Origin of the sequence: Gilliamella sp. B2838 (assembly GCF_026536185.1) — a bacterium.
Classification (GTDB): Bacteria; Pseudomonadota; Gammaproteobacteria; order Enterobacterales; family Orbaceae; genus Gilliamella.
Map to the genome: position 1 here is coordinate 1 of NZ_JAFNOO010000003.1, position 115,343 is coordinate 115,343.

At 35.0% G+C, this 115,343-nt stretch carries 114 protein-coding genes, 1 pseudogene and 2 riboswitches (1 of these 117 running past the window's edge); of the genes and pseudogenes, 78 read left to right on the forward strand and 37 right to left on the reverse strand.

What is annotated here, in order from left to right; all coding sequences use genetic code 11:
- The 3 genes from J3U63_RS03650 to J3U63_RS03660 all read left to right on the forward strand — a co-directional run.
- Positions 1–1,176, forward strand: a 1,176-nt coding sequence (locus J3U63_RS03650; protein WP_267370460.1) for a VENN motif pre-toxin domain-containing protein, incomplete at its 5' end; no start/stop codon positions are given.
- Between the two features lie 2 nt (positions 1,177–1,178).
- On the forward strand, positions 1,179–1,784 hold the full coding sequence (locus J3U63_RS03655) for a hypothetical protein (protein WP_267370462.1): 606 nt from the start codon (positions 1,179–1,181) through the stop codon (positions 1,782–1,784).
- Between the two features lie 481 nt (positions 1,785–2,265).
- Positions 2,266–2,781, forward strand: a complete 516-nt coding sequence (locus J3U63_RS03660) for a DUF2247 family protein (protein ID WP_267370464.1) — start codon at positions 2,266–2,268, stop codon at positions 2,779–2,781.
- A 42-nt stretch (positions 2,782–2,823) separates the two neighbouring features.
- On the opposite strand, the gene J3U63_RS13310 is transcribed toward J3U63_RS03660, so the two are convergent.
- The 3 genes from J3U63_RS13310 to J3U63_RS03670 form a co-directional block, all read right to left on the reverse strand.
- Positions 2,824–3,039: a SymE family type I addiction module toxin gene (locus J3U63_RS13310; protein ID WP_416381290.1), complete on the reverse strand. Its 216-nt coding sequence runs from the start codon at positions 3,037–3,039 to the stop codon at positions 2,824–2,826.
- A 182-nt stretch (positions 3,040–3,221) separates the two neighbouring features.
- A complete protein-coding gene (manA, locus tag J3U63_RS03665) occupies positions 3,222–4,409 on the reverse strand; it encodes a mannose-6-phosphate isomerase, class I (protein WP_267344838.1) in 1,188 nt (395 codons plus the stop codon).
- Positions 4,410–4,547: 138 nt separating this feature from the next.
- Positions 4,548–5,732 carry a carbohydrate porin gene (locus J3U63_RS03670; RefSeq protein ID WP_267370465.1) on the reverse strand — a complete coding sequence of 395 codons (1,185 nt, stop codon included), beginning with the start codon at positions 5,730–5,732 and terminating at the stop codon, positions 4,548–4,550.
- Between the two features lie 336 nt (positions 5,733–6,068).
- On the opposite strand from J3U63_RS03670, the gene prfA reads away from it, so the two are divergent.
- The 5 genes from prfA (at position 6,069) to J3U63_RS03695 (ending at position 13,418) form a co-directional block, all read left to right on the forward strand.
- On the forward strand, positions 6,069–7,154 hold the full coding sequence (prfA, locus tag J3U63_RS03675; RefSeq protein WP_267332515.1) for a peptide chain release factor 1: 1,086 nt from the start codon (positions 6,069–6,071) through the stop codon (positions 7,152–7,154).
- Complete coding sequence (prmC, locus tag J3U63_RS03680) at positions 7,151–7,987, forward strand: peptide chain release factor N(5)-glutamine methyltransferase (RefSeq protein ID WP_065798068.1); 837 nt, start codon at positions 7,151–7,153, stop codon at positions 7,985–7,987. The genes prfA and prmC overlap by 4 nt, the downstream gene beginning before the upstream one ends.
- Positions 7,988–8,000: 13 nt before the next feature.
- Positions 8,001–8,858 (forward strand): 3-deoxy-8-phosphooctulonate synthase, encoded by an 858-nt coding sequence (gene kdsA, locus J3U63_RS03685; RefSeq protein ID WP_267332516.1) that lies wholly within the window; start codon positions 8,001–8,003, stop codon positions 8,856–8,858.
- Between the two features lie 459 nt (positions 8,859–9,317).
- Positions 9,318–10,733 carry an OprD family outer membrane porin gene (locus J3U63_RS03690; RefSeq protein ID WP_267370467.1) on the forward strand — a complete coding sequence of 472 codons (1,416 nt, stop codon included), beginning with the start codon at positions 9,318–9,320 and terminating at the stop codon, positions 10,731–10,733.
- A gap of 9 nt (positions 10,734–10,742) precedes the next feature.
- Complete coding sequence (locus J3U63_RS03695) at positions 10,743–13,418, forward strand: beta-N-acetylhexosaminidase (RefSeq protein ID WP_267370468.1); 2,676 nt, start codon at positions 10,743–10,745, stop codon at positions 13,416–13,418.
- 69 nt (positions 13,419–13,487) lie between these two features.
- Here the strand turns inward: J3U63_RS03695 and rraB are convergent, their stop codons facing one another.
- Positions 13,488–13,883: a ribonuclease E inhibitor RraB gene (rraB, locus tag J3U63_RS03700; RefSeq protein ID WP_267332519.1), complete on the reverse strand. Its 396-nt coding sequence runs from the start codon at positions 13,881–13,883 to the stop codon at positions 13,488–13,490.
- A 70-nt stretch (positions 13,884–13,953) separates the two neighbouring features.
- On the opposite strand from rraB, the gene rnm reads away from it, so the two are divergent.
- The 5 genes from rnm (at position 13,954) to J3U63_RS03725 (ending at position 18,841) form a co-directional block, all read left to right on the forward strand.
- The gene (rnm, locus tag J3U63_RS03705; RefSeq protein WP_267344832.1) at positions 13,954–14,787 is read left to right on the forward strand and encodes an RNase RNM; all 834 of its coding nucleotides are present in this window, start codon (positions 13,954–13,956) and stop codon (positions 14,785–14,787) included.
- A gap of 108 nt (positions 14,788–14,895) precedes the next feature.
- Positions 14,896–15,516, forward strand: a complete 621-nt coding sequence (locus J3U63_RS03710) for an L-threonylcarbamoyladenylate synthase (protein ID WP_267332521.1) — start codon at positions 14,896–14,898, stop codon at positions 15,514–15,516.
- 171 nt (positions 15,517–15,687) lie between these two features.
- Positions 15,688–16,605, forward strand: coding sequence for a 23S rRNA pseudouridine(2605) synthase RluB (rluB, locus tag J3U63_RS03715; protein ID WP_416381291.1), 918 nt, complete (start codon positions 15,688–15,690; stop codon positions 16,603–16,605).
- A 451-nt stretch (positions 16,606–17,056) separates the two neighbouring features.
- A complete protein-coding gene (locus J3U63_RS03720) occupies positions 17,057–17,224 on the forward strand; it encodes a hypothetical protein (protein WP_267348250.1) in 168 nt (55 codons plus the stop codon).
- A 291-nt stretch (positions 17,225–17,515) separates the two neighbouring features.
- Positions 17,516–18,841, forward strand: a complete 1,326-nt coding sequence (locus J3U63_RS03725; RefSeq protein WP_267348249.1) for a hypothetical protein — start codon at positions 17,516–17,518, stop codon at positions 18,839–18,841.
- Positions 18,842–18,953: 112 nt separating this feature from the next.
- On the opposite strand, the gene J3U63_RS03730 is transcribed toward J3U63_RS03725, so the two are convergent.
- Both J3U63_RS03730 and argS read right to left on the reverse strand, forming a co-directional pair.
- Complete coding sequence (locus J3U63_RS03730; protein ID WP_267332525.1) at positions 18,954–19,970, reverse strand: amidohydrolase family protein; 1,017 nt, start codon at positions 19,968–19,970, stop codon at positions 18,954–18,956.
- Between the two features lie 550 nt (positions 19,971–20,520).
- A complete protein-coding gene (argS, locus tag J3U63_RS03735) occupies positions 20,521–22,254 on the reverse strand; it encodes an arginine--tRNA ligase (RefSeq protein ID WP_267344826.1) in 1,734 nt (577 codons plus the stop codon).
- A gap of 485 nt (positions 22,255–22,739) precedes the next feature.
- Between argS and J3U63_RS03740 the strand changes: the two genes are divergently transcribed.
- From J3U63_RS03740 to dinB, 6 genes are all read left to right on the forward strand, one after another.
- Positions 22,740–23,087, forward strand: coding sequence for a hypothetical protein (locus tag J3U63_RS03740; protein WP_267370471.1), 348 nt, complete (start codon positions 22,740–22,742; stop codon positions 23,085–23,087).
- Between the two features lie 43 nt (positions 23,088–23,130).
- Positions 23,131–23,239: riboswitch (TPP riboswitch) on the forward strand.
- Positions 23,240–23,278: 39 nt separating this feature from the next.
- Positions 23,279–24,277: a thiamine ABC transporter substrate binding subunit gene (gene thiB, locus J3U63_RS03745; RefSeq protein ID WP_267332528.1), complete on the forward strand. Its 999-nt coding sequence runs from the start codon at positions 23,279–23,281 to the stop codon at positions 24,275–24,277.
- A gap of 17 nt (positions 24,278–24,294) precedes the next feature.
- A complete protein-coding gene (gene thiP, locus J3U63_RS03750) occupies positions 24,295–25,860 on the forward strand; it encodes a thiamine/thiamine pyrophosphate ABC transporter permease (protein ID WP_267370473.1) in 1,566 nt (521 codons plus the stop codon).
- Positions 25,847–26,551: a thiamine ABC transporter ATP-binding protein ThiQ gene (gene thiQ / locus J3U63_RS03755; RefSeq protein WP_267332530.1), complete on the forward strand. Its 705-nt coding sequence runs from the start codon at positions 25,847–25,849 to the stop codon at positions 26,549–26,551. Before thiP ends, thiQ begins: the two co-directional genes overlap by 14 nt.
- Positions 26,552–26,721: 170 nt before the next feature.
- Complete coding sequence (gene cptA, locus J3U63_RS03760) at positions 26,722–28,428, forward strand: phosphoethanolamine transferase CptA (RefSeq protein ID WP_267370475.1); 1,707 nt, start codon at positions 26,722–26,724, stop codon at positions 28,426–28,428.
- 81 nt (positions 28,429–28,509) lie between these two features.
- Positions 28,510–29,565: a DNA polymerase IV gene (dinB, locus tag J3U63_RS03765; RefSeq protein ID WP_267332532.1), complete on the forward strand. Its 1,056-nt coding sequence runs from the start codon at positions 28,510–28,512 to the stop codon at positions 29,563–29,565.
- 128 nt (positions 29,566–29,693) lie between these two features.
- Here dinB and J3U63_RS03770 read toward each other — a convergent pair whose 3' ends face one another.
- Together J3U63_RS03770 and J3U63_RS03775 are read right to left on the reverse strand one after the other, a co-directional pair.
- On the reverse strand, positions 29,694–31,130 hold the full coding sequence (locus J3U63_RS03770; protein ID WP_267332533.1) for a 6-phospho-beta-glucosidase: 1,437 nt from the start codon (positions 31,128–31,130) through the stop codon (positions 29,694–29,696).
- Between the two features lie 13 nt (positions 31,131–31,143).
- Complete coding sequence (locus J3U63_RS03775; RefSeq protein ID WP_267370477.1) at positions 31,144–33,018, reverse strand: glucose PTS transporter subunit IIA; 1,875 nt, start codon at positions 33,016–33,018, stop codon at positions 31,144–31,146.
- 176 nt (positions 33,019–33,194) lie between these two features.
- Between J3U63_RS03775 and J3U63_RS03780 the strand changes: the two genes are divergently transcribed.
- On the forward strand, positions 33,195–33,899 hold the full coding sequence (locus J3U63_RS03780; protein WP_267332535.1) for a GntR family transcriptional regulator: 705 nt from the start codon (positions 33,195–33,197) through the stop codon (positions 33,897–33,899).
- A gap of 468 nt (positions 33,900–34,367) precedes the next feature.
- Here J3U63_RS03780 and J3U63_RS03785 read toward each other — a convergent pair whose 3' ends face one another.
- From J3U63_RS03785 to rph, 3 genes are all read right to left on the reverse strand, one after another.
- Entirely contained in the window at positions 34,368–36,161 is a 1,794-nt protein-coding gene (locus J3U63_RS03785) for a DUF262 domain-containing protein (protein ID WP_267370479.1), read from the reverse strand.
- A 193-nt stretch (positions 36,162–36,354) separates the two neighbouring features.
- Positions 36,355–37,002 (reverse strand): orotate phosphoribosyltransferase, encoded by a 648-nt coding sequence (gene pyrE, locus J3U63_RS03790; protein ID WP_267370481.1) that lies wholly within the window; start codon positions 37,000–37,002, stop codon positions 36,355–36,357.
- A 13-nt stretch (positions 37,003–37,015) separates the two neighbouring features.
- Entirely contained in the window at positions 37,016–37,732 is a 717-nt protein-coding gene (gene rph / locus J3U63_RS03795) for a ribonuclease PH (RefSeq protein WP_267332537.1), read from the reverse strand.
- A 159-nt stretch (positions 37,733–37,891) separates the two neighbouring features.
- On the opposite strand from rph, the gene J3U63_RS03800 reads away from it, so the two are divergent.
- From J3U63_RS03800 to J3U63_RS03825, 6 genes are all read left to right on the forward strand, one after another.
- On the forward strand, positions 37,892–38,758 hold the full coding sequence (locus J3U63_RS03800) for a YicC/YloC family endoribonuclease (protein WP_267370482.1): 867 nt from the start codon (positions 37,892–37,894) through the stop codon (positions 38,756–38,758).
- 24 nt (positions 38,759–38,782) lie between these two features.
- Positions 38,783–39,676, forward strand: a complete 894-nt coding sequence (locus J3U63_RS03805) for a DMT family transporter (protein ID WP_267370484.1) — start codon at positions 38,783–38,785, stop codon at positions 39,674–39,676.
- Between the two features lie 261 nt (positions 39,677–39,937).
- On the forward strand, positions 39,938–40,633 hold the full coding sequence (locus J3U63_RS03810) for a tetratricopeptide repeat protein (protein ID WP_267370486.1): 696 nt from the start codon (positions 39,938–39,940) through the stop codon (positions 40,631–40,633).
- Between the two features lie 221 nt (positions 40,634–40,854).
- On the forward strand, positions 40,855–41,643 hold the full coding sequence (locus J3U63_RS03815; protein ID WP_267370487.1) for a tetratricopeptide repeat protein: 789 nt from the start codon (positions 40,855–40,857) through the stop codon (positions 41,641–41,643).
- A gap of 231 nt (positions 41,644–41,874) precedes the next feature.
- A complete protein-coding gene (locus tag J3U63_RS03820; RefSeq protein ID WP_267370488.1) occupies positions 41,875–44,736 on the forward strand; it encodes an SEL1-like repeat protein in 2,862 nt (953 codons plus the stop codon).
- Between the two features lie 158 nt (positions 44,737–44,894).
- The gene (locus tag J3U63_RS03825) at positions 44,895–45,788 is read left to right on the forward strand and encodes a tetratricopeptide repeat protein (protein WP_267348229.1); all 894 of its coding nucleotides are present in this window, start codon (positions 44,895–44,897) and stop codon (positions 45,786–45,788) included.
- A gap of 70 nt (positions 45,789–45,858) precedes the next feature.
- On the opposite strand, the gene J3U63_RS03830 is transcribed toward J3U63_RS03825, so the two are convergent.
- The 3 genes from J3U63_RS03830 to ydiK form a co-directional block, all read right to left on the reverse strand.
- Positions 45,859–47,235: an MATE family efflux transporter gene (locus J3U63_RS03830; RefSeq protein WP_267348227.1), complete on the reverse strand. Its 1,377-nt coding sequence runs from the start codon at positions 47,233–47,235 to the stop codon at positions 45,859–45,861.
- A gap of 154 nt (positions 47,236–47,389) precedes the next feature.
- Positions 47,390–48,745: a CDP-diacylglycerol--serine O-phosphatidyltransferase gene (gene pssA / locus J3U63_RS03835; protein WP_267332545.1), complete on the reverse strand. Its 1,356-nt coding sequence runs from the start codon at positions 48,743–48,745 to the stop codon at positions 47,390–47,392.
- Positions 48,746–48,884: 139 nt separating this feature from the next.
- Entirely contained in the window at positions 48,885–49,937 is a 1,053-nt protein-coding gene (gene ydiK, locus J3U63_RS03840) for an AI-2E family transporter YdiK (protein ID WP_267332546.1), read from the reverse strand.
- Positions 49,938–50,040: 103 nt separating this feature from the next.
- Between ydiK and eco the strand changes: the two genes are divergently transcribed.
- The 6 genes and pseudogenes from eco to ribB all read left to right on the forward strand — a co-directional run bounded on the left by eco (position 50,041) and on the right by ribB (position 57,157).
- Positions 50,041–50,535 carry a serine protease inhibitor ecotin gene (gene eco, locus J3U63_RS03845; RefSeq protein WP_267332547.1) on the forward strand — a complete coding sequence of 165 codons (495 nt, stop codon included), beginning with the start codon at positions 50,041–50,043 and terminating at the stop codon, positions 50,533–50,535.
- A 313-nt stretch (positions 50,536–50,848) separates the two neighbouring features.
- Complete coding sequence (locus tag J3U63_RS03850; RefSeq protein ID WP_065635108.1) at positions 50,849–51,958, forward strand: extracellular solute-binding protein; 1,110 nt, start codon at positions 50,849–50,851, stop codon at positions 51,956–51,958.
- A 105-nt stretch (positions 51,959–52,063) separates the two neighbouring features.
- Positions 52,064–53,200: a putrescine ABC transporter ATP-binding subunit PotG gene (gene potG, locus J3U63_RS03855; RefSeq protein ID WP_218056922.1), complete on the forward strand. Its 1,137-nt coding sequence runs from the start codon at positions 52,064–52,066 to the stop codon at positions 53,198–53,200.
- A gap of 318 nt (positions 53,201–53,518) precedes the next feature.
- Positions 53,519–54,391: pseudogene (gene potH / locus J3U63_RS03860) on the forward strand (putrescine ABC transporter permease PotH); the annotation flags it as partial.
- 165 nt (positions 54,392–54,556) lie between these two features.
- Positions 54,557–55,393 carry an ABC transporter permease subunit gene (locus J3U63_RS03865; RefSeq protein ID WP_416381292.1) on the forward strand — a complete coding sequence of 279 codons (837 nt, stop codon included), beginning with the start codon at positions 54,557–54,559 and terminating at the stop codon, positions 55,391–55,393.
- 766 nt (positions 55,394–56,159) lie between these two features.
- Positions 56,160–56,318: riboswitch (FMN riboswitch) on the forward strand.
- A gap of 200 nt (positions 56,319–56,518) precedes the next feature.
- Positions 56,519–57,157 (forward strand): 3,4-dihydroxy-2-butanone-4-phosphate synthase, encoded by a 639-nt coding sequence (gene ribB, locus J3U63_RS03870; protein ID WP_267366918.1) that lies wholly within the window; start codon positions 56,519–56,521, stop codon positions 57,155–57,157.
- Positions 57,158–57,340: 183 nt separating this feature from the next.
- Here ribB and J3U63_RS03875 read toward each other — a convergent pair whose 3' ends face one another.
- Complete coding sequence (locus J3U63_RS03875) at positions 57,341–57,988, reverse strand: TetR/AcrR family transcriptional regulator (protein WP_267332551.1); 648 nt, start codon at positions 57,986–57,988, stop codon at positions 57,341–57,343.
- A gap of 364 nt (positions 57,989–58,352) precedes the next feature.
- Between J3U63_RS03875 and J3U63_RS03880 the strand changes: the two genes are divergently transcribed.
- Together J3U63_RS03880 and J3U63_RS03885 are read left to right on the forward strand one after the other, a co-directional pair.
- Positions 58,353–58,676, forward strand: coding sequence for a DMT family transporter (locus tag J3U63_RS03880; protein WP_267332552.1), 324 nt, complete (start codon positions 58,353–58,355; stop codon positions 58,674–58,676).
- A 31-nt stretch (positions 58,677–58,707) separates the two neighbouring features.
- Positions 58,708–59,022, forward strand: coding sequence for a DMT family transporter (locus J3U63_RS03885; RefSeq protein ID WP_267344805.1), 315 nt, complete (start codon positions 58,708–58,710; stop codon positions 59,020–59,022).
- A 250-nt stretch (positions 59,023–59,272) separates the two neighbouring features.
- Here J3U63_RS03885 and J3U63_RS03890 read toward each other — a convergent pair whose 3' ends face one another.
- Positions 59,273–59,875: a peroxiredoxin C gene (locus J3U63_RS03890; RefSeq protein WP_267332554.1), complete on the reverse strand. Its 603-nt coding sequence runs from the start codon at positions 59,873–59,875 to the stop codon at positions 59,273–59,275.
- A 109-nt stretch (positions 59,876–59,984) separates the two neighbouring features.
- The gene (gene srmB, locus J3U63_RS03895; protein ID WP_267370491.1) at positions 59,985–61,307 is read right to left on the reverse strand and encodes an ATP-dependent RNA helicase SrmB; all 1,323 of its coding nucleotides are present in this window, start codon (positions 61,305–61,307) and stop codon (positions 59,985–59,987) included.
- Positions 61,308–61,929: 622 nt separating this feature from the next.
- On the opposite strand from srmB, the gene J3U63_RS03900 reads away from it, so the two are divergent.
- The 6 genes from J3U63_RS03900 to J3U63_RS03925 all read left to right on the forward strand — a co-directional run bounded on the left by J3U63_RS03900 (position 61,930) and on the right by J3U63_RS03925 (position 67,731).
- Positions 61,930–63,309, forward strand: a complete 1,380-nt coding sequence (locus J3U63_RS03900; protein ID WP_267348215.1) for a hypothetical protein — start codon at positions 61,930–61,932, stop codon at positions 63,307–63,309.
- Positions 63,310–63,326: 17 nt separating this feature from the next.
- A complete protein-coding gene (locus tag J3U63_RS03905) occupies positions 63,327–63,668 on the forward strand; it encodes a hypothetical protein (protein ID WP_267344379.1) in 342 nt (113 codons plus the stop codon).
- Positions 63,669–63,770: 102 nt separating this feature from the next.
- Entirely contained in the window at positions 63,771–63,899 is a 129-nt protein-coding gene (locus tag J3U63_RS03910; protein ID WP_267344378.1) for a hypothetical protein, read from the forward strand.
- A 295-nt stretch (positions 63,900–64,194) separates the two neighbouring features.
- A complete protein-coding gene (trmA, locus tag J3U63_RS03915) occupies positions 64,195–65,292 on the forward strand; it encodes a tRNA (uridine(54)-C5)-methyltransferase TrmA (RefSeq protein WP_416379655.1) in 1,098 nt (365 codons plus the stop codon).
- A gap of 362 nt (positions 65,293–65,654) precedes the next feature.
- Positions 65,655–66,341 carry a heavy metal response regulator transcription factor gene (locus J3U63_RS03920; RefSeq protein WP_065635101.1) on the forward strand — a complete coding sequence of 229 codons (687 nt, stop codon included), beginning with the start codon at positions 65,655–65,657 and terminating at the stop codon, positions 66,339–66,341.
- Positions 66,328–67,731: a heavy metal sensor histidine kinase gene (locus J3U63_RS03925; protein ID WP_065635100.1), complete on the forward strand. Its 1,404-nt coding sequence runs from the start codon at positions 66,328–66,330 to the stop codon at positions 67,729–67,731. The genes J3U63_RS03920 and J3U63_RS03925 overlap by 14 nt, the downstream gene beginning before the upstream one ends.
- Here J3U63_RS03925 and J3U63_RS03930 read toward each other — a convergent pair.
- The 6 genes from J3U63_RS03930 to J3U63_RS03955 all read right to left on the reverse strand — a co-directional run bounded on the left by J3U63_RS03930 (position 67,724) and on the right by J3U63_RS03955 (position 73,293).
- Entirely contained in the window at positions 67,724–67,924 is a 201-nt protein-coding gene (locus tag J3U63_RS03930; RefSeq protein ID WP_065635099.1) for a YaeP family protein, read from the reverse strand. The genes J3U63_RS03925 and J3U63_RS03930 overlap by 8 nt on opposite strands.
- A gap of 43 nt (positions 67,925–67,967) precedes the next feature.
- The gene (rfaC, locus tag J3U63_RS03935; protein ID WP_267332559.1) at positions 67,968–68,930 is read right to left on the reverse strand and encodes a lipopolysaccharide heptosyltransferase RfaC; all 963 of its coding nucleotides are present in this window, start codon (positions 68,928–68,930) and stop codon (positions 67,968–67,970) included.
- 6 nt (positions 68,931–68,936) lie between these two features.
- Positions 68,937–69,980, reverse strand: a complete 1,044-nt coding sequence (gene rfaF, locus J3U63_RS03940; protein ID WP_267332560.1) for an ADP-heptose--LPS heptosyltransferase RfaF — start codon at positions 69,978–69,980, stop codon at positions 68,937–68,939.
- Between the two features lie 10 nt (positions 69,981–69,990).
- Positions 69,991–70,917 carry an ADP-glyceromanno-heptose 6-epimerase gene (rfaD, locus tag J3U63_RS03945; protein WP_267370493.1) on the reverse strand — a complete coding sequence of 309 codons (927 nt, stop codon included), beginning with the start codon at positions 70,915–70,917 and terminating at the stop codon, positions 69,991–69,993.
- An 861-nt stretch (positions 70,918–71,778) separates the two neighbouring features.
- Complete coding sequence (gene cmoM / locus J3U63_RS03950; protein ID WP_267370495.1) at positions 71,779–72,558, reverse strand: tRNA uridine 5-oxyacetic acid(34) methyltransferase CmoM; 780 nt, start codon at positions 72,556–72,558, stop codon at positions 71,779–71,781.
- A gap of 3 nt (positions 72,559–72,561) precedes the next feature.
- Positions 72,562–73,293 carry a 1-acylglycerol-3-phosphate O-acyltransferase gene (locus tag J3U63_RS03955; RefSeq protein WP_323849477.1) on the reverse strand — a complete coding sequence of 244 codons (732 nt, stop codon included), beginning with the start codon at positions 73,291–73,293 and terminating at the stop codon, positions 72,562–72,564.
- A gap of 90 nt (positions 73,294–73,383) precedes the next feature.
- On the opposite strand from J3U63_RS03955, the gene mnmD reads away from it, so the two are divergent.
- Together mnmD and J3U63_RS03965 are read left to right on the forward strand one after the other, a co-directional pair.
- Positions 73,384–74,088: a tRNA (5-methylaminomethyl-2-thiouridine)(34)-methyltransferase MnmD gene (gene mnmD / locus J3U63_RS03960; protein ID WP_267370497.1), complete on the forward strand. Its 705-nt coding sequence runs from the start codon at positions 73,384–73,386 to the stop codon at positions 74,086–74,088.
- A gap of 202 nt (positions 74,089–74,290) precedes the next feature.
- On the forward strand, positions 74,291–75,229 hold the full coding sequence (locus tag J3U63_RS03965) for a hypothetical protein (RefSeq protein ID WP_267370499.1): 939 nt from the start codon (positions 74,291–74,293) through the stop codon (positions 75,227–75,229).
- A 156-nt stretch (positions 75,230–75,385) separates the two neighbouring features.
- Here J3U63_RS03965 and J3U63_RS03970 read toward each other — a convergent pair whose 3' ends face one another.
- The 5 genes from J3U63_RS03970 to dapB all read right to left on the reverse strand — a co-directional run bounded on the left by J3U63_RS03970 (position 75,386) and on the right by dapB (position 83,946).
- Positions 75,386–79,189 (reverse strand): translocation/assembly module TamB domain-containing protein, encoded by a 3,804-nt coding sequence (locus J3U63_RS03970; protein WP_267348204.1) that lies wholly within the window; start codon positions 79,187–79,189, stop codon positions 75,386–75,388.
- 1 nt (position 79,190) lies between these two features.
- Complete coding sequence (locus J3U63_RS03975; RefSeq protein WP_267344383.1) at positions 79,191–80,873, reverse strand: autotransporter assembly complex protein TamA; 1,683 nt, start codon at positions 80,871–80,873, stop codon at positions 79,191–79,193.
- Between the two features lie 674 nt (positions 80,874–81,547).
- Complete coding sequence (gene hpt / locus J3U63_RS03980; RefSeq protein ID WP_267332566.1) at positions 81,548–82,087, reverse strand: hypoxanthine phosphoribosyltransferase; 540 nt, start codon at positions 82,085–82,087, stop codon at positions 81,548–81,550.
- Positions 82,088–82,613: 526 nt separating this feature from the next.
- Positions 82,614–83,114 carry a tRNA adenosine(34) deaminase TadA gene (gene tadA / locus J3U63_RS03985; protein WP_267344367.1) on the reverse strand — a complete coding sequence of 167 codons (501 nt, stop codon included), beginning with the start codon at positions 83,112–83,114 and terminating at the stop codon, positions 82,614–82,616.
- Positions 83,115–83,124: 10 nt separating this feature from the next.
- Entirely contained in the window at positions 83,125–83,946 is an 822-nt protein-coding gene (dapB, locus tag J3U63_RS03990; protein WP_267332568.1) for a 4-hydroxy-tetrahydrodipicolinate reductase, read from the reverse strand.
- Between the two features lie 129 nt (positions 83,947–84,075).
- Between dapB and J3U63_RS03995 the strand changes: the two genes are divergently transcribed.
- Positions 84,076–85,272 (forward strand): MFS transporter, encoded by a 1,197-nt coding sequence (locus J3U63_RS03995; RefSeq protein ID WP_267370500.1) that lies wholly within the window; start codon positions 84,076–84,078, stop codon positions 85,270–85,272.
- Between the two features lie 50 nt (positions 85,273–85,322).
- Here J3U63_RS03995 and J3U63_RS04000 read toward each other — a convergent pair whose 3' ends face one another.
- Positions 85,323–85,934: an FKBP-type peptidyl-prolyl cis-trans isomerase gene (locus tag J3U63_RS04000; RefSeq protein WP_267332570.1), complete on the reverse strand. Its 612-nt coding sequence runs from the start codon at positions 85,932–85,934 to the stop codon at positions 85,323–85,325.
- Positions 85,935–86,144: 210 nt separating this feature from the next.
- Here J3U63_RS04000 and bamE point away from each other — a divergent pair, with 210 nt between their 5' ends.
- Complete coding sequence (gene bamE, locus J3U63_RS04005) at positions 86,145–86,588, forward strand: outer membrane protein assembly factor BamE (RefSeq protein WP_267332571.1); 444 nt, start codon at positions 86,145–86,147, stop codon at positions 86,586–86,588.
- 82 nt (positions 86,589–86,670) lie between these two features.
- Here the strand turns inward: bamE and J3U63_RS04010 are convergent, their stop codons facing one another.
- The 6 genes from J3U63_RS04010 to rdgC form a co-directional block, all read right to left on the reverse strand.
- Positions 86,671–87,042, reverse strand: coding sequence for a DUF5362 family protein (locus tag J3U63_RS04010; protein ID WP_267370501.1), 372 nt, complete (start codon positions 87,040–87,042; stop codon positions 86,671–86,673).
- 238 nt (positions 87,043–87,280) lie between these two features.
- Positions 87,281–87,535, reverse strand: coding sequence for a pyocin activator PrtN family protein (locus tag J3U63_RS04015; RefSeq protein ID WP_267370502.1), 255 nt, complete (start codon positions 87,533–87,535; stop codon positions 87,281–87,283).
- A 62-nt stretch (positions 87,536–87,597) separates the two neighbouring features.
- A complete protein-coding gene (locus J3U63_RS04020) occupies positions 87,598–88,203 on the reverse strand; it encodes a 3'-5' exonuclease (RefSeq protein WP_267370504.1) in 606 nt (201 codons plus the stop codon).
- An 83-nt stretch (positions 88,204–88,286) separates the two neighbouring features.
- A complete protein-coding gene (locus J3U63_RS04025) occupies positions 88,287–89,003 on the reverse strand; it encodes a hypothetical protein (protein ID WP_267370505.1) in 717 nt (238 codons plus the stop codon).
- Positions 88,985–89,530 carry a hypothetical protein gene (locus J3U63_RS04030; RefSeq protein ID WP_267370507.1) on the reverse strand — a complete coding sequence of 182 codons (546 nt, stop codon included), beginning with the start codon at positions 89,528–89,530 and terminating at the stop codon, positions 88,985–88,987. Before J3U63_RS04030 ends, J3U63_RS04025 begins: the two co-directional genes overlap by 19 nt.
- A 385-nt stretch (positions 89,531–89,915) precedes the next feature.
- The gene (gene rdgC / locus J3U63_RS04035; RefSeq protein WP_267370509.1) at positions 89,916–90,806 is read right to left on the reverse strand and encodes a recombination-associated protein RdgC; all 891 of its coding nucleotides are present in this window, start codon (positions 90,804–90,806) and stop codon (positions 89,916–89,918) included.
- 218 nt (positions 90,807–91,024) lie between these two features.
- On the opposite strand from rdgC, the gene J3U63_RS04040 reads away from it, so the two are divergent.
- Positions 91,025–91,555, forward strand: coding sequence for a super-infection exclusion protein B (locus tag J3U63_RS04040; RefSeq protein WP_267370511.1), 531 nt, complete (start codon positions 91,025–91,027; stop codon positions 91,553–91,555).
- 170 nt (positions 91,556–91,725) lie between these two features.
- Here the strand turns inward: J3U63_RS04040 and J3U63_RS04045 are convergent, their stop codons facing one another.
- Positions 91,726–92,430: a LexA family transcriptional regulator gene (locus J3U63_RS04045; RefSeq protein ID WP_267370513.1), complete on the reverse strand. Its 705-nt coding sequence runs from the start codon at positions 92,428–92,430 to the stop codon at positions 91,726–91,728.
- A gap of 101 nt (positions 92,431–92,531) precedes the next feature.
- Between J3U63_RS04045 and J3U63_RS13315 the strand changes: the two genes are divergently transcribed.
- From J3U63_RS13315 to J3U63_RS04085, 9 genes are read left to right on the forward strand one after another with little or no spacing between them, the layout of a single operon-like run.
- Positions 92,532–92,765 (forward strand): YdaS family helix-turn-helix protein, encoded by a 234-nt coding sequence (locus tag J3U63_RS13315; protein WP_416381293.1) that lies wholly within the window; start codon positions 92,532–92,534, stop codon positions 92,763–92,765.
- A gap of 39 nt (positions 92,766–92,804) precedes the next feature.
- Positions 92,805–93,293, forward strand: coding sequence for a YmfL family putative regulatory protein (locus J3U63_RS04050; protein WP_267370515.1), 489 nt, complete (start codon positions 92,805–92,807; stop codon positions 93,291–93,293).
- 56 nt (positions 93,294–93,349) lie between these two features.
- Entirely contained in the window at positions 93,350–93,508 is a 159-nt protein-coding gene (locus J3U63_RS04055; protein WP_267370517.1) for a hypothetical protein, read from the forward strand.
- A 26-nt stretch (positions 93,509–93,534) separates the two neighbouring features.
- On the forward strand, positions 93,535–94,464 hold the full coding sequence (locus tag J3U63_RS04060) for a hypothetical protein (RefSeq protein WP_267370519.1): 930 nt from the start codon (positions 93,535–93,537) through the stop codon (positions 94,462–94,464).
- Positions 94,461–95,162, forward strand: coding sequence for a replication protein P (locus J3U63_RS04065; protein ID WP_267370520.1), 702 nt, complete (start codon positions 94,461–94,463; stop codon positions 95,160–95,162). The genes J3U63_RS04060 and J3U63_RS04065 overlap by 4 nt, the downstream gene beginning before the upstream one ends.
- On the forward strand, positions 95,155–95,901 hold the full coding sequence (locus J3U63_RS04070) for a phage N-6-adenine-methyltransferase (RefSeq protein WP_267370521.1): 747 nt from the start codon (positions 95,155–95,157) through the stop codon (positions 95,899–95,901). Before J3U63_RS04065 ends, J3U63_RS04070 begins: the two co-directional genes overlap by 8 nt.
- Entirely contained in the window at positions 95,898–97,250 is a 1,353-nt protein-coding gene (locus J3U63_RS04075) for a DNA cytosine methyltransferase (protein WP_267370522.1), read from the forward strand. The genes J3U63_RS04070 and J3U63_RS04075 overlap by 4 nt, the downstream gene beginning before the upstream one ends.
- Positions 97,251–97,252: 2 nt before the next feature.
- Entirely contained in the window at positions 97,253–97,426 is a 174-nt protein-coding gene (locus J3U63_RS04080) for a hypothetical protein (protein ID WP_267370524.1), read from the forward strand.
- 7 nt (positions 97,427–97,433) lie between these two features.
- A complete protein-coding gene (locus J3U63_RS04085) occupies positions 97,434–97,793 on the forward strand; it encodes a RusA family crossover junction endodeoxyribonuclease (protein ID WP_267370526.1) in 360 nt (119 codons plus the stop codon).
- Between the two features lie 19 nt (positions 97,794–97,812).
- On the opposite strand, the gene J3U63_RS04090 is transcribed toward J3U63_RS04085, so the two are convergent.
- Positions 97,813–98,013, reverse strand: a complete 201-nt coding sequence (locus J3U63_RS04090) for a hypothetical protein (protein WP_267370528.1) — start codon at positions 98,011–98,013, stop codon at positions 97,813–97,815.
- Between the two features lie 231 nt (positions 98,014–98,244).
- Here J3U63_RS04090 and J3U63_RS04095 point away from each other — a divergent pair, with 231 nt between their 5' ends.
- The 24 genes from J3U63_RS04095 to J3U63_RS04210 form a co-directional block, all read left to right on the forward strand.
- Positions 98,245–98,874: a hypothetical protein gene (locus J3U63_RS04095; protein ID WP_267370530.1), complete on the forward strand. Its 630-nt coding sequence runs from the start codon at positions 98,245–98,247 to the stop codon at positions 98,872–98,874.
- A 66-nt stretch (positions 98,875–98,940) separates the two neighbouring features.
- Entirely contained in the window at positions 98,941–99,801 is an 861-nt protein-coding gene (locus tag J3U63_RS04100) for a tyrosine-type recombinase/integrase (RefSeq protein ID WP_267370532.1), read from the forward strand.
- Positions 99,802–100,050: a hypothetical protein gene (locus J3U63_RS04105; RefSeq protein ID WP_267370534.1), complete on the forward strand. Its 249-nt coding sequence runs from the start codon at positions 99,802–99,804 to the stop codon at positions 100,048–100,050.
- Positions 100,043–100,255: a hypothetical protein gene (locus J3U63_RS04110; protein ID WP_267370536.1), complete on the forward strand. Its 213-nt coding sequence runs from the start codon at positions 100,043–100,045 to the stop codon at positions 100,253–100,255. Before J3U63_RS04105 ends, J3U63_RS04110 begins: the two co-directional genes overlap by 8 nt.
- A gap of 175 nt (positions 100,256–100,430) precedes the next feature.
- Positions 100,431–101,228, forward strand: a complete 798-nt coding sequence (locus tag J3U63_RS04115) for a KilA-N domain-containing protein (protein ID WP_267370538.1) — start codon at positions 100,431–100,433, stop codon at positions 101,226–101,228.
- On the forward strand, positions 101,228–102,247 hold the full coding sequence (locus J3U63_RS04120) for a DUF968 domain-containing protein (protein ID WP_267370540.1): 1,020 nt from the start codon (positions 101,228–101,230) through the stop codon (positions 102,245–102,247). Before J3U63_RS04115 ends, J3U63_RS04120 begins: the two co-directional genes overlap by 1 nt.
- 118 nt (positions 102,248–102,365) lie before the next feature.
- Positions 102,366–102,938 (forward strand): antitermination protein, encoded by a 573-nt coding sequence (locus J3U63_RS04125; protein WP_267370542.1) that lies wholly within the window; start codon positions 102,366–102,368, stop codon positions 102,936–102,938.
- 308 nt (positions 102,939–103,246) lie between these two features.
- Positions 103,247–104,323, forward strand: a complete 1,077-nt coding sequence (locus tag J3U63_RS04130; protein WP_267370544.1) for a DNA-methyltransferase — start codon at positions 103,247–103,249, stop codon at positions 104,321–104,323.
- 214 nt (positions 104,324–104,537) lie between these two features.
- The gene (locus tag J3U63_RS13320) at positions 104,538–104,756 is read left to right on the forward strand and encodes an HP1 family phage holin (RefSeq protein ID WP_267370802.1); all 219 of its coding nucleotides are present in this window, start codon (positions 104,538–104,540) and stop codon (positions 104,754–104,756) included.
- Complete coding sequence (locus J3U63_RS04140) at positions 104,728–105,249, forward strand: lysozyme (RefSeq protein ID WP_267370546.1); 522 nt, start codon at positions 104,728–104,730, stop codon at positions 105,247–105,249. Before J3U63_RS13320 ends, J3U63_RS04140 begins: the two co-directional genes overlap by 29 nt.
- On the forward strand, positions 105,231–105,539 hold the full coding sequence (locus J3U63_RS04145) for a hypothetical protein (RefSeq protein WP_267370548.1): 309 nt from the start codon (positions 105,231–105,233) through the stop codon (positions 105,537–105,539). Before J3U63_RS04140 ends, J3U63_RS04145 begins: the two co-directional genes overlap by 19 nt.
- Positions 105,529–105,714, forward strand: coding sequence for a hypothetical protein (locus tag J3U63_RS04150; RefSeq protein WP_267370550.1), 186 nt, complete (start codon positions 105,529–105,531; stop codon positions 105,712–105,714). Before J3U63_RS04145 ends, J3U63_RS04150 begins: the two co-directional genes overlap by 11 nt.
- Entirely contained in the window at positions 105,715–106,269 is a 555-nt protein-coding gene (locus J3U63_RS04155) for a DUF7338 family protein (protein ID WP_267370551.1), read from the forward strand.
- A 216-nt stretch (positions 106,270–106,485) separates the two neighbouring features.
- Positions 106,486–107,067 (forward strand): hypothetical protein, encoded by a 582-nt coding sequence (locus tag J3U63_RS04160; RefSeq protein ID WP_267370552.1) that lies wholly within the window; start codon positions 106,486–106,488, stop codon positions 107,065–107,067.
- A 2-nt stretch (positions 107,068–107,069) separates the two neighbouring features.
- Positions 107,070–108,998: a phage terminase large subunit family protein gene (locus J3U63_RS04165; RefSeq protein WP_267370553.1), complete on the forward strand. Its 1,929-nt coding sequence runs from the start codon at positions 107,070–107,072 to the stop codon at positions 108,996–108,998.
- A gap of 5 nt (positions 108,999–109,003) precedes the next feature.
- Entirely contained in the window at positions 109,004–109,246 is a 243-nt protein-coding gene (locus J3U63_RS04170; RefSeq protein ID WP_267370555.1) for a DUF6148 family protein, read from the forward strand.
- The gene (locus J3U63_RS04175) at positions 109,246–110,838 is read left to right on the forward strand and encodes a phage portal protein (protein ID WP_267370558.1); all 1,593 of its coding nucleotides are present in this window, start codon (positions 109,246–109,248) and stop codon (positions 110,836–110,838) included. The genes J3U63_RS04170 and J3U63_RS04175 overlap by 1 nt, the downstream gene beginning before the upstream one ends.
- Positions 110,835–112,331, forward strand: coding sequence for a S49 family peptidase (locus J3U63_RS04180; RefSeq protein ID WP_267370560.1), 1,497 nt, complete (start codon positions 110,835–110,837; stop codon positions 112,329–112,331). Before J3U63_RS04175 ends, J3U63_RS04180 begins: the two co-directional genes overlap by 4 nt.
- Positions 112,331–112,693, forward strand: coding sequence for a head decoration protein (locus J3U63_RS04185; protein ID WP_267370562.1), 363 nt, complete (start codon positions 112,331–112,333; stop codon positions 112,691–112,693). The genes J3U63_RS04180 and J3U63_RS04185 overlap by 1 nt, the downstream gene beginning before the upstream one ends.
- A 20-nt stretch (positions 112,694–112,713) precedes the next feature.
- Positions 112,714–113,757 (forward strand): major capsid protein, encoded by a 1,044-nt coding sequence (locus J3U63_RS04190; RefSeq protein ID WP_267370564.1) that lies wholly within the window; start codon positions 112,714–112,716, stop codon positions 113,755–113,757.
- A gap of 42 nt (positions 113,758–113,799) precedes the next feature.
- Positions 113,800–114,303: a hypothetical protein gene (locus tag J3U63_RS04195; protein WP_267370566.1), complete on the forward strand. Its 504-nt coding sequence runs from the start codon at positions 113,800–113,802 to the stop codon at positions 114,301–114,303.
- Positions 114,296–114,604, forward strand: coding sequence for a hypothetical protein (locus J3U63_RS04200; protein WP_267370568.1), 309 nt, complete (start codon positions 114,296–114,298; stop codon positions 114,602–114,604). Before J3U63_RS04195 ends, J3U63_RS04200 begins: the two co-directional genes overlap by 8 nt.
- Positions 114,601–115,200: a phage tail protein gene (locus J3U63_RS04205; protein WP_267370570.1), complete on the forward strand. Its 600-nt coding sequence runs from the start codon at positions 114,601–114,603 to the stop codon at positions 115,198–115,200. Before J3U63_RS04200 ends, J3U63_RS04205 begins: the two co-directional genes overlap by 4 nt.
- Positions 115,200–115,343, forward strand: partial view of a hypothetical protein gene (locus J3U63_RS04210; RefSeq protein ID WP_267370573.1) — the beginning only. The gene runs 417 nt beyond the window's last position; only the first 144 of its 561 coding nucleotides appear in the window; the start codon lies at positions 115,200–115,202; the stop codon falls past the right edge of the window. Before J3U63_RS04205 ends, J3U63_RS04210 begins: the two co-directional genes overlap by 1 nt.

Sequence of the window (115,343 nt, forward strand, 5' to 3'; positions counted from 1 at the left end):
GGCGGAGTTGGTGCAGCGGTCAGTGAGCGAGGCGCAGAAGTCATTGCCAGTATTCTTTATCCGAATAAAAGTATAGATGAATTAAATCAGGATGAAAAACAACAAGTCAGAGCACTCGCCCAACTGGCCACCGGACTGGCTATTGCCGCATTAGGTGGTAATGCTCAGGATATCAATACCGCTATTGCCGGTGGTAAAAATGCGGTTGAGAATAACTATTTGAGTGCATCGGAAGATAAAGAAAGAAAAGATGCACAAGCTAAATTAGACTTGATAAATAAAGGTAGTCTAGTTGTTTCAGACGAAAAGAAACAGGAATTAGAAGGCCAAGTTGCTATTTTAAATGCACTAGATGCACAACGAGATGAAATTCTAAAAATTGCTTGTCAAAATTTAAGCTCATCAGAATGTAATGCGGTAAGAATAGAATTACAGTCAGCATATGCTAGCTATTTTAAAACGTTATCTCCCGAAGATTATTTAGCTTATAATGATGCCTATGCTAATTACACTAAATATTATGATGGATATAAGAAAATACTAAGTCAACTTACTGAGTTAGAAGGAAGAGACTTAGCTGCCTATAATGAATATAAGGCTCAGAATTTATCAGATAGTTTAGGGATAAGTATTGAATCCGCACGAAATTTAGTCAAGTTTGATAATGCAATGCATTCCACAGCTATGCTTGCCGCGATGATAGTTGGCCCCAATAGTATTGCTGGAAAGGGGAGTGCTGTCGCACAGGCGGATAAAGTCGCAGCTCAAGCACAAAAAAATTTACTTGATGAAATTAATAGCTTTACATCGAAATCTCAAGCTAATAAAAATGCAACAATGGTCGGTGCATATGACCCTGTGACGGGTAAAATCGCTATAGGCAATAGTAACGCTAATATAACTGCTGAAGCATTACATCCTAAAACAGTAAAGTATATTGAACAGCAATTAGGTGTTAAAATCGGAGAGTTTACAAGTTTTTGTAAAAATAAAGCAGGGGCATGTGCTGAAGTTTCAGCAGCAGCTCAGTTAATTCGTCAAGGAGTTGCTCCTGAGAGAATTAAGTTTACTGACGCAGTTAGACCAAGAACGGTCTATGAGCAAGGTAAAATTACACAAGATTCAATTATAAAGCCTTGTGAAAATTGTCAGATAACATGGCCGAAGGATAAATAGATATGAGTATTTTAAATATACATTGGAAACCCGAATTTGGAACCATATACACTTGGTTTGCTATGGATAAATTCGGTCGAATTGCTGTGATGGTAAACAATTGTTTTGGTAATTTACCTAAAGCTCTTCTGTCAATCAATAATTTAGAATTATTATTAGACCAATTAACTGATTATATGTGGGAAGAATCAGAAATATTTAAGTCCTACCCTAATAATAAATGTGGTAGGACTGTATTAGATCTTTATTCAGGTTTAAGATTTGATTATTTACCAACTAGAAAAGATGTTGAACAACTTATACAAGAACGTTCTCACTATGAACAAAAACCAATTGAATGTAACTTACCATCAAGGAAAGGCTTTTTTGTTTATCATGGAATTGAAGGTAGTTTTGAAGGTGAAGATTATCCTGTTGGCTTTAATGGTAATACTAAAATGGGGGACTATTTCCGGTATTTGATGCCAACCGTCTATGCCTCAATTGAAGATTTTCCTGAAGAATTACGTCATGGAATAGCCGTTTCTGACATGGTTGATTTTACCACTGATAGATTGCTTGATAATGATAAAATCAACGAATATTTCCCTAGAATGTATCAGAAATAAATGATAGATCCCGCATTTGTAGGGTTTTATTTTTTTAAATTTAATTTAACGCTGGAAAGGGAACGAGTGCGAATAAAGGTGGTGGAAATCAAACCATTTCTAATGAGATCTTAGATAATCCAAGAGTTGGTTATGGTGAAAAAGGCTCAGGTAGTGGCAATAAGATTGATCAAGTAACTAATAAACCGGTATTAGATATTGATGGTTAACAAATAACAGTTTATCCAGGTAAACCAAAGCCAGGAGCTGTTCAAGAATTCCCTCCTACAGCTAAATCGCATGGATTTAATGATATTATTGACAATTATGCAGGTCAAGCGACAAAAACAACCTTAAACAACGGAGCAACCCTTCATCAACTGGAAGGAAGCCTAAATGGTGTTCCTGGTAGATTTGAATGGATAGTAGATCCTAAGTTAGGTGGCGTAAGTCATCGTATGTTTGTACCAAATGGAAAAATAAATGGGATACCATCTAAACCATGATAAATAAAATATTTAATGAATTTGAAAAACTAAGAATAGTTGACTGGGGAGTGGTTTATTTAGGCTGTAAAGGCCTCCCCATAGGTACATTATCACCGAATAGTGTTAGCGATTATGCATGTGAACAGTTAGCTATTCTTGAGCCAGATGATGCTTCTTTTATATTAGTTTCTGAATTGTCTTTTTGTACAGAAATAAACGATGAGGTTATTGATATACTTAGTAAGCTTTGTGAGTTTAGTAATGTTAATTTAACCCTTTCAAAGAGAAAATGGGTCGTGTTCTCAATAAAAAAATTACTAAATAACTTACCAAAAGATAGTTTGTATGGACCGCTGGAATTAAATAATTTCTGGAATGAATGGGGAGAACCCAATAGTGGTCCGAATATAATTCAAGGAGTTAACAACGTAATGACTCTAAATGAGTTCTATTCTGATAAAAACTATCTCAAAATTATATCAGATCATAATTTGTGGATAAAAAAAGAATTAAATGAATTAGGTATTTAATTTAATCCCCCGTTCCTATATCGGGGCTCTTCTTATCTCTTTTTAGATCTGCATCGCAAGTTCAATAATTAACTTACCCTGCTCGATTTTAATGATCACAGGTTGTCCAGTATAAAAACCAAATTGCTCCAGCCATCTATCCTTAATCGTCAGTTGTAATCTGGGGTTGGATTTTGTGCCTTGTGGCATGTAACCGACGGTATAAAACCACCTAGCCTCCACTGCGGATAAATCCAAAAACCGGTTAGATACCGGCACAATCAGTTTTAGTGATATTGAAAACAAAGCCGACTTTAAGGTGACACCGGTATCGATAAGTGGCGGTACGGTAGTACTCGATGCCTCAGTGGCATATTAAAACAGTGATAAAGACATGCGTACCACTAAATCAGCGGTGGAAAAAGATAGTTAATCATCCACAATCAGGCTAGATTTTTATTTTAATTAGAAGCCTTAGCTAAAATCCCTTCTCCTGTATAACAATACGCTTTAGCTTGATAAGCAATAAAAGCTGATTCACCTTTGCTAAGGACTACTGATTCAAATTCTGTGGTCAAGCAAATCTTTCCTTCAAGGCATAATACTATTTGTGCGCTAGTTACCTTTTGTTCTTGTTGTTGATCATTACTGTATATAATTTCGAAATTAAAATCGTCAACTGGAACCGGAAAAGAGGTTCTATTAGCTTTGATTATTGGTTTTATTAGTAAATTATTTAAACTTAAGCTATCAAAACTTGTATTGTTTACTAACTGCTGTATATCAATGTGTTTGTGCGTTAAGCCTGCTCTAAGTACATTATCTGAGTTTGCCATTACTTCAAGTCCTGTTCCTTTGATATAAGCATGAGGCGTTTGCGCATCTAAAAACATAGCTTGCCCGGGTTGTAGTTCAATAACATTTAAAATTAATGGCATAAATATACCGATATCATTTGGATATTCTTGAGCAAGCATCTTGATTGTTGAAAAAGGCTCAATTTCTATATCGTTTATGCTATTTAGTAATTGATTAATTAATTGTAATTTTTCTTTTTCCGAAAGATTCAATAATGCTGTAAAGAACAGTTTCAATTGCTGAGGTGAACGATTATTTTTCAATTTTACGATTTCATTTTCAAGTATCGAAACGTTAATTTTTGCAAACAGCATAAGTATTTCATCGATAGGTCGAAATGATCGCATCGCTTTAAAGGGGGTTAAGGCGTAAATTAATTCTGGTTTATGATTAGGATCTTTATAATTTCGCTTTGGATCATTAAGGGCAATGCCTAATTGATTTTCTTTTTCAAAACCACATTTAGCCGCGGTTTTTGTTGGATGAACCTGTATTGATAAGGCTTTATTCGCGGAAAGTATTTTAAAAAGATAAGGTAAACCAGCAAATTTTTTGTATGTATCTTCACCTAAAATAGCTTGCGGGTTATCATTGATCAATTTATCAAGTTTGACTTTGTGATTGTCAATTTCAATGGCTGTTGAACAGCCGATTGGATGCGCTCCCATCCAAATTTCCGCCATTGGTTTTTGACTGGGATTACTGATCCCCAAAATTTTTGTTATCTGATCCATACTACCCCAATCAAAGTGTTTAATTGGGTTTTCGAGTTTCCATATTGTTTGTTTCATCGTTTTTACCATTAACAATAAAAAATTGGTGTTGAAATCACTAAGTAATTGTAGGTAACTATACCCTTGATAAAAAAACTTGCAAACTAATAAATATAAGCCAGCAAATTAAATAACTAAACTGGCTTTTATTACTAATTAATAGAAATATTTAAACCTTACACGTGCACCATAGCGATCATCGGTATTATCACCATGAGATTTACTTCTATCCAATAGTGAATAATAGGTACCTAAATAAATATTAAAATTGTCCATATATAATACGTTATTAATTAAGTAAGAAGCATTAACTGTATGGATTTTATATTTTCCTTTATTATTGATATGACCGTCTTTGATACGATTTTCTAGGTTAAATTTTTTAATATCATTATTGGCAAAAATGTACCCAAATCCAATTTGTTCCCAAACTAGATTGGTACCTATAGTCATATCTTTTTCATCTTTGGCATTCATATATGCAAAGCTAGTATTGATTTTAAGTCCTTTATTCGATGCGTTCCAGTCACCTTCGCTATTCCATGAGAATGTTGCGCCATAGCCTGTTCGTTTAGATTGATCTCGAAATTTTTCATCATTGTCATAGTAACCATAAGCATTTTTAACAACATTGGTTTCGGCTGCAATTGCTGTTGATATACTATCATTTTTCCAAGATAAAACAGGGCGAACATACGCAACATTTTTCTTTTTGTCGATGTTATAGCCATGATAAGTCGACTTATTAAACATCTTCTCACCATTGTTAATTAATCCATTTAATTCGAAATTAAAATTAGTTAAAAAGGGTTTATTTAATTGAATACTCCCGCCATTTTTGCTCCTACCTCGACCTTCTTTCATCATATAAATATATCCAAAACCGTCTTCATAAAGATCATTGGCGGTATTGCCTGAATATTCGATAAACGTATCTTGACCCAGTGGAAACATGTCATAAGCTTCGTAACGACCAATTTTAATATTCCACTCCTTTTTTTGCCCAAAGTAAAAAGCTGCATCATCAAGGTTCATATCACCACTTAAATCAGCAAGAGGTTGTACTGTAAAACCAGCATAATTAGAATGGTTGATTTCTCGATAACCATCTAAACCAATCAAAATTCGCCCATTGATATCCCAGCGATCTTTGTCGGCAGGTTGATTTTTTTTATCAGCGGTTTGTTTTAATGAACTTAGTTGTTGTTTGCTGCTTGCTGCATCGGTATTGAATTCAACATCACCATATAATTTTAATTGCCCTTGTTGTGTATCCCATTGAATTGCAGCATTGGCAATAGAACTTAATCCCAATAAACTTAATACAAAAAATTTTTTCATGATTGCGACTCCTTAAATAGTTTAAAATTAGTTTATGTATACGATAACATTTAATTATTATATGATTTATATGTTGTTATTTTTTATATTTTCAAAATAAATGATAACGTTTACATTTATATGTTATGAGGTGATTCAATTTTTTAAAACTTGAAAAAGCGATTTATGTGACATGCGCAACATTTTTAGTAGATTGATTTTTTATGGATTAATTTTTGCCGATTTTTATCAAGGTTATTTAACTAAGCAGACAACAAGCTGAAACTGTATTTTGCATACAATAAAGTATATAATGCCCAGCAAATTTAATTATTTATCGTTAAAATTATACTTTTTATGAAATCTTCTATTATCAGCAAGTTAGAAACCCTGCAAGAGCGCTATGAAGAAGTTCAAGCATTATTATCTGATGCTTCGGTTATTGCCGATCAAAATCGTTTTCGTACGCTTTCTAAAGAATACTCTCAATTATCTGGCGTGGTTAAATGTTTTACGAGTTGGAAGCAAACACAAGAAAACATTGAAACCGCTAAAATGATGTTGTCAGATCCTGAAATGAGTGAAATGGCTCAAGAAGAACTCGATGAAGCATTAGGTCAAGTTGAAGAACAAGAAAGACAATTACAAGTTCTATTATTACCTAAAGACCCTAATGATGATTACAACTGCTTTGTTGAAGTTAGAGCAGGGACTGGAGGTGATGAAGCGGCCATTTTTGCTGGGGATTTGGCAAGAATGTATACTCGCTATGCTGAATCAAAAAATTGGCGAGTTGAAATCATGAGCTCAAATGATGGTGAACATGGCGGTTATAAAGAAGTGATTATGCTGGTTAGTGGTGATGGTGTATACGGTAACTTGAAATTTGAATCAGGTGGCCATCGTGTTCAACGTGTACCAGAAACCGAATCGCAAGGTCGAATTCATACTTCAGCGTGTACAGTTGCAGTATTACCTGAAATTCCCGAAGCGGAAATGCCAGAAATTAACCCAGCAGACTTAAAAATTGATACTTATCGTTCCTCAGGGGCGGGTGGTCAGCACGTTAATACCACTGATTCAGCTATTCGTATTACCCATATTCCAACCGGTATTGTCGTTGAGTGTCAAGATGAGCGTTCACAACATAAAAATAAAGCTAAGGCGATGTCTGTATTAGCTGCACGTATTCAAGATGCAGAAACGCGAAAACGACAACAAGAAGAAGCTTCAACCAGACGTAATTTATTAGGTTCTGGTGATCGTTCAGATAGAATTAGAACGTACAATTACCCACAGGGTCGAGTTACTGATCACCGTATTAACCTGACTATTTATCGCCTAGATGAAGTGATGGAAGGTAAATTAGAAATGTTAATTGATCCAATCGTTCAAGAGTATCAAGCAGATCAACTTGCGGCATTATCGGAACAGGATGAATGACTTATTTAGAATGGCTAAAATCAGCATCACAAACGCTCACTGAAAGTGAGAGCCCTAAACGTGATGCTGAAATTTTATTGAGCTTTGTTACGCATAAAACACGCACATTTTTGATGGCTTTTAGTGAAACATTACTTAATGATGATGAGCTAATTGCCTTAGATGGATATCTTAAAAGACGTCAAGCTGGTGAACCGATTGCCTATATCACGGGTGAAAAGGAATTTTGGTCTTTAAAGTTTCATGTTTCAAATGCCACATTGATTCCAAGACCCGACACTGAAAAATTAGTTGAATTAGGTTTGGAATATTTATCTAAAATACCTTGCGAAGTCCTAGACTTGGGGACAGGGACAGGTGCTATTGCTATTGCAATGGCAACAGAGCGCCCAGATTGTTTATTTACCGCAGTAGAAAAAAATAAAGATGCATTAATTTTAGCTCAAGAAAATGCTAATCAAATTGGGGTTAATAACGTTTATTTTTTACAAGGTGATTGGTATAAGCCGATTAAGAATCGTAAATTTTCAATGATTACCAGTAATCCGCCATACATCGAACCAACCGATATACATCTATCGCATGGTGATGTGCGATATGAACCAAGAACAGCACTGGTTTCGGAAGACGAGGGGCTGGCAGATATTAAATTAATTGTACAGGGTGCAACTAAACACCTTCATCAATATGGTTGGTTGCTAATTGAACACGGCTGGAAACAAGGTTTGGCCGTTCAAACAATTTTCAAACAACATGGATTTCAATTAGTCGAAACCGTCGCTGACTATAGTGGTAACGATAGGGTTACGCTTGGTCGATGGTTTAAACCTTAACTAGGAATATTTTATGAAGCAACAAAAAAGAGTTAAAGTTGGCGATATTACTGTCGCTAATGATTTACCATTTGTGTTATTTGGTGGTATGAATGTTCTTGAATCACGTGATTTAGCCATGAAAATTTGTGAACATTATGTTACCGTGACAAATAAATTGAATATCCCTTATATTTTCAAAGCCTCTTTTGATAAGGCAAATCGTTCTTCAGTACACTCTTATCGTGGACCAGGTTTGGAAGAAGGCTTGAAAATTTTTGAAGAACTAAAAAAGCAATTTGGTATAAAAGTGATTACCGATGTGCATACTGAAGCGCAATGCCAGCCAGTTGCAGATGTAGTTGATGTAATTCAATTGCCTGCATTTTTAGCAAGGCAAACAGATCTGGTTGTTGCAATGGCTAAAACTGGTGCGGTGATTAATGTTAAAAAACCACAATTTGTAAGCCCAGGTCAAATGGGGAATATTGTCGAAAAGTTTGAAGAAGCCGGTAACGATCAAATTATTCTTTGTGATCGTGGTAGCTGTTTTGGTTATGATAATTTAGTCGTTGATATGCTGGGTTTTAATATTATGAAAAAAGCCAGTCATGGTTCACCTGTTATTTTTGATGTCACCCATGCTTTACAATGTCGAGATCCAATGGGCGCAGCGTCTGGCGGTCGACGGGGGCAAGTGACTGAGCTTGCTCGTTCAGGTATGGCTGTAGGTATTGCTGGGTTATTTTTAGAATCTCATCCAGATCCTAGTCATGCAAAATGTGATGGTCCATCAGCGTTACCATTAGCAAAATTAGAACCATTCTTAAAACAGATGAAAGCAATTGATGAGTTAGTAAAAAGTTTTGACGAAATCGATACGGAAAACTAATACTAATAAAGTCTGTTATTAACGGCAAATTGAAAAAAAGAGAAATGTGAATCGTTTCTCTTTTTTTTGTTCGATACTTTCTAAATATTGCTCATATTGATAATAATTCAGTATATTCAATTTATTACTTTACCTATCACACTACTGTTTATTTTTTAAAGATCGCTTAAATAATTATTTTTTTATCTGAAAAAAGTCGGCTTTTATTTAATAAAAATAGCAGTAATTTCTATTTTTTGGTGATTTTGATCACGATTTAAGATCATTTAATTTGCGAACTAAAATATGTTTATGCATTATAAAAATACTTATTTATCTGTTATCTGATGTAAATTGCTTGCCAAAATAGGCGTTAATTGTCATTTACATGAAAATAAGTTAGTGATTTAACTTTGCAAAAAATTTTTAAAGTGAGGCTGTGACTTGTTGTATAAATAAAATAATTTTAGGGAAACAAACATGAATCTAAATACGCTTGCTGTTGTACCATCCCGTTTTCATTTTCTAACAAAATATATTTTATTCTTCTCTTTTTTTTATAGTATTAATCCTGTATATGCCGTTTATGAAAATAATTTTGTTGATGATTCATCGCTCACGGGAAATGTATTTTTCTGGAATCGTGATCGAGAAAGAAAAAATATTGAAGAACATAAATATGAAAAAAACCTCAGGCACTCATCATTTAACACAAATTTAGATTTCAAATCGGGTTATATGGCTGATCGCTTTGCAATTGAGTTAGGTGGTTATGGTGCTTGGGAAGTCAGTAACGGTGGCAATGGACACCCTAATGAAATCGGTTTTAGTGGTGCCAATACTCGATGGGATGAGGATTGGAAGAAAGATGTCAGTGGGCTGAGTTTTTATAAAGCGCTAGTAAATTTTAAACTCGACGACAAATTTTGGCTTAGAGCAGGGTATATTCAACCTTCAGGTCAAACATTACTGGCGCCACACTGGAGTTTATTACCCGGTACTTATCGAGGTGTGGAATTTGGTAGTTTGCTTGATTTCGATGATGCCGGCTCTTTATCCATGTCTTATATGTGGGCAGATAAATACAAAGCACCATGGTATAAACGACTTTATGAATTTAAACAATGGGGCAAAGGAAAAAAAATTGATTACCTCCATTCTGCTGGTTTGAAATATGACTTTAAAAATGATTTAGTGTTAGAAACCGCCTTTGGTCAAGCGCAAAATTATATGAACCAATTTTTTGGTAAAGCCTCATATAAAACCGATATTTTCAATAATTCACTTACCATGAGTTATCAATTTTATGGGGCTAAAGATCAGTCTCATAAAGGAAAAAATGTTTATGATGGTTTGGCGTGGTTGCAAGCAGCTACTTTAGGTTATCAAATGGGACCGGTTGGTCTACGACTTGAAGGTGTGGTTGTTAAAGCTGAAGGCGAACAGGGCTACTTTCTACAGCGCATGACGCCGGATTATGCTTCTTCAAATGGTCGATTAGATGTGTGGTGGAATTCACGTTCTGACTTTAATGCCAATGGTGAGAAGGCGATATTTACTGAAGTCACTTATGATTTAGGCGATCTATCAAATTACTTAACCGGTTGGAAAGCAGGTACGTCTTATGCTTATGGTTGGGATGCAAAACCGAGCACAAACAAACAGTTTAACCAAAAGAAACGTTTAATTGAGTCAGCTTATAATTTTGATTTAGGTTATACCGTACAAAATGGTTGGATAAAAGATACGTCTTTACAACTTCATTATACCAAATACAACAATCACACCAATATCCCAAGCTGGGAGGGCGGATATGGCAATATCTTCCAAGATGAACACGATATCAAATTTATTGTTACTGTCCCTTTCACCATTTTCAATGCTAAACAAAAATAGGTAATTGTCATGATAAAATTTAAATCAGCTATTATTGCTACATCGATAGCATCATTATTCAGTATGGGCACTGCACAATCAGTGAATGCTTCACAAAAAATTGTGGATACCATGAGTTCACAATTACGCCTAAATTATCATATAGTTGATAATAATGCTGTAAATCATGGTATAGATTGTGCTGCATTGGGAGCAGATTGGGCATCTTGTAACAAAGTGACGTTAACACTTAAAAACACGGGGCCTGCGATAACTGACAAAGATTGGGCAATCTATTTTCATAATATTCGGATGATTTTAGCCGTCAATAATGATCAATTTAAAATCACCCATGTGACAGGTGATTTGCACAAGCTTGAACCGACTAACAAATTCAAAGGTATTCCCGAGAAAGCTATTGTGAACATCCCCATCATTGGTGAATATTGGCAAATTAGTGAAAGTGATGTGATGCCTAGATGGTATGTTACCTCGTCAAATGCTGAACCTAAAGTGATTGTTAATACGGATACTGATTCTGATAATCTATCGGCATTTGTTGAACCTTTAGGCGAACAATGGAAAATATCCCCCAATGATCATAATATTTTAATGACGCCTGAACATCGTTATCATCATAACAATGATATACAACTTATTAATGCCGAGTTGTTAAGAGGACAGATTTTGCCGACACCATCGAAACTTACTGTTGGTAAGGAAATGGTCACCCTCAATGAAAATGGTGTTAATTTAGTCCTTAATGGCTTAGCAAAAGAGAGCGAATCGGTATTAAATGAACATTTTAAAGTATTGAATATCCCTGTTAGCGGTAAAGGCTTTAACATTAAAGCCTCAATTGATAAAAGTGCATTTGAGAAAGGGGTAAAAGGGAGTTATAAGTTAGATATCACTCCTGAAGGGGCAACCATTTTAGCTTTTGATCAAAGTGGCATTTTTTATGGTGTAGAATCGATATTATCTGTATTACATGCCAATAATCCTCAAATTATTCCTGTACTTTCAGCTGAGGATGCCCCGCGATTCGAATATCGTGGAATGATGTTAGATACCGGTCGAAATTTCAAAAGTAAAGAAGCGGTATTACAGTTACTTGATACGATGTCAAAATATAAAATGAATAAATTTCATTTCCATTTGAGTGATGATGAGGGGTGGCGAATTGAAATTCCAGGTTTACCTGAACTGACCAATTTTGGTAGTAAACGTTGTCATGATTTGAGTGAGAAAAAATGCTTATTACCACAACTCGGATCGGGTCCAAATAGCAATAATAGCGGCAGTGGATACTTTACTCGAGATGATTATATTGAGATCGTAAAATACGCCAATGCTCGTTTTATTGAAGTCATCCCAGAAATCGATATGCCTGCTCATGCTAGAGCCGCTATTAGGTCGATGGAAGTGAGATATCAACGCCTAATGGAACAAGGACAAGAACAACAAGCTAATGAATATCGATTGGTTGATCCAAGCGATACATCCAATACAACAACGGTACAATTTTATAATCGACAAAGTTATCTCAATCCATGTTTGGAGTCTTCGAAAAAATTTGTTAATAAAGTTATTAGTGAAATCGCTAAAATGCATGTTGAAGCTAACCAGCCCATTACAACTTGGCATTTTGGTGGTGATGAAGCAAAAAACATTCATTTCGGTAATGGCTACCAAGATATCCATGCCGCTCAAAAAGAGGCTGGTAAAGGTTTAATCGATCAAAGTGTTGAAGATCATCCATGGGCAAAATCACAAGCCTGCCAAACCTTTGTCAATACTGGTATAGTTGAGAATTTTGAACATTTACCAAGTTATTTTGCCGTCGAAGTAAGTAAAATCATTAAAGACAATGGGATTAATCGCATGCAAGTTTGGCAAGATGGTGTAAAATTTGCTACTGATGCCAACGCTTTTGCCACCGATGAAGTGATTGTCAATTTCTGGGATAACTTGTATTGGGGCGGGTATGATTCAGTGAATGAATTTGCCAATAAGGGCTATAAAGTTATTGTGTCTAATCCTGATTATGTCTATTTAGATATGCCTTACGAAGTTAATCCAAAAGAAAGCGGGTATTATTGGGCTGCTCGGTTTAATGACGAACGCAAAATCTTCAGTTTTGCGCCAGATAACTTGCCACAAAATGCTGAAACTTCTTTTGATCGTAACGGTGATGCCTTTGCAGCTAAGGGTACAATGGATTGGCCAGGTGCATATGGTTTATCAGCACAAATCTGGACTGAAAATATTCGCACAGATGAGAAAATGGCTTATATGGCCTATCCTCGATTACTCAGTGTTGCCGAACGCGCATGGCATAAAGCCGATTGGGAAACAAATTATCAAAAAGATCGCCAATTCAAAATAGGTGAAACTCATTATGTTGATCAGCAAAAACTTTTTAATGATTGGAACCAATTTGCCAATTTATTAGGGCAACGAGAATTAGCTAAATTGGATGCGGCTTTAGTTGATTATCGTCTACCTGTCCCTGGAGCAAAAATTGAAAATGGTAAATTGATAGCAAATATTGTTTTCCCTGGTTTAAGTATTGAATATTCAATTGATAAAGGGCAGCAGTGGCAGCGTTATCAAGGTCCAGTTTCGCTGAATCATCACGACAAAATTTTGGTGCGTAGTGTTTCGCCAAATCAGAAAAGAAAGAGTCGTATCGAAGAATTATAATACGTTAAGCAATAAATATTCTTATCCGTTAAATATGCGGATAAGAATGCCGTTTATTATTTTTTATGATTAGTGGAGGGTCTCAGCAGATTCGTCTTCAATAAAATCATCATCACTACCATCTTCATAATAAGTACCCCATCCGTCGTAATTGACGTTAAATTGATTGGCCAGCGTGATTATTTCAGCAATTTGTGCGTTGATAAGTTCGGCATTAAGAGGGCTTTCTGCAATAATATCAAAGCCAATAACTAAATTACCCGCATCATCTACATCTTCATCGGGATCGGTTGCTTCATAGCCTAATTTGTAAGCTTCTACTGCAACCTTTTCTAAATTATCAAAATTTTGTGATGAAATATGATGTTCAATCAAATAAAGTGCATGAGGATCGCTACCATCATCTAAAAGTTCCTCAATAATAGCTAATGTATCTTGCTGAGCAAGCATAATTTGATCTTTCATAATATACCTTTTAGTGGTCATACAAATTGTGTGGTATATTACACGTTTAAAAATAATTATCGAGAAAAAAATGATCGTTGATTTACATTCGCACACTACTGCATCGGATGGAATTTTAAAGCCAACAGATTTAGTCAAAAGGGCCGTTGAAAATCAACTTCAAATGTTAGCAATTACCGATCATGATACAGTAAAAGGATTGCCAGAAGCCATATACACTATTGAAAAAGACAAATTACCTATAAAATTAATTCGTGGCGTTGAAATATCAACAGCCTGGAAAAATAATGAAATACACATTGTTGGCTTAAATATTGATATTGAAGATCCCCAATTAACTGCTTTGTTATTACGGCAAGAGCAAGGTCGCATAGATAGAGCAAAGGCTATTAGTAATAAATTAGCAAAAGTAAGTATTGAAAATGCTTATGAACAAGCTCAAGAATATGCTAAAGGTGATATTGTCTCACGTGCTCATTTTGCTCGTTTTTTAGTGGCTAAAGGGTATGTAAAAGATGTGAATCGAGCCTTCAAAAAATATTTAGGCAAAAGTGGTTATGCTTACGTACCTTCGCAATGTTGCACGATTGATCACGCGGTAAATGCGATACATAATGCGGGAGGGCAAGCAGTACTTGCACATCCCAGTCGTTATGATTTAACGTTAACTAAGTTAAAACTTTTGCTTAGTGATTTTAAACAATTTGGCGGTGATGCAATGGAAGTTTCGCAAAGTCGACAAACACCAACTGATCTACAATTATTAGCTAAACTCGCAAATGAATTTGGATTACTGGCATCACAAGGATCGGATTTTCATGATTTGGTTAATTATCTTGATTTAGGTAAAACAGCACCACTACCAAGCAGTGTTACACCAATCTGGCATAATTGGGTGTTATAAATGAAGATTGATATTAAGATACGTCAGATTGATATTGTTGAAAATTATTGATTGTGATCATTTAAACTAAAATGATATGTTAAATATAAAATTGGATTGAACAACATTATGAGCCAAACTTTTTATATTCATCCTGATAATCCACAAACTCGATTATTAGAGCAAGTGGTAAAAATATTGAATGATGGTGGCGTAATAGCTTTTCCGACTGATTCTGGCTATTCACTTGGTTGTTTGTTAGATAATAAATATGGCGTAGATCGTATTTGTCAAATCCGTCAGTTGGATAAACATCACAATTTTACGTTAATGTGCCGTGATCTTTCAGAACTTTCATCCTACGCTTTTGTGGATAATACCACTTTTCGGCTCTTAAAAAATAATACACCAGGTCGGTATGTTTTTATTTTGTCCGCGAGTAAAGAAGTTCCACGACGATTAATGAATGAAAAACGTAAAACGATTGGATTACGTATTCCTGATAACAAAATAGATCTGACTTTATTGGAATTATTAGGTCAACCTTTGATGACAACTACATTAATTTTACCCAATGATACTCAGGCCCAATCCGATCCCGATGAGATAGAAGATAAAATTGGCCATCAACTTGATGCAATTGTACATGGCGGCTATATTAGCGAACAACCAACAACCGTTATAGACTTGACCCATGACTACCCTGATATTATTCGTCAAGGTAGTGGTGATACTACACCATTTGAATAGCCGTTTTTTTATACGTTATTTTAATATTGATAATGTTTTGAATAGATAAATGATACCTGAGAAGGTAACAGTGAGGACAATATGAAACATAGCACAACAGCAGTTTCAAAATATGAAAATACAGCAGATACAAGAAAAATAAAAAGCAATAAATCAACAGACAAACCGGTAATGCTGCAAAAATCATTTTCGACAAAGCGGGCACCGTCTGTACACGATAACAGCGAAAAATTACAGAAAGTCTTAGCCAACTTAGGTAATGGTTCTCGCCGTGAAATTGAAGCAATGATCGCCGCAGGTCAAATTAGTGTTGATGGTAAAATTGCAACATTAGGTGATCGCGTTGATATTAATACTAATCCTAAAATTCGTATTAACGGTCATCTAGTACAACTTCGGAGTAAAGAAAAAGAAATCTGTCGTGTACTTGCCTACTATAAACCAGAAGGTGAGATTTGTTCCCGTAACGATCCTCAAGGTCGAGCAACCGTGTTTGAACGTTTGCCTCGTTTGAAAAATGCTAGATGGGTGAATATCGGTCGGCTTGATATTAATACTTCGGGATTGCTACTATTTACTACAGATGGTGAACTTGCCAATCGATTAATGCATCCCAGACATGAAATTGAGCGAGAATATGCGGTTCGGGTTTTTGGTAATGTGACCGATCAACAAATTAGTCAACTACGCAAAGGTATACAACTTGAAGATGGTCCTGCATCATTTAAATCGATCAAAGCGCAAGGTGGTGATGGTCTTAATCAATGGTTCAATGTGGTTATTACCGAAGGCCGTAATCGAGAAGTTCGTAGAATGTGGGAAGCCATAGATGTACAAGTAAGTCGATTGTTGCGTATTCGTTATGGTAACATCACGCTACCTAAAGGTTTATCACGTGGTACATGGATGGAGTTAAGCCTTGATTCAGTCAATTATTTACGGGAAATTGTTGGTTTACCTGCCGAAATTAAAAGTTTTACTGTAAATTCTACTTCGGGTAAGTCTAATGTTCGGCCTAAGCGAGTCAAACTGAATAACTTATCTCGATCATCGCGCCAAGCGACAGCAAAAAAGCCGACTCGTAAATAGAATCTGTCCTCCTAATGAATTCGATATTATTGGGAGGATACTTTCAACAACGCTATCTCATCTTTTCAAAATTAAATTTAATTTAGATTTTTGCTCATGACTATAGCAAAAAAAGTTAATAAATCGCCAAAAATTTTTTATAAACTTTGTTACGCTGATTAATACTGAGTTAATTAGTGATAAAAAAACAAACGATTGTCATCTGCAATGGACTGATAATTTAACTAAAATTTTTGAAAGGAAATATGATGCGGTTAACTATAGCAATTTTTTAATTTTTCTTTTAACAGCCTGTTATACTCGTACTGGTGACGATGCATATAAAGAAGGAAAATATTTAGAAAGTATTAGTTCATTAGCCACCGGTATTGAAGAGAAAGGTGAACGTAAATTTGATAAAGATAGTGCTAAAAAAAACTACATTCTTCAGTTAGTAATATTACAGCACATTATGAAACAAGTATTAGCTAATACCGCAACCACAGATTATCAGACTTGCATTGATATCTATCAAAGCTTGCTCAGAATCATGTTAAACGATTGTTTCTTTAGTCAAACAGTAACTTCCTTTGATGATAAATACACTATTGAGCAGTTAGAACAAACCATTGCTAAATAATATTATGAATATGGTAAATCAATTACCGGTACCGACAGCCAAAGTTATGTAATGAAACTAAAGAAACATTAGAAATGAGATCGGATTTAGCTAATAAAATAATAGATCAGGCGCTATCGCAACGAGTAACAATTAAATCCCTACAAATATGAATTGAGGCAGGGATTTTAAATTCAAAATAAATGGATATTTTTTTTAGTTTTAACTATATAATTTTTTATGTAACTAATTAGAATAATGTAAATTATTTTCAATGATTAAAGATAGGTTTAACAAATGGAAGTAAAAATTATGAGGAATTTAATTGTTGTTTTGTTAATGTTTTGGTTAGCGAGTTGTAGCCATACACGCACTTATGAAGAAGCATATAATGAAGGATACTATCTTCAAAGTATTAATATATTAGCACTCAATATTGAACAAAAAGGTATAGCTAAATTCAAGCAAGAAGATGCTGAGCATTTGCGCAATTTGGTTAATCGCGTGATGGTTAAATATGAAGCAGACTTAGCTGATAGCGCGGCTAACGATTACGAAGACAAAATTTCCACTTATAATAAATTAATGGAAATGCATGATCGCTTAAGTAATCAATTTTATAGTCCAGAGTTGAGCTTTTTTTTAGATAAGTATACCAGTTCAAAATTGAAACAAGATATTGCCAAAGTTTATTATGACCAAGCAAACTCAATTGTAGCTAAGGATAGTGAAAGTTATAAAAAGAAAGCCGAGCTATATAAACAAGGTTTAGATATTTATGACTATAAAGATATTAATGCTTCATATAAAAAAGCAAATAATCGTTATTTGCAATTAGTTGCTCAAGAGTACTATAAAATAGGGCAGCAAGCTGCTCGTAAAAAAGATTATCATCAAGCAGCGGCTGCCTTTAACAAAGCCGCTGAAGTTTATAGTCCAATCGGACACTATAAAGATAGTGAAAAACTAGCGAATTATTACATTAAAATCTTCAAAACTCAAATTGCGATTTCCTCTTATGCTGAAGGTGAACAAATCGCTAAAAAAGCAAGTTCGCGAGCTGATTATCGTAATGCGGCATATCAGTACCAAAAAGCTTCTAATACCTATCCCAATGGCTCTTATCGAGATGCAAGTAAAAAGGCTGAAGTTTATGCCGAAAAAGGTCGTATAACAGTCTATTTTAACGTTAATGGTGGTATGCAAAGTCGAATAATGGATGCAATCCGCGATCAAGGAATTGTGACCACTACTGATGATAGCAATGCTAGTCAAGTTAATGTCAGACTCCGATTTGATGAAAACTACTCTGATCAGGGTGGATCGGTTAAAAATGAAACTAAAAAGAATGGCGAAAAGGATTATAACCTAAAAATAGAAACATTGATGAATAAAATAACCGTGACTGCTTACCTAAACGTGACAGGGCTAATAAGCTATGATAAAACGTTTCGAGTTGAAAAAAACTCAATGCAGGTTAACTATTCCTATACGGGAGATAAACCAAGTTACGAATTTGATCATCAAGATGGCAATTATTTACAACAATACCAATTAACGCAAGAGGCAAAAAATGAGCTTGAAACGCAAATTATGAATGAAATATCTCATATTGCACAAGATATAAAAAGATTATAATTTTATACTTTAATAAGTTGTTAAATACCAAACTGAAAAAATAAAATCCCACAATAGATTAAAAACTGTGGGATTTTTTATTGGTCAAATTTTATTGTGTTTCATTCAATTATTATTCAAGTCCTAATACCATTCGTCCGTTTTTGGTAGCGACATTTACCACATTGTCTAAATCGGTATACCGGCATCCTGTAACGAGTAGTTTAAGCTCTTCCCACATGTTGCCTGTTGAAAATGGTAACATATAATCACTGACATTATCGGTACCAATCGCAACAGGAATACCTGCAGCGGCAAGTTCATCAACAGGAGTAAGAGAATTACGAGTAGGACCTTGTTCTTCACGGCGAGGGCTATCGATCCATGCGAATGGGCAAGCGATGACCATCATTTTCGCTTCTTTCATTTTTTTATAGAGTTTTTGACGATATTCCAAACTATGCGCAGTAATTGAAATACTATGAATTGCTACTACGCGTCCGTGCATGCCATGTTCCAAAGTTTTATCGGTGAGTTGTTCGGTTTCAATCTCGTCTGAGGAGTTAAATTGATCAACATGAACATGGACCATTTTGCCTAATGATTTTCCTGTTTGCATCAATACATCAAGATGTTTTAGCCCCATTCCTTCACCATGATCACGTTCATCACGACGTGGTAATCCACCAATGATATCAACTAAATCTGCACCTTTATCAAACCAATAACGTGCTTCTTTATCAATAACACCTTTAAGGGTTTGATTGACTAATTTTATGATAATGTCATTTTTATAAGTTTCACGGGCTCTTAGTGCACCTTTGATTGCTCGCTCTTCTGCAATTGGATCGATATCGACAAATGATCCCATGGCACTGACCCCTTGTTCGATCATTCGCTCAACCGCCATGCTGAAATGGCGGTAATAATCGTCTTCACTCATCGATGCTTTGACTTTATCTAACGTATCCCATTTTTCAATTAAAGTCTGCTTTTGATAAACATCAAAACTGTCAACAGTGATCGTAAAAGCACGATCGGCATGCATATGTGAATTAACCCAACCGCCATTTTGTTTAATTTTATTCATTAAATATGCTTTTAAACTTTGATCTCGACTGGTTAATAACATCTTTTTATTATCGGTCATAATGTGCCTCTACGATTCAATTGAGCTAAATTAGATAAAATAATAGATAAAAAAAATCCCCCTAAGATGGAGGATTAACAATAAATCAACAATGTTGTTTAGGACTGTTGATTTATATTTTGTCATGGTCAACTACTCTTGGTTGCTTAAATAATTTGAAAGAATTCTAACTAAACTATTTTTAATATCAAGTGCCGTTCTTATAAAAATATGTAAATAAATGAAATGGTTAAAGTATTATTTTTTAGATTTTTATCCCAAATTCAAGCTTTTATATAAAATTTAATTTTAGTATTACAGGATTTTTAATCAATAACTACCTATTTTATATCAATAATCTATTGTCCAAAAATCGAGACCAACAAAAGCATTATGCGATTTATTGTCAATCTCAAAAAGTGTAGTATTGCTTTGTTTAACACTAAAGAGTATATGGATGAATTGGATTTTTAGCGTTCTTTAATATATCAGCGTGTAAAAATTTTAAAAGAATTTATGTGTTTTAATGAAAAAACCACCGATGATGAATTTTATCGGTGGTATGCTAATGTTACATTTTTTCGACAGTTTTGATTCCTAACATATCAAGACCGATTTTAAGGGTTTTAGCGGTTAACGAAGCCAATTTTAAGCGGCTTTGTTTCAAGTTTTCGTTTTCCGCCGTTAAAATAGGGCAATTTTCATAGAAACTAGAAAATAGGGTAGCGATATCGTATAAATAGGCGCAAAGTACATGTGGTGTGCCTTCTGCGGCAACGTTTGATACAGTTTCATCAAATTGTATTAATCGAATCGCTAATGCTCGCTCTTTATCCGTACCTAAATTAATAGTGCCGCTTAAGCTGTCTTCGCTGATATTTGATTTTCTAAATACAGAAAGCACGCGCGTATAAGCATATTGTAAATAAGGGGCCGTATTTCCCTCAAATGACAACATATTATCCCAATCAAACACATAATCGGTGGTACGATTTTTGGAAAGATCAGCATATTTGACCGCACCTATTGCTACAGCGTCAACCACTTGGGCAAGCTCAGTATCGGTTAAGTCTGGATTTTTATTTCGAATTAAAGTAGTCGCTCGTTCTGTCGCTTCATCAAGTAGATCATTTAATTTAACAGTGTCACCAGAACGCGTCTTAAACGGCTTGCCATCTTTACCTAACATCATACCAAACATGTGATGCTCAAGTTTTAAGGATTCTGGTACATATTTCGCTTTATGCACGATATCCCAAACTTGTTCTAAATGTTGATGTTGACGTGAATCGGTATAATATAAAATACGTTCAGCATGAAGTGTTTCATAACGATATTTAACACAGGCAATGTCGGTTGTTGCATAAAGATAGCCACCATCACGTTTTTGGATGATAACGCCCATGGGTTCGCCTTCTTTATTTTTATATTCATCTAAAAATACAACGATTGCACCGTCACTTTCAACCGCTAATTTTTTCTGTTTTAGATCGGCAACAATGCCTGGTAGCATGCTGTTATAGATGCTTTCGCCCATTGTATCTTCAATCGATAATGTGACATTAAGGCGTTTATATGTGGCAATATTTTGCGTCATGGTGATATCAACCAATTTTCGCCACATTTCACGGCAATATTTGTCACCACCTTGAAGTTTTACTACATAATTACGGGCTTTTTCGGCAAAGGCTTCGTCTTCATCGTAATGTTTTTTAGCTGCGCGATAGAACGATTCTAAATCTGAAAGCTCCATGTCGTTGGCATGTTCATTTTCCATTTTTTCAAGATAGGCAATTAACATCCCAAATTGGGTTCCCCAATCTCCAACATGGTTGGCACGGATAACATTATGACCAAGAAAGCTTAATACTCGTACACTGGCATCACCAATAATGGTTGAGCGTAGATGACCGACGTGCATCTCTTTAGCAACATTGGGTGCCGAGTAATCAACCACAATAGTTTGAGGTTTGGCGGGTAAAGTAATATTGAGTTTATCACTACTTAGCGCGACTTCGTTTTGTTCAGCAATCCAACTATTTTTTAAGAAGATATTAATAAAACCCGGCCCAGCGATTTCCACTTTATCGGCAATATCATCAATATCAAGATGTTGTAAAACTTTTTCAGCTAATGCGCGTGGTGGCATTCCCAATTTTTTAGCGGTAGACATGATACCATTTGCTTGATAATCACCAAATTGAACTTTAGCGGATTGCTTGATTAAAGCGTCACAGTTTTTATCAGCACCGGCCATAATCATTGCTTGGGAAACACGTTGTGTTAATAGTTGTTGAATATTCACACTGAACCTAATCAATTAAAATAAAATGCCCAATATAATACTGATAAATTGATAAATTGTCACTGTGGGATTAGTTAAGGACAAGTAAATAGCTAATTTTTTTATAAACAAAAATTTTTTAATTTAAGGGTGATAGATTAACTTAACTATAAAATAGAAAAAAATAAAAAGAAAACATGTGCCAAAATTTATTTAACTAACTGATTGTCAATGCTTTTTGTCTTTTCAACTTTGGCATTTGCCCAAGACCATAACAATCTGCAAGAGCTCAAACTACCGATAACCTCCTCACAATTGATAAAATACTATAAATCAAATAATCATGGTGAAAATGTCCTTTTGGATAAGTATGCAAAACTCACTTGACCTTTAAATGAGCAAGAGATTGATTTCCCGATCCAAAATACGTCCTATGAATTTATTCCCTTTCATGAAGGAATTCGTTATTACGAAGTAGGTGGTTTTATGCGAATAATTGTCTTTAAGTGATTATTTATAATTGGTATGGGATATCTGATACCCCATTACTCAATATTCAACTAACTAGTTATGATGAACAAGGTAAATTGCTTGATGCGGTGCTTTTAGATAGTCAATATTCTTATGAGGATGTGAATTGTTTTATTGAATTTTCGGTCAATAAGGATTTAACGATAAACCTAAAACATTATGTGACTAACTATTATGATGATGAACATGAATATGGTGATGAAGCTGGACTAATAAAAGATCCTAAACCGGAATTTTGTAAAGGAGAGCAGTATAAGATCAACACTGGTAAGTTTAAGTTAATTTATTCTAAAATGGCAAAGAAGTTTGAATGGCAACAGTGAGTAACAACTATTTACAATTAAGCCTTCACCGACTACACTAATGCTGTTCTCAACGGGGTGCCCTAATGGGCTGAGAGTGTTAGTTGTGTTAACATAACCCGTCGAACCTGAACTGGATCATGCCAGCGGAGGGATTTGAGTTATTATATCTGCTCAAACCTTTTGTCTTTTTCTTGCTATTTGGAGGCAAAATGTTTCGTCAATTGTTGTTATCAACTGTTCTATTTATATCATTATTTTGGTCGCATTTTTCTGGCGCACAGCAACCGACTTTAACAATATATAGCTATAATTCGTTTATGTCGGAGTGGGGGCCTGGAGAAGCTATCAAACAGGGTTTTGAAGCTCAATGTCATTGTCAGCTAGAAGTAATTACGTTAGGTGATGGTGTTTCAATTTTAAATCGTATTCAGCTTGAAGGTGATAAAACCAATGCTGATGTTGTTTTAGGGTTGGATAATAATCTACTTGAGCAAGCAAAATTAACGAATATTTTTATTCCACATCAGATCGACAAACCCGATAATCTCTATACTGACTGGTGGGATAATGAGTTTATGCCATATGACTTCGGTTATTTTGCCTTTATTTATAATAAACAGAAGATAAAAAATCCACCGCGATCTATGCAACAGTTAGTTGACAATAAAGATCATTGGAAAATCATTTATCAAGATCCTAGAACTAGCACGCCTGGATTAGGTTTGCTGCTGTGGGTTAAAAAAGTTTATGGTGATGATGCTGCGCAAGCATGGCAAAAAATAGCTAAAAATACCGTAACAGTAACAAAAGGTTGGAGCGAATCTTACGGCATGTTTTTGAAAAATGAAGCAGATTTAGTATTAAGTTACAGCACTTCCCCTGTTGCACATATAATTTCTGATAACGATCATCGTTTTGCTGCCGCCATTTTTGATGAGGGGCATTATCGTCAAGTTGAAGTGGCTGCCATTGTAAAATATACACAACAACCAGAGTTAGCTCGCCAATTTTTACATTATTTATTAACACCCGAGATTCAACGTCAATTTGCTGAAAAAAATGTCATGTATCCAATCATAAAAACTGATTTGCCAGCAGCTTATCAACAGATTGATACAGTGAAAAAAGCCCTTGAATTTGATGCAAAGCAAGTTGAATTAAATCAAAAATCTTGGGTGCGTGAATGGCAAGTTGCTGTCAGTAAATAATGTCATCGGAACGAATATTGAAATTTCAATCCTTAATTCCAGGTATCAGTGCTGTTGGTTTGATTTTGCTCATATTAGGCACGGCACTTATTGCGCTTTGGGGATTTGCAATTCGAACCGATAATATAAGCATCTATTTTGATCATTATTTACTGCATATTATTTGGGTAACAGTTTTGCAAGCTGGTTTATCAACTTGTTTAGCCATCATATTGGCAGTATTGATGGCGAAAGCATTAGCTATGGTAGGCTTTCCATGTCAAGGATTACTCATCAAAATAATGCCGGTTACCTTTATTTTACCGACTTTAGTTGTGGTTACTGGTTTGCTTTCAGTGTATGGTCAGCATGGTATCGTTTCGTTAATTTTTCAATTTTTGAACCTACCAATTGAATTATCAATTTATGGTTTGAAAGGTATATTATTAGCCCATGTGTTTTTAAATTTTCCTTATGCTTGTTGTTTGTTTTATCAATCCTTAAAAAGTGTTCCTATCGAACAAAAACAGTTAGCTGCTCAGTTAAATTTTTCTGCTTTTACTTTTTTTAAGTTAGTTGAATGGCCATTATTGCGTCGACAAATCTTACCAATGGCAGCACTGATTTTTATGTTATGTTTTTCAAGTTTTGCAATCGTGTTAGCTCTTGGTGGCGGGCCAAAATATACCACTATTGAGGTAGCAATATATCAGTCGATCCGTGATTTTGATCTTATACAAGCCGTGTTACTTTCTTTTTTGCAACTAATTTGTTGTATTGGTTTTCTTATCATCATGCAAAGAATAAATCGAATCAAAAAAATGCATATTCGATTTGTTCATCAAACTTATCAAGTTCCGATTCCTTACTATTTATCATTGATCAGTTATGTCATCATTTTGATTGGGAGTTTATTTATTTTATTACCGTTGGTTACAATATTGATTGAAGGTATTTATTTTTTCAAATTTGCGTTATTAACAGCGGCACTTTTAAAAGCACTGCTTACCTCAATTATCATTGCAGTAGGTTCCGCTTTTATTGCAATGTTTCTTGCATTATTGTTACTTTGGACCAATAGCCGATTATTGATTAATCAACAAATTAAATGGAGCAATCGTTTAATGTTAATTGGTTCATTAATTTTGGCCATTCCAAGTATGGTTTTAGCTTCAGGGCTTTTCTTATTATTATTTCAATATGCCGACAATATAATTATTATTTCAATATTAGTGATGTTGTGTAACGCACTGATGGCGTTACCTTTTTTATTAAAAAATCTTTCAATCCCCATGTATGAAGTGAGTTTACGTTATTGGCAACTTTGCCAATCGCTTAATATTCAAGGTTTAACACATTTTTACTTGATTGAATTTAAGGCATTAAAAAAGTTGATGGTAATGAGTTTTGCTTTTGCTGTTATTTTGTCATTTGGTGATTTTGGTGTTATTGCTTTGTTTGGTGGGCAAGCTTTAACCACCTTACCTTACTATTTATATGAGCAAATATCACACTATCATTATCAAGAAGGTACTGTGACGGCTGCAATTTTATTGATGTTATCTTTTAGCTTAATGGTTGTGATGGATTATGATCGAACTTAATCAAGTAAATTATCATTACGATAATTTTAATATGCATTTTGAAATTAATATTGCAGCAAAAGAGCACGTCGTGATTGTTGGACCAAGTGGTGCAGGTAAAAGTACTTTATTGAGTTTAATCGCTGGGTTTATTTTTCCAAATTCAGGCACAATTAAACTTAATCATCAAAATATGACAAAAATTGCGCCGGGCAAACGCCCTGTGTCGATGTTATTTCAACACAATAATTTATTTAGTCACTTAACAGTTCAACAAAACATCGCTTTAGGAATTAAACCATCATTAAAACTTACACAAGCTGAGCAAAATACAATCGCTAATATTCTTGAACAAGTCGGATTGGCTGGATTTTCAGAGCGTTATCCAGAACAATTATCAGGGGGGCAACGTCAACGAGTAGCGCTGGCTCGTTGTTTGATACAACATCGTCCAATTTTATTGTTGGATGAGCCTTTTTCAGCCCTTGATCAAGCTTTACGTCAAGAAATGTTATCGTTAGTTAATCAAATTTGTCATCAGTATGATTTAACGCTAATGATGGTATCGCATTATCTAGATGAATCATTGAACTATTTCTCGCGTTGTTTAGTGGTAGAAGATGGACAGATTATTTTTAATGAACGGCCTGCGCAATTAATGCAACCACAGTATAGTGCTGTTGCAAAATTGTTAGGTATAAAAATTGACTAATATGATAATAATGTTAATTTAGTGATAACTTGATCAATTATATATTAAGTTTTTTTATTTTAGTAACTAGGGTTGTTATTAATTATTAACTTTAATAAATACCTTAAGGTTTTATTAATCTCGAAAAGATAACTTATAAAACTTAATTATTCCTTGTTGAAAAAAAAGTTATGCAAAAATTTAACCAGTCTGCAAAATTTAGTTGGTCAAATCTTATTTTTATCATTCTATTTTTTTGCTATTTTTCTTGTGCTTTACAACTTTATATAGCCTTATCTGGACACTCCAACTTTATTGGTTTGCGCGATGCAATAATTTATAGTTTGATTTGGCTAATTCCTGTTTTATTTTTTCCTAATTATACCCGTAAAATCACCGCTGTTTATGGAATAATTGTTGGTGGCCTGTCTTTGATTTCAATTGGATATTTTGTCATTTACCGACAAGAATTTTCACAGAGTGTATTTTTTGTCATGGCGGAATCAAACTTCAATGAATCACATGAATTTATTCAACAATATTTAAGTTGGAAATTGGTGGTTATCCTTGTTGTTTATATTTTAATTGCAATTTATTTGTGGAAAAAAGTCAAACCTGTTTATGTTAAAAATGGTACCAAGTGGATAGTATCTATGCTAATTGCTATTTACGCGATAATGCCGTTAGTAATTAGCTTAACTGTCAAAAAAAACACCTTTGAAGAGGCGTATAAACATTTATTAACACGTATGGAAACCACAGTACCTTGGCAATTAATCAATAGTTACATAGCTTATCGTTCGCAATTATCTAGCATGGAAGATATCTTAAATCACTTGCAAACCTTACCAAAGTTAGAAAATTTAACCGATGCTAATGGTGATACGCCAAGAACGTTAGTGCTAATTATTGGTGAATCCACCACTCGTAATCGCATGGGGATTTATGGTTATGGACGCGATACGACGCCTCAAATTGAACAATTTAAAAAGGATAATCCAGATTTACTCGTATTTAATGATGTTGTATCTTCAAGGCCATATACCATTGAAATTCTCCAACAAGCGTTAACCTTTGCTGATGAGCGGCATCCTGATTTATATTTGAAAACTCCCTCACTAATTTACTTGATGAAACAAGCAGGTTATAAAACGTTTTGGATCACTAATCAACAGACAATGACAGAACGTAATACCATGTTAACTATGTTTTCAAAACAGGCTGATGAGCAGTTTTATATGAATAATGATCGCAATCAAAGTTCAAGGCAGTATGATGAGTCAGTTTTTCCGCCTTTTAAATCTGTGTTAGCCGATCCAGCAGAAAAGAAATTTATTGTTATTCATCTACTTGGTACGCATATGAAGTATGAGTTTCGCTATCCAAAAGATGGCGAACATGACCGTTTTCGCGATAAAACTGGCATTGCTCATTCTTTAGATGACGATAAGTTAGATGTTTATAATAGTTATGATAATGCGGTCAGTTATAATGATTATGTCACAACAACCTTGTTTAAAATGTTTAAACAAAGCCACGAAAATGGTTTTATCTTGTATTTTTCTGATCATGGTGAAGATGTTTACCAAACTCCACCTCATGATGTATTAGGTCGTAATGAAAAAGCACCAACGAAAACCATGTATACCGTGCCATTTATGCTTTGGCAATCACCGCAGTGGCGGGCAACACATCCTAATAATTATCAAAACTATATTGATCGTAAATACAGTACTCAAGATTTGATTCATACTTGGTCTGATTTAGCTGGGCTGAGTTATAACTTATATGAACCGCAAAAAAGTATTGTTAATCCTAACTTTCATCAATCAACTCGGTGGATAGGCGATCCTTATGATAAAAATGGATTGATCGATTTTGATAAATTATTACACTAATTTATTGTCCGTTTGCACGAGTACTTAAGGTATGATATTGTATATTTATACAGTTATATCTTAAGTACAATTAAACCCATTATGCGAAAAATTATTCATATTGATATGGATTGTTTTTATGCTGCAGTTGAAATGCGAGATAATCCTCGTTATCGTCATTTACCTATTGCAGTAGGCGGCGATCCGCGCAAACGAGGTGTTGTTGCAACAGCTAATTATTTAGCACGTCAATTTGGTGTACATAGTGCGATGTCAACAGCACAAGCGATAAAACTATGTCCTAATCTTAAAGTAATTCCTGGTAGACATGCAGTTTATAAAGAGGTATCAAATCAGATTCACCAAATATTTGCGCGTTATACTTCTGCAATTGAAACACTTTCGCTTGATGAAGCTTATTTAGATGTAACAGAGTGTAAACTTTGTCATGGTTCAGCAACGCTTATTGCCCAAGATATACGCCAAGCTATTTTTAATGAACTAGAATTAACAGCTTCAGCCGGTGTTGCACCTTTAAAATTTCTTGCAAAAATTGCATCAGATATGAATAAACCTAATGGTCAGTATGTCATTAGACCCGAACAAGTGAACAATTTTATTGCACAGTTACCACTTAATAAAATTCCCGGTGTAGGTAAAGTGACCGAAAAAAAACTGACTGAATTGGGCTTATTTACTTGTAACGATGTTGTTAATTACGATCTTACCAAGCTGCTTAATCAGTTTGGTAAATTTGGTCGAGTGTTATTTGAACGATGCCAAGGTATTGATGAACGCGAGGTCTGTAATGATCGACAACGTAAATCCGTAGGGGTTGAACGCACGTTAATCGATGATATTTACCAATGGGAAGCATGTTTAGACCAACTTGATCCCCTGTATGATGAATTAGAGAAAAGGTTAAGTAAAGTTAGAACAGATCTATCGATTGCAAGACAAGGCGTCAAATTCAAATTCGATGATTTTCAATTAACCACTCAAGAACACGTCTGGCCAAAATTAGATAAACAAGATTTAATTGCTCAAGCTTATAAAGTATGGCAAGAAAGGCGTAATAATCGAGGTGTCAGGTTAATTGGTTTTCATGTTACATTAATTGACCCACAATTGGATAAACAGTTAATTTTTAATTTTTGATGATTCTGAAAATGTTTGTCACTCAATCAATCATTGTGTTAGCTGACGGTTAACAATATAACGTGTCTATGAGGATTTTACCTGTAATAATAAAATCCTCATTGTGTCTAATCAAGCAATAAACGGCACTATTTTAAATCAGCGCCGTTGGTGGCTATGACGTGTTTATACCATTGAAATGAATCTTTTTTATAGCGTTTCATTGTGCCGTTACCTTCATTATCACGATCGACATAAATGACACCATAACGTTTTTTCATTTCACCCGTAGTGAAAGAAACCACATCAATAATTCCCCATGCGGTATAGCCCATCACGTCAACGCCATCATAGTCAATAGCTTTTAACATTGCTTTAATATGTGCGCCCAGATATTCAACGCGAGGTTTATCATGAATTTGATTATCATGTTCTAATTCATCAATTGCACCAAAACCATTTTCCACAATAAATAAAGGTAACTGATAGCGATCATATAAACGGTTAAGTGTATAGCGCAAACCTTCAGGATCTATTGGCCAGCCCCAGTCACTGCTTTTTATATAAGGGTTTTCAACTGCATTAGGTAGTGCACCATTGACGATATTATCACGGTTATCATTTTTAACATCAGCTTTTACGACAGTTGACATGTAGTAGCTAAAGCCGATGTAATCAACAGTACCTTGTTTTAAAAAAGCTAAATCTTCTTCAGTAATATCAAGTTTGTAGCCTTCGCGTTCAAACTCTTTTAATGCGTATGCTGGATAATAGCCACGAACATGTACATCAGGGAAAAAGAAGCGCTGATGCATTGCGATTTCTGAGGCCATCATATCTTCAGGATTACAAGAAAACGGATAAATAGGTACATGAGATACCATGCAACCAATTTGAAAATCTGGGTTAATTTTTTTGCCAGCAATCACAGCTTTAGCACTCGCTAACAGCTCATAGTGCGCAACTTGATAAAGCACTTCTTGAGGATTTTCGCCCGGTTTAACTTGAACACCTGAATTAGTCCAGAAAAAGATTGGATTACTGGTATCCATTTGGTTATTAATCTCGTTAAACGTCATCCAGTATTTGACTTTGTGTTTATAACGTTCAAAACAGGTAATAGCAAAACGCTCAAAAAACTCTACGGTTTTACGATTACGGAATCCACCATAGTGACGGGCAATATGCAGTGGCATCTCGAAATGCGATAGGGTGATAACGGGTTCAATGCCATGGGCAATTAATTCATCGAATACCGCATCGTAGAATTTTAGTCCTTCTTCATTAGGCTCAAGTTCATCCCCTTTAGGATAAATTCTCGTCCATGCAATGGAAGTACGCAGACATTTTAGACCTAACTCTGCAAATAGCTTAATATCTTCTTTATAGTGATGATAAAAATCAATAGCAGTATGATTCGGATAAAATTTATCCGCTTCTATACCTTCAGTTATTTGTCTTGGAACACCATGGGCACCCGCTGTCATTACATCGACAACACTTGGGCCTTTGCCTCCTTCATTCCAACCGCCTTCAAATTGATGGGCAGCTAACGCTCCACCCCATAAAAATGTTTTTTGCTTCATAACTTTTTCCCTATTATTGCTTAATTTTAAATATGATATTTTTAGGTGTAACTTCTGTATTTTCCGTTAAAATAATTTGTTGATATTGATCGGTATTGACAATAATAATTGGTGTAATTAGTGGATATCCTGCTTGCTTGATCGCTTTTGGATCGAAACTAATTAACAAATCACCTTTTTTCACTTTTTGATTGAGTTCTACATGATAACTAAATTCATTATTTGTCAAATTAACGGTATCAATTCCAACATGGATCAGTAATTCAACGCCATTATTTAATGTTAAACCAATAGCATGTTTAGAACTTGCAAACACAGCGGTAACCTGTGCATCATCAGGCGCATATACATGATTATCAGTTGGCTCAATGGCAATACCTTCCCCCATAAGTTTTTGAGCAAAAGCAGGATCAGGGACTTCACTCAGTGGTAATGCTTTACCTGACATTGGACTTGTTATTTCTAGATCGCCCAATACTAATTTGGGGGTATCATTTTCAATCTCATTTGACTGTGCTTGTTTCGCTTCACCCGTTCCTAAAATTTGGATTATCAACACAGGACCGAATAATGCAATTGCTGATCCAATTAAAACACCAATAAATGATCCAGGATGTTCAGGATTAATCGCATTGACAATAGTTAATGGTCCAGGTAATGCGGCATAAGTATAGTAATAGGGTGAAAACAAACCTGCAACAATCCCGCCAAGTGCTCCACATAAGCAACCATAAATAAAAGGTTTTTTAAAGCGTAAATTAACGCCATAAATGGCTGGTTCGGTAATACCAAATAGTCCTGTCACGAAAGCGGATAATGATACCCCTTTCATTTCTTGCGAGCGAGTTTTCAAATAAAAACCTAATGCAGCACCAACTTGACCAATAACGGCGATAGTTTGGAAAGCTTGGAATGAGTCTTGACCATACTGGTTAATATTTTCAATGATAACAGGCGTAATACCCCAATGTACGCCAAATATGACAAAGACTTGCCATACAGCGCCAATTATTCCACCTGCAACAGATGGTGCAAGGTTAACTATCCAGTTATAGCCATGAGCAATATAGTGAGCGGCACCTGCTGTTACTGGTCCAATAGCTAGTAAGGTTAGTGGCACCATAATCACTAAACAGATAAGAGGCATTAACAGTGGTTTAATAATGCTGTGTAAACGTGGTTCTAAAAATCGTTCAAGGTAAGATAGCAACCATACTAAAAATAGGGGTGGTAATACGGTTGAAGTGTAAGTGGTTTCAGATAAAGCGATACCAAATAGATCAATTTCTTGTCCCGATTTTATTAAAGCCGCAAGTTCTGCCCATGTTGGCGATAATAAAGCTGCACAACAAGCGACCGCAATATAAATATTACAACGAAAGTGTTGTGAGGCAGTAATTGCAATAAAAATAGGTAAAAAAGCAAAAGGTGCCCATGAAATAAAATTGAATATTTGACAGGTACCGGTTGTTGCAAACTGAGGAAAAGCTAATTTAATTAAAATTAAGATCCCTTGTAGAATCCCTGATGCAGCTAGAACATAAACAAATGGGGCAAAAACAGCTGACATGGTTGCAATAATGCGATTTAACATTCCGCTTTGGGCATTTTTTTCAATTTTGTTATCCGTGTTAATGAGTTTTATAAATGCGTTGTAAACTTTTTCAACATTGGTACCAATAACAATCTGAATTTGTCCACCTTTTTCAACTACCGTGATGACTCCTGGCATTTTAGCAATGGTTTCTTTAGCGTGTTCAGGTGTTTTTTGGGTAACAATTCGTAGACGCGTAGTACAGCGAGCTACGGTAACAATATTATTTTCACCTCCTAGCTCATTTAGAATATCAATAGCGAGTTGATTATAGTCTCTGATTTTTGACGACATCGATTTTACTCCTCAAAAAGGTTAGTAAGCTTATCTTATCGATAAAATTGAAATTGTTAATGACCAATTATATTGTTTGTGATCTAGATCTAACTTTTCATTCGCTTAGTTTAAAAATCTTATTAACCTGTATAAAATATATAACATTTACTTATAAGAAGAATAAAGAGTTCGCCATGCTGAAATATCAAGATGTTGCTGAAAAAATTAAGCAAACTATCTATCAACAAAAAATGCCTAAAGATACCCAGTTACCTAATATTGAAGGATTAATAAATCAATATCAGGTTAGCCGGACTACGATTATAAAAGCCCTTAATCGTTTAGAGCGTCATGGTGTTATTTACCAGATTCAAGGTAGCGGTATTTTTGTTCGTCAACCTAAAAAGAGTGGTTATCTTAACTTTCTAGAAAGCCATGGCTTTAGTGTTGATTTAAATGATCTACCCGGATCGTCCGAAGTGTTTAATGTTGATATCATTAAGCCCAACCAGAAAGTTAAAGAAAATCTGCAATGCAGTGATGACGAAGACGTATACTTTATTAAACGTTTACGTTATGTCGATGGTGAAGTCTATGGCTTTGAACAATCTTATTATCGCAAAAAATTAGTCTCTTATTTGAATAAACAAATAGCAGAGCATTCTATATTTAGTTATGTACAAGAGACGTGTAATATCAATATCGGATTTTCGGATAAATATTTTAACGCGATAAAATTAGAGCAAGATGTTGCAACCTATTTAGGGTTAAAAGCGGGTGATCCCGCGCTATGTGTTGAGGAGATCTTTTATACTTCGGCCGGTGAGCCTTTCGATTTTTCCCAGATCATTTATCATTATGATAATGCCAAATTTTATGTGCAAAGTCATTCGAAGTAATATTAACAGTAACAATTATTTTTTATTTATAACTTTTATAAGGAGAAATGATTATTAATCATTTGCTCTTTATCTTTTTAATAATTAAATTTTACTATCTATACTTTTAGTTATTTTAACTCGATACTTAAATCATTCAAAAACTGTTTTTTTATTCAATATTATAATTAATTTATTGATTAGATGTATTTTTTTATTTGATTATGGATAAAGTACATTTTCAAAATCTTGTTGCATAAATTGGAAAAATGCATCAATAATAAAAGCCTTATATAGAATTGTGACCAAGTTTGTTTTATAAACACTACATGCAATTCTTTTTAGGCTCGATTTTCTAAATTAGCACCAATTAATCGTTTAGTATATTTAAGAACATTTAGTATAGGTGTTGAATTATGAAAAAGAAAAGTAATTTTCCTTTTTCATAACTAATTTCTCAGGCTGTATCTTTTAAGCCATCATAATAGATCATGAATTATGATTGTCCATTTGTGGGCTCGTCATTTGTTCCTCAGAGAATGAATTTAAAACTAACAACTGATCTAATTTGTTAAGCATCCATAGATATCGATTATGCAATGCTTCTTCATTCCATTGTTGATTAAATGTTTTTTGATAAAAATCATTTAATATTTTCTGAGAAAGTTGAAACGCAGTAGTATTTGAAGTTTTATCACCACTGTATACAATCATTTTTACATTAAAAGGATTGTTACTAGAATCAATATTTTTTTTATCACTCAATAACGTCAAATTAGCGATACTATGTAACCACTTATTTTTTATTTCATCGGTAATGTGATCCCATTCTTTAAAATTTTTATATTTTTTAGGTAAAATATGTTCCAAATGCAAATCTCTATTGAGACTGATGAATACAGGGTTTGATTGGTCTGTTAAATCATATTCTATTAGAATCAAAATGGGTTTAATCCAAGCTTCTTTATCAACTATGTTTGATGTTAATTGAGCTTTTGCATATTCAATAATTTTATCTGCCTGTAACTTATTAGAAAAAATTGCTTTTAAATAATTTATATGTTTTTTCTCTTTTATTGCTTTAATAATATTAAATGAAGTTTGTTTTACTTGTGACAATGTTTTGCCTGTAATCCAATATAAGTAGTAGAAACGCCTAAGCTCAATAGTCAAGGCGTCAAAATCAACATACTTGGTTGTTATTGCAGTCATTAGTATTGCTTTCCAATAATTGCTCCAGCGTAAATACCAGAATGAATAAATAATTTTATTTTTTGAACAATATATTTGTTCGTAATAATTTTTAGCAAAAGATTTTAGAGAAGCAATAACTTGATTTGGGTCTTGATCTTCAAATAAATTCTGCAATTCTTCAGTAAATGATTTTTTTTGATTTGATCCTAGTAAATAATGCGCGTAAATAATGAATAAATCATTTAAACTCATATCATCACATTGTTTGATAACTTGTTCCATCTCACGCCAATCAAACATGAATGTGTCTTCTTTTAATTTTGAAGTTGTTATATCATCTTGATATTTTTTATATAGTTTTTCTAATAAAAAACTTTTAATTAAATCAGCAGAAGTTAAATCTAATCCTCGATTATTCAATACCTGAAATAATTTAATTGCGAAATCCCGACTGGTACAATCAATACGAATAATTTTAACTTTATAAAATAAATAATTGATTAATTTTCCAAGTTGATCTGCATCTAACAAACTCAATTTATCAATAAAAATTAAAGCAGTATTAATAAATTTAAACTTAGGTTCTTGCTCATTTTTAATCTGATATTTATAAGGGGCAGTTAATAGTTTTGTAGCTCCTTCATCTAAAATATATTGTTGGAAATCAGATTGATGAGTTCGATGTGTATAAAGTCTTAAACGTTCCGCTCGACCGTTAAAAATAATTGCTGAACGTATGATATCTATATTCACTGCTAGTGGATTTTCACAATCGTTTTCATTAATATTTGGAAAGTGATCGCGTATAACACAAAAGAGTATCATAAGCGTTGTTAATCTTTGTTGTCCATCAACCACATCGATATATGGCGATTGAGGTTCATCATAAGAACTAGCTGTTATCACTGAACCAAGAAAATAATTTATCACACCATTTTCATGAGATTCCAAAATATCATCCCATAATTGTTCAACTTGTTCACTTTCCCATTTATAAGGACGTTGGTATTTAGGTATTTTGTATAAACTTGTCGTATCTCCAAATAATTCACTGATTGATAAACTCCGTGGTTTGAACGATTCTTCCATGTTTTACCTCCTCACTTATTCTTGAAAAAATTTATATAGTTATTGATAATTATGAGGTTATTCTATCAGTATACTTGGTATTAGTTAAATCATTTAGTTAGAAAGTAATTATCATTGATGAACTCAGCAATATGCTTAAATAAAAAGCGCCATAAAGGCGCTTGTGAAATGAGTTTAATTAAGTGGGTAAAGTTTATTTAATACCATATTCCGCGCGATAAGCCTCGACCTGTTTAACTTGGTCTTGGCGGGCAGGATCTTTATATAAATATTGAATCAAGTCATCTAGTGTGATGATTGAAATGACATCACATTGATAAGTTTGTTTAATCTCCTGAATAGCTGAAAGGTCACCGCGGCCTTTTTCTTGACGATCCAAGCAGATAAGCACACCCGCTAATTTAGATTTGTTGTCTTCAAGTATTCGCATTGATTCACGAATGGCTGTACCGGCTGTAATTACATCGTCAACTAACATAACTCGCTGTTGATAAATAGAACTTCCTACTAAATTACCGCCTTCACCATGATCTTTCGCCTCTTTGCGATTAAAACAGTAAGGCACATCAACATTATGGTGTTCTGAAAGTGCAACAACCGTTGATGAGACGATAGGAATACCTTTATAGGCTGGACCAAAAATGACATCATATTGTAAATTAGCATCGGTTAATGCTGCTGCATAAAAACGACCTAATAAAGCGAGATCTTTGCCAGTGTTAAACAGTCCTGCATTAAAAAAATAGGGGCTTTTACGACCCGATTTTAAGGTGAATTCACCAAATTTTAATGCTTGCCTTTCTAAAGCAAATTCTATAAATTCACTTTTATATGATTTCATCGATTATCTCCAATTAATCTTTTAAGGCCTGCTTTTGTGCTTCAATAATAGCGGCAATGCCGTTTTTAGCTAGATCTAATAATTTCAATAATTCATCGTGGCTGAACGGTTCGCCTTCGGCCGTGCCTTGTACTTCAATTATTCGACCATCGTCGGTCATGACCACGTTCATATCGGTTTCTGCGTTAGAATCCTCAATGTATTCCAAATCACATAATGCTTCGCCTTCAACAATACCAACAGATACCGCAGCGACTAAAGATTTGATTGGGTTTTGTTTAATTTGTCCTTTAACCAACATTTGGTTGATGGCATCATTAAGCGCGACACAAGCACCAGTTATAGACGCCGTTCTGGTGCCACCGTCAGCTTGAATGACATCGCAATCTAAAGTAATGGTATATTCACCGAGTAATTTAAGATCAATCATTGCTCGTAATGAACGCGCTATAAGGCGTTGAATTTCCATTGTACGGCCTGTTTGTTTACCTTTAGCTGCTTCGCGTTGATTTCGTGAATTGGTCGCGCGCGGTAACATACCATATTCGGCGGTAACCCAACCTTGATTTTGACCTTTTAAAAAGCGTGGAACACCTTCATCAACAGTGGCATTACAAAGTACCTTGGTTTCACCAAATTCAACCAATACAGAACCTTCTGCATGCTTAGTATAATGACGGGTTATTTTGATTGGGCGGACTTGTTCCGCAGATCGACCAGACGGGCGCATGCAATTCTCCAGCAGTTTAATTTTAAAAATTATCGTATTGAGCTAATCATTTAGGAGGACATCAACTGGATTACGTTGATGTTTAGCCTAAGCTAAGAGCATATTATACAGAATTTGTGATACAATGCCCAGCAAGTTTTTCAATTTTAGGGTGCAATTATGATTTCAAGTATGACGGCTTATGCAAGAAAAGAACTAAATCAACAATGGGGTAATGCTTCGTGGGAATTACGTTCAGTCAACCAACGATATTTAGAAACGTATATCCGTTTGCCAGAACAGTTTCGATCGTTAGAGCCTATTATTCGTGAACGCTTACGTAATCGTTTAACTCGAGGAAAAATTGAATGCAATTTGCGCTTTGAATTAGACCCTGCTGCACAAGGTCAAGAATTATTACTTAACAAAGAATTAGCTAAACAAATTTTAACTGCTGCAGATTGGATTAAAACGCAGCACCAAGCTGCTGAAGTCAATCCTATCGATGTGTTGCGTTGGCCTGGTGTGTTATCAGCAAAAGAGCAAAACCTTGACACGATTTCACAAGAGATTTTGGCCCTATTGGATATTACTATTGATGAATTTATCACGGTTCGTGAACGAGAAGGTCAAGCTCTTCGTGATTTAATTATTCAACGATTAGAAGGTATTACAGAACAAGTTAATAAAATTAAAAAGTGTATGCCTCAAATATTGGAATGGCAAAAAGAGAAACTGAAAAGTAAACTTGAAGAAGCGAATATAGAACTTGATAACTCTCGTCTTGAGCAGGAAATACTTATGCTTGCCCAACGTATTGATGTGGCAGAAGAGCTTGATCGTTTAACAACGCATGTGAAAGAAACCTATTCGATTTTAAAGAAAAACGAAGCAGTGGGTCGTAGATTGGACTTTATGATGCAAGAATTTAACCGTGAATCGAATACAATTGCCTCTAAATCAATCAATGCTGAGGTGACAGCAAGTGCTATTGAACTAAAAGTTCTCATTGAACAAATTAGAGAACAAGTACAAAACATTGAGTAAAAAACTAACTCACTTTAAGCCACAATGAATCGTTCATACGGTGTTATTGCCGTCATATTGGCATCAATCTTATGGGGTACAACAGGTACGGCAGCAACGTTAGCCCCATCACTCTCTCCTTTATTTATTGGTTCCTTTGCCATGGGGGTAGGGGGATTATTACAGTCTATTTTTGCTCTATCTAATATATTTAAAGAACGTAGGTTAATAGCAAATCACTTAGTTTTTTTACTGATTGGAAGTATTGCTGTTTCCCTTTATCCGCTAGCATTTTACTCTTCTATGCGACTATCTGGTGTGACTGTTGGTACAGTAGTATCTATTGGAACGGCACCGATTCTTTCAGCAATAATTGAGTATCGTAGCAAGGATTTTCATATTACTAAACAATGGGTTATTGGCGCGGCTTTTGGCATTTTAGGCATTATGCTTCTTTGTTTTTCTGAAAATAGTGCGACATCAACGCAATATAGTCATTTGGCTATTGGTATTTTGCTTGGTTTAATTGCTGGATTCACTTATGCATTATACTCTTGGTCGGCTCGTCAAATGATGTTAAAAGGTATATCCAGCAAAGCAGCGATGGGAACGACATTTGGATGCGGAGGTTTATTGTTAATTCCAGTTATGATTTTAGTAGGATCTCAGTTATTTGATTCATTAATCAATATAACCATAAGCCTTTATATGGCATTGATTCCCATGTTTATCGGGTATTTATGTTATGGTTATGGGCTGTCAACAATATCATCTAGCACAGCAACAACTATTACACTATTAGAACCGGTTATTGCAGCTATTTTGGCCATGTTAATTGTCGGTGAGTATCTATCTTTTTTAGGTTGGTTGGGGGTGATATTTATTTTTATTTGCCTTGTTTTAGTTACGCTATCGACCTTAAGTAAAGCATCAGTTTAGACTCAAGATAATTAAATACATTGTTAGTAAATAGTAGTTGTCCTCCACCGATATATTTATAAAATTCATATTATCATTAAATTTTTCATAGCAAAGAGTTACCCTGAAATCAATGACCTATTTTTATTAAATAATTTTGATATTAGTCAAAATTATTAATGCTATCATTTGTTATTAGACAATAATTTTGACAATATTACCAAGTACAAGAATAGAAAATAATATAAATTATTTAACCTATAAAGATGATAAGGAAAAAACATGAAAAAAATATTCACCACAAGCTTACTGTTTTTGTTTTTAGCGGGTATAGCCAATGCAGAAACCTCTTTAGAAGATATAGAAAAACTGCCTCGAGAAGAAATTATTAAACTTGCTAATGAAAAAAATGATGCTAAAGCACAATACTCTTTAGCACAAGATTATCAAGACGGTATAAATGTTGAGAAAGATCAAGCTAAAGCGAGAGAATTATACGAAAAATCAGCGGCACAAGGTTATGCACCGGCACAGTCTAATTTAGGTGTTTTTTATGAAAATGGTATTGCTGGTGAACAAAGTTATGAAAAAGCTAAACAGTTATATGAAAAATCAGCAGCGCAAAATGATCAGCATGGTCAATACAATTTAGCAACCTTGTATCAAAATGGTCGTGGTGTATCGCAAAATTTTGCAAAAGCCCAAGAGCTTTTTGAAAAATCTGCAGAACAAGGTTTTGTTAATGCACAATATCAATATGGTCAAATGTATTTGTTAGGCGAAGGTGTCAAAAAAGATTACGATAAAGCAAGAGTTTGGATGGAAAAAGCTGCACAGCAAGGAAAACCAGAAGCACAATTTAACTTAGGTGTGATGTATCAAAACGGTATGGGTGTTTTACCAAAAGATGACGACAAAGCATCAGAATGGTTTGAAAAAGCTTGTGAAAATGGTGTTAATCATCCAATTTGTAAATAATTAACAAAATTTAGCTCACTACACGGAGGCAATCGCCTCCTAAATAATTACGACAACCCCAGTATTGTTTTAATATTTTGCCACTATCGTCCATTTTAAGCATAAACGTAATTTAATAAACTTAATTAAAATTAATTGGTAATCATTATTTATATTGCTAGAATAAAATGTAAATACGATAATCTAAATAATATAACTATCTCGTAGTTAAGGAATAAGAAGTGAAAAAATTATACACAATTATTTTATTTTTTTTATTTTTAACTAATGCAGTAAGTGCACAAGATATCAAAAATTTAAGCATTAACGATTTGTCTAACTTAGCATCAGAACAAAACGATCCTGAAGCACAATTTTATTTAGGTGTAATGTATGAACAGGGTAAAGGTGTTGAACAGGACTATGAAAAAGCTAAGCAATGGTATGAAAAAGCGGCATCGCAAGGTATTGTTGAGGCTCAATTCAATTTAGGACAAATTTACTACACAGGTATGGGAAGTTCTCCAGATTATGTTCAATCTAAAAACTGGTTTGAGAAAGCCGCATCACAAGGTGATGTTGATGCGCAATTTAATTTAGGCATGATGTACGAGAATGGTAGAGGTGTTGAACAAGATTTTACTCAAGCAAAAACATGGTACGAAAAAGCAGCTGCACAAGGTTTTGTCGATGCTCAATTCAATTTAGGCATTATGTATGACACTGGAGAGGGAATAGAGCAAAATTATGCCAAAGCAAAAGAGTGGTTTGAAAAGGCAGCACTTCAAGGTGATGCTGAAGCACAAACTAATTTAGCGTGGATATATTATGAAGGCAAAGGCGTTGAAAAAGATTTAAAATTGGCGAAAGAGTGGTTTGAAAGAGCCGCAGCTCAAGATCAACCTGAAGCTCAGTATAATTTAGGTATCATGTATGAAGATGGAAATGCGGTAAAAAGAGATCCAGAACAAGCACAAAAATGGTACAAAAAAGCATGTGAAAATGGACTGGATAGTGAAATTTGTAAATAAGCTATCAATCCAAAGAACATTTGGTCTAAAGTAAATCTATTTTAATTGAAAAATCGATTACACGGTTTTGTCATCAAATCCATGTTTAATAAAATCTTTCCTGATGCAGAAATACATCTTTAGATTCCTAATTTTCTCTATATCGTTTATGCTTATCATAATAAAACAATTTAAACTGTTCGGTATAAACTTGTTTTCTGAGGTAATAATAATCAAGGAACAAAATAAGAAATGAAGAAATATCTACTAATATTATTACTCATGTCAATAAATTTGGTTCATGCCAATGAGCAAGAAAATTTAAAATTAGATGAGTTGTTACAGTTGGCTTATGAACAACAAGTTCCGAGTGCACAATATGAGTTAGCGGTTCGATATCAAGAAGGCAATGGTGTTGAAAAAAACTATCTAAAGGCTAAAGAATTATTTGAAAAGTTAACTTCGCAAACCAACAATGATGTTAAATTTAGAGTTGGTTTTTTGTATTTTATCGGTGATGAAGGATTAGAAAAAAATTACGCTAAAGCTAAAGAATGGTTTGAAAAAGCAGCCGCTGAAGGTGATAGTAATGCTCAATTTTATTTGGGCGTTTTATATCAACATGGATATGGTGTAATAAAAGATTATAGATTAGCAAGAAAGTGGTTTGCCAGTGCTGCTAATCAGGGTCACAGTGATGCTCAAGCTAATTTAGGGCAGTTTGCACTTTATGGTATAGGGCAAATGCAATATATTGATGGTGCAAAATATTGGCTTAACATTGCCGCTCTGCAAAATCATCCCAAAGCCCAATACTACTTAGGCATAATAAACTATGCAAAAGCACAAGAAGATGCAAACTATTATATTGACGCTAAAAATTGGTTCGAAAAATCTGCTAAGCAGGGTTATGCTTATGCACAATATAAATTAGGTCAGCTATATCTACGTGGTGAAGGGGTAAAGCAAGACGAAAACATTGCTAATCAGTGGTTTGAGGCTGCACGTCAACAAGGTTTATCTCAAGCAGAATTTAACAAAATAGATAACAATGAAGATGTTGACGACCTTAGTCAGGATTATAGTAAAGTTCAACAATGGTATGAAAAAAGATCATTACAAGGCGATATCAATGCAATGGTATCTTTAGCTTTTAGTTATACCAATCAAGAACCATATGGTGTTGATGTCAATTTTTCCAAAGCCAAACAATGGTTCGAAAAAGCCGCAGAACAAGGCGATCTTGATGGTGAATACGAAACAGGTATCTACTATTATTATGGTATTGGTTCAGAACAAGATTATGTACAAGCTAAGCAATGGTTAGAAAAATCAGCTAAACGAAATGATAAATTGTCGCAATACTTTTTAGCTATGCTGTATAAAAATGGCAATGGTGTAAAACAAGATTTTGTCAAAGCTAAAGAGTTGTTTGAGAAAAGTGCAGCACTTCCTGACTCAAGACCGCAAGAGCAATTAGGATTACTTTATTTAAATGGCGATGGGGTAAAACAAGATTATGTAAAAGCCAAAGAGTTTTTTGAAAAAGCGGCAACAAAAATTAGTGATCATGCTGAATTTAATTTAGGTCTAATGTATCAAAATGGTAAAGGTGTTAAACAAGACTATGTCAAAGCTAATGAGTGGTTCGAAAAAGCCGCTTCACGAGGCAACTCTAATTATCAGTTTTATCTAGGTGAAATATATAAAAAGGGACAAGGTACTGAAATTAATTTCACTAAAGCTCAACAATGGTATGAAAAAGCCGCTTTACAAGGTAATGTGAATGCACAATATGCTTTGGGCAAATTTTATCAATATGGTTATGGTGTTACGCAAGATATTATTAAAGCTAAGCAGTGGTATGAACAAGCGGCGCAGCAAGGGGATGATGATGCGCAGGTGCAATTAGCAAGTTTGTACTTAACAGCGAATGGTACCGATCAAGATTATGTAAAAGCTAAACAGTGGTTTGAAAGAGCTGCTTTAAAAAATAACATGGATGCACAACTAGCATTGGCTAATTTGTATGAAACAGGGCAAGGCGTTGCCCCCAATCCTGCTAAAGCTAAAGAGTGGCGAAAAAAAGCAACAAATAAATCCGAAATTGTAGATGATGTAACAAAAGAAACAACGCTATTATCGCATGAAGCTAAAATGTTAGCCTTGAATGAACAGTTAGCGCTACAAGGCGATGTAACCGCTCAGTTACAGTTAGCATTTTTATATGCAAAGAATAATAATGGAGTACAACAGAATAATAAGAAAGCTAAAGAATGGTTTGAAAAGGCGGCACTACAAGGTAATGCTGATGCTCAATATAATATCGGAAAATTTTATCTTGAAGGTATTGGTGTTGAGCAAAATTCGACCATTGCTAAAGCGTGGTTCGAAAAAGCAGCATTACAAAATGATAGTCGTGCTCAACTGGCGTTAGGACTGATTTATGCCAAAGGTAAGGGGATCGGACAAGATTACACTGCTGCAAAACAATGGTTTGAAAAGGCTGCCGCACAAAATGATGCTAACGCAGCATTCAACTTGGGCTTAATATATGACAAGGGCTATGGTGTTGAACAAGATTATACTAAAGCCAAACAATGGTACCAAAATGCTGCATTGATGGGGAGTGATGAAGCCCAATTTTATCTTGGTGAAATGTATCGAATGGGGCATGGCGTACCTCTAAAAAACTATACTGAAGCTAATTATTGGTACTGGAAATCCGCTGACCAAGGTAATGTTAAAGCATCATATATGGTGGCTTATTTCGATTTTTATGGTCTAGATAGTACCGAGTTTAATGGATATTCATTAGATTATTTTCTAAATGCCGCTTATCAAAATCAACCTCGCGCTAACAGCGCCTTGGGACAAATTTACTATTATGGCGTTGATGATAAGAGTGGCTATAATAATTATGTTATCAAGCCAGATTTTACTAAAGCAAAACAATTTTTTGAACAGAGTGCAGCACAAGGTTTTGCGCATTCCCAGTATTATTTAGGGGTAATGTATTTACATGGCTTAGGCGTCAAAAAAAATCCTAAATTAGCTAAGCAATGGTTACAAAACGCTTGCGAAAATGGCTTTCAGCATCAAATTTGTCAATAATCAAATAGATGATGTGTATATTCAATAAAAAATAGTATTTAGATAAAATAACCTGTTAGCGCTTTTACCTGAGTAAGGGTTTAATCTAAGATAGTTGAAGCCGCCATTGTTATGACCTAACAACGGGGATTTCAAGTAATGGAGTTTAGAAATAAAAGATGAATAAAAATGTAACTGCTTTACTCTTATTTTTATTGTCTGTGAGTTCAACCAACGCTAATGAATTAAAAAAATTAAGTAATGATGAACTTTTGCAAATGACAGCTGAAAGTTTACCAGAAAAACCGCAATATGATTTTGGCATTCAATATCAATATGTTGATGGTAATGAGCTACAAGATAGTATTAAATTAAAACAATGGCTTGACGCTGCTGCTTTACAAGGTGATGCTGGTGCAGAATTTGATTTAGCCACATTGTACCAAAATAGCATTGGTATTGAACACAATAGTCACTTAGCTAAGCAATGGTATGAAAAATCAGCACAACAAGGAAATGCTGATGCTCAATATGCTTTAGGCTGTTATTACTTTTATGGGTATGCTGATGAACAAGATTATGCTAAAGCAAAAGTGTGGTATGAAAAAGCGGCTCTACAAGGTGATGTACGTGCACAATTGCAATTAGGTTTAATGTTTTCAAATGGGTATGGTGTTGAAAAAGATTATCAGCAAGCGAAAAGTTGGTTTGATAAGTCAGTTGTACAAAACGATAATCGCGCTAAAGTAATGTTAGGTCTAATGTATTTAAATGGTAACGGCGTTGAGAAAAATTATAATGATGCAAAATCATGGATTATAGACAGCGCCAAATTAAACATTGAAAATGACCTTGCTCTTATGTATATAAATAATGATGGCAGCCAACCAGATTATGTTCAAGCGATAAAACTATTTGAAGTTGCTGCAAAAACTGATGTTCATGCAAAATATTACTTAGGATTAATGTTTATTCAAGGTGTTTTTGTTGAGCCAAACTATGTCAAGTCAACACAATACTTTATTCAAGCATGTGATGACCCTGATGTTGGTGATATTCCAATTTGTTTTTGATCTTTAACCTTAAAACTGGTCATAATTTATATCGATTAAAAAAGTAATGAATTTATATTTTTTATACTAACTATTGGTGACATCGACTCTTTATCGATTTGAAATACCAAAATAGTACCGTAAATGCAACGCCAGTTGATAAAAGATCTGCTGTTGGTGATGAGGCCCAAACTCCATCCAATCCAAAGCATAACGGTAATAGGTATAGTGTTGGCAATAAGATCAAAATTTGTCGGGAAAGACTTAATAAAATGGATATTTTTGCCATACCAATACACTGAAAAAAGCTTGTGGTAACCATTTGAAAACCGACAAAAGCAAACGATAAAGTCGTGTATCGTAAAGCTATCGCCGATATGTGCACTAAATCCTCATCAGAACTAAATGCGCGCACTAACACATCTGGAACAAAAAATCCTAAAATAAAGCCAATGCTAGTAATGACTGTTGCAACTTTGACCCCATAGAAGAAAGTGGCTTTAACTCGTAGATAGTCTTTCGAACCATAGTTATAGCCAATAATCGGTTGCATTCCTTGATTGATACCAATAACAATCATAATAATCAATGTAATTAATCGATTAGCATTGGAATAACCTGCAATTGCATCATCACTTGAAACGTTTGACAAAGGAGCATAATGGGTAAGTTGCCAATTAATAAACACAACCACAATAGAGGCGGCGACTTGCATCGCAAAAGGTGACATACCAATTGATAAAATTGATTTAATATATATCCAATTAAGTCTAAAGTTACATCGATACAGTTTGATATTACTATTTTTACTGATAAAGTGCTGCATCACAAATAAAAAGCTAATGAACATCGATAAAGTAGTTGCAAAAGCTGCACCACGCATCCCCCAACCAAAGCCAATGATAAAAATAGGTGCTAAAATGATATTGGCAATGACACTAATAAACATGGTGACCATTGCTTTAAATGGGTAACCGCTTGCCCGCATCATATTGTTATAATTAAATGTTAACGTAATAAATATGCTACCGGGCAAATATACTTGTAAAAACTCTTTAGCATATTGATGATTGGTTGGGCTGGAGCCGACAAAATGTAACACGGGATCAACAAAGTAGAGTAATGATGCTAAAGTTATACCGCTTAAAACAGCCGTTAACATAAATGATGTGCCAGCAATTTTTTCGGCTTTATCCGTTTCTCCACGACCTAAAAAAATCGATATGCGACTGGCTGACCCAATACCTACAAGCATACCGATACCCGCGGTCAGGTTCATTACAGGTAAAATAATACCAGCCCCACTCAGTGCCTCACGACCAATCCAGTGACCAATAAATACCCCATCAATAATGTTATACAGTGTATTGACAATAGTACCAATTACCGCCGGTAAAGCATACTGCCAAAATAACCAACTAATTTTTTTATTTTTGAAATTATTGTAAACATCTTGAGAGTGAGTCATCGATTCTATTTTCCCACAGTTAAATGTTGTAAAAAATATTAAAAAAGCGCGATATTTGCGTTTGAAATAATTTAAATTGCATGACTAAAGGGGCATTAAAAGCGTAATGACTGATCTCAATACCAACTAATTTAAATTTATTTAGTCTAACACGTTATAACAAACGTTTAATAATTCTATCAACACGAATGCGACTTAAGCGTTTAATCAATTTATGTACCTGTTTTGGATAAAATTGACTAGCTTGAATTTGTTGGAAATGAGTAACCAACGTCGTTTTTTGACGAATGGTATCGAGTTCCTGCTTAATTTGTTTTTGTAACTCTTGTTTAGGGTCATGAACTAAAATGCCATTTTCCAGATCTAAACGCCAAGCACGCGGATTAAGATTATTGCCTGTAATAAGCATCCATTGATTGTCTACCCAAACACCTTTAAGGTGATAAGTTTGATCTTCATCTTTCCACAAACGAATAATTAATTGTTGTTTATCAATATAAGGTTGTAAGCGTTCAATAAAGTTTCTTAAATTGATTTCGTATAAATAAGGTAATCCACCCGAAATATTAAAAGGTTTATCTGGCGGAATATAAAAATCATTTGCTTCTTTATCGCCAATAATAATTTCCACTTGTCTCCCTTTTCTAAGTAATCGAATAATATCGCGAACCAAGATATTGGGTAAATTGAAATAAGGGGTACAAAATATAACGTTATGTTGTGTTGTATTAATCAGATGATGAATAATTTTATTTAAACTATTATTGCGCCCAAGTCCTGCAATAGGCGAGACGGTTAATTCATTGTTACTTGCATAACTTTCATATTGATAATTTGCTTCACTAAGGTGTTGGCGTAATGTTTTTATTTCAGCTTTAATTTGTTTACGGGTTTTATGGTGTTCTACATCTAAACGCTGTAATCCCTCAAAAGGTAAAAAATTATCATTGACATATTTTATCATGCAATCAGCTAGCGTTTTATTTGTGATAAAATGGTATCTATCATACCGATATTTATTGAACTTATGTAAATAGACATTATTGATACTTGCCCCGCTATATATGACTGTATCATCAATAATTAACCCTTTAAGATGTAACACACCAAGTACTTCTCGACGGTTAATGGGTACACCATAAACTGGAATGTCAATATCGGGATGCTGCTGCTTCATCTGATTATAATAACGAGCATTGGTTTGGTTTTTATCTTCTCCAAACCGTCCGCGTTGTGCTCGATGCCAGTCGACAAAAATTTTAATGTCTAAATTTGGTTTTTGTTTTTTTGCCTGATAAAGTGCATTTAAGATTTCTTGTCCAGCTTCATCTTGCTCTAAATATAACGCTATTATGTAAATTCGGTGTTGTGCTTTATAAATACTGTCGAGCAAAGCAATTCTGTATGAATTTGGATCAAATAAAATGCGGTATTGACTAGCATCTTGAGGAATTTTTGCTAAATCATCAAGATGCTTTTGATGGTTATATCTAATAAAAGGTATTCTCATTATTTATATATTATTGTAACTGGACTATGTAGTAGCATAGCATAAAATACACCAGAAAATAATACTCCTTTTTACATTACATTAAGGGCATAAATCAAGTTTGTAACAAGCTTCGATTAATGACTATTCAACTTTATTGTTAAGCTTGCTCATCGACCCATGATTCAATAAGCTTATAAGTCAATGCTAACACAACTGGACCGATAAACAATCCCATAATACCAAAGGCGAGTATTCCTCCAATAACACCAAATAATATGAGCAAAAATGGTAAATCGGCGCCTTTTTTTATTAAATATGCACGCATTACACTATCAAGAGTGGTTAAAATAATCGCAACAAAAATTAATACAATCGCCGAAATGGTATTTCCATCCCAAAATTGCCAGATAATGCAGCCTATCATGACAATGACCGGACCAATTTGCGCCACACAGCAGATAAATAAAATGAGCGTCAAAATGCCAGGAAAAGGCATGTTAGTAAGCACAAAACTGATGCCACCAATTAGTGCTAACGTAATGGCGGTAACGACAACACCTAAAGCTACGGCTCTTATTGCTTGACCAGCTAAAGTAACGGTTGTTTTACCATAGTGTTTTGATAAACGATTAGCAAAAACATAGACGTATTTTGTAATACTTTCACCTTTAAGAAATAATAATAAACTAAAGATGATCATTACACCGGCATGGAAGATGAATATACTGATATTGGTCGCTTGTTCTAAAAGCCATCCAACCAAAATACCGATATATGGCTGGATATCAGAAATCAGCTCCGATCCATCTGTTTGAATAATTTCTAACCATTTTTGGTGTAATTCATTTCCAAACATAGGTAGGCTACTTAACCAATCTAAGGTCGGTAATTCACGATGAGGTAGTGTTCTGGCCCATTCAATTAAATAATGGCCATTTTGTGCAACACTACTAATAATTAATATAAATGGTATAATACAAACGAAAGCCAAAATTAGTGCCATGACTAATAGTGATAACCAGCGTTTATTAAATAATTTTTGTTGGATTTTGATCATTAATGGCCAAGTGGCAATTACCACCATGACCGCCCAAAAAAAACCAAACAAAAAAGGTTCAACTACACGATAAGTAATAATGATTAGTAATCCTATTATTAATAGGTTTAGAATCAATTTAAGTAAATCGTACGTATTGTTTTCAGCTGGCATTTTTGTACCATATTATTTAGTCTAGAAAATGTTATTATACGCAATAAGATTCAAAAAGCATATGTTGTATGTTAACCATTATACTTTTTTCGGAGGTGTAAAAATGAAGAAAATAATGTTATTAATGATGATGAGTGTTGCATTAGCGGCGTGTTCGACATCACCAAAATCAGCTAAAGTTGTACAAAATGTAAATGATACAGCACCTTTCCCAGAAGCCATGCCTGGCTATACTCGCTATGCTATTCATCTTCCTGCATTAAAAGATGAAAATAGTGCCCGTGTCGAAGTATTAGTTGGTAAAGATATGAATGTTGATTGTAATGCGCATAGTCTTAGCGCGACTATTAAACAACAAGAATTGAAAGGCTGGGGATATTCATATTATGTGGTAGATAAAGCCAAAGATGGCATATCAACACTCATGGCTTGCCCAGAAAGTGCTAATAAAAATCAATTTGTAACTATCGGTAACAATATTGGAACGCTAAATTATAATAGCCGTTTACCAATCGTTTTTTATGTACCAAATGATTTAACTGTTAAATATCGTGTTTGGCAAGCAGATGCCAAAATTTTGCAAGCGACTGCCGAATAAAACAGCTAAATTAATTGTCAATTTATGATAAATAGTGGGTTGAGCGGTCAAAATATCGTCACTCAACCCCGAAACTTAGGATATTTGATATTTTAAGTAGACATCTCAAAAAAAAAAGGTATTTTATCCCTCGTAATGCAAGGTTAGCTCTACTCGTTCATTAAATTTATTAATGACTTGTGATTGCCTGATTACCTCGGTTTCGCCATACTTTTTAACGAAGTTATTGGTAAAATTTGGGGGTCCATTGAAGTTATCCAATGGGCTTGTGTCTAACATGTAATATCCCTAAACTAGAGGAGAAGTGGTGAGCATGTTTACTCAACGTAAAACAATTCTTTCAATCGTAGCTGGTGTTTCACTAGCGTTATCTCAATCAGCAATAGCTAAAGATCGAGTCGTCCATTTTTATAATTGGGCAGGACAAATCGGTTCACAAACTATCAGTGATTTTGAAAAATCAACAGGTATAAAACTGGTTTATGATGTTTATGATTCAAACGAAGCATTAGAAGGAAAACTCATGGCAGGGCATTCAGGTTTTGATGTCGTATCGCCTTCTGATAGCTTTTTAGCTAGACAAATTAAATCTGGAATTTATTTACCGCTAGATAAAAGTAAATTACCAAATTGGAAAAATCTAGATCCTAATTTAATGAAATTGATGGCTAACCACGATCCTGATAATACCTATGCCATTCCTTATGTTTGGATGACAACGGGTATTGGTTATAACATCGATAAGGTGAAAGAACGTTTAGGCGATAATGCACCTGTAGATAGCTGGGACTTAGTGTTTAAACCCGAAAATATGGAAAAACTCAAAGATTGTGGAGTCGCATTTTTAGATGCTCCGACCGAAATTTTTGCTAGTGCTCTTCAATATTTAGGTAAAGATCCAAATAGTACAGATGCTAAAGATTACACTGGTGCTGCTTACGAGTTGTTAGAAAAAGTGAGACCGAATATTCGTTACTTCCATTCCTCACAATATATTACAGATCTTGCTAACGGCGATATTTGCGTTATTTTAGGTTGGTCAGGCGATATTTTACAATCCCGAGATAGAGCAAACGAAGCGAAAAACGGCGTACATATTGGTTATCAAATTCCAAAAGAAGGGGCATTAGTCTTCTTTGATACTTTTGCTATTCCAAAAGATTCAGAAAATGTAGAAGAAGCACATGAGTTCTTAAACTTTGTCATGAAACCAGAAATTGCAGCGCAAGTAACCAACGATGTTAACTTTGCAAGTGCGAATAAAGCGGCTAATGATGAGTTTGTTAAACCAGAAGTGAAAAATGATCCAGCGGTTTATCCAAAACCAGAAGTAATGGAAAAATTATTCACTTTAAAAGTAAAAGAACCAAAACTTGAACGTGTTATTACCCGCACGTGGACAAAACTAAAAACTGGTAAATAACCGATATTTTTGGTACTACACTATTTACTAGTCTAATATAGACGGAGAGGTTAATTTGATCTTTCCGTCTCGTTTTTTATGGCTTGTTGTTATGAGGAAAAAAGAGTGAACAATAAAACAACAAATCAGGTACAGCCTAAAAAAAAGATGATAACTCCATTACTGGAGATCAAAAATTTAACGAAAGTTTTTAATGATGATTATTATGCGGTTGATGATGTCAACCTCACCATTTATACCGGTGAGATATTTGCCTTGTTAGGGGCATCGGGCAGTGGAAAATCAACATTATTGCGTATGCTTGCTGGTTTTGAACAACCTACATCCGGACAGATTATTTTAGATGGTAAGGACTTATCGCAAGTGCCTCCTTACAATCGCCCAATTAATATGATGTTTCAATCGTATGCTTTATTTCCTCACATGACGGTTGAGCAAAATATTGCTTTTGGCTTAAAACAAGACAAATTAAATGCGCACGAAATCAAACAACGCGTTGAAGAGATGTTAGCGCTTGTTCATATGGAGCAATTTGGTAAACGTAAGCCCCATCAGCTATCAGGTGGTCAAAGGCAACGTGTAGCGTTGGCTCGCAGTCTAGCGAAAAGACCAAAATTATTATTACTTGATGAACCAATGGGTGCATTGGATAAACAACTTCGTGATCGTATGCAACTTGAAGTAGTTAGCATTTTAGAACAAGTAGGTGCAACTTGTGTCATGGTTACGCACGATCAAGAAGAAGCAATGACGATGGCAGGACGAATTGCCATTATGAATAAAGGTCAATTTGTACAAATCGGTGAACCAGAAGAGATTTACGAACATCCAAACAGCCGTTACAGTGCTGAATTTATTGGATCAGTGAATATTTTCGATGGTATTTTGCAAGAAACATTAGAAGATGGTTTGATTCTTAACTGCCCAATGATCAAACACCCATTAAAAGTCGATTATGATTCACCAGCGGTTGAAGGTGTTCCTATTCAAGTTGCACTACGCCCAGAAAAAATTAAATTATGTGACGAAATTCCAGAACAAGGTTACAACGTAGCAAGTGGTGAGGTTGTTGAAATTGCCTATCTTGGTGATTTATCAATTTATCATGTCAAATTACCAAGTGGGCAAATTATTATTGCGCAGTTACAAAACGAACATCGTTATCGTAAAGGTATGCCAACATGGGGCGACATTGTCAATCTGAGTTGGGATATTGATAGTTGTGTTGTGCTTACCGAATAAACAAAAGAGGATATCATGATGCGATCCATTTTATTGGGTTTATTGTTGAATGCATTTGTATTACTCAATGTTTATTGGCGTTTTGTCTCAACAGATTCATTTGACAATCTATTTTTAGATGCGCTTTTCACTGCAATGACATTCAGCTTTTTATTGTCATGTTTAGGATTCTACTTAGCCTATTATAAGCCATCTAAATTTGCTTATCGTTTGATTATTGCCGGCAGTATTTTATTTATTCCTGCTGGTTTGGTCGCAATCTATTTTGCTTATAAAAAGATGCGCCAACAACGTAATGACTCAGATTTAATGACGTTATATGGTCGACTAGCAGTGATTAGTATCCCTTATTTATGGATGTTATTACTGTTTTTATTACCATTTTTAATTGTATTTCGAATTAGTTTTTCTGAAATGGCTTCAGCGGTACCGCCTTATACTGATTTATTCAGTTATGATGATGGTTTACTCAATATTGCTTTAAATTTTGGTAATTACTTAAATTTACTGAGCGATACCATTTACATTGATTCTTATTTGCAATCATTGAAAGTAGCGGCTATTTCAACGATTCTATGTATTTTAATTGGCTATCCATTAGCTTGGGCTATTTCACAATGTAAAGCCTCAACTCGAAATATCTTATTATTATTAATTATCTTACCATCATGGACTTCGTTTTTAATTCGAGTATATGCTTGGATAGGTATTTTAAATCCTAATGGGCTACTCAATAATTTCTTAATGTGGTTAGGCGTTATTGATCAACCACTTATCATCATGAAGACCTATTTTGCGGTTTATATTGGTATTGTTTATTCTTATTTACCTTTTGTGGTACTGCCAATTTATACCTCATTAAGTAAAGTGGACTCTACGTTGATCGAAGCAGCATTAGATTTGGGATGTAAACCAATTAAAACCTTTTTTAAAATTATTGTGCCATTAACTAAAAATGGCGTAATTGCTGGCGGTATGTTGGTCTTTATTCCGGCTGTTGGGGAGTATGTGATTCCTGAACTATTAGGTCCATCTGAAGGCATTATGATAGGTACACAACTTTGGACTGAATTCTTTAATAACCATGACTGGCCGGCAGCATCTGCAGTGGCTTCGGTAATGTTATTGATATTAATTATACCTATTTACTACTTTAATAAATTCCAAAATCGACAATTGGGAGGTAAATAGATGAACAATTTACCTGTTATTATGCGATCCGCTGTGATTATTTTTATTGCTTCATTCTTAGGCGCTTTATTGTTAACTGTTTTGATCTCGTCTTCAGGATTAGAATTAATTGGCAATAGTCATTTATACATTGGTTGTTTGATTTTCAGTGTGATTGTTACCTTGATTATCACTTTAGCGTTAATATGTCGCAGTTTAAAGGCGCTGATTTTATTGGTGGTATTTTCTTTTTTATATATCCCAATGATTATTTTAATTATTTATTCGTTTAATAGCTCTCGTCTGGTAACCGTTTGGGCTGATTTTTCGACTAAATGGTACGTTGAACTAGTGCATAACGAAACCCTGCTTAAAGCGGTAGGATTAAGTTTATCCATTGCCGCAGGGGCTGCAACGCTTGCTATTGTTCTTGGTACGTTAGCATCGTATGCAATTATCCGCTTTAGACGATTTAAAGGATCTAATCTTTTTTCATTTATGACTACTGCACCATTAGTCATGCCTGACGTTATTACTGGTTTAGCATTATTACTCTTATTTGTTGGAATGGGACAAGTATTAGGTTGGCCAAAAGATCGTGGCGCTATCACCATTTGGATGGCGCATGCAACTTTCTGTACAGCTTATGTCACAGTCGTTATAAGTGCAAGGTTGCGCGAGCTTGATAAGTCAATTGAAGAGGCAGCGTTAGATTTAGGTGCCAATCCTTTAAAAGTATTTTTCATTATTACGTTACCAATGATTGCACCGGCTTTAGTTTCAGGTTGGTTATTGGCGTTTACGCTATCACTTGATGATGTGGTTATTGCCAACTTTGTTACTGGTCCAGGCGCAATGACATTGCCAAAATTAATCTTTTCGAAAGTGAGATTAGGGGTCGATCCTCAGGTCAACGCATTGGCAACAATTATCTTATTCATAGTAGGAATAATTGGATTTATCTCATGGTTATGGATGCGTAAAGCTGAACGACGCAAAATACGTGAAATGCGCGGACATTAGATAATATTAATGTTTAATGGGATTTTAGGCTTTGCCTACCGTTGTTTTTGAGTGTTACAATGCAAGCGCTAAATTCAGGTTATAACCTGTTTTAGCGCTTATACTACAAGTTTAGTCTCGATTTTGTCACGTTAATAAAAGTACATTATGAATCATTGAAAATGATAATTCTTCATCTGCCACAATCTAAACATAATACTTTTAGCCGCATTTGTTTATCTTATTCTCATCCTTCATGTGTCATTGTTAAAAAGATTTAGTCGAAGCTATTTGGCGCTTGAATTGCTGTTGGCCGATTATTAAATCATGATCTGTAATTGTGTTGTATCAGTGCTGATTGGTTCAATGGATTGCGCAACATAAATTATTATGCTGATTTTGACGTGTAATAGGATGTTACTTTGCGTGACAGTGATAGCCTTTGCTATCTTTGTGTGGTTTGTTAACATGAATAGTTAGAATTAAGTGACTTTAAGCTAGCTTTGTTATTGAGTTTATAAACGCTTTTAGCGTTTAGGTCTAGGTTGTTAATGTATAACAATAGGTATCGATATTAATCAATCCTATTAACTGTTATTAAAGTTGTTACCCTAAATAACATTAAGCGATAAGCTAAATAACAGTGGTTAGCGCTTAGTGCAATTAGCTATAAACGTGTTTTTCTAATTGATATAGTACTTTCGATACAATTGCTTGAGGCTAACTTAATAAATTTCCGTGTTTTTTTACTTATTTTGTATTATAGTATATGCCGTCAATTTAGTGACAAAGTTCTCAGGGCGGGGCGTAATTCCCCACCGGTGGTATAGCCCACGAGCGCTTAATATTTATCCTATTATTATATAATATTGATAAACATTAAGGACAAGCAGATTTGGTGTAATTCCAAAGCCGACAGTTATAGTCTGGATGAAAGAGAGTAGCTTATCTTTTCTTAATTTGCTATTAGCAAAATCATTATGGTCAAGCACTTGCCCTGATTCTGGTATTTAATTTATTTATACTTATAGTTTTACTTAATGATATCTGCTTAATTGTTACAACTTTTTTATGTATCGATATCAGATTTGTTCTGTATTGCTTTGGGATAAATATAATTATTTTATAAAAGGATAGGTATTTACCATGAATCAGTTTAATTTAAATGAATTTGGAACAGCTATTGAACGGGTAGAGCGTGCAATCAGTTCCATCAAAGCCGGTCAAGGTGTTTTAGTTTTAGATGATGAAGATCGTGAAAACGAAGGCGATATTGTTTGGTCAGCCGAAACCATCACTACGCCACAAATGGCACTGACTATTCGTCATGGCAGTGGCATTGTCTGTTTATGTATGCCAAAAGCTTATTGTGATAAATTACAATTACCTATGATGGTGGCGAATAATACTAGCAAAAATCATACCGCATTTACGATATCAATTGAAGCGGCTCAAGGCGTAACAACAGGCGTTTCAGCCGCAGATCGCGTAACCACTATTAAAGCGGCCGTTGCTGATCATGCTAAACCGTGTGATTTAAATCATCCAGGACATGTTTTTCCATTAGTGGCTCAAGAAGGTGGAGTTTTAACACGTCGTGGCCATACTGAAGCGTCGGTTGATTTAGTGACTTTGGCCGGTTTTAAACCTGCTGCGGTCATTTGTGAAATCACCAATGATGATGGCTCAATGGCAAGAGCTCCGCAAATAGTTGAATTTGCCAAACAGCATAATTTACCCGTTGTAACAATTGAGGATATTGTAGAATATCGTAAAGCTAGATAATGAGATTTTATTATGCCGACTTTGTCGGCGTAATAATATTGATCATCCAATGTTAAACCTTTAAAGCACTGTATAAGTTAATTTCGACTCGGTTATTTAACGGCTTAATACTTAAATTTTATCTGAGATAAGTTTATTGATAACTAAATTTCTTAGTGTAATTTATGACTTATTAACCATTTTTTATAACGCTTTTTTGATGCCAGACAAAAATAATTCCACAGTAAAAGCAAATACTTGACCGGGTTCAACAGCTTGAAATGCAGGGGCTAATTTTTTTGTCAATGTAAAACCTTGCTGAGGCAAATTTTCAATGTCATTAAGATCTGCATCATCAGCAGGGCGAAGTAATCCCCCCGCTTCAGAAGCCGCAAGCCCAATAATACAAGCGTAATAACCTAAACAAAAACGGGTTACTTGATTATCATTAAAGCCAGCATCCGTTAACGCCTGACAAACATATTCAGCTCGAATATAATCGGCAAGTCCTGTACTCCAAAACTGCTGCATTAATTTAAAACTATTTGGATAGGCAAGAGCTATTTGCCGATATTGATAAGCTAAATGTCGAAGGCGTTCATCCCAAGGCATGCTGTTATCAATAGTTGATATTCTACGGGTTAATTCTTCAGCCATTGCCCGTTCCAGTCCTTTTTTTGATTTAAAATGATACTGTAGTGACATTGGATCACAAGCAATTTTGGCGGCAAGTTTACGTACACTAAAAGCGGAATTGCCAACTTCCTCCATAAAATCTATCGCTGCCATTACCATTGCTTGGGCTTCAAGTCCTTTTGGCCCTGTATTTTTCATTTTATCGGAATTTTTCATAGCTAATCTCAAGATGTTACAGCATTAATATTATATCGTTATTGTAATAATTCATGCAAAACTAACCTAATCATGAAAGCTTGAACTATTGAATAATAAACGATTTTAACCTTGCAATTTCTATTTCTTCGTTGTAGAATTATTTTATTATAAACAATTTATAATAGAATTTTGTAAAAAAGTTTAAGTAATTATATACATTTCAGTATAAAACAGGCTTTGTCTTTTTTAACAAATTAACTAATTTCTTTTGGTGGCAACTTTCTTGGTTTGCGAACCATCTTTTGTTTTCTACGATACAAATTCGGTGAAAAAGCAAAACTAAATAATGATAAAAAGAGTTGATGATAGCAATGAGGTAGCTATGTCTAATATAAATAAAGAGTGGGCATTTGTCGTGCTTACCTGTTTTTTTGAGTTGTGTTGGATCTTTGGATTCAGTGTCGCAACCGAATTATGGCATTGGCTTATCATTATCACTTTACTTATTGTCGATTTTACGTTTTTAACAAATGCCTGCAAAACCATACCTACAGGTACTGTGTATGCAATTTTTTCAGGGGTTGGTGCAGTCGGTGCAACCATTTTTGATGTGTTATTATTTGATAAACATATCACATTGCTTCACGTGTTTTTTGTGGCTTTAATTATTATTGGTGTTATTCAACTTAAACGTACTGATAGTTAACAATAAGGATATTAGTAGGAGATAAGTATTCATGGGTTGGCTGTTAATTTTGACTGCATCGATTTTTGAAGTTGTAGGTGCAGTGGGGCTTAAGCTTTATGCAGAGAAAAAAAATATACTAAGATTAATTGCCTATTGGGGCGGTTTTTTTATCTCTTTTGTATTATTTTATTTTTCACTTCATTATCTTGAGTTAAGTATTGTTTACCCTGTTTGGGTAGGGCTTGGAACATCTGGTGCAGTATTAGCCAATATATTTTTATTTAATGAACCTAAAAATATGCAACGTTTATTTGGTTTACTTATCATCATTATTGGAGTAGTTGGATTACATATGACGATGTGATGCAATATTATCAATCTTAATCAATGCCTGTTATTGATTTCATTACTAGAACATAAACCCCACTGTTGCGATCCTACTTATCGATAAGTTGAATTATCCAATTATTTATCATATAAAAAAACTAAAACGTTCAGCATAAACTATGCTTTGATAATTCTAAATTACAATAAAATAATAGATAAAAAAACCGGAGATAAACTCCGGTTAACGCAAAGCTTTTGAATAAAACGTTAGAACGATAATGTAATAATTAAATTTCTTTAGCGTGTTGTTTTAGGTAACTTGCAACGCCGTTTGGATTAGCTTGCATACCTTGTTTACCTTTTGTCCATTGTGCAGGACAAACTTCGCCATGTTCTTCGTGGAATTGGAAAGCATCAACAATACGAATCATTTCATCAATATTGCGACCAATTGGTAAATCATTGATAGTTTCGTGACGAACAATACCCGATTTATCGATAAAGAATGACGCACGTAGAGCAACACCAGCTTCAGGATGTTCAACGCCATATGCTTGCATAATTGCATGTTTAATGTCCGCGACAATTGGGAATTTGACTTCACCAATACCACCTTTATCTTGTGGAGTATTACGCCAAGCGTTGTGAACATACTCAGAGTCCATTGAAACACCAATTACTTCAACTCCACGTTTTTTAAATTCATCTAAACGGTGATCAAAAGCAATAATTTCTGAAGGGCAAACAAAAGTGAAGTCCATTGGCCAAAAGAATACAACTGCATATTTACCTTTGATATGATCAGCTAAATTAAAATTGTTTACAATTTCGCCAGTACCTAAAACAGCTGCTGAAGTAAAATCAGGGGCTTTGCGAGTGACTAATGTCATAATTTTCTCCTTAACAAATAAAATATAAATCAAGCAACGGAAGTTATTATAGCAATTAACGCTATTTGTCCAATTCGTTATAAGCAATTGATTTCATAAGTTCAAACTATTAACTTTGTTGTTTTTGTTCGAAATTACTTATTGATTTTTTCGGCTTCCCTTTATTTTTAGTATCACGATGGCGCAATTTTACTTTTTTATTTTTTGCATCTTGTTTTTTAGTTTCACTTTTTAATTTTGCTTTTTGTGATGGCTTTTTCTTGGTTACGCGTTTAGGGGCTTTGGTTTTCGGTCTCAATTCATCAATAGTTCTTAACTTAATCGGTTCTTGAATGTAACGTTCAATTTTTTGCAATAACTCATTATCATGAGCTTCGATTAGCATTATCGCCGTGCCTTTTTTGCCAGCACGAGCCGTACGACCAATGCGGTGTAAATAGACATCCGCTGTTTTAGGGGCGTCAAAATTAATCACATGGCTAATATCATCAATGTCAATACCGCGTGCAGCGACATCAGTCGCCACTAATACATTAACGGTATTATTGCTCATTCTTTTTATTGCTTCGTTGCGTTTGGCTTGTACCATTTCACCTTCTAAGTAACAACTATTGATGCCAGCTTGATGTAACCAAGTCACCAATTCATGCACACGTTCACGTTTACGTACAAAGATAATGGTTTTTTTCAACTCATCTTGTTTTAATAAATGGATTAATAAAGCCACTTTATGCGTTAAATCATCGGCTCGATAATAAAATTGTAAGATCTTTTTGCGCTCTTTGCGTGAAGGATCGGCATTAATTTCGATTGGATCATTTAAGATACGGCTGGCAAAGTTATGCAATCCTTCACCTTCAAGCGTTGCCGAGAATAAAAGTGTTTGTTTACGCCAACGCGTCTCTGCCGAAATGGTTTCAACATCTTGTGAAAAGCCCATATCTAACATACGATCAGCTTCATCTAAAATTAACATTTCAACAGCGCGGCAATCAAAATTTTCTTCTTTGATATATTGTAATAATCGACCGGTTGTCGCTATCACAATATCTTGATTTTTGCTAAACACTTCAGCATGATTCATATAAGCCACACCGCCGGTTATTGTCGCAGTGCTCAGATGCGTTGATTGTGTTAGGCGCTTCGATTGTTCTGCAATTTGCATGGCAAGTTCACGAGTTGGTGTTAAAATTAAAATACGTGGTGGACCAGGTTTACGTCTAGGAAAATCGAGCAGATGTTGCACCGCTGGGATTAAAAAAGCCAATGTTTTGCCGGTACCTGTGGGTGCAGATCCTAAAATATCTTTACCCTCGAGTGCGGCAGGAATAGTTTGCGCCTGAATGGCTGTTGGTGTATGAATATTTTGTGCTTGCAGGTTTTCGATTAAGATCTCATCTAATCCTAAATCTAAAAAAGTTTGTGCGGTCATAATGATCTTTTTTATCTAAAATTTTGTTACACATTATAGCGGCAATCCCTATAACTACAATCAATAAAAGCGTAGCAATGCTTAATGGTTGAACGGAAAATAAATAATTTGCAGTCCATCAACGTGTACCTTTAAGCGTCATCAACGCCTTACAAAACTTTACGGAAAAACACATTACAAAAAAATTCATATCATTTAGTATATTATTAAATTATTATTCGATTAGCGTAATATTGTTATTGAAGTTATTTTTTTTAACAGTATATATTGTTGAATAATTTTAAAAAAATACCCGTTATATTGCTACAAGGAATGGTAAAAATATGTTAAAATATGGTCTTAATCGGGCATCGGGCATCGGGCATCGGGCATCGGGCATCGGGCATCGGGCATCGGGCATCGGGCATCGGGCATCGGGCATCGGGCATCGTTTTTATTAGTTAATAGTGATAGTAATTGTTATCAAGAGTTTCATTCTTTATACAAAAATCCATTTTCAAATTCATCTCTTTATTTATTCTATATCAATAAGCTTAATCATATCTCCTTATTCAAAGCGTTTTTAAGAAAGGGGATAGTAAAAACAGGTTTATGCACTCTATTTTTGTCGGTGTTGTTTACAGTGGTATCGATAAAGCCGGTACATGCTTTAACGACACAAACAGCACAGGTAATAAATGGTAATAGTCCTTATATCAGTTTTGATGAGGGAAAGACAACTTCAACGACGGTATTACCACTCTTATCGTTAATATTACCGAATAATCAGGCAATATCCGTTTTGGAAGATACTTCAACTTCTTTAACTCCAATAGTAATAGATAAACCATCACCAACATTTGCTGATATCAAAACCAATTTACCTTTTACTAGTTATCCATCAATGCCGTTAGCCAATGCAATAGTAGCAAATAATTATTGGCGTGATGCAGATGGGGATAAGCTTTCTACTGTCACGGGTTATTTGAAAGCAAAGTGGGAGGATGTTGAAGGTGTCGATATAACAGACAATATTAAATCGAATCCGAATAGTGAGTTAGATGCGTGTAAATCCCCCTATAAATTAACACTTAGTGCCGATGATGGCGCGTTATTGACTAACTATGGCATACCGGATATGAGTTCATTCAAGGGCGGAAGTCATAGCTATTACATTATTCCGAATGTAAAAAAAGCGTGTTATTTAAAACCTCATTTAGTTTTTGGTAAAGGAAGTCAACCAGGAGATATATATGAAAATGGCAATTATGCTGGTCCCCCTGAGCAATGGGATCCGGATAGAGGATTTAAACCGCAAAATATTAATGATGCCACAAGTAATTTTCCAACAACCGGTTCTAATAATTTCTTTTTTATTATGCAATTGGCAGGTCTAACTGCAAATGAATTTATTGCAATAAATAGTAATACAGTCAATGCTTCATCGGGTACTGGAATTTCTTTATCACTCAGTCGCGAAGGTGATTATGCTGTACGTATTACATTGAAAGGACCTGCTATAGACTCGCCAAATAAGTCGTTTTCAGTTTCAACATTTAAACTTTATAGCGATCAAAGTAAAACTAATCTAATCTACCAATTTACCATTTGGCGTTGGTACTTAGTAAAACCAAGTACTGATAATACTTTTTTTGATGATGGTCAGGCTTTTTGTCGTACTTTGGGGGGGAATTATAAACTTCCTGAAGTGTTTGATTTAACGAATGCAAACGGTAAGGATATTGTATCTGGTGAGAGATTGGCGATGGGTTTGCCTGGTCAAGGTAATGTTTATCAACGAAGAATCAGTTATTGGAATGAGCATTGGATTGGCGGGTTATTTAACGAATGGGGGATGGTAAATAATGAGTATTATACAGGCAGTAACTGGTATACCGGTGACTACGTAGTTAATCATAAAACTACGGGGGGGCTTGTATTTAATGTTCATTCTAATTATGGTGACGTTGATACCTCTTGGAGTACAACAACAAGCGCAAGAGTTGCTTGTATAACGTTTTAGAAGGTCATAAAAGGATAATGAACATTACTGAAAAATTAAAACAGAGTGAGCGTTTTGATAATATTTATTTTTATCGTGAAAGAATGTTTGTCCAGCTTTATGGTGTATCGCTTTATTTGTCGTTAAAAGAGTTAGATTTACCGTTAAATGTGCGAGTAAAACGATATAAAATGCTAGGAAATAAAGCAATTTTAAATGCGGGCATGCCATTAAAAAGTTTAATAAATTTAGATATAACTAATTTAATTGTAACCGATAGTGGCTTCAAAATTCCTAACAGTTGGTCGTTTGAACCCGTATCTTACCATGATTGGTATGAGAGAAAGCTAAAACAGTTATTATCTGAAGAAGAAAAATAGTTTGTTATATATCATGCGTAATTGATGATTTGCTAGCGATTAAGAACGTTAGCAGATCATGTAATGAGCGTGAAACAAGCAGCAGTTTAAGGAAAAGGATTAATGATAAAAATTGCCTCCAGAGAGCGTAGCGAACTGGCGCAATTTTTAGAGTGCAAAAAACATACAAAGGATTATGTATCAAAAATAGTCGATGCGATATTTAAAGAAAAATCTAATTCAAGAGTTTGAATTTAAAATGATTTATTACGGATAGATCAATCAATGCAGTTTTATATATAACAAAAATTTATATTAAATTTTAAGTAAAATGTCTAAATCCTAGGCTAATAATGTGTTTATTGTTATAACAGCCTTCATGTATATGTTATGATTAATAGGATTTTATTAAATCATACTATTACTGCTTTTAAATCGCGTTTTTAATTAATCACCTGATTGAATTATTTATGGTAGTTGATTAGTTATTCGATGATGAGCAGTATTTCTTTTATCATATTACCCTAATAGCGATGACTTAATGAAGATGACTGAATGTTTTTCCAACGATCAATATAACCGACAATTACAAAACAAAATCAATAATCTAAAAACACTTTTTAGCGATTTTGTGCTACCTGAATTGAAAGTTTATTCTTCTCCAGTAAGTCATTATCGGATGCGTGCTGAATTTAGAATATGGCATAATGGTGAAGATCTTTATCATATTATGTATGATAAAAAAACTAAGAAACGGGTTCGCATCGATAGCTTTCCTATTGCAACAAAGCTTATTAATCAAGCCATGCAAGCTGTTTTACCACTTTTACAGTACAATGAATCATTACGTCATTTACTTTTTCAAATAGACTATTTTTCCACGTTGAGTGGCCAACTATTAATTACGTTGTTATATCATAAAAAACTCGATGAAAATTGGATTGCTCAAGCAAGATTGTTAAAGCAACAATTAGCCGATCAGGGAATTAATGTCAATTTAGTGGGGCGTTCAAGTAATCAAAAAATTTCAATTGATGTTGATTATGTGGATGAAGTTTTGCCAGTGCTGGATAAAACATTTCAATATCGTCAAGTTGAAAATAGTTTTACTCAGCCTAATGCCGCAGTTAATATCAAAATGTTAGAGTGGGCAATTTCAGTGACTAAAGGTTCATCTGGCGATTTACTTGAATTTTATTGTGGTAATGGTAATTTTTCGGTTGCTTTAGCACAAAACTTTCGTAAAGTTTTAGCGACAGAAATTGCCAAAGCTTCGGTCTATTCGGCACAACATAATATTGTGGTTAATCAAATTGATAATTTAGTGATAGCCAGACTATCTGCCGAGGAGTTTACTTGCGCAATTAGAAAAGAGCGTGAATTTAATCGATTAAAAGGCATTGATCTAGACAGTTATCAGTGCCAGACCGTTTTAGTTGATCCACCACGAGGTGGATTAGACCAAGGCACTATCAATAATCTTAAAAACTACGCTACAATCATCTATATTTCATGCAATCCTTATACTTTAAAAGAAAATTTGCAACAACTTATCGCAACACATGAAATTAAACACTTAGCTATGTTTGATCAGTTCCCATATACCGATCATATAGAAATGGGCGTAGTACTACAGAAAAAATAGTTCTTTGCGTACCCAAAATGCTTTAATTTTGTTAGAATAACACATACCTTTCAACGCAAGAATCGGTGTTTGGTTAACAGAACGCTATTTTCTTTATTATTAATAAAAAAAAACCCTAGATAAACTAGGGCTGCATTAAATTGCAAGGAATGGATGAAAGGAAATAAAACAATGAAACAATAATGTCTAGCCTCATGAATCATTGTGTGCATACTATAACAGAGACAAACAAACTAATTAGTGACATAAAAATTACAATATAGTCATTAATTTGTCATGATGTCATTTGGTTTTTTCATATATCCTATTACAGCATTATGCAATTTCGATAATCAACTAAAATAATAAAGGAAATACTCAAAATGAAATTGTTAGTTGTTGAAGATGAACATAAAACAGGCGAATACTTACGCCAAGGTTTAATTGAATCTGGTTTTATTGTTGATTTAACCGATAATGGTTTAGATGGTTATCATCGTGCTATGACCGAAGATTATGACTTAATCATACTTGATGTGATGTTACCCGATATCGTTGGTTGGAAAATTGTCCAATCTTTACGTGAGGCAGGCAAAGATACACAAATTATTTTGCTTACCGCAATGGGTAGTGTTGATGATAAAGTTAAAGGTCTTAATTTAGGTGCTGATGATTACTTAGTTAAGCCATTTTCGTTTGCTGAACTTTTGGCGAGGGTCAAATCATTATTAAGACGTAATGTTCCCCAAGTTAACAATTATCAACTTACCATTGCTGATTTGGTGATGGACTTACCTAAGCGCACAGTTACGCGAGCGGATAAAAGAATCGAATTAACTAATAAAGAATTTTTGTTACTGGAGTATTTTTTACGTTATCCTGGCGAGGTTTTACCTCGATCGCTTATTGCTTCACAAGTGTGGGATATGAATTTTGATAGTGACACCAACGTGATAGATGTGGCAATTAGGCGATTACGAAATAAAATCGATGCTGGGTTTGAACCCAAATTAATACATACTGTGCGTGGAATGGGATATAAATTAGATGTATTGGATGAAGCGGATTAAAATTATCTCATTTCGTTTGCCCTTAATTGTGTGCTTACTGACATGTGGGTTACTTTATTGTTTTAGTTATCTGATCGAACGTTCATTTGAAAAATTTTCGATTCAACAAAATGTCACTGAATTGAATTCGGTAATTTCTTCTATTGAACGAGAGCTTACTTATTATTCTCCTGATGATAATCGTGATGAATTTTTTCAAAATTTATTATTAATTTTGACAGGTCATCATCATCTGTTTGTCTATATTATTGATGATTCTGGTAAAATATTATATCGGACACGTGGTCCTAATTTAATGCTTGCTCTAAAACCAGATGAATTTGAAAAGATAGTCACTGAGCATACGACAGCAATATCCAATATGGATAAATCATCTTATCGAATCGCCGCTTCACGCGTTATGGTTGAACCACATAATCAATATACGACTATTGTAGCTGTTGGTCGTGATTTACAATTAGAATTTATTAATCGATTAAGAAATGGGCTTGGTTTACTTATTGCAATCTCATGTGTGCTTGCGCTAATTGGATCAATCATTTCGATATATTACACTCAAAAGCCGATTAATCGCTTAATTAAGAAAATTGAGCGTATTAATATGAAAAGCCTTAATTATCGAATTTCAACCTCGACTGTTCCTATCAAATACGTCAGCCTTGTACGCGCATTTAACAATATGCTTAGTCGGATGGAAGATGTTTTTCTTCGTCAGCGTAATTTTACTGCTGATATTGCGCATGAAATGCGAACACCCATTACTAACTTAACTACGCAAACTCAAATCGTGTTAAATAATGCTCGATCAACTGAAGAATACCGAGAAATTTTATATTCTAACTTAGAAGAGTATGAAAGAATGTCATTAATGATATCAGATATGCTGTTCTTAGCTCAGGCTGATAATCGTCAATTAGTGCCAAATTTAATCGATATTGACTTACATAACATGCTCAGCTTAATGTGTGAATATTTTGAACCCCTTACTGATGAAAAGAATATTGCTTTTAATCTGGAAGGTAATTGTGCACATATTCAAGGTGATAAAATGATGCTAGCTAGAGCAATAAGTAATATTTTATCCAATGCTATTCGTTATACGCCTGAAAATCAAATTATCAGAATTGTTTTAAGTCAAGTCACCGATAAACGTGTAAAGATCATCATTTCTAATCCAGGTAAGAAAATTGATAGCCGGCATTTACCTCATCTTTTTGACCGGTTTTATCGTGTAGATGAATCTCGTCATCGTAATGGAAATGATGCTTCTGGAGCGGGTATTGGATTAGCAATTGTAAAATCAATAATTGAAACGCATAAAGGCTCTATTTATGTCGAGTCTGATGAACAATCTACACGGTTTATTATCAATTTACCCACTGCTATGTGACATTAAAGTCGCTAATTAGTAAATTTGCGGCTGCGTAAGCCGCTTTATCTCTTAACTCTTTGGGAACCAGTTGGTTGCTGGCTACTTCATCAAGTGCTTGCATAACAGCACTTAGCGCATCTTCAATGTAACCAAGTTCATTGCTGCCAATTTGTGCATATTTTTCACGAATTAATTCACAATAATTATTCATTAATTTTATCCCTTTTTAGTTAAGCAATGATGGATTGACTCATTTATAACAAATCAGTCAATTTTTGGTAAACGTGCTGTGCAGTGATTGTTTTCATGCTTTTTTCTGGCGAAATAATACTGTATTGATTTTTGCCATAACCACCAATTAACTTAGGATCAGTTTGACCAAATAGCGTAATATTTGGTCTATCTAATGCTGCTGTTAGATGACTCAATCCGGTATCAACCGAAACAACCGCTTTAGCACCTGCAATAATGGTCGCAATATCATTTAATGAGAGTTTTGGTAACACTTCAACATGGTTAAAACCTTGCGCAAGGCGAATTGCTCGTTGTTGTTCATGTGGTGCCCCCCAGGGTAATTTAATTTTTAAACCTGTTGGCTCAATTTGTTTGATTAATTCTCGCCATTGCTCCTCACTCCAATGTTTTTCATCCCGCGTTGTAGAATGTAAAAAAATAAGGTATTGTCCTGCATCACTCGGTAAAGTACTTAGAAAGTGGCGAGCAATAGCATAATCGCCAGTGAGGGTTGGAATAGGGTAATTAAGGCTTTGGGCAAATAACATTCTAACACGTTCAATTGCATGCATTTGCTTGGGTATGTGGTGCTTTATATCGTAAAACCAACTCGCTATGGGCTCCTTGATGCTTTGACGGTCTAAGCCATGTTTAATGCCTTTAGCCTTGCGTGTAATCAAAAACGCACTTTTAATTAGCCCTTGTGCATCGATAATTGCATCATATTGCTTCTGTTGAAGTTGTTCAATAAAAGCGTGACGTTCTTGCCGTATTGGTTTTGCAAACCAATTTTTGCGCCAACGTCGGATTGCCACTGGTATAACTGTATCTACCGCAAAATGCCAACTGGGAATTTGGGCAAAGTTCTCTTCTACCACCCAGTCAAAAGTAACATCAGTTAAGCAATTTGCTGCATCAGTTAGTGCAGGTAGTGTGTGCAGCACATCCCCCATCGAAGAGGTTTTAACAACAAGTACACGCATGATTAGTTACTCTTTTTCACAACGTACGATGAGATTCATTAACGTTTCGAACACTTGAGCGGGTTTTATATCGATCAAACTTTGGTGATACCCTTGATCGCCATCGCCTTTACGTACTTTGTGATATCCGGTGATTAATCGAATAATTTCTGCTCTGTTGGATAAAGGTGGCGTAAAATCAGGACTACTTGGCCCATAAAGCGCCACTAAAGGCCGATCTAATGCGGCAGCAACATGCATTAAACCAGAATCATTAGTAACGATTGCTTTACACCCTGCAATTAAATTAATTGCTTGCTCAAGCTGTGTTTCGCCAGCAAGATTAATACATTGATCGCTATGCGTCATTTTGGCCATAATTTGATTTCCAACTTCCCGATCGTTGGCCGAACCAAATATTAAAATTTTAGCATGTTGGCTTACAATCATATCGGCTAGTGCTGCATAATGGTAATCGGGCCATCGTTTAGCCGGTCCAAATTCAGCGCCGGGACAAAAACCAATTAAAGGTTCATCGTTTGCAATATTGAACAGGGTTAAAGTATTGGTTATATCCTCTTGGCTAACCTCTAATTTTGGCCACAATAATGGTTTAGGCAGATCTTGTGCTGAATGAATTTGTTGTTTAGGATAAGCAAGCGCAACATAACGTTCGACCATTTGTGGAAATGCTGGCTTATCTAATTTGCGCAAGTCATTTAATAATCCATAACGCATTTCACCTTTCCAACCTGTTCGTTTAGGAATTTTAGCAAAAAAAGGAATTAGCGCTGATTTAAGCGAGTTAGGTAAAATAAAAGCTTGTTCATAATTGTTATTACGTAGCTCTTTACCTAAATGATAACGTTGCATAAGATTAAATTCACCATGACCTAAAGGCATTGCAATCGATTGATTTACTTCCGGCATTTTATTCAGTAATGCTCGACACCAAGCGGGTGCCATGACATCGATTTCAACGCTAGGATCAAGTTGTTTTAAAGTTCGATATAGGCTTTGTGACATCATCATATCACCCACCCAAGACGGGCCAATTATCAACGTTTTCATTTGACTTCCTTTATTGCTCATTAAGCCATTGCATATATTCAGTTGTCCCTTCACTTACTGTTTTAAAATCAATTGGACAACCCGTTTTTCTAAACTTAGTTAAATCTGCTTGTGTAAAACGTTGATAACGTCCTTTTAGGTGATCAGGAAATGGAATGTAATCAATTTCGTCTTTTTTGTGATAACTTAATACCGCATCTGCGACAGCTTGGAATGACTCGGCGCGGCCTGTACCACAATTGTAAATCCCAGAGATATTATTTTTCCAAAACCATAAATTGACATCAACTACATCGCCAACATAAATAAAGTCGCGTTTAAAATTATCACTGCCAACAAATAATTTCGGTTTTTCACCTTTATGGATTTGTTCGTTCAAGTGAAAGGCAACGCTAGCCATACTGCCTTTATGATTTTCGCGTGGTCCGTAAACATTAAAATAGCGAAAACCACACACTTGTGAAGTTGCATCAGGTAGGATTTTTCTTACATATTGATCAAAAAGAAACTTAGAATATCCATAGACGTTTAACGGTTTTTCATAACAGCGATCTTCAATAAAGTTATCACTACGTCCACCATAAGTTGCCGCAGATGATGCATATAAAAAAGGAATATTGAAATCTAAACAGTAATGTAACAAATCTTTCGAATAATCATAGTTGTTTTCCATCATAAACTTGCCATCCCATTCTGTTGTTGATGAACAAGCACCTTGATGGAAGATGGTTTCAATATTGAGCTGTTCTCCCGCAATGATTGCTGAAATGAATTCATCTTTATCCATATAGTCAGCAATATCTAAATCGACTAAATTTGCGAATTTAGTTCCATCGGTTAAATCGTCGACAACTAAAATATCTTGATATCCTTGATTATTTAATCCTTTAACAATATTGCTTCCTATAAACCCAGCGCCACCCGTTACTACGATCATAATCATTTTCCTTAACTAATCTATTTAATCTACTTATGATACCGATTTATGCAAAAATTTTCGAGTAATCATTTAAGTTAAAGTCATCATTGAGCATTAGTAACTAAATTGTACAGAACAATTGACCACTTAACTAACTAAATGGGGTAATTTATACTCGATATTAGAAATATCAAGTATTTCTACTTGTTTTGCTGATCATTAAGTACTAGCAAAGCGGTAATTTGATTTGGTCTATAGTGTTTTGTCAGTGCTATGACGGCATTAGTATATTGGTTATTATTGATAATGCAGTCAGTTAATATGCCACTTTAAACGTATTTATGGCGTAAATCAGAGATAACCGTTGAGCCATTTTCAAATAACATCATAATTAATAATACCAATACAAGAATTTGTTGTATCAATAACGGTTAAAGCGCTAATCCCAGCTTTTGTCAAAGCAAACATTGCCTGCCTATAAAAGCGTTGTATTATTTTTAATATCGATTTTTTATGAATGTCGATTCAGCAACTGTTTAAGCGTTGTTAACCAAACTTGTTCAACGTTGCCACCAAAATGATAACAAGTAGAATGTTTTTGCGTAAATTTTTTAATTTTTGACTATCATTGCTAAAGCCTTTAATTAAGGCTAATTGTCGTGCAATCTTGATTGTTTGTGTAAAATTTATAGAGTACGCTTGTTGGCTAATTAACTGCTGATTAGATGAGTCGAAGTAGAAGAACAAATTGAAATTTTGAAAGCAATACCAATTGTTGTTAGGCAGTGCGGACAGAACCTTTATTAATTGTAAAGGCTTAATGCTACTTATTTTAGAAGATGAATATAGCCTAATAGAAGGCTATATTTTATCTATAACTTATTGGTCATTGTTTAATTTTGCACTTATCAAAATGTATCTAGCTAAACTCAGATAAGGTTCAGTTTGGCAATACTGTTTTTCTAACTCAAGTAATTGTTCAAAATGACTTTCAGCTTTGGATTTATTGTTTAAGTAATCATGAAAAACTCGGATTCCTGTTTTATTGGTAATAACAAAGCCAAGGTGAGTTAACCAAGTGTAGACATCATGAGGTTTTCTTGGATAATCGGGTGAAAGCGTCTTTTTTTTACGTTTACGAAGACCTGATTGGGTGTAGCCAAAATTGCCTAGAGTGACAGTTTTAAATAGTAATGCATCAAGGTTATAGAACATCAAAGATAGATAACCCTCAGGTTTTAAGTATTTTTTTAAAGATGCGATGACCTCAACAGGCTCTGCCACCCATTCTAAAACAGCATGACAAATGACGAGATCAAATTGTTCATGAACATAATTACTGAGCTGTTGAATTGAGCAATGGATGAAACTCATAGCTAGGTTTTCAGTTTGGGCTTTTTGTTTGGCTAAAGCTAACATGTGCCCAGAAATATCACAAAGCGTGACTTGGTGTCCCATTTGGGCTAATCGACAAGCAATTTGCCCTTGTCCACCACCGGCATCAAGAATTCTTAATGATTGATTGGCAGGGTAACATGTTAAGATTTTAACTAGCTCTTGCCAAACAATCGCTTCACGAATTTTTCCTTTTGTTGTGCCATAAATGTTTTGTGCAAACTTATCGCTGATATCATCAAAGTTACGGTCTTGTTTAGTCATAAATTATTTTTGATTATCTTGTTGCTTGGCTTGCATATTGATTTGTTCGATTTTGTCACTCATTAATTGGTGGCACTGTTCCATTAAAGTACGAGCATCCTCTTTTCGTAGGTTTTTCGTTTCGATCGGTGCGAGCATCTCAACAATCATATGGCCGTTGTTTAAACGATTTAATTTAATCGAATTGGTATCAGAAACACAAATAGGTACAATTGGCACACCGGCGGCAATCGCAGCTTTAAATGCACCGGTTTTAAATGGCAGTAAGCCACGACCTTGACTACGGGTACCTTCAGGAAACATCCAAATTGAGATGCCTTGTTTTTTTATTTCATCAACAACTAATGCAATCGTATCATGCGCTTTAGTTTTATTATTGCGATCAATTAGAATATTACCGGTGAGATAATAGAGCTGACCAAAAAAAGGAATCCAAGCAAGACTCTTTTTACCAACTGTAACTGTTTTAGGTTGAAAAATATCGGCTGCAACAATCATATCAAAATTATTTTGGTGGTTGGCGATATAGACGCAACTACCTATTTTTTCGATATCAGGATATTTACGTGTATCAATTTTTAGCCCTAAGATTGGTTTAAAAAAGAAGCTAAAAAGATGAGCAAATCGAGCAATATTTTTTGGATTACGTGGATTAAATAAACAAAAAACTATGCCTAAGACACAAACAATAATCCCTATAACTATTACACTAATTAAGCGAAAAAGAAAAACCATAATTTACCTCATAAGTTTAATGCGCGTATTATATACTTAATCTAGGCTAATATACAGTTAGCTTGTCTGTTTCACACATTAAGGGTATTTATGCAAAAATCGACAATTATTTGGGACAATAATACAGCAATTTCTGGTTATTTTGATGATGTATATTTCAATACTGATGGTGCGGTTGCTGAAACAACATATGTATTTATTGAAGGCAATGAGCTTAATTTGCGATTTTTACAACATGATCATCATACATTTATTGTCGGTGAAACCGGTTTTGGTTCAGGACTGAGTTTTTTAGTTTTATGGTATCATTTTTTACAATTCAAAAAGCACAACCCCGATCACCCACTAAAAAAATTGCAATTTTTTAGTGTCGAAAAATATCCATTATCGATGGATGAAATGAAAAAAATACACAATAGTGTCATTGCAAAAGATCATCCATTAGCGCCATTAGCAAAAAAATTGCGCGAGCATTTGAGTCAATCCACGTTATTAAGTCAAGATGTCAATTTATCGGTTTGTTATGATGATGTTGCACAATTTGCAACATTTTTAACTAAACAACATATTTTAATTGATGCATGGTTTTTTGATGGTTTTTCACCGGCTAAAAATCCCGACATGTGGTCTGAATCCTTGTTTAAGGCTTGCTATAAGCTAACTCGCTCAGGTGGACGTTTTGCAACGTTTACCGCAGCGGGTTTTGTGCGCCGTAATTTACTGAGTGCTGGCTTTGTTGTTAATAAGCAAAAAGGATTTGGGGTAAAGCGAGAAATGCTAATTGGCTATAAATGATAAGTTATGCTAAGTAGATAAAATTGTCATAATCATTTATTATCAATCATCTTGTAATTAATAAGATAAGTGAATAGGGTAACGAATAATTCAACAATTTACTAAAATTTATAAACTCATTGATATAATATCTTGAAATATAACAATAGATTATTTTTTAATAACATAAGGAAAGTACAACTTAAGTTGAACAGGAGAAAACATGAAAACTTTTAAACTATTACCACTGGCGTTAATAGGCGCTATGGCTTTAGCTGGTTGTGAAGAAAAAAATGAAGAATATTTTCTAAAAAATATTGATGCAGCAACCGAAAAACTTGAACAATGCACCCAAGATTTTAAAAAAGCTTTTATGGCAAAAGATGAAAATGCTGCTGAAAAAGTCAGTAATAATCCAGAGTGTTTGGCGGCAGAAAGTGCTATTAAGAAAGACAAACAATTAAAAGATGAACAAGAGAAACAGCGTAAAGAAGCTGAGCAAAAACAAGCCATTGATTCCGCAATGGCAGATATTCAAAAACAAGTTAATGGCTTGACATGGACTGACGTTATTGATGAGTATTTAAAGATTGATGAATGTAAAAAAGCTTTATTTTCAAGTACAAGCGGTAATCCTAAATGTGTTGCATGGGAAACTATTTTTAAAGAAAAAGTTGATGAAGGTAAAAAAGAGTTGAAACAATTATCCTTTGATCAACTTAAAACTAAAATGACATCATTATGTAAGTTAGATAAACGAACTATTTCTAATTGTAGTATCGCGCAAGAAGCATTACAAGAAAAAGCAACTGAAGAATTAGCTAACGACGATCTGCAAACAATTAAAGCTAAAGAGCCCATTTATTGTGCTGACGATTTAAAACTTTTAGCGGTGTGTAGAGTTGCTTGGAATAACGCTTGGCAAAATCAACATAACAAGCTTGTCAAGTTTTATACTCAAAACAATACAGAATTTGTGACTACTTATAATGCTTGCATCGATAAACTAGAACAAGTTAAGGCTGAAAATTCAGATTTTTTAAAAGGAATTCAATTAGAAGAAACAATTAGACAAACCTATCCATGCCGTCAAGTAAAAGATGCTTACATCGAAAGAGGTATTGGATATGCGCCTTTCGAAGACGGAAAATTAGAACAATAATCGCCTTAATGACCCCCTGCTTAGCATGGGGTCTGCTCGCTTTTACTCATTAGCAACATTGCAGTAAAATACAATCAATCCACGCTTTCATAAACGCTGACTTTCGCTTATTAATTAATAGTATTATTAACTTAACACTATTTTTATTATTTAATTCTAAAATTCGAACTGATAAATGAGATCGAGTGCTTGAGCAAGTCCTGATGTAGCCTCTAAGTAGAGACTTGGCATTAATCTATAACGTAAAGTAAAAGTGGCTAGCGAATCAAAAATACCGACACCATATTTAAGCTGTAAGTTAGGTAAAATATAGCCACTTACAACTACTTTAGAGCTATTGCCTGCCCCTTGTGTATCTAAAGTCAAATTTTTGATGCCAAAAACATTCCCTATATCACCAATATATTTCCCTGTTTTCGATGTACCAATCCCTACTAATAGCGCTGTCATCATATCGTTGTCACTTTGATCAGTACTGTCAAGCCCTTGACCTCGCACTAAGTATGACAAAGCTTCTTGCTGTGACATTGCCGGATCTGAAAACACTTCGATTTTCGGATCTTCTGACGAGCCAGTAACACGAATACCAGCCGTAATTTTATTATTGTCCATTGAATCCGGATTACGGATGGCTTCAACATCAAGCATAGCGTGGTCGGTTGGTCCAGAAAAGGTAATGACACCTTTTCGAATGATTAAATCTTGCCCATAAGCATGGAATCGACCGTTTGGAATATGAATTTCACCGTGCAAATCCAATCCTTTATTTGTTTGAGTAGCGATTAAATTACCTTTTAATGAAGCATTTAGACCAAAGGCATCAACGGTAACATCATCACCAATTTCGATATCTAGGTGACTATTGATTTTCATTCCAAATTTTTGTGGCTCGATCTGATGACGATTTTTATCCAGCATGACCTCGTCAGACGATACATCCACGCTCGATGGTGGCAGTGAATCAACGGTAATTTTACCTTTTGGGATACTGACTTTACCTAATAACGTTAATTCATCTTGAGAGGCATTAATTTTAATATCAGGCACAACATTCATCACAATCATTGGTGGCACTGTGACTTGCATTGCTGCGCCATTGACAGTGATTTCAGCTTGCCATTTATTTAAATTCAGCCAACTAGCATGACCATTAATATTGATATTACCGGCTTGTGTCGTTAAAATTCCTTTTAATGTTGATGATTTACCATTTAATTTTATATCTACCATAGCGGAATTAATATCAACAGGCAGCTGGTTAGATTTGATTTCACTTTGTTTTAGGTTAATGTCACCCGTTAAAGACGGATCGATAAGCGAACCGGAAAATTTTACGGCACCATTAATTGCGCCTTTAGCATATTCATTTTTATCCAATAATGGGTTGAGTATAGCTAATGCCAAATTATCAATAATTAATTGGCCACCTAGTTTTTTCTGATTAATTGGATCATCAATTATCAAATTACCTCTTACTTTACCTAGTTGCTTTAAACTAAAACGCCAATCTAATTTTGCTTGTTGTTCATTAAATTCAGCATTAATGTTAAATAAATCAAAAGGGATGGGTAAAGTTTGACTACCTATATTTTGCTGTACATAAACTTTATTACTATTTATGTTGGCTTTGATGGATGGAATTTTGTTATTGTCATTGAATTTTATATCGACTCTTCCATCTAAACTTCCGGTAATTTTAGTATCCCCTTCATTGGGTATCGGTAATTTAGCCAAATCAATGTCTTTAAGGGAAATTGTGCTTGAGCTATTGGCTGATATTGATAATGGTTTGTCTAAACATAGGTTAGAATAATTATTACGCCAACAATGCGCCCCGATTGTTGGGATCTGATTGGTGACATCATAAGATAATGATATCGGTTTGGTTAACTGCCAGTGGTTATTATTATCTAAATTTAACAGTGCATTAGCAATATTTCCTGTCCATTTAGTATGATCTTTATCAATTTGACCTGTTAAGGTTGTCTTTAACGATGCTGGAAGTCCATCAAGCGCCAGCGTTAATGTATGTTTCTTTTCGTTACCTGTCAGTTCGATATTGGCTTTTTTTATTGTTTCGCTTGCTAATTGGATATTATCACCAATTAGTTTCAGTTGACCACTTAACTGATTTTGATATTGAATTTTTCCGGCTAAGTTTGCCTTAGCAATGGACATATTGCCTAAACTTAATGCAGTGACAGTCAAATTCGAGTCAACAATGGGATTTGCACTTGTTCCATTCATTCTGATATTACCAACAATTGCCCCTTGTATATCATCGAACAGTAATCCTAACGACGCTAAATTCAGTTTGGCATTTAAATTCGCTTTTTGGGTTGAACCATCAACACTAATTTGATTTTTCCCCCACATAATAGCGAGATTATTTGCCGATAAAGACTGATTCGAATCAACAAACATATTACCATTAGCTGCAAAATCAGCTTGTTTTATTTTACCTTTGAGTTGTAGATCGGTAATATTCACTTGCCAATTATCACCTTCTAAGCTTCCACTTGTTTTAAGTTGACCATTTAATAAAATCGGATAATCAGGGAGTTCTTTGGTAATGTCGACATGATCAAGCTTAATATTAGTATCCCATTGCAACGCTTTTAGCCAACTAATGTGACCAGCAAGGTCTATGTTGCCTTGCGGTAATTTAATTCTGCTATGATCTAAAGTTGCATCTTGATTTGTACCTTTACCGGCCACATCGAATGTGGTTGCGGGAATATTTTCGCCGGCTACCGATCCTTTTGCTGTTAAATCATACTGCTGAACGTTACCGCCCAGCGTTAAATTAAAATCGTTAAGTTGATATTGGGCTGTCCCTTCAATTGGCCATTGAATGTGTTTACCATTAAGTTTGGTCATTACTGGTAAATATTTTTCGATAAAATTGATATGGCCATCAAGATCAAATTGGTTTAGCCCATCTAAGCGAGTGTGAGTGTATAATTCACCCAGTAATTTTCCAGAAAATTGACCATTAAAATGATTTTGCTCGGTATCAGCTTTGACTAAGGCAACAATTGGCCAATCATTACCGAGAGTAATTTCACCCGATACTAAGGCGTGACCATTAGCATAAGGGGTTTTAATCTCTGTATCCACTTTTTTTACAACAATGTGATTGTTTACCATATCGGTATTTATTGTGACCTGATTGAAGTGATAATCTTCACCTCCAATATGTAACAACCAATCATTTCCAGATAAACTCGTTACATTAATATCTAAAGGAATACTAACTTGAGGTAATGAACTTATTAGCGGTTGATTAAATAATTGATTAATCTGTTCATTAATAGCTAAACTGGTTTCATTTTTTTGCGCTGGCATCGGGGTTGAAGGTGTATCAGCAAATATCGCATAAAGTCCCATTGCAGTAGTAGGGTAAACATAAATTTTTTCATTGACCCACGTTGCTTTACCATTAAAGCTTGATAGACCAAATTGCATATCATCAACACTCACTTTGACATTATTGAGTTGAGTGGATTGTAATTTGATAGGTAAGGGGGTTTTTATTGTAAAACGCGAGGTATTATCAACCACTTCATCAGGTGAGCTTTCAATTTCTTGCGTATTAACATTAACATTGACTCCATCAGCATTAAAATGTTTTAAACACACTACTGTTTGAATCAGGCATGAACCTGAAAGTTCAAGTGATGCATCATCAACTGACACATTAACACCAGTCAAATTAAGAGAAAGCCCTTTGATATGTAAATTATGAAAAGTGCCGTCTACCTGTTCGATTTTTAATTCAGGTAAAAATTTATTTAGCGCAAACATTGTCAATTTTACGCCTAAACTGGTGTAAATCATGACAATGACAAATGTTATCAAGAAGATAAAAATAGACAATATGACAACACTACGTTTTTTCCATTTATGTCGGTTATGCGAGGCTTTAGATTGATTCGAATTAATAGAATTTTCTGCCATATTATAATTCACTTCCTAGACCAATATAGAGATGAATAGAGCCTTTATCTTTCCTATTTAATGGGGTGGCTAAATCTAATTTTATCGGACCAACAGGAGATGCCCATCTTACGCCAACACCTGTACCTGTATAGAATTTTGCTTTATCAACTTTATCGATTGCTTCACCCGTATCCACAAATACAGCTCCCCACCATGCACCTGTTACATTATATTGATATTCACCTGAGCCGGTGATCAACTTTGAGGCGCCTTTTAACTTGCCTTTTTTATCTTCAGGGGAAATAGATTGATATTTATAGCCACGAATACTACGATCACCACCAGCAAAGAATCTAAACGATGGCGGTACTCTATCAAAATTACTCGCTTGAATAATACCAAAATTACCTCGAGCAATAAATCGATGTGTTTTTTGCAATGAGCGGATCCAAGTTTGTTGCGCTTGAAAGCGTACTAAATTGATATCTGAACCCAATGCATCTGCCGCCGCTTCAACTGAATACCGTTGTGAATCGCCCCACATGGCTAATAAATTACCATCACTACGAATTCGCGATAAACTCACAGAAGGATAGTATAAAAAGGTTTTATAACTTGAATCACCTTGGGTAAAGTTATCTCGCAACATGTTCAAACCTAAAGCCGTTTGCCAACCCTCAAAATGATCCCAATTTCGTAGTACCCCAAAGGTATAAGAGCGCGAGTAGGTATCATTATTATCAATTTTTTTGTAACCACCTTGGATCGTGTAATATTGTTCTAATGGAGATTTTTTTAAGGGAATTTTATAACTCATGGATATTGTTTGTTCTGGTGACGATAACGAAAGATTGCTTTGAAAACTTTGCCCACGACTATTTATCCATGGCTTATTCCAGCCAATTTTTCCATGAACGCCATTATCGGTTGAATAACCCAGTCCTAAGTCCATATTATTCTTTTTACGAGGTGACGTTGCGACAACGATCGGGAGTTCTTTATTTGCTGTTAAGTGAGGAAAATCGGGGGTCACAACAACTGAATTGAACCAGTTAGTTGAACTTAAACGCCGATTCAATAACGATAATTGCTCGGCAGTATACCTATCACCTTCTTTAAATGGCACTATGTTAGCTAGATAATCGTTGCGAATTTTGGCATCGGGAAAGCTAACTTTACCAAATTTGTAACGTTGACCCGTATCAAAATCAATATTCCAAAAAGCTTGATGTTCATAATTTGAGACGGCTAATTGGTGTTTAGTCATATTGGCATCAAAATACCCCTTGTCGAGCGACAAATTGAGTAATGCTTTTTTGAATGACTCATAGATACCATGATTGAGCACATCGCCAATTTTGGGCAGATTATTGTTAAGTAACGCTTTAAAATCCTCATCATGTTGACCTTCACCCGTGATATTAATATTGAGTTGTTCAACAATGACGGGTTCACCTGGTGTAATTTTTACTTTTAAGACTTTAGGATCTTGTTCGTCATAGTCAAAAGTAGGGGAGTAGTAACCTAAAGCGCGTAGCGCTTTTTGAACTTCACTTTCAAAATAACGTTTAAAATTGGGCGTATTATTAATTTTATTGGACTCAATTAACGAAATACGCGCATCGACATTATCAGCCAGTTCTCCTGATAACCCTTTAATGGATAATTTCATATCAGCATAACTAGACGCTGTGGTTATCATCAAAACTAGACATAATGAACGGGAAAATCGTGACACGTATACCTCGATAAGATTGATTATTTTAAATACTATCTATATTAGGTTAATTTTTCGAATTCGTTTGGATGACAAATTTATCATATTAAGCTTATCATCGTCTATGATAAGCTAAGTAAAAAAGCATTAAATTATCGACTAGTAGTGCTTTGCTGGTTAGTAGTGATTTATCTATTGTTGCGTTGTTTAACTACATTGATAATCTATTCGCATTTGAAATGGCAAAACTCAGCCGTGTAATTGCGTGAATTAAGCAACTTGACCTACTTTAAATCAAGTTAGAGTACGACTTTTTTTCTGGTCATTCTCGTTTTGCTATTGAGATGACAAAATGTCGAGATAAAAGATATATTTTCAATATAAAATGTAATAAGGTTGTTAGTATAAGCCTTATTATCTGTTGCAAAGAGAAATCGGTTTTTTAAATTGCCAATAATAATGATGTGAGGTGATGATCTTAATAAAATTGATCGATACTTGATGAAATTGATAACCGGCAATATTTGATCTCCAGTGAGCTTGTTGGTTCATGCCGGTCAACTCAAATTATGGGACTATCTTAATTTATCGATTGAAAATGTAAGCTAGTTTGGGACATATTTTAGCTCTACCCATTATTGATGTTAATAAACTATTGATTAAGATTCAATTAATGTGACCTGCCCAATATAAGGTAAATGGCGATAATGCTGTGCATAATCTATACCATAACCAACGACAAACTCATCAGGTATAGAAAATCCAATATATTTAACCGGCACCGATACTTCACGACGAGAAGGTTTATCAAGCAAAGTACAAATTTCAATACTGCGGGGATGACGCAATTTTAATATTGCCATAACTTTACTTAAGGTATTGCCTGTATCAATAATATCTTCAACAATTAAAACATCTTTATCACGTATATCCTCATCAAGGTCTTTTAATATCTTAACATCTCGGTTACTTACTACAGCATTGCCGTAACTTGATGCTGTCATAAAATCAACTTCGTGTCCAACAGTGATGGCACGACTTAGATCCGCCATAAAGATGAATGATCCCCGCAAAAGACCGACTAAAATGAGTTCATTTTGGCTATTTTGATAGTCTTTACTGATTTGTTGTCCAAGTTCAAAAACGCGTTTTTGGATATCTTGTGCAGATATCATCATTTCTAAGGTATGCTTTTTCATGAATAGTGCTCGAATTAATTTTCTAAAAATATCGTTTTAGATTCTAACAATATTCCTCGATAAAAAGAACAACTAACCACATTTTTTATTGAAAGTTTAGAATAAATATAAGATTAGCTGATATGAGGATTAGATATTTTCATTTAATGATAATAAACCGAAGCTTTATATTTTTGCTACTGTGCAATTTTGGCTATTGCATATTGTGAGAATCTTGTATGGGTATTTTATCTGTTCGGGTAAAAAGATTTACTTTAAACCCTTTAAAAACTTTGTAAAAAATTGAAATAATAGTGATTTGACCAACTACTCACTCAATTAATCATATGAGTGAGGATAATTGCTTTGTAGGCTGAGTATATTAAAAATTTTTTGGATAGTACGCAATAACGTTAATTTGCTTAGTATCAATAAAACTCAAATCGGCAAAATTTGATTCCATTTTGATGCAAATCGATTAATATTTTTTTATTTTTTGCACTTTTTTAAGTTTAGCAAAATCTATTTATTCAACTAACAACAATATCTATCCTTGTTCAGCATTATTTTGACGTGATTGCTTTAATAATTTTTTCTGTAAGCGTCGTTTTTTAAAAAAATTGCTCAATATTGCACTACATTCATCCATTAAAACTCCGCCTGTGACTTCGGCGTAGTGATTAAGACCTTGATAATTGAGGATATCAATAAACGATCCCGCCGCACCCGTTTTTAAATCATTTGCCCCATATACGACACGTTTTATACGACTATGAATGATGGCGCCTGCACACATAATACAGGGTTCCAAGGTGACATAAAGGGTGGTATTAATTAAACGATAGTTATTTAATAAAAGTCCTGCTTGCTCTATTGCCATAATTTCAGCATGCGCAGTCGGATTATTTTTAATAATGGAATGATTAAAGCCTTCGCCAATTATTTGATTATTTTCATCAATGATTACTGCGCCGACGGGGATTTCTCCAATAGATTCGGCGCGTTTGGCAAGCATTAATGCATGTTGCATCCAATATTCATCAGACATAGCAATACAATTACAAATCATTCAAATTTAATACATCCCGCATGTCATATAAACCGACAGGCTGTTTAGCAAGCCATAATGCAGCACGCACCGCACCGTTAGCAAAAGTCATACGGCTAGAAGCTTTGTGGCTTATTTCAACGCGTTCACCAATGTCGGCAAAAATAGCTGTGTGTTCGCCAACGATATCACCTGCGCGAATAGTAGCAAAACCAATAGCACCTTTAGGCCGTTCACCAGTATGACCTTCACGACAATAAACAGCGCGATCTTTCAAATGACAACCTAGTGCATCAGCAATTGCTTCACCCATGGCAAGTGCTGTACCAGATGGTGCATCAACTTTGTGACGATGATGTGCTTCAATGATTTCGATATCGGTATAATCGCCCATAATTTTAGTGGCTTTTTCCAGTAATTTTAAAACAAGGTTAACACCAACACTAAAATTAGCGGCAAATACAATAGCGATTTTTTTTGCTGCATCGGCAATGGCTTGTTTACCCGCTTCATCAAATCCAGTGGTACCAATTATCATCATTTTACTGTGTGCTACACAAAAAGCTAAGTGGGATAAAGTACCTTCAGGACGCGTAAAATCAATTAATACATCAAATTTGTCTTTCGCTTGTTCTAAATTGTCGGTGACTTTTATGTTACAAACCCCGATTCCTGCAAGCTCTCCCGCATCACTACCAACCAATGAAGAGCCCTTTCGCTCAAAAGCCGCACCTAAGGTAACCCCGTCAATTTGCGAAACAGCTTGGATGAGCTGTCGTCCCATCTTGCCACCAGCGCCTGCGATTGCAATACGAATCATATTTGTTGACATATAACTATCCTTAACTTTTTTTTAGATTTAGATAAATAAATATTATAGCGGAAAATAAAAAAGTTATACATAATTCAAAATTATATACTTTTTAAAGTTGTTTTTAAGAAAACGTGATAGGAGGCAATGATGAGATGTCCATGGTATTTTGGCTGGAACATAGTTATTGCAGCTGCACTTTTAACGCTGCTATCAAGTGGACTGAGAATGAGTATGGGGGTGTTTTTTCTACCTATCGCAAATGATCTGGGTTTTAGTCGTAGTATCCTTTCAGGCATTATTGCTATTGGTATGTTGTTTTCGGGTATTGCCATGCCGATAGCCGGCTACTTAGTGGGGAAATATGGTACGCGCTTTGTGTTGTTACTTGGTGCGGTGATGATTATTCTATCAACAATATGGTCAGCAATATCTCGTGATTATTGGAACTTTCTTTTTTCGTTTGGTATTGCTTTGTCATTTGGTACTTCATTTGTTGGTGCGGTCAGTTTTACGCCTATTGTGGCGAAATGGTTTCATAAGCGAAGAGGGTTTGCACTATTTATTGTATCAACAGGCAGTATGGCGGGCATTGCCGTGATGCTACCTGTATTTGCCTTTTTTATTCCGTTATATGGTTGGCAAAATACATTAGTGGCGTTTTCAGTATTTTTTACGATTCTAGCTATGCCCATTGCACTGTTTATTATGAAAGATAATCACGCCGCTATCGACCAGAGAGAACAAGCGGCAGTGCAAACTCAACCGGTTGATATCAAACTTATTGATGTCTTAAAAACACGTCCTTTTTGGCAACTTAGTTTTGGGCTTTTTACTTGTGGATTTAGTATGAATTTATTAGGTACGCATGGCGTCCCAATGTTGGTTGATCATGGGTTTGATTCGGTAACCAGTTCTACAGGAATTGGCTTGATAGGTTTAGTTGCCATTTTTAGTACTTTAGTGCTGGGTTATATATCTGATATTGTGCAACGTAAAAACATTTTGATGCTTGTTTATTTGGTTCGCGCAATCGGTTTTATTGCGTTGGTATTAGCATCGACCAAATGGCAGCTTTTTACTATCGCGGCTGTTGGTGGATTAGTTTGGGCGGGCGCATTATCTACATCGGGCGCAATAACTGCCGATATTTATGGTGTAAAAATTGTGGGATTACTTTCTGGATTAACTTACTTAGGTCATCAAATCGGTGCCATGATAGGTTCATGGTTGGGTGGTTGGGCATATGATAATTTACATACCCATCTAGTCGCTTTTGGTGCAGCGAGCATCTTATTACTTATGGCTGCATTAAGTTCCTATTTTCTACCTAAAAACTTAAAATAGATCGGACAGATTGATAAGTAAAAATGGACGCGATCAAGCGTCCATGTTTTTTATAATACTTTTAATAACTCGACATCAAAAATAAGTGCACTATACGGTGGAATTGATGCACCTGCACCATGTGCGCCATAAGCTAACTCTTGTGGAATGTATAATCGCCATTTTGAACCTTCTGGCATTAATTGTAATGCTTCAACCCAGCCAGGAATCACGCCATTAACTGGGAATTCAGCAGGTTGTCCACGTTCAACTGAACTATCAAACACAGTTCCATCAATTAATTGTCCTGTGTAATGTACTTGTACGCGATCGGTTGCTTTAGGTAAAGCGCCATTACCTTCGGTAATAATTTGATACTGTAAACCTGACTCAGTCGACTTTATACCTTCTTTTTTTAGATTTTGTGCCAGAAATTCTTTACCTGCTTGTGCAATCTTTTCTGCTTGTTTAGCCTTTTCTTGAGTGGCTTGTTCATGAATTTGACGAAGCGCATCATGTAGTTCTTGCAATGGTAATGCGGGTTGATTACCAGATAGCACATCTTCCATCGCCAATTTTAACGCATTAAGTTCTAAATTTTTTAATCCTGACTCTTTTAATTGTTGTCCAATTTGTAAGCCAATTGCATAGCTGGCTTTTTGTTCGATAGTTTCTAATTTCATTTTTGACCTTTAATGATGAGTAGATAAGGTTTATAAAGAAGTTTATAAGTTTGTAGATACGCGCATAAAAGTCAAGAAGTAATTTGTTTTAGTCGTAAATAATGACCATTTCATCACTTAATAACAAAGAATTTGTTAATTTGGCTAGCACTTAGCCAAAATATCAGCGATAATAGTCATTATTAAATTTCTAAAATGGATTAAGTGTAGATGCAGTTTCGTAAATTTACCTCGCTTGTCATTGTAACTAGTGTGTTATTAACTGGTTGTTCGGTCGTTGATCGTTGGGTTTACCGACCAGATATCAATCAAGGTAATTATGTAACACCAGAGGCAATTGAACTATTAAAAACAGGTCAAACTAAAGATCAGGTTGTATTTATCATGGGATCACCAATGTTAACCTCTATTTTTGGTGATAATGTTTGGTATTATGTATTTCGACAACAACCACAGCATGGTCAAGTAAGCCAAAGAAATTACACTGTTTACTTTAACGAAATGGGTATTGTCACGGATATTAAAGCGACAGAGTTAGAAGGTTCTAAATCGTTAGAAGAAATGAATCAACAACAGATATCCGATCCTATTGATATTAAATCAGATGATGAGCAAAGTAGTGCAGAAGCGAAATCAGAATCTGACTCTCAATAAATACTTCCTCCTCGCTAAATAGCGAGGTGAGTATTTATCCTAAAAATTTCAATGTTTATTTTTAATAAAGTATGGCGAGTCACTAGTAATACGAAAGTGAATTAATATAACTGATTATCATTACCAAATATATCGCTGTAAATACTATTGAAATAATAAAGCTTATCAGCGTATACTTCCAAAATCCATATAGATTTTCAAGCGAAGCCACCATATCTTGCTCTTTTTGCCCGTTGGTTGTTAATTTGATTGCGCTGCCTGATTTAAACAGTTTAATACCAGCGATAATTTGTGGAATACCTATTATAGCAGTGATAATACCTAAACAGGTTAACGCGCCAGCAATGATCATAGTTACGCCAAAAAATTGTTGTATTCCCCCAATAAAATTCATGTGTTTTTTTAACACTTCTGTTAGTTGAAAGGAAATTTTATTTGTTTCATTTATATCCATGTTCATTCCTTATATTATTGCACTATTTAAAAGTGGTAGATAGAATATCAACTTTTATATTCATGTCGAGGTTTTTTTGGCTAATTTTTGTCTAAACCGCTTTTCGGTAGCACCAATGCTTGATAGGACAAACTAACATTAATTTAAAGGGTTTATGCTATACTTGGGTTCCTATTGGGAGCCTGACCCAGACAATAAAAAACCGGAATATTCCGGTTTAATTAATAATATTTTTAGTTCAGGAATGTGTGAGTTCAATTTCCCTCTTGGCTTCATCTCGCTTTCTATCAATAAAGTCTGCCAGATCCTTAACGTGAACAATTCTTGGTGCTTTTTGTCCTTGATCAAGTCTAAAAGAGGGTAGTGCTAATTCACCACAATTTGCTTTTTTATTTGCGGTTTCGGGTTTCATTCCAAGATAGCGTTCGGCGATTTGGGATAATGGTATTGTTGGTGTGTTAAATTCGGCCATAAGTAAAAATACTGTATTCATTTTAATAATACTCCACGGTTATCGTTATCTGCACTTAACGATGTTTAATGATTTAGATTTGATTAATATTTGGTTTTATTTAATTCATAAGCTACACACATTTGTTCTGTATCTCTCAATACATCGTGTAATGCATGATGTTTAGTAAAATTAAAATCTGTTTTAAAACCTTTAATATATCCCTTATTACTATTAGTTAATGCATCAATATAAGTCCTGATATCACGAACGTTATAAAACTTCCAAGGCACTTCTAAATCAAGTGATTTATATGCATTAACAAGAATAGCTTCATCAAATGAAGTGCCTCTAAAATATAAATGAACATCATCAAATTTTAGTTTTTCATCAAGATATCCACTCAAATTTATTAGTGACATTTTGGGATCTAAGCAATGATTAAGAAGTGGTGAGTAGTCATTATTTTTCCAAAAAGCAATTGTATCTGCTGATATAGATCGACCATTTAGAATTTGTGGCAACAGATTAAGGTTATTATAAAACGATTCATTTTTGTTTAGTTCACTAGATCGCAAAATGTGATCAATAGAAGTTTTTGTTTCATTCAAATTGTATCTATCAAAAGAGAATGCTCCGATTGATAAAATAGCTGCTGTTGGTACTGTATCTAATGTTTCAATATCAATAATAACTGTATTAATTGTCATTTTAATTTTCTCGCTGTTCTTTAGTGTAGTTAGTCATGTTCGCTTCTTTTTCATACTTACGTTCTATCATTTATTAATTGCAGTTATAAATTACTATCGATATAAGATAATAAGTTTTTGGTTAGGCTTCTTAGCTTGATATAACTATCAGGAACTACATGTTCGGTTGCTTTATTCATAATGTCATTTTTATCTTTTATGCTATGTATTTCCTGGTTCAAAGATGCATTTAAATCAGCTAACTCATCATTTCGAACTTGATACCATTCTGAGCTATCTTTTTGCTTCTTAACCTCAGATTGCAGGTCTTTTATTGTGTTATGATTTCTTGCTAACTCATTTTTTTGTTTTGAGATTTCCGCTTTTAGTGAAGATATTTCTTCTTGCATACCATCACTTTTTTTTATTTCTTTTTTCAATAGTTCATTAATTTTAGTTTTTTCATTATCTAATTCGTTGTAATTGTTGCATGATGCATTATATTTTTTAGTTAATTCAGATAGTTTCTTATTTAATAAAATAATCTTTTCATCTGTTTGAGATTGTTTTACAACTGCACTTTGGTCTTTGGAGTTAATATCAATACTGACAACGATAAAACCGTTTTCAATTCCATTTGCTTCAATGTCAAAACTGGTAATAATCGCTTCAACTGAGTTATCAGGATCGTTTCTATCTGTGATAATTAATATGTCTCCAATTATTGGATCACGTGCAGCAGTTAGAATTAAAAACTTTTGTTGCCCAGATGAGATTTCAATAAAATTAGAGCTATTAACCTTTACGCCATATTCTGCCATTTTTGCATCTCCTGTTTGCTCAACTCATAAAATCGACGGATGAAGCGGTTATAAGCCACGCCACTTGGCACTGGCTCTATTTTTCTCTCAAGCAATGGAATACCTTTTAACATTGGCCATTCTTTACCGTCATTGGCAATATCACGATGCTCAGTTGCTAATAAAATAAGATCAGCTTGTTTAACTTCTGGAGAAATAGTTAATGGCAAATTAAATTTTTTCCTGATAATTTGATCAACCTTATCTTCAATCAGACGATAATCAGGTAATAATTTCTTTAAGGGTGATGGGATGTCTTTACAGTAAGCCTCAACAGCATCATGTAAAAGTGCTTCTAATTTAAATTTATCGGCAACAACGTAACTACATTCCACAGAATGTTGTGCAACCGAATAAAATCGGTCCAGTTGTCCAGTAAACCGGCACTCATGAGATAGCCCTTTGGCTATATCTTCAATACAAACGGCATCGGCATTAAGGTTTTGGTAATCAAAATGTAACCCTGAATGGGTTGTAATCCAAGTCATACTAATACTCCACATTTAATTTAATAACGTCTGCACTCGTTATTTGTAATTTAAAACTTTTGAAAAACTATTCTTTTTTAGAATTCTTATTATTAAATTCATCGCATATCATATTTGCCGCTTTTATAATTGTGTTTAACTGCTCATGTGTGACAACATTGTTTTGTTCATTTATTTCTTCAATAATTGAACGAATCAAACTTATTTGATCAACTCTAGTCCGTCAACATCCGACGGATCATAACTAAAATATTTCATAATTCCTCCTCCGGTAGTGGAATTTCATTTAAATAAATCCAATATTCGGCTTCACCATCCACTGAACACGTCCACTTTTTTGTAAATTTATTAATGAGCCAATCCGCGCATATACCAGACGCTGTTCTTATTGCACGGCTCTAGTAAAATCTTTAATCAATGCAGCTAATTCATTAGTAACTAAATAAAAATCTGCTTCTATTCGTTTAGCTTGATCATCCGGTGAGATATCACAATTTTCATCTAGCATTTCAGATGAATAGCTAATTTTGGAAAAAACTAACTCAGTATTTACTGTAAAAACTGTTTGCTGTTTATATGAAAACGATAGCGATTTAATTTCACGCCCGCCATTTAGATAACTTTTGACTTCTTCTGCAGTGAGATTTTCGTCGATAAGTTTTATTTTCCCATTACCGTCCAAGGTATCTGCTAACATTGCATCATTGAGTACAAAAAAGTTAGCTGGAGGATTGTCATCTAAAACCCATTCTTTAAAAAATGGGGATACTGGTTTTTCAGTATGAAGAGGTGTTAGGGACAATCGCCCCAATTCTTTTCTAATTAAGGACAAAATATCTTCAGCAACTTTGAAACTAGATGTTTCGATTGCTATAAATTGATCTTGATGATTAATCCAAACATACGTGTATTTATCTTTAGTAAATGCAACGGGCAATAAGTCGTCAATAATAACTTCATCTTTTACACGATGTTTTTCCCCCTTAGTTGCTCTACGACCTAATTTTTGTTCGAGTTGTTCAATTCGTTCAGATGTTTTTTTCTTGATAACAGAAGATGGTAACAGCTTGCTTTCAATGCGTAACATTAATAACGAGTGATCTTGGACGTGCAATTTTAAAACTTCATCATCACCAATTGGTGAAACAAAACCTTTTTTTATTGAGTCCGTTGGTCCGCAGGGTGTGAACGCCATGTTTTTTAGCATGTCATTGTTTAAACGTTCTATACTACTGTTTTTATCAAATTGATAAATAATTAGGTTTTTGAAAAACATATTTAATACTCCACAAATTTAAAAAAACGCTCTGGTCTGCACTCCAAGAGCGTGCGATGGTACTCCACTTCATTAACTGGAAATCCGGAACAGCATTAACAAAATGTACTAGGTGCCTATCTTTATACTTGTTAGGCTCAAGTTTCCTTTTTGTCACCACAACAGCAAGGAATCTGGTATAATTGAATTACCACAACAGTAAATTTGGATATTCAATCATGCCGGAATGGGTTACTCATCTTTTTTCTTTTATAACAGGGAAAGTATCAATAAGGCGAATTATGTATACCGTTCTTTTGTTTATTTGTGGTTGTGTTTTTACTCCAAAGGCAGTAATAACATATATTGAAAATATAGAGGTTCCATTTGTTTCTGGGAAGACAGTGTTTTATGTTGTTCTCTTTATCATCAGTTACTTGGTTGTTGATACTGTCGTTTTGGTTTTTAATAAAATTTTAAAAAACAAGAGCCAAAAAATGAAAATAAAAAAAAGGGATCAACATATCAAGAAAATAATTCATCAATTAGATGAAAATGAACTAAAAATCTTATTCATGTTTGTACACCGGCGCACAAATTCGCTCAACTTAGATGGCTCTGATCAGTATGTTAAATCATTGCAAAGTAAAGAAATTATTATTCCGCTGGGAATTAATTTAAGTGGACCGCACTTGTTATCCATGACCTACCATATAAATCCAAGTTATGCAGGCATTATTACCGAAATATATAATGAATCTATCGAATAAAATACACTTGGTTAATGCTGTTCCTGATTTTTAAAGAGCAAATACTAATTTAAAAACAGAATAATACTAAAAGTAGAAAATATCAATACAAAAAATAGAAATATTTTGTGTATTTAAATGAAAATAAAAAAACCAACTAATAGCTGGCTTTTTATTTGAGAAAATTTTAATTAAGCAAATTCGAGAAGTTTTAGGGGTAAGGACTTCAATACTCTACCAAAAATATAAATTTCATTTAACTCATGAGATTCTATATTAAATGTTAGATATTGATTGTTATCTGATATGACAGCCAGTGTTTTTCCTTTTATTTTTTGAAGTCTTTTAACATATAGCGATTCTTCAAACACAAAAGCATAAATACCATCTCCAGTGAAGCTATCAATCTTTGTATCAACAAATAATATATCACCAGGAGCTATTGTCGGAGACATTGAATCTCCATCTGCATTAATTATTTTTATTCCATCAAGAGATTTCCGACCAAATAAGGCACTTATTTTATCCTTACTTATTTCAATCGAACGTATTGTATCTGGATACGATTGATTTATGCAGCCCTTTCCTGCGCTTGCATAAACATCAAGCATTTCTATAGTCTCCGTTTCTATTTTTTCAGTAGTAACGCCATAATCTAAAAAAGCGGGGCTTGTATTTAGATGCTTTGCTATTTTAATCATTTTTTCATCTCTTGGTTTTGCAGTGCCAAGAGTATAACGACGCGCCATTTCATAAGTGATTCCTAGCGCATTACAGAGATTTGTTATTGAGACTGAATGCTTACTCATCAATTCATTAAGTCGGCAAGCGAAGTCTTTATATTTTTCATTTGCTATCATAAGTAGAATATTATTCGTTAAATTATTTTTTGTCATTTCTATTTTTTGTATTGATATTTTCTACTTTTAGTATTATTTTATTCTTGTCTTATCAATGGAGATATTTATAAATGACAAAAAACATAAATACAGAAAATATGGTCCAAGTTGCCATAAAAAGAATTGGAACAATTTCATATGTTTCCCGTAAATTCGGCTTTAAATCTGTTCAATCTGTTGCTAATTGGGTTATAAATAACCACGTACCAGCAGAAAGAGTGATCCAATTATGTGTAATGTGTAATTGGACTGTAACTCCTCACCAGCTTAGGCCCGACCTATATCCAAATATGGATGATGGTATGCCCAATAAAAATATTAATACTAATTAAAAACAAAAATAAATAAACCACAAAATATAAGGAGTTTATGTGGACAATAGAAACTACCCAATTCCAAAGGAAATAACTGATGCTATTCATCAGTTAATCATGTCATTTGACGGTAAATACTCTGAGATGGCGAGGCGTCTAGATCCTCCGTCAGGCACTGAAAACGCGTTACGCAATCGCGTAAGGCAATTGAATGGACAAACTGTGCCTTTGGGAATGATATTAGACATGGAAGCAGAAGCCAATTCTAATGTTATTACAGAGTCAATTGCAAAACATAGAGGCGGTGTTTTTGTTAAATTGCCGGAATTTAATAATGAACTTGATAACGACGAGCTACTAAATAAATTTAATAATTTGATTGGAGAACTTGGTCAATTTTGTCGGCAACATAATGAATTTACTGCGGACGGAATTTTGGATAAAAAAGAGAAAAAGTCATTAAAGGCAACATCGTATGCAATTCAATGTAGATTGAGTGAAATTATCGTTATAACTGAGATGATTTTTGGAAAAGGTGACCGATAGCAATTTTGCAGAAGGCTATCGGTCGGTTGCAACAACACTTGTGGAGTATTAGTCGCATGAATAGTTTAACACTAAAATGTACTATAACGCAATTGCGTTGTAGGTTTTTGCCTTCCGGCATTCAATATGAGGCAATGATAAACAATCATTGGCAACCTGTCACCCATCAATATGCCGAAAATTTGTGGGATCTGTTTAGAGGATCTTATTCATGAATAGGCTTTTTGATGTAGTTACTCAAATGAGTGGACAGCGGAATAACATTAGTATTCCACGTCCGTACATTATATTTTGCAAAGGCGATTACAACCTTGCTGCAGTTCTTGCTCAACTTGTTTTTTTATCAGGGTTAGGAATGCGTGATGATGGTTGGTTTTGGAAAAAAAATGAAGAACTCGGAGATGAACTTGGTTTAACAGTTGATCAAGTAAGATATTCAATAAAAAAATTGAAGTCATTGCTTGGTATCAGTTTGGAAACTTGCAAAAAAAAGGCATATGGCACACCTACAACACATTATCGTTTTAATGAAGATCTATTAGTTAAACTGTTGTTTCCAAATGGTGAAGAAACCGAGCAATCCCGAAGCGGTAAAATTCCCGAATCAGAGAGGGAACCGTTACCGCACCCATTCGGTAAAATTCCCGAATCGAAACGGGAAAATTCCCGAAACCATGGATTCGGTAAAATTCCCGAATCTATAACAGATCCTATTACTAACATACAGATCCTAATTAATATGTCTCGGAATTTTTCAAATTCACAAGACGACGAAAAATTAAATAACTTTTTATCTAAATATCCAGATGCGTTTATCTATACACCTGGAGGTAAAAAGTGGGGTACTGAGGACGATTTAAAAGCTGCCGATTATATTTATAAAAAAATTCAGGATGTAAATCCAACCGCACAGGTGCCGAATTGGTTTGAGTGGGCTAATGATATTCGATTACTCAGAACGCAAGTGTTATGCGACAAATTTAGTAACCCACATCATGAAATCTGTCGTCGTTTCAAAATAGCGTATCAAGATGATTTTTGGCATAAAAATATTCTAAGTCCTGCTAAGTTGCGTAAACACTGGGATAGATTCCATTCTACAACAAACAATAAACCAACATCATCAGAAATTGATTGGCACAGTACTGGGTGGGCAGGAGGAGTTGTATGAAATCGTTAACCGAGATTTATGACAATGGTAATGGGTTAGCCGTTAAAGCTCAGCCAGTTGATCGCAAAACTTATGTTATTAATGAAATTGAAAAACAATTCAATCAAATATTCATTGAGTTAAAAGCGGTATTCCCTGCAATAACGGCTCTTATTAAAACACAATCAGATCTAGATACATTCAAAAAACAATGGTTATTGTCATTTGCTGAAAATGGAATAAACACATTACGTCAGTTTGAAATTGGTATGAAGAAAGCGCGTCAACAAAGCACTCCATTCGTGCCGTCACCAGGTCAATTTGTTTCATGGTGCAAAGAAGGTGAAGCCTCTGATATTGGTTTACCTACCGTTGCTCAAGTTATACGAGAGTTCAACAAATATAGTGCTGAAATTGGTTTCTCTTGTCAAACAGCGGAGGAATTTCCGTGGTCGAATCCTGTTATGTATTGGATTGTCACAGATTTAAGACGGCACATGAAACAATATAACCAATCATTAGCAGAGGTGGAACAACGAGCTGCATTGTTAATTAACAAATGGGCTAAAAAATTAAGTAATGGTGAAGTTGTACCAAAAATCAGAATTCAGATTGAACATAAAGAAAAATCTGTCGTTACAACACAATATCAAGAAACACAAGCAGTAAAAGATATGTGGGAGAGAATTAGAGCAAAACGGGGTCGTGAAAATGGGTAAGGTGGATTATAAACATTCAAAAAGTAAAACAGATTCAGATATTAGAGATCTATGGCAAACACCGATTGAATTATATGAATATCTAAATGCGCGCTTTAATTTCGTTTGTGATGTAGCAGCTAGTGATCACAATTACCTGCACCTGAATTATTTAACAGAGTCATATGATTCAGCACTTAACGGATGGGCGCATTTAAAAAGTGGTTATGCGTTCTGTAATCCGCCGTACTCTAATATTCTACCTTGGGTAAAAAGGGCGAGAGAAGCAGCAGATCTGGGCGTGGGTACCGTCATGCTGCTGCCAGTTGATACGTCTGTCGACTGGTTTAATCAGTTACGTAAATTAGCAAGTGAAATTTATTTTATTGTAAACGGACGTATTTCATTTGTTAGAGCTGACAATAAACAAAAAATTCATGGGAATAATAGAGGATCACTTTTTGCGGTATTTAATCCTCGTTCTTTTGGTGATTGTCGTGCTTCATTCATTGAGCGTGATGAAATATTTAAAACATACGAAAAAATTAAGGTAAACATACCAGATCCAAATGTTAATACAGTCTGGCCAAAGGAAGTTAATAGAATTTTTGATTCAATTGAAAATGCCAAATATTTAAATATTGAGGCACAAACAAAGGTTAGACAAAGTATTAACAAAATGATTATGGACAGACTACCGCCAGCGCAACTGAACAATGCCGCTAAAATTTTAGTTGATCGCATCGAGGCTAAACTATGAGAGAGTTAATTGTAGATAATTTTGCAGGTGGTGGTGGGGCATCTACTGGTATTGAACTAGCAATTGGTAGAAGTGTTGATATAGCAATTAATCATGATCAGAATGCTATTGCAATGCATGAAACTAATCATCCCGACACGTTACATTATTGCGAATCTGTTTTTGATGTCGATCCAATTGTTGCGACATCCGGTTATCCAGTTGGACTGGCATGGTTTAGTCCTGATTGTACTCATTTCTCAAAAGCTCGTGGCTCTACGCCAGTAAAAAAAGAGATTAGAGGACTTGCTTGGATCGTTCTTAGATGGGCTTTACTCAAACGACCACGTGTGATCATGCTTGAAAATGTAGAAGAGTTTAAAACTTGGGGACCAACAAAAATCAATGAGAACGGAGATGAGTTTCCTGATTCTACTCGAGCAGGAGAAACATTCCGTGCATTTGTTGATATGCTGAGTATCGGTATTGATAGTAATCATCAAGCGTTAGATGAAGTTTGCAATATTATAAATTTAGATCGTAATGGTCCAGAAGTGAAAAGGCTAATCAACGGACTCGGTTATCAAGTTGAGTTTAAAGAATTAAAAGCCTGTGATTATGGGGCGCCAACAATCCGTAAACGTTTTTTCATGGTTATGCGCTGTGATGGTCAACCAATAGTATGGCCAGAAGCAACACATGGTGATCCTAAATCTGCTGATGTAATAAACGGTAAATTGTTACCATATCGTACAGCTGCTGAATGTCTAGATTGGTCCATTGAATGCCCAAGTATTTTTGACCGTAAAAAGCCGTTGGCTGAAAATACATTGAAACGCATCGCTAGAGGAATCAAGCGGTTTGTTATTGATAATCCAAATCCTTTTATTGTAAGAATTGGTCAAACTGGTTTTGGTGGTGACCGACTATCTTATGATATCGATAAACCATTAACAACAATAACGACCAAAGCGGAACATTTATTAGTTAGCCCAACAATTACAACGAGTGGTGCTCATTTAGCGCAAGTAAATGCCTTTTTACTTAAATACTACGGTAATGAAAAAGAGTGCCCAAGTCTCGATGAGCCTCTTCACACAGTTACATCAAAAGATCGTTTTGGATTGGTAACTATCCATGGTGTTGATTATCAAATTGTTGATATCGGAATGCGAATGTTACAACCGCATGAGCTTTATAAAGCACAAGGCTTTCCTGATTGGTATCTAATTGATCACGACTATAAAGGCACAAAATACCCAAAATCAGCGCAGGTTGCCAGATGTGGTAATGCAGTACCGCCACCATTTGCCGAAGCTCTAGTGAGAGCAAATTTACCAGAATTATGTTTTGTTAGAGAGGTTGCATAACAATGTTGAATATATCAAGTGAACGTATAGAGTTTGAATCCGTCATGCGCAAAAAAGGATGTCCAGATATTCATTTAAGAAAGGACCGAAAAGGTGGGTATTTAAGAAAAAATATGGAATCGGCATTTCAAGGTTGGGTATTAAAAGCATCAACACAACAAAATATAAAAGGGTAAATAGCGAATGATAACTTTTGTTTTGCCATTCCCTCCATCAATGAACACATATTGGCGTAATTTAAATGGAAGAACGTTATTAAGTGCAAAAGGGCGCAAGTACAAGAATGATGTTGCTTATGCCGTTTATGAACAATTAAAAAAGAAGCCGGTACCAATTACTGGTAATGTAGCTGTTAAAATTGAGTTTTACCCACCTAACAACATTCGACGTGATATGGACAATTGCTTTAAGGCTTTGTTTGATTCACTTACAACAGCAAAGGTTTGGTGCGATGATAGTCAAATAAAAAGGATAGAAGCAAAATGGTGTGAACCCACTAAAAATGGTAGCACTATAATATCCATTTTAACGTTAGAAGACTAAAAGCCCTTAATGGGCTTTATCAGCATAGTAAACTTTTTATCTGTTCATATGTTTCAACTACGTTAATTTCTACTTTTTTATCTAATTCTAAATAAACAATTTGCGCATGAACGTCTTTGTCATCAGGATCTGCCATTCGACACACACTAATAATAAATGATGTATTAAAAAGCATTTCTTCGCCGTAGCTTGATGGTGTTAATTCAATAAATTTAGACATTTTGTAATCTCCTTTGTTGTAATATCTTTATAATATATCGGTATTCCGATAATGTCAATGGAATCATTCTTAATTAAAATATTTATTTTAAAAGTGGTAACCAAAAAAATATTTTTAAAAAAATTAAAAAGTAGTATTGACATTATCGGAATACCGATATAATATATGTCACAGAGTTAAGGAACTCAACCGGTGCAGCGGGGACTGCAATTATCGAAGAAGGTAAATATTATGCAAGTTTCTATCAAAAAATCTAATAAAACAATCATTGTAAAAACTCAATTCAATCCAGAATTTTCTCAAAAAGCTGAATCGCTTAATGGCCAATATGATTTCGAATCAAAAATATGGTCTTTTGACATTAGAGCTGAAGATTTAGTAAAAAAAGCGCTACGTGAAGTTTATGGTAATGATGGCTCAGAGACAACATTTGTAGATATCGAAGTTACCGTTATCGGTGATGAAAATCTGCTCGGATATCAAGATGCAGTTTACTTGGCAGGTCGTAGTATTGCTCGAGCGAGAGGTAGAGATTCTGTTGTTACGTTTGGTGATGGTGTTGTGCCAGTAAGTGGTGAAATCAGAGCGGGAGGGTCAACAAAAAACTGGTTGACTGTGATTGAACCCGACGCAGTTTTTAGAATTTTTGATTTACCAGTTGGTGCATTAAAATTTTTAGAAAATAGAGAGGATATTAGTTACAAAATAATAGCTACACACAATATTGAAGCTGAAACAGTTAACAATGACTGCGATGTAGAACAGTTAAGAACTGAAATAAACAACTTAAAGCAACAAGCATTAAGTATTGCAAAACAGTTGGAAAATTTAACAACTAAATTAGTTGAATTTTCAAAATAGTTAAACTTTTAACACTGGTAACACTGGCTCGGCAGGCTCCGAGCTTCTAGACAAAGAGAGGATTTTATGGCAACAATTAGTGTTAATGAATGGTTAGATCAATTTATTAAAATTCAAAAGCAACGTGATATAACATTTAGAACAGTTCAAGAGAAAATTTACATTGCGAATTTCATACGAAAAAAAATAGGTAATCGTCCAATGGATATTATTAGAACGCTTGATCTGTTTATAATTATAGATGAGGTTTGGCAACAAAAAAAACAAAATAAAGCGGTTAGAACATATTTATTTATAAAACAGAGTTTTCATACGGCATGGTCGAGAGGTGTTATTGAAAATAATCCCGCCGCAAGACTTGAACGACCGATCTGCAAAGTTAAGCGTGAACGTCTTGAACTTGATGAATTTCTAAAAATTTTGAAAATCGCAAAATTGTGTGCGCCCGAATATCTTTATATTGGAATGCTAACAGCATTGGTAACTGGACGTCGGCCCTGCGAAGTTGTTAATATAACTATGGACGATATTGAAAACGACTATTTGAATGTCAGAACAGCTAAAAGCGGTGTGATTGTATCTATGCCGCTTGATTTGAAACTTGAAGCAATCGGAACATCAATTCGCGATTTGTTTGTTATGACTAGAGGTAAAAAATACTTGGTTGAAAGAGAGCGGAGAAATGCAAAAGTCTCATCGCATTCATTGACAACTTGGTTTTCAAAAATGCGAGAAGCCGCAGGAATTTTTGCAAATGATGGGCGATTGGCTCCGTCGTTTTATGAAATTAGATCTCTATCTGCGTTGTTGTATAATGAACAAGGTTTAAATATTAATAATTTGCTAGGTCATAGATCTTTGGGGTCAACTAAAATCTATACAGATCGACGAGGTAAAGGTGTTATTAAGTATATTGTGGGGAATTAAATGTACAGAGTTTATGTAATTAAACAAATTAAAAAAGGCACTAGCCACGTTCTTGTTGATACACGAACGAACACAAATAGTTTTAATGTCGCGAAAGCGGCATTTTTTGATTTACTTAATATTGATTTCGATAATCGACATTTGCTGTTGATGACAAAAAATAATAAACAGATTAATGCATATCGTTATCAATCGAAAATGGGCGAACGTGACTATTTTAACGAAAGCATGGAGTTAAAAGATGACTGAAAAAAAAAGTCGAAGTGATTCACAAAAAAAAGCAGATACTGTATATGAAAAAAAAAGATTAGCTTCATTAAAAATGTTTGGCGCTCGCTTTAATAGTGAAGAGCTTGAACTAATAAAAAAAGCTGTTGATGTTACAGGTTCCAATCACGATATGATTTTAAACGGAGCGAAATTAATTTTAAATTCAAATAAAACGCGGTATTGAGTATTACTAGTATGAGCCAGATAAACTACAACTAAAATTATGGAGTTTTATTGCATTAATTTTATCTATTGTATATATTAACAGTTGTCAGAGTGCAGACTGACATATTGCGAAAAGGTACTTAACCATTGCAGAGGTTAAGTTTTAAAAGAGTGGAGTAATAGGAGTATTCTGAATGAATCAATTAATTTCTATTGATGGTGTTTTTATCCGACAAGATCAAGATAAGTTTTATTCTTTAAATGATTTGCATAAAGCAGCTATTGCTGCTGGTAAAGCAAATGAATCACAAAGGCCATCAGAATTTTTAAAATCTAAGAGCGCTCAATCATTTGTTCAAAGTGTAAGCGATGCGATAAATGTCGCATCGGTTAAAACTTATAAAGGTGGTATTTTTCAAGGAACTTATGGTCATGAGCTTGTTGCTATTCGATATGCGGCATGGATAGACTCTGCTTTTGAAGTTAAAGTGTATCAAATTTTTAGAGATAACATCGCTACAAAACAAATATCAGTCACTGATAATGTTAATGCTGGTATATCGATTTTGGAGTCATCTGCAAAACTATTGAATCTTTCTAATTCCTCTAAATTACAAGCATATCAACAGTTGCAAAAGTTCGCTGGATTACCAAATCTATTACCAAGTTATGCAGTAGATGCACCAAGTGACTTTATTGACGGTTCTAGCCGACCATCATTTTCTTTAACACATTTACTACAAAAGTATGAGGTATCACTTAAAACAACTGTCGCTTATGCAATATTAAAGGACCTAGGTATAGTTGTACGAAATAAACGGAAAAGCATAAAAACGGGTGAATATAAAGAGTTTTGGTCAATAACACCTTATGGCCTAATGTATGGTAAAAATTTAACATCACCAAATAATCAAAGAGAAACACAACCTCATTTTTATGAAAGCCGGTTTAAAGAGCTTTTAAAATTGATGCAAAACACCAAAGCTGCATAATGAAAGCAATACTAACACCACACTATCAGCCTGAACTTGGGCTTATTATTTTTAAACCTGGTACTGAGTTATTAAAGAAACTGAGTAATGGTAGTCGTATTATAATTTCTCAAGCACAGGACGAACATGCAGGAATCAAATCCGGCATTCTTCAAAATAACCAGCCATTATTAAATAATGAATATATAGATCCATTTATTTTACATGACACTGTAGTTAGTAAATTGAAGAAATTATATAGTTTTGACATATGGCTAAATAGTCGATTTAATTGTCAGCTTGAAGATGGAGAATATTGTCATCATGAGTTTGTTAATGAAAAAATAGGAAATTCAGCAATACACATATGTTGGCATCACAATAAAGATTTAGTTATTGACGATAGAATAAAAACTATCGCTTATAGAAATTTAAAATCATTTCTTATTGATTGCATTATTAAAGAGTTGAAACTTGGAAATAATCATCAACTAACAATACAAGAGTTGGCGTGGTGGTCTGTCATTAATAATCTATATGAATACATACCAGAGAATATGGCTAGATTATTACATAATCGCCCGATTGAACAAATACCGTCGGTTTATAAAGAATCTGATTTAATTGCGAGTGATGATCGTTCTGGTCCTCGACTAAAAAATCAAATTAACAGTGTATATCAACAACTGCATAATTTAGAAAAGACAATCAAAAAAATAACAGTTGACCCAGAATCGCCAGAATCTTTTATGTTGCGACCGAAGATGAAGCGCTGGGAATCTGAAAAATATATACAATGGGTTAAAAATCAACCTTGCGTTTGTTGTGGTAAACAAGCAGATGATCCACACCATATAATTGGACACGGACAAGGTAAAATGGGCGGAAAAGCACATGATATATTTACAATACCGCTTTGCAGGAAACATCATAATGAATTACATCAGAATGTAGAAATCTGGGAACAGAAATACGGTTCACAGTTACTTTTATTATTTCGCTTTTTAGATCGTGCGTTCGGAATGTGTGTCATTTCTTGATTTGGACTTCTTTACGTATAGATGGCTAATTGGTATAATAATGGCATTGTGGAGTGTAAGCAATAAACAGAGTGCAGACTGTTATATTGTGAACCAATTATCATTTGGTGGGAGTCGTATGATATTAGAATATGCCATTACTATGGTTGATCCAAAATCCGTCAATTTATTATTTACTGCATCAACTACTAAAGGTCAATTTACTAAATCAGATGTGATGGCTGCTCTTGGTATCTTGCAATCAAGATGTCCATTCGGGTTAAGCTTAACATTAGCTAAGTATCAAAAAGATAAAAGTTCAAGAGAACGAGCATTATCAATATTGAAGCAAGAATGCAACGCTTCAATTCCATATTATGTTAGAAAAAAATCAGCAAAAAAATTAAATATCGTAATACATACAATATGTAATTTAGTAATAAATGATTATAGCAGAACCGCAGATACAGTCATTTTACCGTGTAGGTGTCGTGGACGTGGATTAGTTAACGGCAATGTATGTAGTAGGTGCAATGGGAACGGTATAAGAAAAATTTCATCAGCTAAAATATACAATTTGATGATTCGTATTTTAGATATAGAGAAAACAGCTTGGGTCAGGTATTGGAAGCCATTTTATGATGAACTTATTGCTAAATGTGAAGTGGCAGAATCAGAAGCAGCAAAAGAATTTAAAAAAATCACTGATTAACTATTGACCAAAGTGCATTATTTTGGCAAACTACTCTCTAATGATGGAATAAATCACCATTTTTTTAATAAGCCACTATCTAGTGGCTTTTTTATTGCCTAAATTATGGCGAGAAGATATAAACATCGCACTCCACATTGTTAGCTCACGTTGTTTATATCACTGCAACTCGCCACCTCTTTTTATGTGAGATGGGGGACTGATACATGCGGACACATGCATCAGACATTAATACCCATTCCCAGGTCATGAGTATCAACCGAGCCCCAGCCGATCGGCGGAGCATATTCTACAGGACTACTGTGAAAATGACCAACAAAAAAAGCGATCAAATTCAAATAGATAAATTAACTTTGATACATGATGATTGTCGAAATGTATTAAAATCTTTACCGGACAATCATATAGATTTAATTTTAACAGATCCCCCGTATTTCAAAGTCAAATCGAATCGATGGGATAATCAATGGAAAACAGCAGACGATTATCTGGGTTGGTTAGATGATATATTTGCTGAATTCTGGAGAGTTTTAAAACCAAACGGTTCGTTATATGTTTTTTGCGGACCAAAACTAGCTGCTGAAACTGAAATATTAATCAAACAACGATTTAATGTATTGAATCACATAGTTTGGTCTAAACCGAATGGCACATGGTTACGACAGCATAAAGAGTCATTGCGAACGTATTGTACATCAAATGAACGGATTATTTTTGCCGAACATTATGGCGCAGAGGGTTCTTTTAAAGCTCAAAATGGATATGCATTTAAATGTGCGGATTTAAGACAATCTGTATTTGCTCCACTGATTGAATATTTCAAAAATGCGCGTGAAAAATTAGGTGTTTCAGCTGCTGATATTAATAAAGCTACTGGCACACAAATGTGTTCACATTGGTTTAGTTACAGCCAATGGCAATTACCAAACGAAAAACAATATCAGGCATTGCAAGATTTGTTTAACCGGATAGCTAAAGAAAAGCATGAAAATAACCAGTTGAATATTAGTCATAATGATTTAACTGATGACTATAAACATTTACGTGAAAATTATATAGTTTTAATTAAACAATATGAAGATTTAAAAAAAGAATTTGAACACCTCCGTCGGCCGTTTCATGTAACGAAAGATGTTCCCTACACTGACGTTTGGACATATAAACCAGTTTCTTATTATCCTGGTAAGCATCCCTGTGAAAAACCATCAAGTATGATTGAAGATATCATAAATGCTAGCTCACGAGAGGATGACCTTGTTGCTGATTTTTTTATGGGATCCGGTTCAACATTGAAAGCTACTAAAAAATTGAATCGCCGTGGTTTGGGGGTTGAGTTTGAAGAGGAGACATTTTTAAAAACTGTTAGGGATGTTTCTGAGTATTGAAAATTTTAATTACTCCATTCCTCTTCTGTTAGGCTCCCTATCTATTAATTTAGGATGGTTTCTTATTGCTATTTCTGATAAAGGAAAAGCGTGTCATATCAAATCAGTAAAAAATTATAACAAATTGGCACGCGCATAATTAAAATTTAGCTGTACGCGTCTATTCTTTCAACAGCCTCACACACAAAGGAGGCACATTATGAATATAAACAAAATGGATAATAATAAAACATCAATATTTACATACATATGTGGGTGGTTTGTTATGTATCTCGGATCACTGTCACTTAATGACTGGGCTGTTATTGTCGGTATGTTTGCAACAATCTTCGGTTTTATCATAACGTGGTACTACAAACATCAAGAGTTCAAGCTTAAAAAGCAAAATTTACTAAGTAATAAAAATGGCAATCAAAAAAAGAATCGCAAATAGTGCTATATGCTCAGTAGCGGTAATTATCAGCATTGTATTAGCTAATTACTCATCTGAAATCCGAACTAGCAAAGCGGGGCTGGAAATAATTGGTAATGCTGAATCGTGCATCAGAGAGCCATATTTATGTCCTGCAAATGTGTTAACAGTTGGCATAGGGTCAACCACGGGCAACATAGAAAACAGATATTATTCTGACGACGAAATAGCACAACGTTGGGTTGACGATATAAAAACAGCTGAGCGTTGTGTTAATCGTTACGCTAAGGGTTTTCACCTGCCACAATCTGTTTTTGATGCAGTAACATCAATTACATTTAATGTTGGGTGCGCAAAAATTCGCACATCTACAATGTATAAATATTTAAACACTGGTGACTACAAAGCCGCTTGTAATGAGTTCCCTCGTTGGAACAAAGCAGGCGGTAAAGAACTAAATGGGCTTGTAATCCGACGCGAAAAGGAAAAGGCATTATGTCTAAGTGGAATATAGCTCTTGTCGGTGCATTATTATTTGTTAGTTATTTTTCATTCAACTGCTGGCAGGATGAAAAAATTGCTAAAGAAAAAGTTACAACTCTAACCGATCAAATCGATCAGTTAAATAAAAACATCGACAAAAACAATCAAATCATAGCACAACGAGAGCAAGAAAAATCTCAGGACGCTATCTCAATAAAACAACTTCATGAGCAAATGAAAAATGCGCTTAAAAACAATCAATGTGCTAATGAGTATATGCCTGACAACGTTATTAATTGGATGCGGGTCGGTGAAAACTGAGTACGTTTATCAATGCAATATACCAGCATCACTAACACAACAAAACAATGCTCCTTATGTCGGTAAAAAAATCACTTGGGGTCAATGTCCAATTTTATACTCTGAGTTATTAAATGAGCTGAAGCAGTGTAATGCGGATAAACAGGCTATCAAACAAATTACCGAAGGAAAATAAATGAATACAGCATTTAATTATTTTAGCTGGCTACCACTGGCTCTCGCAGATTTATTCGTAACAACACTAGCTATTTTTATTGTGCCATTTGTTGTCCCGTTTGCTAAAAACGAACATTTACCGAAATATTTTAGATGGTTAGAAACGTATGACAACCCGATAACTGGCGAGCCATCTCACTGGGAACGGTGGAAATGGGTTAGAAATTTATTGGGTTATAAATTGGGTCTGTATTTTCAAACTGTCGGATGGCTGTGGCGCAACAAAGCATACAATTATAGTTATTATGTGAGTGGGCGAGAAATATACCCTGAGTATAAATGCTATGGAAATGCGCACGTAGGTAATAACAAGAATGAAACTGGTTTTAACTTAGTATTAGCAGACAACGCCTGGTGTCTGTTTGCATTATTGCCATTTTTCAAAATAGGGAAATATCAAATTTGTTGGCGCATTTATCTCGGCTGGAAAATTAAAAGCCGTTCGCTATCCCAAAATAAATCAGGACGCGCTATGCTTGCCATATTTGTTGGTTTCAGAGTTGAAAAATTTTGATGGGGACACGTTCCCACCCCCCTCTTAGGTACTTCCGTCGGGGGGGGTCTATTGCGGGGGCTTGCGCCTCCCGAGATTTATATATTTTTTAAAATTTTTTAGGGTTTACAAAATAGTGACAAAGTGACAGAGGTTTTATTTATGCTTTATTTTTCAATAAATTATAAGTGAAAATTTTGTCACTTTTATTTTTTGATATTATTGGCGTGAGACAAAATGAGTGACAAACGTGACAATTTGGTTTCAGCATCAGAGTTATCCCGACAATCCGGTGTAACAAAGCAAACAATATCAAGAAAAATTAAAAGTAGAATTCTACAACCAGTTGAATACACAGCTAGCGGACGCCCTCTATTTGATTTGGATTCATCATTAAAAATACTAGATGAACAGCAATCATTTGATGATGATAAATCAAATCAGCAATTGTTATTAAATAAAGGTGGACGACCGAAATCTGTTGTTTCTGATGATGAACAATCTAACACTAATCAGCCTAACGATGATGTAATTCGTTTTAATCGTGCTCGAGCAGACAAAGCGGTTTATCAAGCGCAGCTGGTTCAAATTGAAGTCGAAGAAAAACTTAGAACAGTTGTATCTACTGAATCAGTAAGGCAGCAGGGGGCAGAGCTGGGTTCTGTTTTAATTAATGCATTAACAAATTTACCGGATAGATTGTCTGACGAACTAGCCACAATTGATGATTCACGCGAAATACACAAATTATTAACGTCCGAAATTAATATGATGATTATTGATATACGAAAACAACTCGGAGCAGTGGAGATTGAATAATAGTGAATTCGTTGCATATAGCGAATCATTCATTAATTGATGGATTTTGCGCAACGTTTCAGCCAATTCCAACATTGACAGTTAGTGAGTGGGCAGCTAGATATAGAGTATTACCTAAATCGGGAAGTAGCTCTCCGGGACCATGGCGAAATGAAAAAACGCCATTTTTAGTTGAGATTATGGACGTACTATCGCCATCATATCCGTGTCGTGAGGTGGTTTTCGCCAAAGGTTCGCAGATCGGGGCATCTGAATCTGGCCTAAATTGGATTATGTATCAAATAGATGTTTCGCCTGGTCCAATGCTCGCAGTTCAGCCAACGAACAAGGCGGTTGAGAGATGGAGCAAACAGCGAGTAGGTCCATCATTAAAGCAGTGTTCTAAAATATCAAATAAAATGTTTTGGGGTGACGGTAATACTATTTATCAAAAAGAATATATCGGTGGAACCCTGATTTTAACTGGTGCTAATAGTCCTGCTGATCTAGCCTCTATGCCTATAGCTAATATCTATTTTGATGAAGTTGATAGGTATCCAGCCGAAGCAGGTGAAGAGGGTGATCCTATAGGTCTGGCTCTTCGACGTATGTCAACTTTTTCAAGAGGAAAAGCATTTTATTCATCCACACCAACGGTTCTAGGTGCATCTAAAGTTTGGTCGTTATTTTTAGAGAGCGATCAGCGCTACTTTTATGTTCCATGTCCGCATTGCAATGAATTTCAAACAATAGAATTTGAGCGATTAAGTTGGCCAAAAGGTGAACCTGAAAAAGCTGCTCTTGCATGTTTACATTGCGGTTCGTTAATTTACGAACATAGCAAAACAAAAATGCTGGCAGCGGGTTATTGGAAACAGCACAATCAAGGGCATCATCGTGTTGGTTTTCATTTGTCTTCATTGTATTCACCTGTAGGGTGGCTATCTTGGACCGAAATAGCTCGGATGTTTGAAGAAATTTCGGACGATGTCGAGATGATAAAAGTTTTTACAAACACAATTTTGGGGCTGCCATACGAAGAAAGCGGAGAACAAATTGCAGCAGAATATCTACTTCGTCGTCGTGAAACTTACGAGGCAGATATTCCAGACGGTGTTTATTATCTAACATTGGCTATTGACGTGCAGCAGGACTGGTTAGCGTACGAGATTTGTGGTTGGGGGATTGATGAGGAGTCGTGGGGTATCGAATATGGAGAATTGCACGGTGATTTATCCGTTCTGACAAACAACGATGAAAGTAGGCCGTCAATATGGGAACAGGTCGATCATCTTCGCAGATCAGTTTATAAACGCAAAGACGGTTCAGAACTTAGGATCGCATGTACAGTTATTGACTCCGGTGGTTGGTGGACTGATGAGGTTTATGCATACACAAAACCACTAAATAAATTTAGGGTGTATGCAGTTAAAGGGGCGTCAACATTTGATAGACCGCTGTTGTCCAAACCCTCACGCAACACAAAAAACAAATGTAAATTATTTGTTTTAGGGGTTAGCCAGGGAAAAATTTTAGTTCAAAAACGACTAAAAAAAGACACTCCGTCTGCCGGTTATTGTCATTTTTCTGATGATGAAAGTCGAGGTTATGATGCGCAATATTATGCAGGTCTAACGAGTGAAAAATTAACAATCAATGTAAAAAAAGGGAAGCTAGTACGAGAATGGATAAAGCCGAAAGGCGTTGCTAACGAACCTTTTGATTTACGTGTTTATGCTACAGCTGCTATTCGAATATTAAACCCCGACTGGAAGCGGATAGCAAAACGTTCTAATTATGTGAAACGTTCAAACATGAGTGCAACAGTTGAAACGCCACCGGCATATGCCGCAGCTGATCCTCAGGTACCAATCGTTTCAAATAATCAGAAATCAAACAGTAAAATTAAACTCCGAAGCGTGAAAAAACGAGGAGGAATATCTATAGGTTAAACTGTATGTCACAAATAGATTTATCATCAATGACCCCAAAACAAGTCGCATCTCATATGTTTAATCTGTATTTGAATGCAGAAACCGCTATCTTGTCTGGCGCTCAGTCATATTCAATTTCTGGTAAAACTCTCACTCGTGCAAATTTAGCCGACATAGTTAAACAGCGCAAATATTGGGAAAACAAACTAGCAGCATTAAACGGGAAGAGCGCCCGAAAATTTCGAACAGTTCTAGCGAGGCACTAATGCGATTAATTGAAAAAGCAATTTCTGTTATTTCCCCAGCATGGGCTGCAAAAAGAGAAGCCAATTTGCTCAAAATTCAAGCTGGGACATATGCTAGAAATATTATTCGCGGTGGTAATTCGTATACTGGCGCAACGAATAAACGTTCGATGCAGAACTGGGCAACGAATAACAATGACGCTAATAGCGCGACGTTAAATGATTTACCTATTTTACGTGAGCGATGCCGAGATCTGTATAACAACACGCCAGCAGCCCGTGGTGCGATTAGTACAATTAATACTAATGTTATCGGTACGGGTTTGATTTTAAGATCAACACCAGACATTGATGTGCTTGGTATTACTGACGAAGAAGCGCAAGAACTTTCAGATACAATTGAACGAGAGTTTCTATTGTGGGCTAATAGCCAATTGAGTTGTGATTACACGCGAAAATTGAATTTTAATGAGATTCAAAGATTAGTTAGTGTGTCTCAGCAAATTTCTGGTGATGTTTTTGTGTTGATGCCGTGGGTTAATAGAAAAGGTTCTATTTATGATCTAAAGCTTCAATTAATTGAAGCTGATCGTATTTGTAATCCGAATGACCTGCCGGATGATAAAAACATTGCAGGGGGTATTGAATATGATGACGATGGTATTCCCGTTGCTATTTATATCAGAACACCTCACCCCGGTAATATGTTAGATCTCAGTGCTCCGACATGGGAACGAGTTGAGTATTATGGAGCTAAAACTGGCAGACGTAATGTTCTGCATGTCATGGAACATGAGCGAATAGATCAGGCTCGCGGTGTTCCGATTTTGGCTCCCGTTATAGAAACAATAAAACAAATATCGAAATACAGTGAAGCAGAGATAGCTGCAGCTGTTGTTAATGCTGTTTTAGCTGTTTTTATAAAACGTCCTGTTCCCGATGATTCTACGCCTGTAGATTACGGTGACGATGATGAAGAAAAGCCATGGGAAAACACAGATTATCAATTGGGTTCAGGTACCTGGATTGATGGTGCTCCCGGTGAAGAGCTGCAAGTTGTCAATGCTGCACGTCCGAGCAATCAATTCGATCCGTTTTTTCTCGCAACAATGAAACAAGTTGGGATGGCTCTCGAACTTCCATTTGAAATTCTTATTAAACACTTTTCATCCAGTTATAGCGCATCTAGAGCTGCGTTATTAGAGGCGTGGAAAATGTTTAGGGTTAAACGAAGTTTTATTATTAGTAATTTTTGCCAGCCAGCATACGAGGAGTTTCTTACAGAAGCGGTTATTAAAGGGCGGGTAAATGCACCAGGATTTTTATCGGATCCGGCTATTCGAGCAGCATATTGTGCTGCTCAATGGGTTGGCCCAACACCAGGACAACTTGATCCAGGTAAAGAATATGAAGCAGCCAATAAAGCTGTCGAATATGGATTTAGTTCACGAACAAGAGCCACCGCTGAGTTAAATGGGCAGGATTTTGAAAGTGTTATTAAAGAGAAATCTCGCGAAGAAGCATTAATGCGTAAGTTCAATGTTAATTTAAACACCTCTACATTTCAGCCTATAGCACAACAATATAATAACGAGGATGATAATGAAACGTGAAAAATAGAAAACAACTATGTCATCGGGTGTTATCGTTTATAAGTAACACTCCGTGGGCGATAATGCCAACCGCTCTCAGCAAAATCATCTCAATCGCAAATCGCAGTTACTCAGATCCTCAGCTGGTTGCAGCAATTAAATCAGAACAGAAATTATCAGTCATTGACTCTAATGATAATACTGATATTGCTGTTATTGACGTTATCGGTTCTATATTCACTCGTGCGAATATGTTTACTGAAATCTGTGATGCTGTAGCAATTAATGAGCTAGAAATTGAGTTAGATAAGGCTCTTTATGACGATTCAATAAAAGCGATTGTTTTGCGGATTGACTCGCCAGGAGGCGAAGTTACTGGAATACATGAATTTGCAAATTATTTAGATGAAGCGTGCGAAATCAAACCGATTGTTGCGTACGTACACGGAATGGCGTGTTCAGCAGCATATTGGATAGCGTCAGCAACAAGTCGTATTTATGCAGATAAAACAGCAACGCTGGGTAGTATCGGTGTTGTTGCTGCTTGGACTGATGATAGCAAAGCTCGAACAGCAGCAGGTTTAACTGATTACGAAGTTGTTTCATCACAATCACCAAATAAACGCCTGGATCCAACACAGGACGATGGTCGTGCTGAGTTACAAAAACACATAGATGGATTAGCAGACATATTTATCGATGACGTTGCAGAATTTCGAGATGTTACGCGAGATAAAGTTCTGGCCGATTTTGGGCGGGGCGGGACTTTCTTAGCCGAAGAAGCTGTAAAGAGAGGTCTGGCAGATGAAATCAGCAGTTATCGAGATGTAATAGCAAAACTATCAACAGAAAATACTAACAATATTAATGGAGTACCTAATATGGGTGTTAAAGCAAAACGAGATAAACAAAACTTTTCGTTGAAAGCGTCTGGCCGAGCGTCAGAAGACGACGAATTAGATAAACAAGGCGCGGATGATATTGAAGATGATCGTCAATCAGCTGATGAAAGTGAAAAAGATTTAGATGCTGAAGAAGACGAAGACGACTTAGCTGAAGATGACGATGACGATAAGCTCGACGAATCAGCAGAAGATGATAATGTCGAAGATGAAAAAAAAGACGATGACGAGGAGAGTCCAGCAGCTAAAAAAGCAATTAATGCGCTAGCTCGTAAACAGCCAAATCTTTATCGTGCAATCATTAAACGCGGTGCTCGTCGCGAACGAAACAGAATCGCTAGTATCGACGATTTGAACATCGTCGGCCATAACAAACTAATTCGTAGTGCTAAATATTATCAGCAATTAACAGCCGAACAAACATCGTATGCTGTTCTGAGAGCTGAACAACAGCAACGTTCAAAACTATCTGATGATTATGCGTCAGATGCTAGTTATAGAGTACCAACATCTACTGCTATTACCGATCATGATAGTAAAGTAGTAGCAAAAAAATCATTTTTAGAAAATGTTGCAGCTGGTGCTAGAGCCGTTATAAAGGGGAAAAAATAATGGAATTTTTAGATAAATTTAAACCGAATAATCTGGTCGCTGGTTATAAACATCAAACAACTGAACAAGTTAAACTCGCAGCAGGATTAATTTACCCCATGGGGGCAGTATTAGCTAAAAATCAATCAGGTGAATGCGTATTAGTTGATAGTTCAACTAATGCAAATGTTGTGTATGGCATTTTAGCTCACGAGGTTGATGCAACAGCCGGCATTGCGGGAGGCGTTGTTTATCTAACGGGTGAATTCAACAAACGCGCATTAATTTTTGGTGGTAACGATACTGTTGAACAACATATTGATACAGCAAGAAAACTGGGTTTGTTTTTTGTTGACACGTCGCCAGCCCCTAAACATGAATAATAAAATAAGGATTTTAGTTAATGTCAAAACTCAATATTTATGAACCTCGAATGCTCGTTGCAGCACTTGAACAATGTCATGCCCCAAAACGATTTTTGTTAGACACATTTTTTTCAAGTATCAAAACGTTTGATACTAAAACAGTTGATATCGATATCAAACAGGGTGATCGAGATATCGCTGCATATGTACACCCATTAGAAAAAGGGCGTCTTGTTGAAGATGCCGGTTTTGAAACAAGAACCGTTTCACCGTGTTACTCTAAAGAAATTAAGGTTATTCGCCCGAACGATACTGTCACTCGATTATTCGGCGAGGACTATTCGGCTCCGTTGTCACCCGTTCAACGAGAACAGCGTCTACTAGGTCAAGGGTTAATGCATTTAGATGATCGTTTGGTTCGACTTGAGGAGGTCATGGCGTCGCAGGCTCTTGTGAATGGTTCTGTTTATGTAAAAGGGCACACCAATGATTTTAAAATTGATTTGGGTTATACACTCGGTCGTCAACTCGTAACCCTCTCAGGTGATCGCTGCTGGGATAAAAAAGGTGATCCTATGTATGATTTGGACGACTGGTCAGACAGAATAGCGGAACGATCTGGAATGGCTCCAACAATTATAATTTCGGGTAAAAAAGCGCTGCGTGCTATTATTGATAATGAAAAAGTTAAAGAACGTTTGGATATTCGAAATTATCATCTCGGTGAGATTAATATTGCTCAGCAACAAGCTCAGGCTGATCAAGGCGTAATTTTCCATGGTTGTTTAGCTCCGTCAAACATTCCTATTTATACATACAGCGAAAAATATCGAAATCCAGTTACCGGACAAGTTGAATCATTAATTCCTGATGATGTTGTTCTTATTGGTTGTAAATCAGCCGGATGTCAAATGTTATACGGTATGATTCAAAATTTAAACTCTCTCGACGCGATGCCACGTTTTCCATTCTCATGGGTAGAGCAGGATGGCAGCGCTCGTTATGTTCAATTAGAGTCAGCACCACTGCCCAACCTCTATCAAGTTGATGCATTTATTAGTGCACGAGTATTGTCTAATTAGCAAATTTAAAGTGGGGACGTGACCCCACTTTTAAGGATTTTTATGTCTAAAAAATATATAAAATTAATTGGTCCCGTTTTTCATAATAATGAAGAATATCCTGCTGATACAGTTTTAGCTATACCCGAATGTATTACTGAGGCAGAGGCCGACAGATTAATTCGTCTTGGAGTAGCAGAAGTTTACGCGTCGTTCGTTACAGAGAATAGTAATCCAGCAAATCAAAATAATTCAAATTCGGTTCTGTCAGTAGCTGAAATGACAAAATCGCAGTGCGCAGCAGAATTAACTGCTGCCGGTGTTAGTTTTGCAAAAGGCGCAAAAATCGCTGAATTACAACAGTTAGTTTCTGATTATCGTAATTCATTATTAGAAAAATCTAATGATGCAGACGAATCAGACGATGATGATTTAGATATCAATTCACTATCTCGCGAACAGCTCGAATTAGAATTGACAGCTCGTGCAATTGAATTCACAGCAGAACAATCTGACGATGAATTACGTCAATTGTTGATTGATGATGAATCTGATAACGATGAGTGATTTTAAACAACAGTTACAGCTCGATAATGCAAATGTATTTTTTAACAAAAATGAGTTTGCATTTTCTATTCAGTGGAACGGTTATCCGTTAACCGTTGTTGACGAAACACCAACTGAGTCAACACAGTTCACACACGGTATTGAATCAGAAACCGTTATTTATCGTTGTGATATTAACTCATTGTCGCCTGCGCCGACATCGCGCGAACGCGTTAACATCGACGGACAGATGTGGCGAGTTGCATCAGTTCAAACGCTAACAAATGATTTAGTTATTCGATTAGAGCGATTAACGTCATGATAACGATGAAAATTGACGCTGGTCAGTCACGAATTAGCAGTTCAGTTTTAAAAAAACTAGGTGATAAGGCTGACAAAGTGGTTGCCGATGCGACTAATCGCGCATTAGCTGGTATGCGCACAGACGGTACAAAGCTGATAGTCAAAGAAAGTGGAATAGTCAGGAAAAAGGTTTTTTCGTCATTCACCGTCATCAAAGCCAGTTCGTCAGGGCAAACGCATAATGCACGTGTCGAAATAACTGGTAATCCTATTGGTTTAGCTAAATTTAAATACAAATTTAAAAAACCAAAAAACAGTAAAAAGGGGCTGTCTCCTGGTAGTTTATCGGTCAGTTTGGGTCAAAAAACTATTACGTTTCAGCATGCATTTGTTGCGACGATGAAATCGGGACATGTCGGAATTTTTGAACGACAACGGGGTGTTTTAACGTCATCTGGACGTGAAAAACTGCAGGAATTGTTTGGGCCGTCAATACCTCAATTTGCCGGTCGGAAACATATCACTGATACTGTTCAGTTTAAGGCACAAGAACGGTTTGCGACACGATTTAATCAACAAATGGAACGATGGCTCAATAAAACGGGGGCTAGATAATGTCATCATATTTATTAATCGACGAATTAAAAACACGATTAAATGACGAGCTTGACGAGTGGTATCTGGAGCATCCGACTGGCAATCAATTACATCGAGCTAAACCCAATATCATGATTGGCCAACTTCCACCCAAAACAGGT

Coding starts and splice junctions, on each gene's coding strand:
- tadA (WP_267344367.1), bottom strand. CDS start 83,114: ATGTCTGATGAATATTGGATGCAACATGCATTAATGCTTGCCAAACGC.
- J3U63_RS03710 (WP_267332521.1), top strand. CDS start 14,896: ATGAGCCAAACTTTTTATATTCATCCTGATAATCCACAAACTCGATTA.
- J3U63_RS03965 (WP_267370499.1), top strand. CDS start 74,291: ATGAAAACTTTTAAACTATTACCACTGGCGTTAATAGGCGCTATGGCT.
- bamE (WP_267332571.1), top strand. CDS start 86,145: ATGCAGTTTCGTAAATTTACCTCGCTTGTCATTGTAACTAGTGTGTTA.
- J3U63_RS03850 (WP_065635108.1), top strand. CDS start 50,849: ATGTTTACTCAACGTAAAACAATTCTTTCAATCGTAGCTGGTGTTTCA.
- J3U63_RS04065 (WP_267370520.1), top strand. CDS start 94,461: ATGAAATCGTTAACCGAGATTTATGACAATGGTAATGGGTTAGCCGTT.
- J3U63_RS04045 (WP_267370513.1), bottom strand. CDS start 92,430: ATGACAAAAAATAATTTAACGAATAATATTCTACTTATGATAGCAAAT.
- J3U63_RS04145 (WP_267370548.1), top strand. CDS start 105,231: ATGTCTAAGTGGAATATAGCTCTTGTCGGTGCATTATTATTTGTTAGT.
- J3U63_RS04120 (WP_267370540.1), top strand. CDS start 101,228: ATGAAAGCAATACTAACACCACACTATCAGCCTGAACTTGGGCTTATT.
- J3U63_RS03905 (WP_267344379.1), top strand. CDS start 63,327: ATGAACATTACTGAAAAATTAAAACAGAGTGAGCGTTTTGATAATATT.
- J3U63_RS03780 (WP_267332535.1), top strand. CDS start 33,195: ATGCTGAAATATCAAGATGTTGCTGAAAAAATTAAGCAAACTATCTAT.
- J3U63_RS03975 (WP_267344383.1), bottom strand. CDS start 80,873: ATGATAACCACAGCGTCTAGTTATGCTGATATGAAATTATCCATTAAA.
- J3U63_RS04090 (WP_267370528.1), bottom strand. CDS start 98,013: ATGTCTAAATTTATTGAATTAACACCATCAAGCTACGGCGAAGAAATG.
- J3U63_RS04025 (WP_267370505.1), bottom strand. CDS start 89,003: ATGGCAGAATATGGCGTAAAGGTTAATAGCTCTAATTTTATTGAAATC.
- rfaF (WP_267332560.1), bottom strand. CDS start 69,980: ATGAAAACGTTGATAATTGGCCCGTCTTGGGTGGGTGATATGATGATG.
- J3U63_RS04080 (WP_267370524.1), top strand. CDS start 97,253: ATGTTGAATATATCAAGTGAACGTATAGAGTTTGAATCCGTCATGCGC.
- J3U63_RS03910 (WP_267344378.1), top strand. CDS start 63,771: ATGATAAAAATTGCCTCCAGAGAGCGTAGCGAACTGGCGCAATTTTTA.
- mnmD (WP_267370497.1), top strand. CDS start 73,384: ATGCAAAAATCGACAATTATTTGGGACAATAATACAGCAATTTCTGGT.
- J3U63_RS04115 (WP_267370538.1), top strand. CDS start 100,431: ATGAATCAATTAATTTCTATTGATGGTGTTTTTATCCGACAAGATCAA.
- J3U63_RS04070 (WP_267370521.1), top strand. CDS start 95,155: ATGGGTAAGGTGGATTATAAACATTCAAAAAGTAAAACAGATTCAGAT.
- ydiK (WP_267332546.1), bottom strand. CDS start 49,937: ATGCCAGCTGAAAACAATACGTACGATTTACTTAAATTGATTCTAAAC.
- cmoM (WP_267370495.1), bottom strand. CDS start 72,558: ATGACTAAACAAGACCGTAACTTTGATGATATCAGCGATAAGTTTGCA.
- J3U63_RS03970 (WP_267348204.1), bottom strand. CDS start 79,189: ATGGCAGAAAATTCTATTAATTCGAATCAATCTAAAGCCTCGCATAAC.
- J3U63_RS13315 (WP_416381293.1), top strand. CDS start 92,532: ATGGTCCAAGTTGCCATAAAAAGAATTGGAACAATTTCATATGTTTCC.
- J3U63_RS03930 (WP_065635099.1), bottom strand. CDS start 67,924: ATGAATAATTATTGTGAATTAATTCGTGAAAAATATGCACAAATTGGC.
- J3U63_RS03655 (WP_267370462.1), top strand. CDS start 1,179: ATGAGTATTTTAAATATACATTGGAAACCCGAATTTGGAACCATATAC.
- J3U63_RS04190 (WP_267370564.1), top strand. CDS start 112,714: ATGTCAAAACTCAATATTTATGAACCTCGAATGCTCGTTGCAGCACTT.
- J3U63_RS04205 (WP_267370570.1), top strand. CDS start 114,601: ATGATAACGATGAAAATTGACGCTGGTCAGTCACGAATTAGCAGTTCA.
- prfA (WP_267332515.1), top strand. CDS start 6,069: ATGAAATCTTCTATTATCAGCAAGTTAGAAACCCTGCAAGAGCGCTAT.
- J3U63_RS04000 (WP_267332570.1), bottom strand. CDS start 85,934: ATGAAATTAGAAACTATCGAACAAAAAGCCAGCTATGCAATTGGCTTA.
- J3U63_RS04085 (WP_267370526.1), top strand. CDS start 97,434: ATGATAACTTTTGTTTTGCCATTCCCTCCATCAATGAACACATATTGG.
- J3U63_RS04130 (WP_267370544.1), top strand. CDS start 103,247: ATGACCAACAAAAAAAGCGATCAAATTCAAATAGATAAATTAACTTTG.
- pyrE (WP_267370481.1), bottom strand. CDS start 37,002: ATGAAATCATATAAAAGTGAATTTATAGAATTTGCTTTAGAAAGGCAA.
- J3U63_RS04015 (WP_267370502.1), bottom strand. CDS start 87,535: ATGAATACAGTATTTTTACTTATGGCCGAATTTAACACACCAACAATA.
- J3U63_RS03825 (WP_267348229.1), top strand. CDS start 44,895: ATGAATAAAAATGTAACTGCTTTACTCTTATTTTTATTGTCTGTGAGT.
- thiQ (WP_267332530.1), top strand. CDS start 25,847: ATGATCGAACTTAATCAAGTAAATTATCATTACGATAATTTTAATATG.
- J3U63_RS04185 (WP_267370562.1), top strand. CDS start 112,331: ATGGAATTTTTAGATAAATTTAAACCGAATAATCTGGTCGCTGGTTAT.
- J3U63_RS04010 (WP_267370501.1), bottom strand. CDS start 87,042: ATGGATATAAATGAAACAAATAAAATTTCCTTTCAACTAACAGAAGTG.
- J3U63_RS04100 (WP_267370532.1), top strand. CDS start 98,941: ATGGCAACAATTAGTGTTAATGAATGGTTAGATCAATTTATTAAAATT.
- J3U63_RS03880 (WP_267332552.1), top strand. CDS start 58,353: ATGTCTAATATAAATAAAGAGTGGGCATTTGTCGTGCTTACCTGTTTT.
- hpt (WP_267332566.1), bottom strand. CDS start 82,087: ATGAAAAAGCATACCTTAGAAATGATGATATCTGCACAAGATATCCAA.
- J3U63_RS03670 (WP_267370465.1), bottom strand. CDS start 5,732: ATGAAAAAATTTTTTGTATTAAGTTTATTGGGATTAAGTTCTATTGCC.
- J3U63_RS04095 (WP_267370530.1), top strand. CDS start 98,245: ATGCAAGTTTCTATCAAAAAATCTAATAAAACAATCATTGTAAAAACT.
- J3U63_RS04020 (WP_267370504.1), bottom strand. CDS start 88,203: ATGACAATTAATACAGTTATTATTGATATTGAAACATTAGATACAGTA.
- J3U63_RS04175 (WP_267370558.1), top strand. CDS start 109,246: ATGCGATTAATTGAAAAAGCAATTTCTGTTATTTCCCCAGCATGGGCT.
- J3U63_RS03885 (WP_267344805.1), top strand. CDS start 58,708: ATGGGTTGGCTGTTAATTTTGACTGCATCGATTTTTGAAGTTGTAGGT.
- prmC (WP_065798068.1), top strand. CDS start 7,151: ATGACTTATTTAGAATGGCTAAAATCAGCATCACAAACGCTCACTGAA.
- rph (WP_267332537.1), bottom strand. CDS start 37,732: ATGCGCCCGTCTGGTCGATCTGCGGAACAAGTCCGCCCAATCAAAATA.
- dapB (WP_267332568.1), bottom strand. CDS start 83,946: ATGTCAACAAATATGATTCGTATTGCAATCGCAGGCGCTGGTGGCAAG.
- cptA (WP_267370475.1), top strand. CDS start 26,722: ATGCAAAAATTTAACCAGTCTGCAAAATTTAGTTGGTCAAATCTTATT.
- J3U63_RS04200 (WP_267370568.1), top strand. CDS start 114,296: ATGAGTGATTTTAAACAACAGTTACAGCTCGATAATGCAAATGTATTT.
- srmB (WP_267370491.1), bottom strand. CDS start 61,307: ATGACCGCACAAACTTTTTTAGATTTAGGATTAGATGAGATCTTAATC.
- rraB (WP_267332519.1), bottom strand. CDS start 13,883: ATGAAAGATCAAATTATGCTTGCTCAGCAAGATACATTAGCTATTATT.
- J3U63_RS04110 (WP_267370536.1), top strand. CDS start 100,043: ATGACTGAAAAAAAAAGTCGAAGTGATTCACAAAAAAAAGCAGATACT.
- J3U63_RS03810 (WP_267370486.1), top strand. CDS start 39,938: ATGAAAAAAATATTCACCACAAGCTTACTGTTTTTGTTTTTAGCGGGT.
- J3U63_RS04030 (WP_267370507.1), bottom strand. CDS start 89,530: ATGACTTGGATTACAACCCATTCAGGGTTACATTTTGATTACCAAAAC.
- rfaD (WP_267370493.1), bottom strand. CDS start 70,917: ATGATCGTAGTAACGGGTGGCGCTGGGTTTATAGGAAGCAATATTGTT.
- J3U63_RS04140 (WP_267370546.1), top strand. CDS start 104,728: ATGGCAATCAAAAAAAGAATCGCAAATAGTGCTATATGCTCAGTAGCG.
- J3U63_RS03730 (WP_267332525.1), bottom strand. CDS start 19,970: ATGACCGATAATAAAAAGATGTTATTAACCAGTCGAGATCAAAGTTTA.
- thiB (WP_267332528.1), top strand. CDS start 23,279: ATGTTTCGTCAATTGTTGTTATCAACTGTTCTATTTATATCATTATTT.
- J3U63_RS03695 (WP_267370468.1), top strand. CDS start 10,743: ATGATAAAATTTAAATCAGCTATTATTGCTACATCGATAGCATCATTA.
- J3U63_RS04155 (WP_267370551.1), top strand. CDS start 105,715: ATGAATACAGCATTTAATTATTTTAGCTGGCTACCACTGGCTCTCGCA.
- J3U63_RS03720 (WP_267348250.1), top strand. CDS start 17,057: ATGAAACAAGTATTAGCTAATACCGCAACCACAGATTATCAGACTTGC.
- J3U63_RS03725 (WP_267348249.1), top strand. CDS start 17,516: ATGAGGAATTTAATTGTTGTTTTGTTAATGTTTTGGTTAGCGAGTTGT.
- rnm (WP_267344832.1), top strand. CDS start 13,954: ATGATCGTTGATTTACATTCGCACACTACTGCATCGGATGGAATTTTA.
- J3U63_RS03775 (WP_267370477.1), bottom strand. CDS start 33,018: ATGTCGTCAAAAATCAGAGACTATAATCAACTCGCTATTGATATTCTA.
- J3U63_RS03995 (WP_267370500.1), top strand. CDS start 84,076: ATGAGATGTCCATGGTATTTTGGCTGGAACATAGTTATTGCAGCTGCA.
- J3U63_RS03800 (WP_267370482.1), top strand. CDS start 37,892: ATGATTTCAAGTATGACGGCTTATGCAAGAAAAGAACTAAATCAACAA.
- ribB (WP_267366918.1), top strand. CDS start 56,519: ATGAATCAGTTTAATTTAAATGAATTTGGAACAGCTATTGAACGGGTA.
- J3U63_RS03875 (WP_267332551.1), bottom strand. CDS start 57,988: ATGAAAAATTCCGATAAAATGAAAAATACAGGGCCAAAAGGACTTGAA.
- J3U63_RS03925 (WP_065635100.1), top strand. CDS start 66,328: ATGAAGCGGATTAAAATTATCTCATTTCGTTTGCCCTTAATTGTGTGC.
- rdgC (WP_267370509.1), bottom strand. CDS start 90,806: ATGTTTTTCAAAAACCTAATTATTTATCAATTTGATAAAAACAGTAGT.
- J3U63_RS04055 (WP_267370517.1), top strand. CDS start 93,350: ATGAATAGTTTAACACTAAAATGTACTATAACGCAATTGCGTTGTAGG.
- J3U63_RS03690 (WP_267370467.1), top strand. CDS start 9,318: ATGAATCTAAATACGCTTGCTGTTGTACCATCCCGTTTTCATTTTCTA.
- J3U63_RS04040 (WP_267370511.1), top strand. CDS start 91,025: ATGCCGGAATGGGTTACTCATCTTTTTTCTTTTATAACAGGGAAAGTA.
- J3U63_RS03660 (WP_267370464.1), top strand. CDS start 2,266: ATGATAAATAAAATATTTAATGAATTTGAAAAACTAAGAATAGTTGAC.
- J3U63_RS04060 (WP_267370519.1), top strand. CDS start 93,535: ATGAGTGGACAGCGGAATAACATTAGTATTCCACGTCCGTACATTATA.
- J3U63_RS04170 (WP_267370555.1), top strand. CDS start 109,004: ATGTCACAAATAGATTTATCATCAATGACCCCAAAACAAGTCGCATCT.
- J3U63_RS03805 (WP_267370484.1), top strand. CDS start 38,783: ATGAATCGTTCATACGGTGTTATTGCCGTCATATTGGCATCAATCTTA.
- rfaC (WP_267332559.1), bottom strand. CDS start 68,930: ATGCGTGTACTTGTTGTTAAAACCTCTTCGATGGGGGATGTGCTGCAC.
- J3U63_RS04105 (WP_267370534.1), top strand. CDS start 99,802: ATGTACAGAGTTTATGTAATTAAACAAATTAAAAAAGGCACTAGCCAC.
- J3U63_RS04125 (WP_267370542.1), top strand. CDS start 102,366: ATGATATTAGAATATGCCATTACTATGGTTGATCCAAAATCCGTCAAT.
- manA (WP_267344838.1), bottom strand. CDS start 4,409: ATGAAACAAACAATATGGAAACTCGAAAACCCAATTAAACACTTTGAT.
- J3U63_RS04075 (WP_267370522.1), top strand. CDS start 95,898: ATGAGAGAGTTAATTGTAGATAATTTTGCAGGTGGTGGTGGGGCATCT.
- eco (WP_267332547.1), top strand. CDS start 50,041: ATGAAGAAAATAATGTTATTAATGATGATGAGTGTTGCATTAGCGGCG.
- J3U63_RS03770 (WP_267332533.1), bottom strand. CDS start 31,130: ATGAAGCAAAAAACATTTTTATGGGGTGGAGCGTTAGCTGCCCATCAA.
- J3U63_RS04160 (WP_267370552.1), top strand. CDS start 106,486: ATGAGTGACAAACGTGACAATTTGGTTTCAGCATCAGAGTTATCCCGA.
- J3U63_RS03785 (WP_267370479.1), bottom strand. CDS start 36,161: ATGGAAGAATCGTTCAAACCACGGAGTTTATCAATCAGTGAATTATTT.
- J3U63_RS03920 (WP_065635101.1), top strand. CDS start 65,655: ATGAAATTGTTAGTTGTTGAAGATGAACATAAAACAGGCGAATACTTA.
- J3U63_RS03830 (WP_267348227.1), bottom strand. CDS start 47,235: ATGACTCACTCTCAAGATGTTTACAATAATTTCAAAAATAAAAAAATT.
- kdsA (WP_267332516.1), top strand. CDS start 8,001: ATGAAGCAACAAAAAAGAGTTAAAGTTGGCGATATTACTGTCGCTAAT.
- pssA (WP_267332545.1), bottom strand. CDS start 48,745: ATGAGAATACCTTTTATTAGATATAACCATCAAAAGCATCTTGATGAT.
- J3U63_RS03820 (WP_267370488.1), top strand. CDS start 41,875: ATGAAGAAATATCTACTAATATTATTACTCATGTCAATAAATTTGGTT.
- rluB (WP_416381291.1), top strand. CDS start 15,688: ATGCTGCAAAAATCATTTTCGACAAAGCGGGCACCGTCTGTACACGAT.
- dinB (WP_267332532.1), top strand. CDS start 28,510: ATGCGAAAAATTATTCATATTGATATGGATTGTTTTTATGCTGCAGTT.
- trmA (WP_416379655.1), top strand. CDS start 64,195: ATGACTGAATGTTTTTCCAACGATCAATATAACCGACAATTACAAAAC.
- J3U63_RS13320 (WP_267370802.1), top strand. CDS start 104,538: ATGGATAATAATAAAACATCAATATTTACATACATATGTGGGTGGTTT.
- J3U63_RS04195 (WP_267370566.1), top strand. CDS start 113,800: ATGTCTAAAAAATATATAAAATTAATTGGTCCCGTTTTTCATAATAAT.
- J3U63_RS03955 (WP_323849477.1), bottom strand. CDS start 73,293: ATGGTTTTTCTTTTTCGCTTAATTAGTGTAATAGTTATAGGGATTATT.
- J3U63_RS03890 (WP_267332554.1), bottom strand. CDS start 59,875: ATGACATTAGTCACTCGCAAAGCCCCTGATTTTACTTCAGCAGCTGTT.